The organism is Agrobacterium genomosp. 2 str. CFBP 5494 (assembly GCF_900013495.1).
Taxonomy (GTDB): domain Bacteria; phylum Pseudomonadota; class Alphaproteobacteria; order Rhizobiales; family Rhizobiaceae; genus Agrobacterium; species Agrobacterium pusense.
This window is the reverse complement of the sequence record NZ_LT009718.1, coordinates 1,639,467-1,753,268: the sequence shown is the minus strand read 5'-3', so window position 1 is coordinate 1,753,268 and position 113,802 is coordinate 1,639,467. Positions and strand designations below refer to the sequence as shown.

Annotated in this window: 104 protein-coding genes, 3 tRNA genes and 1 pseudogene (1 of these 108 cut by a window edge); 41 read left to right on the top strand and 67 right to left on the bottom strand. The window is 59.7% G+C overall.

What is annotated here, in order from left to right:
• Positions 1–575, bottom strand: partial view of a cell envelope integrity EipB family protein gene (locus AGR2A_RS08615; protein WP_004441545.1) — the 5' portion only. Its footprint begins 268 nt before the window's first position; the window shows 575 of its 843 coding nt (coding positions 1–575); the start codon lies at positions 573–575; the stop codon falls past the left edge of the window.
• Between the two features lie 116 nt (positions 576–691).
• On the opposite strand from AGR2A_RS08615, the gene AGR2A_RS08610 reads away from it, so the two are divergent.
• The 4 genes from AGR2A_RS08610 to AGR2A_RS08595 are packed head-to-tail and all read left to right on the top strand — an operon-like array spanning position 692 to position 3,543.
• Positions 692–1,162: a RidA family protein gene (locus AGR2A_RS08610; RefSeq protein WP_004441543.1), complete on the top strand. Its 471-nt coding sequence runs from the start codon at positions 692–694 to the stop codon at positions 1,160–1,162.
• Positions 1,159–1,899 (top strand): glycerophosphodiester phosphodiesterase, encoded by a 741-nt coding sequence (locus AGR2A_RS08605; RefSeq protein WP_072494338.1) that lies wholly within the window; start codon positions 1,159–1,161, stop codon positions 1,897–1,899. The genes AGR2A_RS08610 and AGR2A_RS08605 overlap by 4 nt, the downstream gene beginning before the upstream one ends.
• On the top strand, positions 1,896–3,089 hold the full coding sequence (locus AGR2A_RS08600; RefSeq protein ID WP_080822662.1) for a GNAT family N-acetyltransferase: 1,194 nt from the start codon (positions 1,896–1,898) through the stop codon (positions 3,087–3,089). The genes AGR2A_RS08605 and AGR2A_RS08600 overlap by 4 nt, the downstream gene beginning before the upstream one ends.
• A gap of 22 nt (positions 3,090–3,111) precedes the next feature.
• The gene (locus tag AGR2A_RS08595; RefSeq protein ID WP_072494337.1) at positions 3,112–3,543 is read left to right on the top strand and encodes an HIT family protein; all 432 of its coding nucleotides are present in this window, start codon (positions 3,112–3,114) and stop codon (positions 3,541–3,543) included.
• 185 nt (positions 3,544–3,728) lie between these two features.
• On the opposite strand, the gene AGR2A_RS08590 is transcribed toward AGR2A_RS08595, so the two are convergent.
• Positions 3,729–4,580 (bottom strand): urea carboxylase-associated family protein, encoded by an 852-nt coding sequence (locus tag AGR2A_RS08590; protein WP_072494336.1) that lies wholly within the window; start codon positions 4,578–4,580, stop codon positions 3,729–3,731.
• A gap of 109 nt (positions 4,581–4,689) precedes the next feature.
• Here AGR2A_RS08590 and AGR2A_RS08585 point away from each other — a divergent pair, with 109 nt between their 5' ends.
• Positions 4,690–5,565, top strand: coding sequence for a LysR family transcriptional regulator (locus AGR2A_RS08585; RefSeq protein WP_072494335.1), 876 nt, complete (start codon positions 4,690–4,692; stop codon positions 5,563–5,565).
• On the opposite strand, the gene AGR2A_RS08580 is transcribed toward AGR2A_RS08585, so the two are convergent.
• The 6 genes from AGR2A_RS08580 to cckA all read right to left on the bottom strand — a co-directional run bounded on the left by AGR2A_RS08580 (position 5,549) and on the right by cckA (position 13,567).
• A complete protein-coding gene (locus AGR2A_RS08580) occupies positions 5,549–6,499 on the bottom strand; it encodes a phosphatase PAP2 family protein (RefSeq protein WP_072494334.1) in 951 nt (316 codons plus the stop codon). The genes AGR2A_RS08585 and AGR2A_RS08580 overlap by 17 nt on opposite strands.
• A 55-nt stretch (positions 6,500–6,554) precedes the next feature.
• Complete coding sequence (locus AGR2A_RS08575) at positions 6,555–6,899, bottom strand: AzlD domain-containing protein (RefSeq protein WP_006697573.1); 345 nt, start codon at positions 6,897–6,899, stop codon at positions 6,555–6,557.
• Positions 6,896–7,654 carry an AzlC family ABC transporter permease gene (locus AGR2A_RS08570; protein ID WP_072494333.1) on the bottom strand — a complete coding sequence of 253 codons (759 nt, stop codon included), beginning with the start codon at positions 7,652–7,654 and terminating at the stop codon, positions 6,896–6,898. Before AGR2A_RS08570 ends, AGR2A_RS08575 begins: the two co-directional genes overlap by 4 nt.
• A 165-nt stretch (positions 7,655–7,819) precedes the next feature.
• On the bottom strand, positions 7,820–10,327 hold the full coding sequence (gene clpA / locus AGR2A_RS08565) for an ATP-dependent Clp protease ATP-binding subunit ClpA (RefSeq protein ID WP_072494332.1): 2,508 nt from the start codon (positions 10,325–10,327) through the stop codon (positions 7,820–7,822).
• A gap of 10 nt (positions 10,328–10,337) precedes the next feature.
• Positions 10,338–10,694 (bottom strand): ATP-dependent Clp protease adapter ClpS, encoded by a 357-nt coding sequence (clpS, locus tag AGR2A_RS08560; RefSeq protein ID WP_003502541.1) that lies wholly within the window; start codon positions 10,692–10,694, stop codon positions 10,338–10,340.
• Positions 10,695–10,978: 284 nt separating this feature from the next.
• On the bottom strand, positions 10,979–13,567 hold the full coding sequence (cckA, locus tag AGR2A_RS08555) for a cell cycle histidine kinase CckA (protein WP_072494331.1): 2,589 nt from the start codon (positions 13,565–13,567) through the stop codon (positions 10,979–10,981).
• 660 nt (positions 13,568–14,227) lie between these two features.
• Between cckA and AGR2A_RS08550 the strand changes: the two genes are divergently transcribed.
• On the top strand, positions 14,228–15,472 hold the full coding sequence (locus AGR2A_RS08550) for a flagellar biosynthetic protein FliO (protein WP_072494329.1): 1,245 nt from the start codon (positions 14,228–14,230) through the stop codon (positions 15,470–15,472).
• A 104-nt stretch (positions 15,473–15,576) separates the two neighbouring features.
• Here the strand turns inward: AGR2A_RS08550 and dksA are convergent, their stop codons facing one another.
• Entirely contained in the window at positions 15,577–15,996 is a 420-nt protein-coding gene (gene dksA / locus AGR2A_RS08545) for an RNA polymerase-binding protein DksA (RefSeq protein WP_004441503.1), read from the bottom strand.
• 302 nt (positions 15,997–16,298) lie between these two features.
• On the opposite strand from dksA, the gene AGR2A_RS08540 reads away from it, so the two are divergent.
• From AGR2A_RS08540 to AGR2A_RS08525, 4 genes are all read left to right on the top strand, one after another.
• Positions 16,299–16,775, top strand: a complete 477-nt coding sequence (locus tag AGR2A_RS08540) for a SixA phosphatase family protein (RefSeq protein WP_048902808.1) — start codon at positions 16,299–16,301, stop codon at positions 16,773–16,775.
• A 127-nt stretch (positions 16,776–16,902) separates the two neighbouring features.
• Positions 16,903–18,381: a YcjX family protein gene (locus AGR2A_RS08535; protein WP_072494328.1), complete on the top strand. Its 1,479-nt coding sequence runs from the start codon at positions 16,903–16,905 to the stop codon at positions 18,379–18,381.
• A complete protein-coding gene (locus AGR2A_RS08530) occupies positions 18,378–19,457 on the top strand; it encodes a YcjF family protein (RefSeq protein ID WP_072494327.1) in 1,080 nt (359 codons plus the stop codon). The genes AGR2A_RS08535 and AGR2A_RS08530 overlap by 4 nt, the downstream gene beginning before the upstream one ends.
• 129 nt (positions 19,458–19,586) lie before the next feature.
• A complete protein-coding gene (locus tag AGR2A_RS08525) occupies positions 19,587–20,147 on the top strand; it encodes a hypothetical protein (protein ID WP_004441493.1) in 561 nt (186 codons plus the stop codon).
• 13 nt (positions 20,148–20,160) lie between these two features.
• On the opposite strand, the gene folK is transcribed toward AGR2A_RS08525, so the two are convergent.
• The 3 genes from folK to folP form a co-directional block, all read right to left on the bottom strand.
• Positions 20,161–20,676 (bottom strand): 2-amino-4-hydroxy-6-hydroxymethyldihydropteridine diphosphokinase, encoded by a 516-nt coding sequence (gene folK, locus AGR2A_RS08520; protein WP_184285448.1) that lies wholly within the window; start codon positions 20,674–20,676, stop codon positions 20,161–20,163.
• A gap of 4 nt (positions 20,677–20,680) precedes the next feature.
• Positions 20,681–21,046 carry a dihydroneopterin aldolase gene (folB, locus tag AGR2A_RS08515; protein ID WP_003502532.1) on the bottom strand — a complete coding sequence of 122 codons (366 nt, stop codon included), beginning with the start codon at positions 21,044–21,046 and terminating at the stop codon, positions 20,681–20,683.
• A 78-nt stretch (positions 21,047–21,124) separates the two neighbouring features.
• A complete protein-coding gene (folP, locus tag AGR2A_RS08510) occupies positions 21,125–21,910 on the bottom strand; it encodes a dihydropteroate synthase (RefSeq protein ID WP_080822658.1) in 786 nt (261 codons plus the stop codon).
• A gap of 178 nt (positions 21,911–22,088) precedes the next feature.
• Here folP and AGR2A_RS08505 point away from each other — a divergent pair, with 178 nt between their 5' ends.
• Positions 22,089–22,715: a DUF922 domain-containing Zn-dependent protease gene (locus tag AGR2A_RS08505; protein ID WP_072494324.1), complete on the top strand. Its 627-nt coding sequence runs from the start codon at positions 22,089–22,091 to the stop codon at positions 22,713–22,715.
• A gap of 301 nt (positions 22,716–23,016) precedes the next feature.
• Here AGR2A_RS08505 and AGR2A_RS08500 read toward each other — a convergent pair whose 3' ends face one another.
• Both AGR2A_RS08500 and AGR2A_RS08495 read right to left on the bottom strand, forming a co-directional pair.
• Positions 23,017–23,337: a 2Fe-2S iron-sulfur cluster-binding protein gene (locus AGR2A_RS08500; RefSeq protein WP_006697584.1), complete on the bottom strand. Its 321-nt coding sequence runs from the start codon at positions 23,335–23,337 to the stop codon at positions 23,017–23,019.
• A 131-nt stretch (positions 23,338–23,468) separates the two neighbouring features.
• A complete protein-coding gene (locus AGR2A_RS08495; RefSeq protein ID WP_006697585.1) occupies positions 23,469–23,837 on the bottom strand; it encodes an Hpt domain-containing protein in 369 nt (122 codons plus the stop codon).
• A gap of 477 nt (positions 23,838–24,314) precedes the next feature.
• Between AGR2A_RS08495 and AGR2A_RS08490 the strand changes: the two genes are divergently transcribed.
• Positions 24,315–30,680, top strand: a complete 6,366-nt coding sequence (locus AGR2A_RS08490; RefSeq protein WP_072494323.1) for a hypothetical protein — start codon at positions 24,315–24,317, stop codon at positions 30,678–30,680.
• A 110-nt stretch (positions 30,681–30,790) separates the two neighbouring features.
• On the opposite strand, the gene AGR2A_RS08485 is transcribed toward AGR2A_RS08490, so the two are convergent.
• Positions 30,791–31,708, bottom strand: a complete 918-nt coding sequence (locus tag AGR2A_RS08485; protein ID WP_072494913.1) for a PhzF family phenazine biosynthesis protein — start codon at positions 31,706–31,708, stop codon at positions 30,791–30,793.
• A 307-nt stretch (positions 31,709–32,015) separates the two neighbouring features.
• Here AGR2A_RS08485 and AGR2A_RS08480 point away from each other — a divergent pair, with 307 nt between their 5' ends.
• Together AGR2A_RS08480 and AGR2A_RS08475 are read left to right on the top strand one after the other, a co-directional pair.
• Positions 32,016–32,789, top strand: a complete 774-nt coding sequence (locus tag AGR2A_RS08480) for an NAD kinase (RefSeq protein ID WP_022556066.1) — start codon at positions 32,016–32,018, stop codon at positions 32,787–32,789.
• Positions 32,790–32,809: 20 nt separating this feature from the next.
• Positions 32,810–33,310, top strand: coding sequence for a hypothetical protein (locus tag AGR2A_RS08475; RefSeq protein ID WP_072494912.1), 501 nt, complete (start codon positions 32,810–32,812; stop codon positions 33,308–33,310).
• A gap of 25 nt (positions 33,311–33,335) precedes the next feature.
• Here the strand turns inward: AGR2A_RS08475 and AGR2A_RS08470 are convergent, their stop codons facing one another.
• The 4 genes from AGR2A_RS08470 to AGR2A_RS08450 form a co-directional block, all read right to left on the bottom strand.
• Positions 33,336–33,818, bottom strand: coding sequence for a cysteine hydrolase family protein (locus AGR2A_RS08470; RefSeq protein ID WP_072494322.1), 483 nt, complete (start codon positions 33,816–33,818; stop codon positions 33,336–33,338).
• Between the two features lie 75 nt (positions 33,819–33,893).
• Positions 33,894–35,025 (bottom strand): peptide chain release factor 2 gene (gene prfB / locus AGR2A_RS08465; protein WP_004441463.1). Its coding sequence is split into 2 segments (ribosomal slippage): positions 33,894–34,955 and positions 34,957–35,025, totalling 1,131 coding nucleotides; the frame shifts between segments, so codons are not numbered across the junction.
• 98 nt (positions 35,026–35,123) lie between these two features.
• The gene (locus tag AGR2A_RS08455) at positions 35,124–37,571 is read right to left on the bottom strand and encodes a penicillin-binding protein 1A (protein ID WP_004441461.1); all 2,448 of its coding nucleotides are present in this window, start codon (positions 37,569–37,571) and stop codon (positions 35,124–35,126) included.
• A gap of 325 nt (positions 37,572–37,896) precedes the next feature.
• Positions 37,897–39,156, bottom strand: coding sequence for an N-acetylmuramoyl-L-alanine amidase (locus tag AGR2A_RS08450; protein WP_072494321.1), 1,260 nt, complete (start codon positions 39,154–39,156; stop codon positions 37,897–37,899).
• A 645-nt stretch (positions 39,157–39,801) separates the two neighbouring features.
• Between AGR2A_RS08450 and AGR2A_RS08440 the strand changes: the two genes are divergently transcribed.
• On the top strand, positions 39,802–42,696 hold the full coding sequence (locus tag AGR2A_RS08440) for an Rne/Rng family ribonuclease (RefSeq protein WP_080822656.1): 2,895 nt from the start codon (positions 39,802–39,804) through the stop codon (positions 42,694–42,696).
• A 224-nt stretch (positions 42,697–42,920) separates the two neighbouring features.
• Here the strand turns inward: AGR2A_RS08440 and AGR2A_RS08435 are convergent, their stop codons facing one another.
• The 3 genes from AGR2A_RS08435 to AGR2A_RS08425 all read right to left on the bottom strand — a co-directional run bounded on the left by AGR2A_RS08435 (position 42,921) and on the right by AGR2A_RS08425 (position 44,455).
• Positions 42,921–43,625, bottom strand: coding sequence for an SDR family oxidoreductase (locus AGR2A_RS08435; protein WP_004441449.1), 705 nt, complete (start codon positions 43,623–43,625; stop codon positions 42,921–42,923).
• Positions 43,626–43,769: 144 nt separating this feature from the next.
• The gene (locus tag AGR2A_RS08430; protein ID WP_006698024.1) at positions 43,770–44,132 is read right to left on the bottom strand and encodes an antibiotic biosynthesis monooxygenase family protein; all 363 of its coding nucleotides are present in this window, start codon (positions 44,130–44,132) and stop codon (positions 43,770–43,772) included.
• Entirely contained in the window at positions 44,129–44,455 is a 327-nt protein-coding gene (locus tag AGR2A_RS08425; protein ID WP_004441442.1) for an NIPSNAP family protein, read from the bottom strand. The genes AGR2A_RS08430 and AGR2A_RS08425 overlap by 4 nt, the downstream gene beginning before the upstream one ends.
• Positions 44,456–44,529: 74 nt before the next feature.
• Between AGR2A_RS08425 and AGR2A_RS08420 the strand changes: the two genes are divergently transcribed.
• Positions 44,530–45,213, top strand: a complete 684-nt coding sequence (locus tag AGR2A_RS08420; protein WP_042935937.1) for an ArsR/SmtB family transcription factor — start codon at positions 44,530–44,532, stop codon at positions 45,211–45,213.
• A gap of 23 nt (positions 45,214–45,236) precedes the next feature.
• Here AGR2A_RS08420 and AGR2A_RS08415 read toward each other — a convergent pair whose 3' ends face one another.
• Entirely contained in the window at positions 45,237–46,394 is a 1,158-nt protein-coding gene (locus AGR2A_RS08415; RefSeq protein WP_006698022.1) for a pyridoxal phosphate-dependent aminotransferase, read from the bottom strand.
• Positions 46,395–46,567: 173 nt separating this feature from the next.
• Here AGR2A_RS08415 and AGR2A_RS08410 point away from each other — a divergent pair, with 173 nt between their 5' ends.
• The 5 genes from AGR2A_RS08410 (at position 46,568) to aat (ending at position 50,392) form a co-directional block, all read left to right on the top strand.
• Positions 46,568–47,335 (top strand): DsbA family protein, encoded by a 768-nt coding sequence (locus tag AGR2A_RS08410; RefSeq protein ID WP_004441433.1) that lies wholly within the window; start codon positions 46,568–46,570, stop codon positions 47,333–47,335.
• A 125-nt stretch (positions 47,336–47,460) separates the two neighbouring features.
• Positions 47,461–47,898 carry a type II 3-dehydroquinate dehydratase gene (gene aroQ, locus AGR2A_RS08405; RefSeq protein ID WP_004441429.1) on the top strand — a complete coding sequence of 146 codons (438 nt, stop codon included), beginning with the start codon at positions 47,461–47,463 and terminating at the stop codon, positions 47,896–47,898.
• Between the two features lie 25 nt (positions 47,899–47,923).
• A complete protein-coding gene (accB, locus tag AGR2A_RS08400) occupies positions 47,924–48,412 on the top strand; it encodes an acetyl-CoA carboxylase biotin carboxyl carrier protein (RefSeq protein ID WP_004441427.1) in 489 nt (162 codons plus the stop codon).
• 12 nt (positions 48,413–48,424) lie between these two features.
• Positions 48,425–49,771: an acetyl-CoA carboxylase biotin carboxylase subunit gene (gene accC, locus AGR2A_RS08395; protein WP_004441425.1), complete on the top strand. Its 1,347-nt coding sequence runs from the start codon at positions 48,425–48,427 to the stop codon at positions 49,769–49,771.
• Between the two features lie 6 nt (positions 49,772–49,777).
• On the top strand, positions 49,778–50,392 hold the full coding sequence (gene aat / locus AGR2A_RS08390; protein WP_072494319.1) for a leucyl/phenylalanyl-tRNA--protein transferase: 615 nt from the start codon (positions 49,778–49,780) through the stop codon (positions 50,390–50,392).
• Between the two features lie 13 nt (positions 50,393–50,405).
• Here aat and AGR2A_RS08385 read toward each other — a convergent pair whose 3' ends face one another.
• The 5 genes from AGR2A_RS08385 to gatB form a co-directional block, all read right to left on the bottom strand.
• Entirely contained in the window at positions 50,406–50,843 is a 438-nt protein-coding gene (locus AGR2A_RS08385) for a DUF2155 domain-containing protein (protein ID WP_004441417.1), read from the bottom strand.
• A gap of 130 nt (positions 50,844–50,973) precedes the next feature.
• Complete coding sequence (locus AGR2A_RS08380; RefSeq protein WP_072494318.1) at positions 50,974–51,372, bottom strand: NADH:ubiquinone oxidoreductase subunit NDUFA12; 399 nt, start codon at positions 51,370–51,372, stop codon at positions 50,974–50,976.
• A 109-nt stretch (positions 51,373–51,481) separates the two neighbouring features.
• A complete protein-coding gene (locus tag AGR2A_RS08375; protein ID WP_072494317.1) occupies positions 51,482–51,955 on the bottom strand; it encodes a GNAT family N-acetyltransferase in 474 nt (157 codons plus the stop codon).
• Positions 51,952–52,449 (bottom strand): GNAT family N-acetyltransferase, encoded by a 498-nt coding sequence (locus tag AGR2A_RS08370; protein ID WP_006698018.1) that lies wholly within the window; start codon positions 52,447–52,449, stop codon positions 51,952–51,954. Before AGR2A_RS08370 ends, AGR2A_RS08375 begins: the two co-directional genes overlap by 4 nt.
• 312 nt (positions 52,450–52,761) lie before the next feature.
• Positions 52,762–54,267: an Asp-tRNA(Asn)/Glu-tRNA(Gln) amidotransferase subunit GatB gene (gene gatB / locus AGR2A_RS08365; RefSeq protein ID WP_072494910.1), complete on the bottom strand. Its 1,506-nt coding sequence runs from the start codon at positions 54,265–54,267 to the stop codon at positions 52,762–52,764.
• Positions 54,268–54,418: 151 nt separating this feature from the next.
• On the opposite strand from gatB, the gene AGR2A_RS08360 reads away from it, so the two are divergent.
• Positions 54,419–54,736 (top strand): DUF1294 domain-containing protein, encoded by a 318-nt coding sequence (locus AGR2A_RS08360; RefSeq protein WP_072494911.1) that lies wholly within the window; start codon positions 54,419–54,421, stop codon positions 54,734–54,736.
• On the opposite strand, the gene AGR2A_RS08355 is transcribed toward AGR2A_RS08360, so the two are convergent.
• Positions 54,733–55,242 (bottom strand): GNAT family N-acetyltransferase, encoded by a 510-nt coding sequence (locus tag AGR2A_RS08355; RefSeq protein WP_072494316.1) that lies wholly within the window; start codon positions 55,240–55,242, stop codon positions 54,733–54,735. The two genes, AGR2A_RS08360 and AGR2A_RS08355, sit on opposite strands and share 4 nt — an antisense overlap.
• 272 nt (positions 55,243–55,514) lie before the next feature.
• Between AGR2A_RS08355 and AGR2A_RS08350 the strand changes: the two genes are divergently transcribed.
• A complete protein-coding gene (locus tag AGR2A_RS08350) occupies positions 55,515–55,772 on the top strand; it encodes a YjhX family toxin (RefSeq protein WP_006698014.1) in 258 nt (85 codons plus the stop codon).
• A gap of 64 nt (positions 55,773–55,836) precedes the next feature.
• On the opposite strand, the gene AGR2A_RS08345 is transcribed toward AGR2A_RS08350, so the two are convergent.
• The 4 genes from AGR2A_RS08345 to AGR2A_RS08330 all read right to left on the bottom strand — a co-directional run bounded on the left by AGR2A_RS08345 (position 55,837) and on the right by AGR2A_RS08330 (position 58,974).
• Positions 55,837–56,331: a GNAT family N-acetyltransferase gene (locus tag AGR2A_RS08345; RefSeq protein WP_272936967.1), complete on the bottom strand. Its 495-nt coding sequence runs from the start codon at positions 56,329–56,331 to the stop codon at positions 55,837–55,839.
• Positions 56,322–57,803 carry an Asp-tRNA(Asn)/Glu-tRNA(Gln) amidotransferase subunit GatA gene (gatA, locus tag AGR2A_RS08340; protein WP_072494314.1) on the bottom strand — a complete coding sequence of 494 codons (1,482 nt, stop codon included), beginning with the start codon at positions 57,801–57,803 and terminating at the stop codon, positions 56,322–56,324. Before gatA ends, AGR2A_RS08345 begins: the two co-directional genes overlap by 10 nt.
• Positions 57,804–57,857: 54 nt before the next feature.
• Entirely contained in the window at positions 57,858–58,145 is a 288-nt protein-coding gene (gene gatC, locus AGR2A_RS08335; protein ID WP_004441400.1) for an Asp-tRNA(Asn)/Glu-tRNA(Gln) amidotransferase subunit GatC, read from the bottom strand.
• A gap of 124 nt (positions 58,146–58,269) precedes the next feature.
• The gene (locus AGR2A_RS08330) at positions 58,270–58,974 is read right to left on the bottom strand and encodes a metal-dependent hydrolase (protein WP_004441396.1); all 705 of its coding nucleotides are present in this window, start codon (positions 58,972–58,974) and stop codon (positions 58,270–58,272) included.
• Between the two features lie 84 nt (positions 58,975–59,058).
• On the opposite strand from AGR2A_RS08330, the gene AGR2A_RS08325 reads away from it, so the two are divergent.
• Positions 59,059–59,361 (top strand): alkylphosphonate utilization protein, encoded by a 303-nt coding sequence (locus tag AGR2A_RS08325; protein WP_006698012.1) that lies wholly within the window; start codon positions 59,059–59,061, stop codon positions 59,359–59,361.
• Between the two features lie 14 nt (positions 59,362–59,375).
• The gene (gene ruvX / locus AGR2A_RS08320; protein ID WP_006698011.1) at positions 59,376–59,855 is read left to right on the top strand and encodes a Holliday junction resolvase RuvX; all 480 of its coding nucleotides are present in this window, start codon (positions 59,376–59,378) and stop codon (positions 59,853–59,855) included.
• Here the strand turns inward: ruvX and AGR2A_RS08315 are convergent.
• From AGR2A_RS08315 to AGR2A_RS08300, 5 genes are all read right to left on the bottom strand, one after another.
• Positions 59,807–60,124, bottom strand: a complete 318-nt coding sequence (locus tag AGR2A_RS08315; RefSeq protein WP_004441389.1) for a DUF6105 family protein — start codon at positions 60,122–60,124, stop codon at positions 59,807–59,809. The two genes, ruvX and AGR2A_RS08315, sit on opposite strands and share 49 nt — an antisense overlap.
• A complete protein-coding gene (locus tag AGR2A_RS29520) occupies positions 60,121–60,282 on the bottom strand; it encodes a hypothetical protein (RefSeq protein ID WP_004441388.1) in 162 nt (53 codons plus the stop codon). Before AGR2A_RS29520 ends, AGR2A_RS08315 begins: the two co-directional genes overlap by 4 nt.
• A 250-nt stretch (positions 60,283–60,532) precedes the next feature.
• The gene (locus tag AGR2A_RS08310) at positions 60,533–61,177 is read right to left on the bottom strand and encodes a TetR/AcrR family transcriptional regulator (protein ID WP_004441386.1); all 645 of its coding nucleotides are present in this window, start codon (positions 61,175–61,177) and stop codon (positions 60,533–60,535) included.
• 148 nt (positions 61,178–61,325) lie between these two features.
• Entirely contained in the window at positions 61,326–61,937 is a 612-nt protein-coding gene (locus AGR2A_RS08305) for a GNAT family N-acetyltransferase (protein WP_004441384.1), read from the bottom strand.
• A 137-nt stretch (positions 61,938–62,074) separates the two neighbouring features.
• A complete protein-coding gene (locus tag AGR2A_RS08300; RefSeq protein WP_004441382.1) occupies positions 62,075–63,727 on the bottom strand; it encodes an acyl-CoA dehydrogenase family protein in 1,653 nt (550 codons plus the stop codon).
• A gap of 129 nt (positions 63,728–63,856) precedes the next feature.
• Here AGR2A_RS08300 and AGR2A_RS08295 point away from each other — a divergent pair, with 129 nt between their 5' ends.
• From AGR2A_RS08295 to dprA, 4 genes are read left to right on the top strand one after another with little or no spacing between them, the layout of a single operon-like run.
• Positions 63,857–64,798, top strand: a complete 942-nt coding sequence (locus tag AGR2A_RS08295; RefSeq protein WP_003502441.1) for an aspartate carbamoyltransferase catalytic subunit — start codon at positions 63,857–63,859, stop codon at positions 64,796–64,798.
• Positions 64,795–66,087 carry a dihydroorotase gene (locus tag AGR2A_RS08290; RefSeq protein WP_072494313.1) on the top strand — a complete coding sequence of 431 codons (1,293 nt, stop codon included), beginning with the start codon at positions 64,795–64,797 and terminating at the stop codon, positions 66,085–66,087. Before AGR2A_RS08295 ends, AGR2A_RS08290 begins: the two co-directional genes overlap by 4 nt.
• A 45-nt stretch (positions 66,088–66,132) precedes the next feature.
• Positions 66,133–66,750: a glycerol-3-phosphate 1-O-acyltransferase PlsY gene (gene plsY, locus AGR2A_RS08285; RefSeq protein WP_004441376.1), complete on the top strand. Its 618-nt coding sequence runs from the start codon at positions 66,133–66,135 to the stop codon at positions 66,748–66,750.
• A gap of 21 nt (positions 66,751–66,771) precedes the next feature.
• Positions 66,772–67,914: a DNA-processing protein DprA gene (gene dprA, locus AGR2A_RS08280; RefSeq protein ID WP_072494312.1), complete on the top strand. Its 1,143-nt coding sequence runs from the start codon at positions 66,772–66,774 to the stop codon at positions 67,912–67,914.
• Here dprA and AGR2A_RS08275 read toward each other — a convergent pair.
• Positions 67,867–68,100: a hypothetical protein gene (locus AGR2A_RS08275; protein WP_037089089.1), complete on the bottom strand. Its 234-nt coding sequence runs from the start codon at positions 68,098–68,100 to the stop codon at positions 67,867–67,869. The genes dprA and AGR2A_RS08275 overlap by 48 nt on opposite strands.
• Positions 68,101–68,359: 259 nt before the next feature.
• Between AGR2A_RS08275 and topA the strand changes: the two genes are divergently transcribed.
• The 6 genes from topA to rpmG all read left to right on the top strand — a co-directional run bounded on the left by topA (position 68,360) and on the right by rpmG (position 76,009).
• Positions 68,360–71,044 carry a type I DNA topoisomerase gene (gene topA / locus AGR2A_RS08270; protein ID WP_034495748.1) on the top strand — a complete coding sequence of 895 codons (2,685 nt, stop codon included), beginning with the start codon at positions 68,360–68,362 and terminating at the stop codon, positions 71,042–71,044.
• Positions 71,041–73,395, top strand: a complete 2,355-nt coding sequence (gene rnr / locus AGR2A_RS08265) for a ribonuclease R (protein WP_072494311.1) — start codon at positions 71,041–71,043, stop codon at positions 73,393–73,395. The genes topA and rnr overlap by 4 nt, the downstream gene beginning before the upstream one ends.
• 42 nt (positions 73,396–73,437) lie before the next feature.
• Positions 73,438–73,881 carry a DUF983 domain-containing protein gene (locus AGR2A_RS08260; RefSeq protein ID WP_080822655.1) on the top strand — a complete coding sequence of 148 codons (444 nt, stop codon included), beginning with the start codon at positions 73,438–73,440 and terminating at the stop codon, positions 73,879–73,881.
• Between the two features lie 18 nt (positions 73,882–73,899).
• Complete coding sequence (locus AGR2A_RS08255; protein WP_006698004.1) at positions 73,900–74,568, top strand: NUDIX hydrolase; 669 nt, start codon at positions 73,900–73,902, stop codon at positions 74,566–74,568.
• A 17-nt stretch (positions 74,569–74,585) separates the two neighbouring features.
• On the top strand, positions 74,586–75,752 hold the full coding sequence (locus tag AGR2A_RS08250) for an MFS transporter (protein ID WP_006698003.1): 1,167 nt from the start codon (positions 74,586–74,588) through the stop codon (positions 75,750–75,752).
• 89 nt (positions 75,753–75,841) lie between these two features.
• Positions 75,842–76,009 carry a 50S ribosomal protein L33 gene (gene rpmG / locus AGR2A_RS08245; RefSeq protein ID WP_003496403.1) on the top strand — a complete coding sequence of 56 codons (168 nt, stop codon included), beginning with the start codon at positions 75,842–75,844 and terminating at the stop codon, positions 76,007–76,009.
• Between the two features lie 888 nt (positions 76,010–76,897).
• On the opposite strand, the gene AGR2A_RS08240 is transcribed toward rpmG, so the two are convergent.
• Entirely contained in the window at positions 76,898–78,268 is a 1,371-nt protein-coding gene (locus AGR2A_RS08240; protein ID WP_004441356.1) for a PleD family two-component system response regulator, read from the bottom strand.
• Between the two features lie 18 nt (positions 78,269–78,286).
• The gene (locus AGR2A_RS08235) at positions 78,287–78,658 is read right to left on the bottom strand and encodes a response regulator (protein WP_003521498.1); all 372 of its coding nucleotides are present in this window, start codon (positions 78,656–78,658) and stop codon (positions 78,287–78,289) included.
• 131 nt (positions 78,659–78,789) lie between these two features.
• On the opposite strand from AGR2A_RS08235, the gene AGR2A_RS08230 reads away from it, so the two are divergent.
• The 3 genes from AGR2A_RS08230 (at position 78,790) to AGR2A_RS08220 (ending at position 81,856) form a co-directional block, all read left to right on the top strand.
• Positions 78,790–79,098: a DUF3572 domain-containing protein gene (locus AGR2A_RS08230; protein WP_004441355.1), complete on the top strand. Its 309-nt coding sequence runs from the start codon at positions 78,790–78,792 to the stop codon at positions 79,096–79,098.
• 69 nt (positions 79,099–79,167) lie between these two features.
• A complete protein-coding gene (locus tag AGR2A_RS08225) occupies positions 79,168–80,451 on the top strand; it encodes a DNA polymerase IV (RefSeq protein ID WP_072494310.1) in 1,284 nt (427 codons plus the stop codon).
• Positions 80,452–80,617: 166 nt separating this feature from the next.
• A complete protein-coding gene (locus AGR2A_RS08220; RefSeq protein WP_072494309.1) occupies positions 80,618–81,856 on the top strand; it encodes a L,D-transpeptidase family protein in 1,239 nt (412 codons plus the stop codon).
• A 23-nt stretch (positions 81,857–81,879) separates the two neighbouring features.
• Here the strand turns inward: AGR2A_RS08220 and dnaE are convergent, their stop codons facing one another.
• The 25 genes from dnaE to AGR2A_RS08095 all read right to left on the bottom strand — a co-directional run bounded on the left by dnaE (position 81,880) and on the right by AGR2A_RS08095 (position 109,450).
• Positions 81,880–85,380 (bottom strand): DNA polymerase III subunit alpha, encoded by a 3,501-nt coding sequence (gene dnaE, locus AGR2A_RS08215; protein WP_004441347.1) that lies wholly within the window; start codon positions 85,378–85,380, stop codon positions 81,880–81,882.
• A gap of 493 nt (positions 85,381–85,873) precedes the next feature.
• A complete protein-coding gene (locus AGR2A_RS08210; RefSeq protein ID WP_435653672.1) occupies positions 85,874–86,575 on the bottom strand; it encodes an ABC transporter ATP-binding protein in 702 nt (233 codons plus the stop codon).
• Positions 86,572–87,879 carry a lipoprotein-releasing ABC transporter permease subunit gene (locus AGR2A_RS08205; RefSeq protein ID WP_072494307.1) on the bottom strand — a complete coding sequence of 436 codons (1,308 nt, stop codon included), beginning with the start codon at positions 87,877–87,879 and terminating at the stop codon, positions 86,572–86,574. The genes AGR2A_RS08210 and AGR2A_RS08205 overlap by 4 nt, the downstream gene beginning before the upstream one ends.
• A gap of 119 nt (positions 87,880–87,998) precedes the next feature.
• On the bottom strand, positions 87,999–89,321 hold the full coding sequence (gene proS / locus AGR2A_RS08200; RefSeq protein ID WP_006697999.1) for a proline--tRNA ligase: 1,323 nt from the start codon (positions 89,319–89,321) through the stop codon (positions 87,999–88,001).
• A 659-nt stretch (positions 89,322–89,980) separates the two neighbouring features.
• Positions 89,981–90,286, bottom strand: a complete 306-nt coding sequence (locus AGR2A_RS08195; RefSeq protein WP_045534073.1) for a DUF1467 family protein — start codon at positions 90,284–90,286, stop codon at positions 89,981–89,983.
• A gap of 131 nt (positions 90,287–90,417) precedes the next feature.
• Entirely contained in the window at positions 90,418–92,085 is a 1,668-nt protein-coding gene (locus AGR2A_RS08190; RefSeq protein WP_072494306.1) for a ribonuclease J, read from the bottom strand.
• Positions 92,086–92,287: 202 nt separating this feature from the next.
• The gene (locus tag AGR2A_RS08185; protein WP_167378180.1) at positions 92,288–93,028 is read right to left on the bottom strand and encodes a biotin--[acetyl-CoA-carboxylase] ligase; all 741 of its coding nucleotides are present in this window, start codon (positions 93,026–93,028) and stop codon (positions 92,288–92,290) included.
• A 26-nt stretch (positions 93,029–93,054) separates the two neighbouring features.
• Positions 93,055–94,497 carry an NADH-quinone oxidoreductase subunit NuoN gene (gene nuoN, locus AGR2A_RS08180; RefSeq protein WP_022556035.1) on the bottom strand — a complete coding sequence of 481 codons (1,443 nt, stop codon included), beginning with the start codon at positions 94,495–94,497 and terminating at the stop codon, positions 93,055–93,057.
• A gap of 18 nt (positions 94,498–94,515) precedes the next feature.
• Positions 94,516–96,027, bottom strand: a complete 1,512-nt coding sequence (locus AGR2A_RS08175; RefSeq protein WP_004441333.1) for an NADH-quinone oxidoreductase subunit M — start codon at positions 96,025–96,027, stop codon at positions 94,516–94,518.
• Positions 96,027–98,024, bottom strand: a complete 1,998-nt coding sequence (gene nuoL / locus AGR2A_RS08170; RefSeq protein ID WP_004441331.1) for an NADH-quinone oxidoreductase subunit L — start codon at positions 98,022–98,024, stop codon at positions 96,027–96,029. Before nuoL ends, AGR2A_RS08175 begins: the two co-directional genes overlap by 1 nt.
• Positions 98,025–98,031: 7 nt before the next feature.
• A complete protein-coding gene (nuoK, locus tag AGR2A_RS08165; RefSeq protein WP_003521516.1) occupies positions 98,032–98,340 on the bottom strand; it encodes an NADH-quinone oxidoreductase subunit NuoK in 309 nt (102 codons plus the stop codon).
• Between the two features lie 28 nt (positions 98,341–98,368).
• Complete coding sequence (locus AGR2A_RS08160) at positions 98,369–98,983, bottom strand: NADH-quinone oxidoreductase subunit J (RefSeq protein ID WP_004441329.1); 615 nt, start codon at positions 98,981–98,983, stop codon at positions 98,369–98,371.
• A 136-nt stretch (positions 98,984–99,119) separates the two neighbouring features.
• Positions 99,120–99,611, bottom strand: coding sequence for an NADH-quinone oxidoreductase subunit NuoI (gene nuoI, locus AGR2A_RS08155; protein ID WP_004441327.1), 492 nt, complete (start codon positions 99,609–99,611; stop codon positions 99,120–99,122).
• Between the two features lie 36 nt (positions 99,612–99,647).
• On the bottom strand, positions 99,648–100,694 hold the full coding sequence (gene nuoH, locus AGR2A_RS08150) for an NADH-quinone oxidoreductase subunit NuoH (RefSeq protein WP_004441324.1): 1,047 nt from the start codon (positions 100,692–100,694) through the stop codon (positions 99,648–99,650).
• A gap of 12 nt (positions 100,695–100,706) precedes the next feature.
• On the bottom strand, positions 100,707–102,788 hold the full coding sequence (gene nuoG, locus AGR2A_RS08145; RefSeq protein ID WP_072494303.1) for an NADH-quinone oxidoreductase subunit NuoG: 2,082 nt from the start codon (positions 102,786–102,788) through the stop codon (positions 100,707–100,709).
• A 150-nt stretch (positions 102,789–102,938) separates the two neighbouring features.
• On the bottom strand, positions 102,939–104,243 hold the full coding sequence (gene nuoF, locus AGR2A_RS08140; RefSeq protein ID WP_004441321.1) for an NADH-quinone oxidoreductase subunit NuoF: 1,305 nt from the start codon (positions 104,241–104,243) through the stop codon (positions 102,939–102,941).
• 10 nt (positions 104,244–104,253) lie between these two features.
• On the bottom strand, positions 104,254–105,363 hold the full coding sequence (locus AGR2A_RS08135; protein ID WP_004441319.1) for an NADH-quinone oxidoreductase subunit E: 1,110 nt from the start codon (positions 105,361–105,363) through the stop codon (positions 104,254–104,256).
• A 16-nt stretch (positions 105,364–105,379) separates the two neighbouring features.
• A complete protein-coding gene (locus AGR2A_RS08130) occupies positions 105,380–105,640 on the bottom strand; it encodes a hypothetical protein (RefSeq protein ID WP_006697991.1) in 261 nt (86 codons plus the stop codon).
• Positions 105,640–106,830 carry an NADH-quinone oxidoreductase subunit D gene (locus AGR2A_RS08125; protein WP_004441317.1) on the bottom strand — a complete coding sequence of 397 codons (1,191 nt, stop codon included), beginning with the start codon at positions 106,828–106,830 and terminating at the stop codon, positions 105,640–105,642. The genes AGR2A_RS08130 and AGR2A_RS08125 overlap by 1 nt, the downstream gene beginning before the upstream one ends.
• Before the next feature lies 1 nt (position 106,831).
• On the bottom strand, positions 106,832–107,260 hold the full coding sequence (locus AGR2A_RS08120) for a GFA family protein (RefSeq protein WP_004441314.1): 429 nt from the start codon (positions 107,258–107,260) through the stop codon (positions 106,832–106,834).
• Positions 107,257–107,859, bottom strand: a complete 603-nt coding sequence (locus AGR2A_RS08115; RefSeq protein WP_004441311.1) for an NADH-quinone oxidoreductase subunit C — start codon at positions 107,857–107,859, stop codon at positions 107,257–107,259. Before AGR2A_RS08115 ends, AGR2A_RS08120 begins: the two co-directional genes overlap by 4 nt.
• A 20-nt stretch (positions 107,860–107,879) precedes the next feature.
• Positions 107,880–108,464 (bottom strand): NuoB/complex I 20 kDa subunit family protein, encoded by a 585-nt coding sequence (locus tag AGR2A_RS08110; RefSeq protein ID WP_003496467.1) that lies wholly within the window; start codon positions 108,462–108,464, stop codon positions 107,880–107,882.
• Positions 108,455–108,820 (bottom strand): NADH-quinone oxidoreductase subunit A, encoded by a 366-nt coding sequence (locus AGR2A_RS08105; RefSeq protein ID WP_003496469.1) that lies wholly within the window; start codon positions 108,818–108,820, stop codon positions 108,455–108,457. The genes AGR2A_RS08110 and AGR2A_RS08105 overlap by 10 nt, the downstream gene beginning before the upstream one ends.
• Before the next feature lie 435 nt (positions 108,821–109,255).
• Positions 109,256–109,332, bottom strand: a tRNA-Asp gene (locus AGR2A_RS08100).
• Positions 109,333–109,373: 41 nt separating this feature from the next.
• Positions 109,374–109,450: transfer RNA gene (locus AGR2A_RS08095), tRNA-Asp, on the bottom strand.
• Positions 109,451–109,897: 447 nt separating this feature from the next.
• On the opposite strand from AGR2A_RS08095, the gene AGR2A_RS08090 reads away from it, so the two are divergent.
• Both AGR2A_RS08090 and AGR2A_RS29515 read left to right on the top strand, forming a co-directional pair.
• A tRNA-Val gene (locus AGR2A_RS08090) sits at positions 109,898–109,973 on the top strand.
• Positions 109,974–110,294: 321 nt separating this feature from the next.
• Entirely contained in the window at positions 110,295–110,432 is a 138-nt protein-coding gene (locus AGR2A_RS29515; protein ID WP_006697989.1) for a hypothetical protein, read from the top strand.
• A 192-nt stretch (positions 110,433–110,624) separates the two neighbouring features.
• Here AGR2A_RS29515 and AGR2A_RS08085 read toward each other — a convergent pair whose 3' ends face one another.
• A complete protein-coding gene (locus AGR2A_RS08085) occupies positions 110,625–112,823 on the bottom strand; it encodes an esterase-like activity of phytase family protein (RefSeq protein WP_072494909.1) in 2,199 nt (732 codons plus the stop codon).
• 189 nt (positions 112,824–113,012) lie between these two features.
• Here AGR2A_RS08085 and AGR2A_RS08080 point away from each other — a divergent pair.
• Positions 113,013–113,802, top strand: a pseudogene (locus tag AGR2A_RS08080) (IS256 family transposase); the annotation flags it as partial.

Here is a 113,802-nt window from a genome sequence, read left to right as displayed (position 1 = left end):
CCGACCAGCGTCGAGGTGATCAGGCTTTCATCACCATCATCCGACCCGTCGAAAATACGGGATTCGAAAATGCGCTTTCCCTGCTTCGCGTGCTCGATGACCTGAAACATGTGTTGTGTCGGGAATTCACTTGCGACCAGACTGACCTGGCGGGCATCCGGACGGGTCAGGTCGACCTTCACGCCATCGCTGCTATCGGTTGCCGCCCCCTGCACTTCCTTGTCCAGCTTGTCATCGGTGTAGGACTTGGTCTCGAAGGTGAATTTCTTGGCGGCAATGTCTTCGAACGTCGTCGTCTGCTGATCCGTCATCCGCACGGCATCGCCCGTGTTGATCTGCGTTACGAAACGGAAATCCGTCTTGTAACCCTGGCAGGCGGAGCCGGTGAACTCATAGACCATGCGACCAGTCATGCCTTCGATGCCGGAGCGATCGGACGCATCCTTGAGTTCGAGGTCGTAGACGGCGCGATGTGCAATGAGATCGGGAACCGCGACGGGCAAGGCGCTGGCGGCGTTCGACAGGCCGGTCATAAGCCCTGTTGCGGCGACGAAACCAAGCGTCCTGACAAACATGCAATATCTCCTGTTGGACTCGCCGCTCATATTGTACAAGCAACCGCCCGGCTTTTGGATCAACATCTTCTGAATGCCGGATTCTTGAAGGATTTACAACAAAACCGGAGACGAAAATGTCGGACGTCATCGAAGGCCGCCTCAAGGAACTAGGCTTTACGCTTCCTGTTGCGGCAGCACCAGCCGCAAACTACGTTCCGTTCACCATCAGCGGCAATCTGCTTTATGTATCGGGTCAACTGCCGATGGAATCGGGCAAGATTGCGGTGACGGGCCTCGTTGGCCGCGATGTCGACGTGGCAGGCGCCCAGCGCGCAGCCGAACTTTGCGCCGTGAACATCCTCGCACAGGTCAAGGCCGCCTTGAATGGCGATCTGTCGAAAGTCCGCCGCGTCATCAAGCTGAACGGCTTTGTGGCTTCCGTTCCCGAGTTCGTTGAGCAACATCTCGTCATCAACGGTGCATCGAACCTCATCGCCAATGTTCTCGGCGAAGCCGGCAAACATGCCCGCGCCGCCGTCGGCATGGCCGCCCTGCCCTTCAATGCATCGGTCGAAATCGACGCCATCGTGGAAATCGACGTATGACACTGAAACTTTCCTGGCTGACGGCCCAGCCCGTCGCCCATCGCGGTTATCATGATCTCAACAAGGCGGTCTGGGAAAACACGCTCTCCGCCTTTTCCCGCGCCGTCGAGGCCGGTTTTGCGATCGAATGCGACGTTCAGCTGGCGGCCGACAGTGTGCCGGTGGTTTTCCATGATCACGATCTGGAAAGGCTGACCGGCATCAAGGGCGATGTGCGTGAACGCACCTCGGCGGAGCTGGCAATGCTTTCCGTCGGCCAAACCAAGGATCGCGTTCCGAGCCTCAAGCAGCTTCTGGCTCTCGTGGCCGGCAAGGTGCCGCTGGTTATTGAGCTGAAGGGCCGCGAGGGCGACGGCGTCGATGACGGCTTTGCCGAAGCGGTGCTGGAAGACCTCGAGGGCTATAACGGCCACGTGGCGCTGATGAGCTTCGACCACCATCTGCTGAAGGACCTGAAGGCTGCGGGCTCGCCCTGGCCGCTCGGGCTGACGGCCGAAGGCGATAGGCCGGAAGACTTCTTCAGACATGACGACGCCATGCAGCTGGGGCTCGATTTCATCTCCTATCATTGGGGTCACCTGCCCAACAGCTTCATCGAAGCGCAAAGAAAACTCGGGCTTCCGGTGATTACCTGGACGGTCAGGGATGAAAATGCGCGCGAGACGACCTATAAATATGCGGACCAGATGACATTCGAAGGTTTCGACCCGAGAGAGAACCCGTCCACCACGGCATGACAGAAGATTATTCCATCAGCATTGCGCAGTCCTTCGCGGACATCGATCCGGAAAGCTGGAAACGGCTTTCCGAAACATCGCGCGACGCATCAGGAAAATCTTACAACCCGTTCATATCGCATGAATTCCTGTCTTCCATGGAAGATTCCGGCTCGGCCACCGCCAAGACTGGCTGGCTGGGGCACCACCTGCTGCTGGAAAACGCTGCAGGCACCCTCATTGGCGCCGTTCCTGCCTACCTGAAAAACCACAGCAAGGGCGAATACGTCTTCGATCACGGCTGGGCAGATGCCTTCGAGCGGGCTGGCGGGCATTATTATCCGAAATTGCAATGCTCGGTGCCCTTTACCCCGGCGACGGGCCCGCGGCTGCTGGTTGCCAACGGCGAAGATGTCGGACGATTCAAGCCGCTCCTTGCCTCCGGTCTTGCACAAGTGACCGAGAAGATCGGCGTTTCCTCGGCTCACGTCACGTTTCTGGAAGAGGATGACCTATCCGCTCTTCTGCCATGCGATTTCCTGCATCGTACGGACCAGCAATTCCATTTCATCAATGACGGTTATCGCGATCACAACGATTTCCTCGATGCGCTGTCATCACGCAAGCGCAAGGGGCTCAAGAAGGAACGCCGATCAGCGCTGGAACACGGCATCGAGATCGACTGGCTGACGGGTTCCGACCTGACGGAGGACATCTGGGACCAGTTTTTCGCCTTCTACATGGATACCGGCAGCCGTAAATGGGGCCGGCCCTATCTGACCCGGGAATTTTATTCGCTGATCGGCGAGCGAATGGCCGATGACGTGCTGCTGGTCATGGCGAAACGCGAGGGGCGCTATATTGCCGGTGCGATCAACTTTATCGGCTCGGACGCGCTTTACGGCCGGCACTGGGGCTGCATCGAGGATCATCCTTTTCTGCATTTCGAGGTCTGCTACCATCAGGCGATCGATTTCGCGCTGTCCAAGGGTTTGAAACGAGTGGAAGCCGGTGCGCAGGGCGAACACAAGCTGGCGCGCGGCTACGTGCCGGTAACCACCCATTCGGCGCATTTCATCGTCCACCCGGGCCTGCGCCGCGCCATTGCCGATTATCTTCAGCGGGAGCGCGAAGAGGTCGAGCATATCGGCGATTACCTTGATGAACACACGCCTTTCCGCAAGGGCGAAAGACAGGAACCGGACGCATAGTCCGACATACGGAGAGAGCAGAATGACGGCCAGCGCCTATGACGACAACAATATCTTCGCAAAAATCCTGCGCGACGAAATTCCGAGCCATAAGCTTTACGAGGACGAGCATACTCTGGCCTTCATGGATGTGATGCCGCAGGCCCCGGGCCATCTGCTCGTCGTTCCGAAAACCGGTTCGCGCAACCTGCTCGATGCCGACCCGGAAGTGCTGGCCAAAACCATTCCCGTGGTACAGAAACTCGCCGTCGCTGCGAAGGAAGCCTTCGATGCGGATGGTGTCTTCATCGCCCAGTTCAACGAGCCGGCGGCTGGCCAGACCGTGTTCCACCTGCATTTCCACGTCATTCCGCGCAAGGAAGGCGAGCCGCTGAAGCCGCACTCGGGCGTGATGGCCGATGGTGACGTGCTGAAGGCTCACGCAGAGAAGATAAAGGCGGCGCTCGCCTCGTGACGGGCGCCAAGACATCTGCGCGTTTGTCGCGGCCTCCGCACGCCGTTGTGACAGACCCGATCCCTCGGCTGGCGCGATCAAGTTCTCGATCGCGCTAGCTTTAAGGCGCAGAAGCGCCCTGGCTGCACGCGGCACCATCCTCTGGCCCGTTCCGGGAACGCGCGCGGCGGCAATATTGTTTGCAGTCACGCCGGAGGGCGATAGGCATTCCTCTCCGGCCATGGCCAGCCTTCAAGCATCGTCGGATCCGGCCGGTAAATCTCTACCTGCAGCGGATAACAGGCCGCCGTATCGCTGGAATGCGTGGCGCTGCAATCGCCTCCCGGGCAGGCGGACAGCGCGCCGATGAGATCAATTTCCGCAAAGAACTCGAGATAATCGCCCGGACGCACCGGACTTGCCTTCATGAAATACTGGTGGGTGTCGCGGGTGAACCCCGTGCACATGAAGACGTTCAACACATCATGAACATGCGGCTCCGCCTGCCGGAACGAAAGGCCCTTGGCGGAAGCAAGCGCGTTCGTGAGGTTGGAGTGGCAACAATGATGATAATCGCCGCCGCTGAGCAGCTTGTTCGTGTAGGGATCGCAGCGCGTGCCGATCACGTCATGCACACCGCCGCCGTCTTCGTCCCAGCCATACCATGACAGCGTGTCATGGGTGATGGTCGCCATCGACCGAAGGGATGGCAGGTTGCTCCACAACCGGTTGCCGACAGAAACATGGGTGGCATGCAGCGCGCGGGTCTTGCCGCTGAAAAACCGTTCATTCAGATCATGCGCATTCCAGAGGTTCAAATCCCCCACCTGCGGGCCTTCGATACTGACGATGCGGAAAAAATGGCCCTTCGGAACATTGAAGGTTCGGCCGTCACGCGGCGGCACGATAACCTCATCGATCTTTTCCATGCTCCCGCGTGCTTTTTCCAAAAGCGCAAGGTCGGGAGTCTCAAGTGTGCCGTTCGGGTAAACGACGACAGGCGAAATGGCGCGACGCGCGGCGGCGTCATCGGGTTCGGCAACAGGCGTTCGGGGCATGAAATCCTCTGAGCAATGTAATGTCGGAGGGAAATTGCGGTACGAATGCCCGGCTGACAAGATGGCTTCTTCTTGCGCTCAGACCAAGTTTTACTTACCCTTGTTTCTCATGATGTTGCCTCCGCTCGCCACTCTCCGCGCCTTCGAGGCGGCCGCCAGGAAAGGCAGTTTTGCCCTGGCCGCCCTTGAACTCGGCATGACGGCGACCGCCGTCAGCCAGCATATACGCAATCTCGAGGCATGGCTTGGTGTTGCACTCTTCGAACGGCATGCCAGGGGCGTAACGCTGACGCCGGCCGGGAAGGATTTCGGGGGCACGGTTTCCTCAAGCCTCAGGCAGATCGCTTCCGGCGCAGAACGCATACGCGGCCGTCGCGATCGCATCACGGTCCGCCTCGCCAGCCTGCCTTCAGTCATTGCGCATTTTCTGACGCCGCGGCTTCCGCGTTTCCGGGCGATGCATCCCGATATTCAAGTGTCCATCAGCTATCTCGGCGCCAGGCAGGCCGTGCCGGCCGATCTCACCATAGAGCATGGCGTGTCTGCCGGGCCAAATGCCGTGGCGCTTCTCAGCGCCGAGACACGCCCCACCTGCGCTCCCGGTTACGCCGACCAATTCGGTCCGTTCAGCGAGGTTGCCAGCCTGTTGCAGGCGGAATTGCTGCATGACGATAACGAAATGGCCTGGCGGGCCTGGTTCGCCGCCGCCGGCACGGTCCCGCCGAATAGCACCGGCCCGATTTTCGCGGATTTCAATCTTCTCGTAACAGCGCTGAAGGCCGGCCAGGGCGTCGGTCTCTGTCCGACAGCACTTCTGCGTGACGAGATTGCGAAAGGCGAACTGACCGTTCTCTTCGAGCGCGCCGCCGACAAGGACAAATATTACTGGCTGGTGGAAACGGCGGAAATGAGTACATCGGCGAGGCTTCTGGCGAACTGGCTGTTGGCAGAAGCACGCGAAGCCGGGACTATTCCGCCACCATGACCTGCCCGGCCGCCTCGGCCGTCCTTTCCATGCGCTCTTTTGCCGACAACCATTGGAGCAACCGACCCGAGACGGCGCAGATGATGGCAAAAGCGACGAGACCGCCAAAAACATCCGAGAGATGATGCCCGCCCTGCACGAGGACGGCCGGCAGCATCAACAGGTTAAGCGGCAGGATGACGAGCATCGCCCACCAGTGCCTTGGTGCGAACCAGACAGACATCGCCGCCATGAAGATGTGGAACGATGGAAAACCGATAAGTCCCAGAACGCTTTTAGGGGAAAGGTAGTCAACGCCCTGCGTCGCAAGACGGTTCAGTTCCTGCCCATACTCATTGCCCACCGCCAGAGGAATTGCCTGGGAGACCCATTGGGGCAGCTCCATATAGGCAGATGGTCCGAATGTCGGGAAAAATATCCAGAAAACAATGCTCGCAAAAGCGCCCAGCACCCCGGTGACGAGGAAATGATGCAGCACCCGGTTCTTGCCCGTAAAGCCCAGAGTGAGGACAATCAATAGAAGCTGGGGAAGTGATGTCGCATAAACGAAGAACAGGATTGTCCCGATCCACGGATGCGTTGCCGCCCAGATGACAATGTCCTTCCAACTATAGCCAAATGCCGCGTCCACAGCGAAGAGCGCATTATCGATCGTCGGGAACGCAATTGGCAGGAACATATAGTTGAAGATGGAGGCCGCGAGCGTGAAGAGGATAAAAAGCCCTCCCGACATGAGGGCGGCAGCTATACGGTAATCGCGCCCGCTTCTGCGATAGAATTGACCAAGAAGAAAGACGCCGGCACCCGCGAATACACACAGGAAGTACCCGGCATAATCCACGCTGATGCCCCTTGCTGCAATCAAGGCTGCATCAACGACAAATAATAAAGCGATAAAGCCAACGACGAAACGTTCCGCTGCAAATAATCGCATGGCGCTGGATCCCTGTTTTGATCGCGCAGTCTAAACAGGGAGTTTTAATACTAGGTTAGAAACCCAGCGCGAAAAGTCCGCCTGCCAGGAGCACGATCGGCACCGCGACGCCGACGATGACGCGTTGGCCGGCGGCCAGAAAGGCAATAAAGCCGAGTACTGCCGCACCGATACGCAGCCACACCGGCGAGGACTCAAGCGTTCCGGTCGGAAACACGATCAGCTTCGCGGTGACCGCCATGACGAGTGACGTGGCAACCGCCCTCACCCAATAAAGCGCCTCGGAATCCTCTTTCAACCGGTTACCGGCGAGAACGCCGAGCCAGCGCCAGAGATCGGTCGCCAGCCAGCCTGCGATTGCGATGAAGAGATAGGGTGCCCACCAATGGTCGCTCATCATGGTTCACTCTTCGGTGAGGCCGGTTTCATCCTGCGGCGGAATATGAGGCGATCGATTGCATAAGCCACCGTGCCTCCACCGATACCGGCATAAAGGATGTCGAATTCGGGTGCGAGGACCGCAAAGGCCGGACCGGCGATGACGCCGATGACAAAGGCGACCTTGACGACGGAGTGGCGCGCCGAAGCCCATATGGACGCGATGAAATAAACCGGCGTCAGGAAGAACAGGACACCAGCAACCAGCGGCGGAAACGCGGCGACGACACCGTAACACAAGCCAACGATGATGGCATTGACGACGGTGAGCGTGATGCCAAACCCGGCAAACCAGGCGGCGCGGGCCTCCCGCGGCACCTTTGAAAGGTTCTGTGTTGCAAAGACCCACGCCGTAATCGCAACGAAATGCGAAAGGAACAGCAAAATCCAGGTCGGCGTCTTCGCGCCGCGCATTTCGGGAACGATGGAGGCCACCATCGGCATCATACGTACCGATGACAATGTCACCGCCAGAAAACAGGCGGCAAGATTGGCGCCGCCGACCATGGAGCCGATCAGGATCATCTTGGCGGGCAATGCCCAGATGAACAGCGTCATGAACACGGCTTCACCGCGGGCTACGCCCGATTCCAGTGCAAAAGCGCTGAAACCGACGAAGGATGTCATGAGAATAAGGGACGGCAGCGAGAATATGCCCCGCATTCCCCTGAAAAACCAGCCGCGCAATGGGATGGTGTCGCTATCGGCATTTTGCATTGCGAACCCACTCGTGCATGTCGTCTGAAATGCCGTGGCATCGCGGCAACGTCATACAGACGGAGAAATGAAGACTTGCCGCCGATTCCATTAAAGAGCGGCACGCTTCATGCATAAAAATGCCGGGCTTTCGCCCGGCATCTGTTTATCGATCAAAGACCGCGGTCACTTCTTCTTCGGTACCTTCGGTACGGCGTTGGCCTTGCGCCGCGGCTTTTCGGCATCGTCGGACTTGTCAGCTTCGGCGACGAGGACATCCGCCTCTTCCTTCGCTTTAGCAGCCTTGGGAGATGTTTTCGCCTTTGCCTTGCCAGGGGACTTCGCCGCCTTGAGTTCGGCTTCCGGCTGCGGCTTGACGGGTGCGGTCTCCGGCAGAACCTCGAGTATGAGGCCATCGGCACCGTCATCCTTCTTGCCGACGGTGACGCTGACGAGGCCGCCCTTCTTCAGCTTGCCAAAGAGAATTTCATTGGCGAGCGGCTTCTTGATGTTCTCCTGGATCACACGAGACAGAGGACGGGCGCCCATCTTCTCGTCGTAACCCTTCTCCGCCAGCCAGGAGATCGCATCTTCATGCAGATCGAAGGTGACGTTGCGCTCGGAGAGCTGGGTTTCCAGCTGCATGACGAACTTCTGCACGACCTTGTGGATAACGGCGGTCGGGAGCGGCGAGAACGGAATGATCGCGTCCAGACGGTTGCGGAACTCCGGCGTGAACAGGCGGTTGATCGCCTCTTCATCTTCACCAGTGCGGCGCGAAGAACCGAAACCGATGGCGGATTTCGCCATTTCGGAAGCGCCCGCATTCGTCGTCATGATGAGGATGACGTTGCGGAAGTCGATCTTCTTGCCGTTATGGTCGGTCAGCGAGCCGTGGTCCATCACCTGCAACAGGATGTTGTAGATGTCAGGATGCGCCTTTTCGATTTCGTCCAGCAGCACCACGGAATGCGGATGCTGATCGACGCCATCGGTCAGGAGACCGCCCTGGTCGAAGCCGACATAACCGGGAGGTGCACCAAGCAGGCGCGACACGGTATGACGTTCCATGTACTCCGACATATCGAAGCGCAGCATCTCGACGCCGAGCGAGGCGGCAAGCTGCTTGGCCACTTCCGTCTTGCCCACGCCTGTCGGGCCGGAGAAGACATAGGAGCCAATCGGCTTGTTCGGTTCGCGCAGACCGGCACGGGCCAGCTTGATGGCCGTGGCAAGCGCCTCAATGGCGATGTCCTGACCATAAACGACGGAGCGTAGCTCCTTTTCGAGGTTGGCGAGAACCATCTCGTCATCCTTGGACACCGTCTTCGCGGGAATACGGGCCATCGTCGCGATGGTCGCCTCGATTTCCCGTTCGGTGATCAGCTTGCGACGCTTGGAAACGGGCAGCAGCATCTGCGCTGCACCGGTTTCGTCAATCACGTCGATCGCCTTGTCCGGCAACTTGCGGTCCGAGATATAGCGGGCCGACAGTTCAACGGCAGCCTTGATCGCCTCATTGGAATATCTGAGGTGATGGTAATCCTCGAAATAGGGCTTCAGGCCCTTCATGATCGCGATGGCGTCATCGATCGACGGCTCGTTGACATCGATTTTCTGGAAACGACGCACGAGCGCACGATCTTTCTCGAAGAACTGGCGATATTCCTTGTAGGTGGTCGAACCGATGCAGCGGATTGCACCCGACGAAAGCGCAGGCTTCAGCAGGTTAGACGCATCCATCGCGCCGCCGGAGGTCGCGCCCGCACCAATGACGGTGTGGATTTCATCGATGAACAGGACCGCGCCCGGGTACTCTTCGAGTTCCTTGACGACCTGCTTCAGACGCTCTTCGAAATCACCGCGATAACGGGTGCCCGCCAGCAGCGTGCCCATGTCGAGCGAAAAGATCGTGTCATTGGCGAGCGCCTCCGGCACTTTGCCTTCCACGATCCGCTTGGCAAGCCCTTCAGCGATCGCCGTCTTGCCCACGCCCGGATCACCCACATAAAGCGGGTTGTTCTTGGAGCGGCGGCAGAGGATCTGGATGGTGCGGTTGACCTCGTCGTGACGGCCGATCAACGGGTCGATCTTACCGTTTTTCGCCTTTTCATTGAGGTTGACGCAATAGGCCTTCAACGCATCCTGCTGCTTCTTGGCGGACGATCCGTCCTCCTCGGGATTGCTGCGGTTCGGCTTGTTTTCGCTTTCCGGTTCGTCAGCGCCACGCGGCGTGCGCGTCTGGGACGTGCCGGGGCGCTTGCCGATACCGTGAGAGATATAGTTGACCGCATCGTAACGGGTCATTTCCTGTTCCTGCAGGAAATAGGCAGCATGGCTCTCGCGCTCGGCGAAAATCGCCACAAGCACGTTTGCGCCGGTCACTTCCTCGCGGCCGGATGACTGAACATGGATCACGGCGCGCTGAATGACGCGCTGGAAGCCGGATGTGGGTTTGGAATCCTCGTCGTAACCGGTGACGAGGTTGGTCAGTTCATTGTCGACGTAATCGCTGACAGTCTTGCGAAGGGCATCGAGATCGACGTTGCAGGCGCCCATGACGGCTGCGGCATCCGCGTCGTCGATCAGCGCCAGAAGTAGATGTTCGAGCGTCGCATATTCGTGGTGACGCTCATTTGCAAAGGTCAGTGCCTGGTGCAGCGCCTTCTCGAGACTCGGGGAAAAAGTTGGCACGTTGCGATCCTCATTTCTTTTCCATGACGCACTGCAGCGGATGCTGGTGCTGTCGGGCGAAATCCATGACCTGGCTTACTTTCGTCTCTGCGACCTCATATGTAAACACCCCGCATTCGCCTACGCCGTGCTGGTGCACGTGCAGCATGATGCGGGTTGCCGCTTCACGATCTTTCTGGAAAAACCGTTCCAGAATGTGAATGACGAATTCCATGGGAGTGTAGTCGTCATTCAGTAAAAGAACACGGTACAAATTCGGTCTTTTCGTCTTCGGCTTAACGCGGGTGATAACAGACGTTCCACGGTTGGTACCGCCCCCGTCTTCCCCTTCGCCCTCGCCCTGCATGTAGATCGGCTTAGCGATCATCTTTCATCATTCTCCAAACTGTTCTCAAACCGACAGCTGATTGCCAGGAGGGAGAACTTCGCCTCTCCATATTTAGGTCGTTAAGAAGCGATTTTAAGCCCCTTGCGCGACGGTGCAATCACTATTGCGTTTGCGAAGAGGCAAACCTCGCGAAAAGTGCGGGATATGAGAGGTAACCGAAGTCCGAGAAGACATACCTCGCCCGCATGGGCGCGCCTTCGCGCCAAATGCGGACGGCTGCGACAGGCGGCCGCTCTGCCGAATTCGGTTCGACGGCGCCGGTCTCACTCCTTGTCGTCGAGCATTTCGCGCACGGCGATGGCAAGCTGCTTCAACGAGAAGGGTTTGGGCAGGAAACCGAACTTGGCATCAGCCGGCAGGTTTTTCGCGAAGGCATCCTCGGCATAACCTGAAACGAAGATGAATTTCAGGTCTGGATAGGACTTGCGCAGCTCTCTCAGCAGCGACGGGCCGTCCATCTCAGGCATCACGACGTCGGAAACGACGATATCGACCTTGCCTTCCAGTTCCTCCATCACCTCCAGCGCCTCTGTGCCGGAGCCTGCCTCGTGCACGGTGTAGCCGCGCGTTTCCAGCATGCGCTTGCCGCCACGCCGCACCGCCTCTTCGTCTTCCACCAGCAGCACGACGGCGGATTTGCCTGTGAGGTCCAGCGGCTCCTCCTTCACCGGCTCGGCCGCGGCGACCGGCGCAAGCGCCGCCTCGCCTGGCTGCTGTCCAGTGCCGGGAACCGCCTCCACCACGTGGCGCGGAAGGTAGATGCGGAAGGCCGTTCCCTTGCCCACTTCCGATTCGGGATAAATATAGCCGCCGGACTGTTTGACGATGCCGTAGACCATCGACAGCCCGAGGCCCGTGCCCTTGCCCACTTCCTTGGTGGTGAAGAACGGTTCGAAAATCTTGTCCATGATCTCCGGCGGGATGCCCGTGCCGTTATCGGCAACTTCCACCATCACCATGTCTTCGGCCGGGAATTCGGGACGGCCGAGCGCGGCGATCTCTTCTGCGTCGACGTTGCGTGTCCTGATGGTGATCTTGCCGCCATCGGGCATGGCGTCGCGTGCATTCACGCAGAGATTGATGAGCACCTGCTCGAACTGCGACAGGTCTGTTTTCACCGGCCACAGGTCCCGGCCATAATCGACCTCCAGCTTGACATTGGTGCCGGAAATCAACCTGTCCACCAGCATGCGCAGATCGCCGATCACATCCGTCAGGTTGAGGATTGCCGGGCGCATCGTCTGCTTGCGCGAGAATGCCAGAAGCTGGCGCACCAGTACGGCGGCGCGGTTGGCGTTTCGCTTGATCTCCATCAGATCGGCGAAGCTAGGATCGGCCGGACGCGCCTGCAAGAGCAGATGGTCGGACGACAGCAGGATGGCGGTCAACACGTTGTTGAAATCGTGGGCGATGCCGCCTGCGAGCGTGCCCACCGCGTTCATCTTCTGCGTCTGCGCCATCTGGGTTTCGAGCGCCTTCTGCTCGGTCACCTCTATCGCATAGACGATTGCCACCTCTTCCGGCGCCTCGTCGTCCTGGTCGATGACGGCATTGACGTAGAAACGGAAATGCCTCGTCTCGTCGCTCGGATGGCGGGAATCGAAGGGCGCGATATCGCCCTGACGGTCCTTGGCCTCGGCGAGCGCCTGTTCAAGGCGCGGCTTTTCATTGTCGTGAAGGACTGTCTCGAGTGCCACGCCGCGATCAATATCGTCGCGCCCGACAACGCCGGAGAACAGCTTGAGGAAAGGCGCATTGATGCGCAGGATGCGTCCATCGCCGTCAAGCGAGGCAATCGCCATCGGCGTATTGTTGAAAAAGCGCGTGAAGCGCATGGCGGAGGAAGATTCGGTATCCTCCTGCCCCTTGGGCCGCATCAGGACGATGGTACGGCTCTCACCCGGCGCGCCGTCCTTTGCCGTGACCTGGTGGACGAGGCGGGCCGGCATGCTCTGGCCGTTCACCCGGCGCATGTCGAGATCGAGGATTTCGGTGCGCTTTGCTGAACCCTGGGGCTGGACGGATTCGATCAGCGCCATACCCTCGCCGGCGACGATGTCCGAGACCGTCATCGCGCCTGGCGAAAACTGTGCGAGATCGATGCCGAGCCATTCCGACAGAGTGGCGTTCAGATAAACGATCTCACCCTTGCGACCGGCGGAAAAGAAACCGGCCGGCGCGTGGTCGAGGTAATCGATGGCATTCTGCAATTCGCGGAAAAAGCGCTCCTGATCTTCGCGCTCTGGCGTGATATCGGCAATCTGGAAGACATGCAGCCCCTCGCCGCCCGAATCCTTCAGCACCCTGCCCTTCAGCCTGTACCAGTGTGGCCCCGCATTGGAATCCTCGCCCAGCGGTTTCAGCAGGCGAAATTCTTCGTAGCCGTCGCGGCCTTCGCGCAGCATGTTGATGAGACGGTAAAGAGCCTCCGTCGCTTCCCGGCTGCGCGACAGCAATGTTTCAAGACTCTGGATATCGCTCGCCTTGGTGGTGCCGCTCATCCTGCAATAGGTGGCGTTGGCATAAACCATATGCCCCTTGGCATCTGTTATCAGCGTACCATCGGGGTGGGCAGAGAGAAACCGGCGTGCAAGCCCATCCGATTGCGATTGCGGCATGACCTCAATGAAACCGATGATCGACGACACCAGAAAGAAAATGCCCATCATGGCCAGCACACCAAGAATGCCGAGCACGATTTCGTTTTCGAGAGAATCCTTGAAATAGACAAAGGCGGCGGCAGCGGCGATCAGCACCAGCGCCAGCAGCAGAATGCGCAACACCGTGCCGGAACGGGCACGCCTGTCCACCAGCGGAAGGTCGTTGTCGCTTGTCTCGCGCACCCGTGTCATCTTGGCCTCGCAGTCGTGCAGGTCGTCATTCGAACAGTCCCGCACTCCAGACGGAATCGGGCAGCAGAATTTCTTGTAGCAACTCGCTCGACCCTCAAAAAGCTCCGCAGCGACACAAAGGCTTAAAACGCACAGCGAAAACGGCTTCAAAGCCGCATATCAGCCTCAAAAGACTAATGGCGCGTGCAGGTGAGTTCCCTCACCTGGCATTGGATCCGCGGCGCGGAGCACTCAATTCTGCCGTCACTGACGGTGCAGACCGAACATCCATCGGTAAAGTCCACACACGATGGGTTGTCCCGAACGAACTCATCCATCGTGAATACCTTGTCTGGCGCCTTATCATCCGCCGCTGCCGAACAGGAAATCAAACAGGGCGGCAGTGCAGCGCCTCAGTACGGGTCCGACGAGACGGGATCGAAACATGGCAAGCGCTACCTTCTATTGAAAGAATTGCAACTTTCGCTCTCCCCCGGCATTGAAGGACGAGATGTGGCGCTTTGGTGGCGCCGTTGCCATCGATAAGGCGATGCCCGTGCTGAAATGAATAAACCTTGTGTCGCGCCTAAAAAAATCGTCTTTTCGTGCTTGATGTTCACATTATAAGAACCACGGCAATATTAATTGCCCAAGAAATTAAAAAGCCAAAAATCTGAAGGGATGATCTCCATGATGGAAGATTTTATCGGCACCTATGGAAACCGTCTCATCGTCGCCGTCGTCGGTGTGGGTGTGGCCCTCCTCGTTCTCGCGATTGCTCTGTGGATCCTGCGCAGACGAAGCGGTTCGGCGCCCTTTATCCGCGGCGGCCGCAACCGGCAGCCACGTTTGCAGGTGCTTGACGCCACAGCCGTCGATGCGCGTCGTCGGCTCGTGCTGGTGCGGCGCGACAATGTCGAGCATCTGGTCATGATCGGCGGCCCAACCGATATCGTCATCGAGAGCGGCATAGGCGCGATCCCGATCGTCAGGGACGTGCAGGAGCCGGAACTCAAGGCGCTCCCGCGTCAGGAAAGCGAGCCGAAAAGGACCGAGCCTTCCATCTCACCGGAACGCCGCGCCGTGCTGCCGCAGCAGCAACCGTCTCAAGCCCCTGCGCCCGCTTCGATAGCGGAGGAGCCGGTGAAGCAGCCGCAACGGCCGGAACCGCCCGCTCAAGCCCAACGTCCCGCGCCGACAGCAGCGGCAGCACCACCGTCGCCGCGCCCGGCAACGCCACCGCCGCCTGCGTCCCCGCCTCCGACGGCGCGTGAATCCGCCGCGCCGGCAAGACCTGCACCTTCCGAGCGGGAGGCGGCCCGTCCTGCCCCGCCGCCAATACCGGTGACCGTAGCCGCCGCGGGCGCGACCGTTCTGCCCGTCGCCGCCGCGTCACTCCCCATCGCCCCGGAGCGGCCGGAGTTTAAGCGGGCCGAACCCTCGGCACCCGCCCCCGCACCGGTTGCGCCGCCGATCCCGGCCCAGGGACCTATAGAGGCAAAGACGGCAGAGGGCGGGCCCGCGGACGTTGCGCCGCCCGTTTTCGCTGCGCGCGAGCCGGTGATCAATCAATCCATCGCAGCCGATTTTCTCGACGCTGCGCGGGAGCGGGTTCTTCCCGGTATGAGCCCGGCGAGCGCACCGTCTGTCCCGTTCCCACCCAAGCCTGAGAATCCGGCTGTCGCCGCCAATGACACCGAGCCGAAATTTTCAGACGAGCTGGCCAGCGATTTCGAGAGCTTCCTCGAAGCCGAGATCGCCAAAAGCAAGGAAACCGATAGTGACCCGGACGCTCTCCCCGTAGCGGAAAAGCAGGCAAAACCGCAGCCGGCCACGCCACCAGTCACCGGCGCATCGCCGGATGGTGACGTCCAGAAGGAGATGGCACGCATCTTCGGTGAGCTTTCGGTGACCCGCGACCGCTGAAGGGACGAATTTACCCGGCCGAGGTCCATTGCATAAAAAAGGGCACGGAAGCGTTTCCGTGCCCTTGTTCTTTTATAGTGTCACCGGTCTGACGCGGCTTAGCCTTATTCGTCGCGGTAGACTTTTTCGCGACGCTCGTGGCGCTCCTGCGCTTCGATGGAGAGGGTCGCAATCGGGCGCGCGTCCAGACGCTTGAGGCCGATGGGCTCGCCTGTTTCCTCGCAATAACCGTAAGTGCCGTCTTCGATCCGCTGAAGGGCTGCATCGATCTTCGATATCAGCTTGCGCTGACGGTCGCGGGCGCGAAGCTCGATCGCCCGGTCTGTTTCGGAAGAGGCCCGATCCGCAAGATCGGGATGGTTGGCGCTTTCTTCGGCGAGATGTCCGAGCGTCTCGCGCGCTTCTCTCAGGATATCGTTTTTCCAGGCTATGAGCTTCGCGCGAAAGTAGGCGCGCTGGCTGGCATTCATGAACTCATCGTCTTCCGAGAGCACATATTTGCTAAGATCGATCTTCTCACTCAACGCGATTCTCCTCGAAGAACATCTCAATGCGGCGGTGTATACTCCAATGATAGTGGCCGGTTCAAGTCTACAGATCAGTTTTCGGGCATTTTTAAAACTGACACAAAAATCATCTAAATGACTAATTTTTATTCTTTATTCGTATTGAAGCGATCTCTTCTTCAATCACTTCAATGCGACTTACCAACAGGAAAGAGGACTTGCGGTCCTGCAACCCAATCCTGTAGCATTCCGCCCGTGCCCTGACATTCGAACGCCGGTCCCCGCCCTTGACAGCATCTTCCCCGAGCCGAGTTTATCTTCTGCGCCACGCCAAGGCCGCCTGGGCGGCGCCGGGAGAACGGGATTTCGACCGGGGATTGAACGAGGCCGGCTTTGCCGAGGCGGAGGTCATTGCCGACCTCGCCGCCGACCGCCGCTACCGGCCCGAAGTTCTCCTGTCTTCCACGGCCGTGCGCTGCCGGCAGACAACGGAGGCCTGGCAACGGGCCTTCAATGAAGGCATAGACATCTTCTATGTCGATGAGATGTATAACGCGCGCAGCGAAACCTATCTCTCCCTTGTCGCCGCTCAGACGGAGGCGCAGTCAGTGATGCTGGTGGGCCATAACCCCACCATGGAGGCAACGCTGGAAGCGATGATAGGCGAGGACCTGCTGCATGCAGCCCTGCCCTCGGGTTTTCCGACATCGGGCCTCGCGGTTCTGGATCACGACGGCGGTGCCAGCAACGGCAGAGACCGCTGGCGGCTGGTCGATTTCCTCGCACCGGGCAAATAATCGCTTCGGCGCGCGATGAATTGTGGAAAGAAGGCGCGCTGAAAATCCGATGGCGCGCTTCTTTTTTGGGCAACCGTATCTTCCTATATTGCAGCCGTGACCGTTTAACGCAGCCGGGAAATTGCCATTGCCGCCTTCTCTTACGTCCCTTACAGACAGTGCGCTCATTGCGTTCGATAATCTGGCCGACCGCGCGAGTAACCTCACTCACCCCACATTGCGGCTTGGTGTCACCGGCCTTTCGCGGGCGGGCAAGACGGTTTTCATCTCTTCGCTGGTCCACAATCTTCTCAACGGCGGGCGGCTGCCGCTGTTTGAGGCCATGCGCTCCGGACGCGTTTCTAACGTGCGGCTGGAGCCGCAGCCGGACGACGCCATTCCCCGTTTCCAATATGAAGATCACATCCAGGCACTGGTGCGCGACCGGCTTTGGCCGGATTCGACGCGGGCGATCTCGGAACTCAGGATCACGCTGGATTATCAGAGCGCCAGCGGCTGGGGTCGCTGGTTCTCGGCCGGCAAGCTCTCTATCGATATCGTCGATTACCCCGGCGAATGGCTGCTCGACCTGCCGCTTCTGTCGCAGGACTACAGGCAATTCAGCGATACCACAGTCTCGCTGGCCGGAAGCGGGGTCCGCGCCGAGCTGGCACAGGAATGGCTGGCCATCGCTTCTTCGCTCGATATCAACGCGCCCGCCGACGAAATGACGGCCCGACGCTTGGCTGAAAGCTTCGCGGCCTATCTCAAGGCTTGCAAGTCCGACGAGAGATCGCTGTCCACCCTGCCGCCCGGCCGCTTCCTGATGCCCGGCGATCTGGAAGGGTCGCCCGCGCTGACCTTTGCGCCGCTTCCCGGCCTGACGGACGAAAAAGCGCCGAAAGGCTCCCTGCGCGCCATGATGGAGCGGCGCTACGACGCCTACAAGTCGATTGTCGTCAAACCCTTCTTCCGCGAGCATTTCGCCCGCCTCGACCGGCAGATCGTCCTGATCGACACGCTGCAGGCCGTCAATCGCGGTCCGGAAGCCGTTCAGGATCTGGAGCGGGCGCTGGGCGATGTTCTCGCCTGTTTCCGCCCCGGCACCAACAGCCTGCTGTCGTCGCTGATCGGCCGTCGCATCGACAAGGTGCTGATTGCGGCCACGAAGGCCGATCATCTCCATCACGAAAGCCATGACCGGCTGGAGCGCCTGACCCGGCGTCTGGTCGACCGCGCCATCACCACCATCGGAATGAATGGCGCCGGTATCGAAGTCATGGCGCTGGCTTCGGTTCGCGCCACGAGAGAGGCAAGCGTTCGACAGGATGGCCACGAACTGCCCGTCATCGTGGGCACGCCGATGGCCGGCGAAACCATCAATGGCGAGACATTTGACGGCAATCGCAAGACAGCGATCTTTCCGGGCGACCTGCCTGACGATCCGGAGCCATTGTTCCGCAGCATAGACCGGGATGGCGACAAGGCGACACTACCTGATGTCAATGTCGTGCGTTTTCGACCGCCCAACATTGACGAGCCGGGCAGCGGCGGCATTCGGCTTTCCGTTCCACATATCAGGCTCGACCGCGCCATGCAGTTCCTGTTCGGAGACAAGCTCGCATGAAAGCTTCCACACAAAACGATCCGCAGACGCGCCGCCCCGTCGCTTTCACGCTCGAGACGGAAGAGACAGCACGACCGTCCGCCACGCAGAAGCGAGCGCCGCGCAGTTTCGATGCGGAGATATCTTTGACGCCAGATGAAGACGATCCGTTTCTGGCACCTGAGGACATAGACGCTGCCGCTCTGCCCGTGGCGATACCGAAGAAAAGCCGCTTCTCCTTCGGCAAGCTGGCGCTTGGTGCCTTGGGTGTCCTGTTCTCGCTTGCCTTCGGGCTCTGGGCGGATCAGCTCATCCGCAATCTGTTTTCCCGCTCCGACTGGCTGGGCTACACGGCAACGACCGCCCTCATCGTGGCGCTTTTTGCGGTTCTCGCCCTCGTCGGCCGCGAAGTCTTCGGCATCATGCGGCTGAATGCCGTACAATCTCTCAAGGCGGATGCCGAGACGGCAAGCCTTGACAAGAGCCCGAAACCCGCCCGCGCCATCGTCACCCGCCTGAATGCCGTCCTTTCCCATCGGGCGGAAACGGCCAAGGGGCGCGCGGCGCTGAAGGAAACGGAAAGTGACGTCATCGACGGGCCGCATCTGATCGAGCTTGCCGAACGTGAACTGCTGGTGCCGCTCGACCGACAGGCGCGGGCGCTGATTCTCAATTCATCAAAACGGGTCTCGGTTGTCACCGCCGTCAGTCCGCGCGCCGTCGTCGATCTCGCTTATGTGCTGTTCGAAGTGACGCGGCTGGTGCGCGCCATGGCAGAGCTTTACGGCGGCCGTCCCGGCACGCTCGGCATGCTGAAACTCCTGCGCGATGTCGTCGCCCATCTCGCCGTCACGGGCTCGATCGCCGTCGGTGACGGGCTCGCTCAACAGGTTCTCGGACACGGCCTTGCTTCGAAACTCTCCGCACGTCTCGGCGAAGGCGTCATCAATGGTCTGATGACGGCGCGAATCGGCATTGCTGCAATGGATCTTTGCCGCCCGCTGCCGTTCAGGGCTGTGAAACGGCCGGGAATCGGCGATTTCATGTCCGACCTCACGCCCGATTTAAGCAGTGGAAAAAGCGGCGAGAAAGCCTGATTGCTCGGCTTTGAGCGGTTCAAAAGGTTACGGACGACGCCGCAAATGAGAGCGAAATAAACCAAGCATTAACCATTCCGCCGGTAGATTGCAGCCTATCGAACAGGCTTCTTCGCCGGGGAAAGTATCATGTATTCGCGCTTCTTTTCGCTTGTGGGCGGACTTGCCGCCATATTGTCCGTCAGCGGCGGTTTCGGCATGTCTGACGTGCATGCCGCATCACGCGATCGCGACGACGTGTTTTTCCGCTCCGTTGCCGGCGTCTGGAAGGGTCCGGGCGAAATCGTCGCCGGCAAATACAAGGGCACGAAATTCACCTGCGACCTGACGGGCGAACCGCTTGACGACAAGCAGACCGGCATAAAGCTCGGCGGCACCTGCCGCGTCGGCGTCTTCAGCCAGCCCATGTCCGCCGTCATCAGCCAGAAGGGCAACAGCTACGAAGGCAGGTTCCTTGATGGCGCGGCCGGCAAGGGTCTGGACATCACCTCCGGACAGGTCAGCGGCGACAAGGTCGTCGTCGGCATCAACCGCGCCAAACTCAACGGTGCAATGGTTGCCCGCGTCTCCAACGACAATTCGATGAACATCACCATCTCGGTGAAGGTCGCCGATCAGATGATACCGGTCATCGGCGTCACGCTGGCGCGCGATATCGACCAGCTGGCTGTCGGCTCGATCAAGCCGTAAAGACTACAGTTTTTCAGCCATTGCCAGGCGGGAGTGTCCACCACTCCCGCTTTTCGTTTGCGCTGACAATGCCGCTCTTGTCCGCCTGCTGAAGCCATTCCCGGACGGACTTTCCCCTGACCTGGAGATCAGGCGCTATATCAGCAAGCGGCATCAGCACGAAAGCGCGCTCCGTCATGCGCGGATGCGGCACTTCAATGCTTTCCGTGACGATAGACTGGTTCCCGAAGGTCAGCACATCGATATCGATGGTGCGCGGGCCCCAGCGTTCCGTCCGCACCCGTTTCATGCCTTTTTCGATATTGAGGCACAGTTCCAGCAGCGCGGGCGCCGAAAGCGCGGTCTCGACCAAAGCGCAGCAATTGAAAAAATCGGCCTGATCCGTCTTGCCCCAGGGAGGTGTGCGGTAAAGGTTGGAGACGGCCATCAGGCGGCAATCGCCATGCGCATCGAGTTCGCGCAGTGCCCTGGCCATGGCGGCGGCCGCATCGCCGATATTGCCGCCGAGCCCCAAGGCAGCGACGGTCATCGTTTCAGGCTCGGTGTTCAACGCTCACCTGTGCATAATCCAGAATACCGGGAACCGGTGCCGAGGGCTTGCGCACCGTGATGCGCAGCCAGACGATTTGCGGATAACGGGCACGCAGCGCCTTGGCGATGTCGTTCGCAAGCGCCTCTATGAGATACCGGCGCTGGCCGACGACGATCTTTTCGATGACCGCGAAAGCCACGCCATAATCGACGGTGTTCTCAATATCGTCGGTTTCCAGCGCGTCGCCCGCCTCGACCTCCATCTCGGCATCGACGAAAAAGCGCTGCCCCAACACCTCTTCCTGTTCAAGAAGACCATGACGGGCAAAGAAGGAACAGTTTTTCAGGATGATGGTATAGCGGCTCATCGCATCGCCTCCATGGCAGGACTGTTTCGCCGGAAAGCCGCACCCTCCTCGGGACATGACATTCCGGCACTCATTGATCTAGGCATCGGCCTTTGCCGACGCTTTGGCCAGAACCGCATCGGCGATTGCCAATGCATCACGCGTCGCGGCGACATTGTGCACACGAAAAATCGAAGCGCCGGCAAGCCTTAGGATCGCCGTCGTCGCAGCCGTTCCGATATCGCGTTCATCGGCCGCATCCCGGCCCGTCAGCGACCCGATAAAACGCTTGCGCGACGTGCCGGCAAGAACCGGCAGGCCAAAGGCGGCAAGCTCGCTGAAACGGGCCATCAGCTCAACATTTTCCCGTTCATCCTTGGCAAAACCAAAACCGGGATCCAGCACGACGGCATCGCGGGCAACACCCGCGTCCTCGGCGATCTCGAGCGAATGATTGAGGAATTCGAACTGGTCAGCGATGACATCGGCGAGCTTCTGCCGGTCGCGGCCGGTATGCATGATGCAGACGCCCGCGCGGGTGGCGGCGACCACGCCCGCCATTTCGGCGTCTTTCTGCAAACCGAAAACGTCATTGACGATATGCGCCCCTGCCGCGATGGCGAGCCGAGCCGTCGAAGCGCGGTAGGTATCGACGGAAATCAATACATCCGTCTCGCGGCGCAATTTCTCGATGACGGGCAGCACCCGATCCTGCTCCTCGGCTTCCGTTACCGCGGCAGCCCCGGGCCTGGTGGACTCGCCGCCGATATCGATGATGTCGGCTCCTTCTTCCACGCAGGTCAGCGCCTGGGAAAAAGCCGCATCGACGGCGAGATAACGGCCGCCATCCGAAAAGGAATCGGGCGTTGCGTTGACGATGGCCATAATACGGCCACGCCCATCAAGTTTCAGGGAGCGGCCATGGGCCGCTTGCCACGCGTTGTTGCCGGCTGTTATCACGTAACACGTGCCTTTCGGAATAACGGAGTGTTATGCCAATTCTTATAAGTTCCGCTCCGCCTATGCAGCAAACGTTTTTCAAGTTCAACCGGAAGGCCGGGTCATGACCAAATCATCACGTGCTCTTTGCGCCGCTTTGGCGGTCGCAGTCGCACTTTCCATCCCCGGACCGGCTTTTTCCGAAACCATCGTCCGCAAGACCTATTCCTATTTTTCGATCAGCGGCAAAACCGCCGCCGACCTCGACCAGCAGCTTTCCAGGCACGGCCCGCTGACCCGCAATACCGGCGCGCGCCATCCGGGCGCGACCGAAATCAAATTCGGCGGCGAACTCACCTATGTCGAGAAAAACGGCCTTTGCAGCGTCGGAACCGCCAAAGTGGTGCTCGACACCCGTATTCTCCTGCCGCAATGGAAAAACCGCCGCCGCACCACGGCGGAACTGGCCTTCATCTGGGATACGCTGCTTGCCGATATCAAGCGCCACGAGGAACGGCATGCCGAAATCGCCCGCACTCACGCCCGTTCGCTCGAAAGGCAGTTGACCGCGCTTCGCCCCCAGAAAAACTGTGAAACGCTGCAGGAAATGGTTGGCAAGATCACCCAGACGGTGATGGACGAGCACGACAGGGACCAGATGCGGTTCGACGTGGTGGAATCGCGAAATTTCGATGCCCGCATGACACGGCTCCTGAAAAACCGGCTCGAACAGGGACAGAGCCGCCGCTGAGAGGCCTGCGCCTTTCTTCCGACAAAGCTGAATGATTGGCCGATTGACGTTACGTGATGTCCGATCTCACCCGTGACTTCTGGTGATGGTGCGTCCGGCGAGACTCATTGTACGTTGTACGTACGGTTTCGGACCATCCTGTCTCAAAAGCTTTGATGGTCGCAGCCGCCTCCGGTTCTCCCGGTGCGCACTTGAGGGCTCGCAGGTGTTTCCTCCCTCGCCTGCATGCTGCGTACCCGCCTCGCCCCGCTCCCCGCTACCTTGGTGAGCGGGGCTTTTTCTGCCGCAAAGCCGTTTCGTCTCAGCCCTGGCGCTCAGGAACGTGAACGACGAGACCGTCAAGGTCGTCGCTCATCTTGATCTGACAGGAAAGACGCGAAGTCGGCCGCACATCGAAAGCGAAATCCAGCATGTCTTCTTCCATCGGCTCCGGCCCGCCAACGCGCTCCGACCAGGCGTCGTCGACATAGACATGACAGGTGGCGCAGGCGCAGGCACCGCCACATTCCGCGTCGATGCCGGGGATGGAGTTGCGCACGGCATTCTCCATCACGGTGGAACCGTTGCTCACGTCGAGTTCATGGGGCGTGCCGTCAAAGGCAACGATTGTCAGTTTTGTCATGCCGAAATCCAGAATGTGATCTAAGAACTGTTCTAAACACATAGAAAGGCCGGTTCGCCTTGGCAACCCGCTTGGAGGGCGCCCAGGGCCTCAACCGGCCTTGCGAAACCGCAATTTTGATGAGTTACGCCTCAGCGGCAAAGTTTCAGGATGAAATTTTCCGCCTCGACAATGGCGGCCGCAAGCTTTGCAATCGCGACGCTGTCATTGCCACCAGCCTCCACGGCGGCGGCAGCCACAGAAACATCAAAGGCGCCGACAGCCTGTGCTGCGCCCTTCAAACGGTGCGCTGTCGCCTTCACGCCCGTGTCGCCGGCGCCCGCCATTTCGTGCAGCGCGGCGCGCGCATTGCGGCTGAACAGTTGCAGCACCTCGATCTCAAGATCCTTGTCGCCCATCGTCTGACGGGCCAGATGATCGAAATCGATAGGCTTTTTTCCAGTGACCGGCGCGCCGCCGCAATTATCGGGCGCTTCGAAAGCGATACTGACTGCTGCCATGTCTCAAATTCCTGTCTTGCCGTTTCCTGTTTCGTGTCACATCTGTGTCGTATTCAGGCATCCTAACCGGTGCTATCGGCTTAAATTACGGCGTGACGCGGCTGAAAATCTTCTGCTATGGTTAATTTATGTTAAACTTATGCGAAACAAGGCGTTCAGCGTGAAACTCAGGTTTAAAAACTGTTAAAAAGCCGACACTTCGCCACCACCGCAAATCCGCATTAATTGTTTCGAACACCTAAATGTGTCACTACGGTACTGCTGTTGCTGCGAGGCCTAGGCACGAGCTTTGTTATTGCGGCACAGTGTTGTAATTTCGCCCGAAAGCTGGATCACCAGCATTCGGGATTTGGTAAGTGGCGGGATTGTTCTCTCATGGAGGGATATGTTCCGCTGGCATGATGGCGGCAGTCCGCCTGCATAGGCAGGCGGTCCAACGGCATGAAGCCGGGCGTATGTGTAACGAGGCGTAACCGCATGGCGAATAACAAGATCAGCGACTCTGTCGACGAGACTGCTTTCCAGGCATTGGAAGATGCCCTGCAGCTTGGCGCTTTCGAAGAAAAGCCGGAGACGCGGAAGACTGCAGCGCCGAAGCAGCCGGAGGCCAGAGTGAAGGAAGCCAGCAGACCGACCCCTGCTCCCGAAGTCGCGCGCACGCCTGTCGAACCGGCGCCGAAATCGCCCAATCTCGAAGCGGCCAATGACGGGTCCAAGCGCAGCCCGGCCATGATCCTCAAATCGCTGGAAGGCGGGTCCATCGGCGGCGCGCTTCGCAACGCCACGATCATGTCGGTCATATGGGCGCTCGGCGGCCTTGGCATCGCGCATCTTCTTTATGGCAATGCGCTCTGGAATATCGGTTCACTTTCCGACCTCGCCGCGATCCCCGGCCTGATGGCGATCGTCGTCGGCATTCTGGTGCCGGTCATGTTATTCTTCGCCTTCGCCATCATGATGGCGCGTGCCCGCGATCTGCGCAACGCCGCCCGCTCCATGGCGGAAGTCGCGCTTCGGCTTGCCGAACCCGAAACCGTTGCCTCTGACCGCATCATGTCCGTTGGCCAGGCGGTCCGCCGTGAAGTCTCGGCCATGAATGACGGTATCGAGCGCACCATTGCGCGTGCGACGGAACTCGAAACCCTCGTCCATTCCGAAGTCAATGCGCTTGAGCGCAGCTATGCGGACAATGAACTGCGCGTGCGCAGCCTCGTGCAGGAACTGACCGCCGAACGCGACGCAATCGTCAACCATGCCGAGCGCATCCGCTCCTCTATCGTCGGCGCGCAGGAACAGATCAAGGAAGAACTCTCCATCGTCGGCGAAGAGCTTTCGATGCGGATCGCCACGACCGGCGAGGCCTTCGCGTCGATGATCGACACACGTTCGGCGGCTCTCCTGGAAAAATCGCGCGCTTCGACGGAAGCGATGGGCAGCCTGATCGCTGCCAAGACCGAGAACCTGCTTCAGGCACTGAACTCCTCCGGCACGACGATTTCCAACGAATTCGACATGCGGCTGCATAATCTCACCTCGACGCTGGACGAACGCGGTGAAGTGCTGCTCGAACGTTTCGCGATCCATGCCTCGACGCTCGACAGCGGCGTGGAAAGCCTCAACAGCGCGCTTGAGGAACGCACCCGCCAGCTCAACGAGACGCTTTCCAGCCGCACGCTCGAGCTCAACCGCAATATCGAACGCGGCCAGCAGATCATCGGCGGTTCGCTGGATACCGTGCTCGACAAGCTCTCCACGACGCTTGAGGAAAAAGGCCTCTCCTTCCGCCAGAGCCTGCAGAGCACGGCCGACGACGCCATCATGGATCTCGATCTCCGCTCCGGCCTCTATGAGGAACGGATGCAGGCGACGGTGGGTCAGGTCAACTCGGCCTTCGATGAACACGTGGCGCAATTCGCCAGCGCCTTCGACCAGCGCGCCGGCAGCCTCGATAGCAAGCTGATGGAAAGCCTTGCCCGGATCAACGAAACCGTGGCGGGCGGTTCTGAAGCGCTAGACACCATGTTGAGCGCCGGTCTGGAACGCATCGGCACCACCATGACCGATCAGTCGCTGGCGCTCGCCACCGCGCTCGGCACGGGTCAGGAAATGCTGGAAAGCGCGCTTGAGGCCCGGACTCAGGCCTTCAGCGACGCGATCGGCCAGCGCACCGCCGAAATCACAGACGTCTTCGCCAATTCGCACGAGAAGATCGACGCCGTGCTGTCGGAACGCAGCAACGCCCTGTTCGGCGCGCTTTCGGCCAGCCAGAACCGTTTCGACGAAGCGCTCGCCAGCCGTTCCATGGCTATTACCGGCTCCGTCTCCGGCACGGCAGAACGCCTCGCTGCCATGCTCGACGAACGTGCAGCTGCGATCAACAACGTCGTCGCCGACGTGGAGCGTCGCCTTGCCGAAACGCTCGAAACGCGGGCCGCAGCCATTACCGGCGCAGTCTCCGGCATCGAGGACCGCATCTCCGACACGCTGGAAAGCCGCACGGCTGCCCTGCACGACGTCGTCTCCGGAGCCGAGAGCCGTATCGCCGAAACGCTTGATGGCCGCACGGCTGCGCTTTCCAGCACCATTTCCGGCGTCGAGGAACGTATCGCCGACACCATGGACAGCCGCACGCTGTCTCTCGATATGACCTTCGCCAATGTGGAGGAACGGCTTTCCGAGACGCTCGACAACCGCACCTCCGCCCTCACCGGCATCGTGGCGAGCGCCGAAGAGAAAATTGCCGGCGCGCTGGACAGCGGCACAGCCGCGCTCGGCGATGTGGTGGCGGGCGCCGAAACCCGGATTGCAGAAACGCTGGACGGCCGCACCGCAGCCCTCAACGCCGTGGTTTCGGGTGCGGAAGAACGCATCACGGATGCACTCGACAGCCGCACGATGGCGCTGGATATGGCCTTCTCCGGAGTCGAGGAAAAAATCACCGAAACGCTCGATACACGCACCGCGGTTCTCGGCGAGTTGGTGGCCAGCGCCGAAACCCGCATCGCCGGCGCGCTCGACAGCCGCACGGATTCGCTGAAGTCAGTCGTCTCCGGCGCGGAAGAGCGCATCACCGACGTCCTCGACAGCCGCACGATGGCGCTCGACATGAGCTTCTCGGGCGTGGAGGAAAAGATCGCGGATATTCTCGACGGCCGCACCGCCGCCCTGCACAGCGCCGTTTCCGGCGTGGAAGACCGCATTGCCAGCGCGCTGGACACCCGCACGGCGGCTCTTTCCGGTATCGTATCGGGTGCGGAAGAACGCATCGCCGATGCGCTCGACAGCCGCACCATGGCGCTCGACATGACCATTTCGGGTGTCGAAGAACGGATCGCCGAAGCCATGGACGCCAGGGCGTCATCGCTTTCGCTTGCGGCGGCCGGCGTCGGCCAACGCCTGGAAGCCACTGCTTTCACGCTTGAAAATGCGCTTGCCAGCGGCCATGAGCGGCTCGAAACCATGCTCGGCTCGCAGGCCGAGCGTATTGCCGGATCGCTGGAACGCAACAGCGGTCTGATCGAGCAGAGCGTTTCGGGCGCGGCCAACCGCATTGAAAGCGTCGTTGAGGACGGCAGCACCCGGTTTGCGCAGACCGTGGAAGAAGGCGTCTCGCGCCTCGAAAGCAATCTTTCGCAATCGCACGAGGACATCCGCAGCACGCTTGAGCAGCGTCAGGCGGAAATCGCGGCCACGCTCAGCTCCGCCACGACCCAGATGGGCGACATGCTCTCCGAGCAGGCGATGATGATCGGCACCACGGTCGCCTCCAGCGCCAGCATGCTTGAACTGTCGCTCGAAACCCAGCAGGAAACGCTGCAGAAGGCGATTGACGGTAGTGCGGCAACGCTGGAAGAGCGTCTTCGCAACAGCGCCGGCGATATCGCCGTCAAGATCGGCGAAGCCGCACGCGAAATCGGCGGCGCGACGGACGCGCTCTCCTCGAAAATCGAGACCTCTATCGGCAACGTCACTACTCGTCTCGACGAAACGGGCACCCGCATCGAAACCTCTCTCGATACGCTTCAGGCACGAGTCGGCGGCGATCTCGCCAATGTGAACACGTCGATCGAGGATGCCGGCCGCCGCTTCGCCGAGGCGCTGGAAGACAAGACAGCCGTCTTTGCGCGCACCAGCGATGAGGCCGCCGAGCGGATCACCGGCATCCTGGACGAGCAGACGACCCGCGTTGCCGACACCTTCGAAAGCCGCACCAGCCGCCTGGCCGAAACCTTCGATACCGGCACGGCCCGCATCGATGAGCGCCTCGGCACGATGGACCGCGCACTGACGATCGGTCTCGAAAACGTCAATCGCACCATCGAAGGCAAGGCCACCGATCTTGCTGTCGGCCTGCGTGGGGCGGTTACCTCTGCCACGCAAAGCATCGGCGACGAAGCTGCCCGTTCCTCCGCCCTGCTCGCGAAGTCCGGCGCGGAGTTCGCCGAACAGGTGCAGGCACAGAACGAGGCCTTTACCAAGGCCATCGAGGAACGCTCGGGTGAAATCGTCAACCGTATTTCGGATGCACAGACGCGCCTCTCCGGCCAGGCTGCCGCCGTGGCGCAGACCTTCTCCGAGGCGGGCAACATCATCGTCGACAAGGTTGCCGAGGCTGAAGCCGTTGTCCGCTCACAGGTTGGTGTCATTTCCGAGACTTTGACGGGTGTTGAATCCGCTCTCGACGCGCGCGGCGAATCGATCCGTTCGGCACTGGACAACCGCACCCGCGAACTCAACTCGATGCTGGCCAGCCGCTCCGCGGAGCTGTCGCGTCTTATCGAGGAAAAGGCAAAGCCTGTCGTCGACGAATATGCCACCATCGGCCGCGAAGCCGCCGAAAAGATCGTGTCCGCCGCCCAGCAGAGCGCCGAGCTTCTGTCGCAGAGCAATAGCGGCATGGTCGGCATGGTGGAGCAGGCAATCAGCGATTATGCCGCCGCCGGAACGGATGCGGCAAGCAAGCTGGTCGCAGCCACCCGCCAGAGCACCGACATGTTGTCGGAAACCCATACTGCAATGGCGGACGCCGTCGAACAGGGTATCGACAAATATGCCCGCGCCGGCAGCGAAGCAGCCAACAAGCTGGTTGCCGCCACCCGTCAGAGCACGGATATGCTGTCGCAGACCCATAACAGCATGGCCGAAATCGTCGAACAGTCGGCAACCAACTTCAATTCGGCCGTTGAGCGCGCCGCTCAGGGCTTCGGTGCAGCGGATGAAGCGCTGAATGCGTCTGCAGCCCGTTTCTCGGAGTCCGCGTCGCAGGCCGCCGACATGGTGTCCAGTTCCAGCCGTCTGCTGGAAGGAAAGATCGACCGTCTGTCGAATATTTCCGGCCAGACGCTGGCGCAGGTCGCTGGCATCGTCAGCCGCTTCGAAGAACATTCGAAGGTGCTGAGCCAGGCATCCGAGCTGCTGAATGCCGCCCAGTCGAGCCTCGTCGGCACGCTGGAAGAACGCCAGGATGCGTTGCGCAGCCTGTCTGTCGGCCTTGTCAAGCGTTCCGAGGAAATCGAAAGCGCCATGCGCAATGTCATTGGCGTGGTGGAAACCACACTTAACGAGGCTGAAGAGCGTTCGCAAAACGTCGCCGGCAACCTGCGTGAAAATCTGCAGGCTTCCTTCTCCGATATCGGCCGCTCGCTTGATGAAACCGAACAGCGCGCCCGTTCGGCGGCACAGACCATGCGGGGCGCCCTGCTCGCCGCCGGTCAGGATGCCAGCCGCTCGATCGAGAGCACGCTCTCCGACGCGCAGAAATACTCCGACGAGTTGGTCAACCGCCTGCGCGGCGGTGTCGAATCCTCTCTCTCGGAAGTCGACAACCTTCTCGGCAGTGCTTCCGAAAAATCCAATGCGGCCGCAGCCAACCTCAAGGAAACGCTGCGCGAGGCTGTCGAGGAAGCGGTGAGCCGCTTCGCCGGCGCGACCGATGAAATCCGGCGCTCAAGCCACGATATCCGCCGCGAACTTGACGCGACCCGCGCCGAACTGAAGCGTGGTGCCTTCGACCTGCCGGAAGAAGCCAAGGAAAGTGCGGCCGCAATGCGCCGCGCCGTATCCGAGCAGATCAAGGCGCTGCAGGATATTTCCCAGCTCGTCGGCCGCTCGACGCAGCAGATGGAAGTGTCCGAGCCGGTTGCCCGCGCCATCGCCGCAACCCAGCCGGCCGTCGAGCGCCGCGTAGAGCCGCGCCCGCAGCCCGCAGCCCCGGCGACGGTTCAACAGCAGCGCCCGGCGCAGCAGCAGCCAGCACCTGCCCTGCGCGGCACGTTGCCGCTCGAAAATCGCCAGGTCGAAAACCGGCAAGTCGAGAATCGTCAGGCACCCGCTCCGGCGCAGCCAGTCGCACCAAGCCAGGCGGGACGTCGCGAAGAAGGCGGCGGCTGGATCAGCGATCTGTTGCGCGGCGCCTCCCAGGAGACGCCCGCAGCCTCCGTACCGCGTGCCAGCACCGAGCAACAGCCGACCCGCGCAGCCGACACCCGTAATCCCCGTCACATGGTGGAATCGCTGAACTCGCTCTCCGTCGACATCGCCCGCGCCATCGATCACGATGCGTCGGTGGAACTGTGGCGCCGTTACCAGCGTGGCGAACGCGACGTCTTTACCCGTCGTCTCTACACGCTGAAAGGCCAGACGACCTTCGACGAGATCAAGCGCAAATATGAGCGTGAAGCGGAGTTCCGCACCGCCGTTGACCGCTATATCAACGATTTCGAAAAGCTGCTTGCCGATGTGGCCCGGACCGACCGCGACCGGACCGTGACGCAATCCTACCTCACCTCCGATACCGGCAAGGTCTATACGATGCTTGCCCATGCGGCGGGTCGGTTTAATTGATCTGAACGACACTGAAAGAAAAACCCCGGTGAAGACCGGGGTTTTTCTTTTGTGCGAGCCAGTTGCTTCGCCATCCTTTCACGCTACGTATTTGACCAGTATGGCCCGCATCAAATCTCGAACGTGCCTGATGCAACCCGCACCGCGTGGCCGCCGATGCGGGCGCGGCCGATTTCGCCGTCCTTGATGTCCATGCGCAGGTGGATGTGAGACGGTCTTTCCATCTCCACCCCCTGCTCGATCAGAAGCGGATAATGTCCGTCAGTCAGCCCGTCGAAATGGTGGATGGCGCCCGAAAGCGCGGCGGCGGCCGAGCCGGTTGCGGGGTCTTCGGCAATGCCCATATCCGGGGAGAACATACGGGCATGGAACTTTGCGGCGTGATTGACACCGCCGCGACAGTAAATATAGGCCGCCGTCAACAGCCCCTCAACCAGCGGTGCGGTGCGCAGCCACAGACCCGCGTCGAAATCCATATCACGCACTGCGGCGATATTATGCATCGGCACCAGCAGGAAAGGCACGCCGGCCGTCCAGATCGATGGCACATGATTTTCAAAACCGAGATGGCCTTCGCTGACACCCAGCGCATCGGCCAGGGCGGCATGATCGAGGGGCAGGTCCACCCTTGAAGATCTGCGCGGCAGATCGAATTCCGCAAAGCTGACGGCGCCGGCGCGCATTTTCACCGCGCAGCGCACGGGCCCCACCTTCTCCTCGAGTACGCAGACCATATCGATGTCGTCATCGCCATCCCCTCGATTGCGCTCGGCAATCGCTACCGCGGCGCCGACGGTCGGATGTCCGGCGAAAGGCAATTCACCCGAGGGTGTGAATATACGCAGGGAAGCCGCGTGCGCAGGGTTGCTGGAGCGATTGATGAAAACGGTCTCGGAGAGATTCATCTCCCGGGCGATGGCCTGCATCGTCCCCTGATCGAGGTCATCGGCTTCATACATCACCGCCAGCGGGTTTCCCGCCATTTTCGTCTCGGTAAATACGTCGTAGATATTGTAGTGCAGCGCCACACCCGTCTCCTGCCATTCGACACCTCGTCTGCCTTGCGCAAACTGCATCAGGCCGCCTTACACCGCAACCCTTGTTGCGACAGGAAATCAAGAAGCTGTGGAACGGCGCGGTTCAATGGCATGGCCGGGAGAACGTCTCCCCGCCCGAAAGGCCTTGTCGCCAGCGGTCGTCTTCATGTACCAAGGGTGCGTCTTGCGGCTTGCGACCGGAGGTCTTGAACGACTTTCGAAGATTGCGAACCGCTTCAACAGGTTACATTGCAGTCGCAGGCCGGGTCCCGGTCTTCGCCGTTGTCGAGGGAAGCGGATGTCGCATTCTACCTATTCACTATCCTTCGTAGCCTCCCCGACTGCGGAGGCGCAGGCGGCGCTGGAAGAGCTGAAAAGCGCTTATGGCAATACTCCGTTTGACGAAGCGGACGTCATCGTGGCTCTCGGCGGTGACGGATTCATGCTGCAGATTCTCAACGAGACGATGAATTCCGGCAAGCGTGTCTACGGCATGAACCGGGGCTCGGTCGGCTTCCTGATGAACGACTACCGGGTGGAAGGCCTCATCGAACGCATTGCGGTGGCAAGCGGCAACGATTTCCACCCCCTGCGCATGACGACGACGGATTCCGACGGCGACGAGTTTACGGCGCTCGCCATGAACGAAGTCAGCCTGTTCCGCCAATCGCATCAGGCTGCCAAGCTTCGGGTCGAGGTGGACGGCAAGGTGCGACTGGAAGAGCTGATCTGTGACGGCATGATGGTGGCGACGCCAGCAGGGTCTACGGCGTATAATTTTTCCGCCCATGGACCGATTCTGCCGCTGGAATCGCCGCTGCTTGCGCTGACGCCGGTCAGCGCTTTCCGTCCGCGGCGCTGGCGCGGCGCGCTTTTGCCGAATAAGGTCACGGTCGACATTCATGTTCTCGAACGCGACAAGCGCCCGGTGAACGCGGTGGCCGACCACACCGAGGTGAAATCCGTTCGTCATGTACGGATCGCACAATCGCAGGACAGGACGGCCAGAATTCTCTCGGATCCGGACCGTTCGTGGTCGGACCGGGTCCTCGCCGAACAGTTCAACAATTGAAGCCAACGATCGACAATGCCATGCAACTGACAAGAACCATCATCGCAGCCTGCCTTTTCGCCGCCGCCGTGCTTCCGGCGCGGGCGCAGACGGAAGCGATTGACGCGCTGCCGGTTTCGGCGATCTTTGTCACCAGCAGTGGCATGTGGGAAGATCGCAATCTTGAGCCGGTGAAGGAGCCTGACGGGCAGCTGCGGCCCCCACCTGCTTCACCAACGCGCGGCTATTACAAGGTCATCGCCATACGCCAGGGCGATGGTACGGCGAAAATTTATCTGCAGCGCATCGCCTTTACCGCCGAGGGGCCGAATCTTCTCGAAAATATCGAGCTTGAGGAATTCAGTCAGATGAAGTCCTATGTCACGGATATTCGTCCCGAAAGCTCGAATGGAGCGCCCGCCTCGCCCGGCCTTTTCGTGACGGTTTATCTCAAGACCGATCCGATGAGCAAGGAAGCGGAAAGCTGGACGATCCTGATCGACGAGCTGGGTGAGATGAAGGTCGAGAAGGCTTCGAACTAGCCCGTGATTGGCCGGTGGGCATTCGTCATGCGATAGTCTGGCTGTTCAACTCATGAGGGCCATGCAGAACTGCACCGAAATGATGCTTCCACAAGCGCGCGCCCAGTTCGCCGCTGCGGTCGAGACTCGAGCCGACCGTCAGCCACGGCAGAAGCGTGGGATGTAGTCCCGCATCGAAGAGCGTAAAACCGGCAGCCAGAACGCAGGTATCGGCCTGTATGCCGCAGACCAGCACGCGGTCGAGCTTCAGCGACAGAAGATAGTCGATGGCCTCCCGTGGCGGCGCATAGCCATGTTTGATGAAGATGCGATCGGCAACCACCAGCGACTCATCGTCCCTGCCCGGCTTCCAGCCCAGTTGCCGTTCAAATGGCGTCACGCTTTCGTCATGGCGTTCGACAGTCGCGAGGCTGGGCATGGTCTGCGCGAGACTGGATATCTCGGCAACCAGCGTTGCCGGAGGATTGAAGCTCGGCTGGACGTCGACGATATAGAGCGCCTGATTCATGCATCTCCTCCAATGAAAAACCCCTCGCAATGGGTTCGCGAGGGGTGATCTTTTTCAATCGACGCGCCTGGGGCCTCAGTCGATATCCGCCACGTCCACATCCGCACCGCCGCTGATGCGGTGGGCAAGAGCGGCTTCCATGAATTCGTTCAGGTCGCCATCCAGCACGTTGCCGGGCGCGGTGCTTTCCACGCCGGTACGCAGATCCTTCACCAGCTGGTAAGGCTGCAGGACGTAGGAGCGAATCTGGTGGCCCCAACCGATATCGGTCTTGGATGCCGCCTGCGCATTGGCAGCTTCTTCCCGCTTCTGCAGCTCCACCTCATAAAGGCGGGCGCGCAGCATGTCCCACGCCTTGGCGCGGTTCTTGTGCTGGGAGCGTTCCTGCTGGCAGGCGACGGCAATACCGGTCGGAATATGCGTGATGCGCACGGCCGAGTCCGTGGTGTTGACGTGCTGACCACCCGCACCGGACGAACGATAGGTATCAATGCGGCAATCGCTTTCATTGATATCGATCTGGATCGAATCGTCGACGACGGGGTAAACCCAGACGGAAGAGAACGACGTGTGGCGACGCGCGTTGCTGTCATACGGCGAAATGCGGACGAGGCGATGCACGCCCGATTCCGTCTTCAGCCAGCCAAAGGCATTATGTCCCTTGACGAGGATCGTCGCGGACTTGATGCCGGCTTCTTCGCCATCGTGGACTTCCAGAACCTCGACCTTGAAACCTTCACGGTCGGCCCAGCGGGTATACATGCGCAGCAACATGTTCGCCCAGTCCTGGCTTTCGGTGCCGCCAGCGCCGGAGTGCACTTCGAGATAGGTATCATTGCCGTCGGCCTCGCCTGAGAGCATGGCTTCCACCTGACGGCGGTTTGCCTCGCTCTTCAACGCCTTCAGCGCGTCTTCGGCGTCCTTGACGATTTCATCATCGCCCTCCATCTCGCCGAGTTCGATCAGCTCGATATTGTCCCGGAGCTGCTGCTCCAGCGCCTTGACGCCATTGATGCTGTCATCGAGCTGCTGGCGCTCGCGCATCAACTTCTGCGCCTCTGCTGCATCGTTCCAGAGGGTCGGATCCTCTGCCTTGTTGTTCAACCAGTCCAGTCGTCTTATCGCCTGGTCCCAGTCAAAGATGCCTCCTCAGCAGGCTTATGGCCTGCTTGATTTCGTCGACTACGTTCACGATTTCATTGCGCATTTCGCTGGTTCTTCACCTTCATTGAAACTCGTTGCTCAAATAAATGCGGGGGGCGCGGATGTAAAGACCCGCGCCCCCGCCAAACGTCATGGCTGATGTCAATAAAGGCCGCCGCCACCGCCGGTGATGGCCTGCTGCGCCTGCGGCGAGGTCTTCAGAATATCTTCCTGCGACATGTAGCCTTCAGCACCGATAACCGAGAAGCTATCGGCCGGGCCTGTGCCGGGCTTAAAGGCTTCCATGATCGTGTCCGGTTCGCCTTCCGCTGCCGCCATGCCGGTCTTGCGGTTGACGGCAACGAAGTTCATGCCTGCAGGCACGATGAACTTGCTCGGCTGGAGATGCTTGGCCGCATCGGCGATGAATTCACCGAAAATCGGCGCAGACAGCGAGCCGCCGGTACCACCGCGACCGAGCGGTGCGGGCGAGTCGAAACCAATGTACAGGCCGGCGACCATGTCCGGGGTGTAACCGACGAACCAGGCATCCTTTTCATCATTGGTGGTGCCCGTCTTGCCGGCAACCGGCAGATCGACCTTGATCTTGCCTGCGGCCGTACCGCGCTGCACGACACCTTCCAGCATGGAGGTGGTCTGATAAGCGGTCATCGGGTCCAGAACCTGTTCGCGGTTGTCGACGATCACAGGCTCATCCTGGTTCTGCCAGCTGGTAGCGTTGCAACCTTCGCAGGCGCGCTCCTCATGGCGGAATATCGTCTTGCCGTAACGGTCCTGAATGCGGTCAATCAGCGTCGGCTTGATCTGCTTGCCACCATTGGCGATGACCGAATAGGCCGAAACCATACGCATCACGGTGGTTTCACCAGAACCGAGCGACATGGAGAGAAGCGGCGGCATCTTGTCGTAGATACCGAAGCGTTCGGCATATTCCGCCACCAGATTCATGCCCATGTCCTGCGCCAGACGCACGGTCATGAGGTTACGAGACTTTTCGATGCCGAGGCGCAGGGTCGAGGGACCTGCAGAACCGCCGCCGTAATTCTGCGGTTTCCAGACCTGGCCGCCCGACACCACCTCAATCGGCGCATCAAGAATAACCGATGCGGGCGTATAGCCATTGTCGAGCGCCGCTGCATAGATGAATGGCTTGAACGAGGAACCGGGCTGACGCATTGCCTGCGTCGAGCGGTTGAACTCCGATTGCGCATAGGAGAAACCGCCGACCATGGCCAGAACGCGGCCGGTATGCGGGTCCATCACCACCATACCACCCTGCACCTTGGGCGGCTGCCGCAGGCGATATTCATTTCCGGAGCTGGAAAGCGGTTGTGCATAGATGACGTCACCGACTGTCAGGACGCCAACCGGAGACTTGGCGGTGGCTTTCTTGCCTGCCGCGTCACGATAGGCCCAGCGCATGTTCTCCGCAGAGATGTGACCGCGCGTGCGCTTGTCGCCATCTTCCGCATCGGGGTCGGCCTGGATGCCGATATCGACACCATCTGCGGCAACCGCAAGCACGACCGCGACCTTCCATTCCGGAACGTCTCTCAAGCCCTTGACCTTGGCAAGCGCAGCCGTCCAGTCGCCGGCCGTCTCGATCTTTTCGATGGGCCCACGGAAACCGCGACGCTCATCATACTGCACCAGACCATCCTGAAGCGCCTTGCGGGCCTCCATCTGAATCTGGGGATCAAAGGAAGTGCGAACGGAAAGGCCGCCTTCGAGAAGTGCTTCCTCGCCGTATTTCTCAACGATCTGGCGGCGGACTTCTTCGGCAAAGTAGTCGGACGCGAAGATATGTGCACCACCGCGGCGCAGGTTCACTCCAAGCGGCTGTTTCTTGGCGTCTGCGGCGTCGGAGGCCGTGATATAGCCGTTTTCGGCCATGCGGTCGATCACCCAGTCGCGACGCTCGAGAGCCGCCTTTTCGCGGCGGATCGGGTGGTAATTGGCCGGACCTTTCGGCAGCGATGCCAGATAGGCGGTTTCCGCAATGGTCAGTTCCGTCACCGATTTGTTGAAATAGGTGAGCGCCGCGCCGGCGATGCCGTAGGAATTCAGGCCGAAGAAGATCTCATTGAGATAAAGCTCAAGAATCTTGTCCTTGGAATAGGTCTGCTCGATGCGGAAGGAAAGAATGGCTTCCTTGAGCTTGCGGTCGATGGTCTGGTCGTTTGTCAGCAGGAAGTTCTTCGCGACCTGCTGGGTGATGGTGGATGCGCCCACCGGACGGCGGCCGGAGCCGAAATTCTGGATATTGACGAGAATGGCACGGCCGAGGCCCCACACATCGACGCCGGGGTGATTGTAGAAATTCTTGTCTTCCGCGGACAGGAAGGCCGCCTTCACCCGGTCGGGAATCGCCTGGATCGGCAGGAACAGGCGCTTCTCATGGGCATATTCCGCCATAAGCGCCCCGTTGCCCGCATGCACGCGGGTCGTGACCGGCGGTTCATAGGTGCTCAGAACTGCGTAATCCGGCAGGTCCTTCGTCACGCCGTGCAAATAAATCGCACCGGCGGCGGCGGCGCACAGGAAGAGCACGCTGGCCAAGCCGAAAAAATATCCAATCAGTCTGATCATACCAAGCTACCGATAATTCGAATCGTAACCATCCACGCCCGAGGAAACGGGCGCATCTTTGCATATCGCGTGCCGTTTTGCACACCATACCTTCGATGACAAGCCGGATACGGCAGCATTCGCTGATATGTTACCGGGCCACCAGCCCGCAACTCCGCGCCAACGCTTTGCGGACCGCCACCGAATCCGAGTTCCGAGTAACGCGGCGAATGTGAGTAAAATAGGGCTCGGCCCCGTTATTCATCCGCAAGGTCCCGAATTGAACAGCATTTTTAGCGATCAATGGCAACGCGGCAACAGCTCGGCCGACACGGCGCATTTCCCTTCAGCCACCGTTCGCCAGAGCCTTCGAACGGTACCGCCCGACGGCTGTTGCCAGCGTATCGGCCACCTTCTTGCGCCATTCCGCATCGAGAAGCAGCTTCTCGTCGTCAGGATTGGAAAGGAAACCAAGCTCGAGAAGCACCGATGGCACGTCATGGGCGCGCAACACCATGAAACCGGCGTAACGATGTGGATTGTTGATGAGGCCAACCTGCCCCTCGAAGGACGAAACGATGTTTTCGGCGAGTGTCACCGAGAACGCCTGGGTTTCCCGGCGCGTGAAATCGAGGAGAATATCGGCGACTTCCGGCGGCTCGCTGGAAACGGCGACACCGGCGATCTGGTCGGACTTGTTTTCACGCTCCGCCAATTCCTGCGCCATACGGTCCGACGCGCGATCGGACAAAGTATAGACGGTCGCGCCACGTATGCCCTTCTGTTTCAGTGTATCGGCATGCAGGGAGATGAAAAGATTGGCGTTGTTCTGCCGCGCGATCGTCACGCGTTCGGACAAGGCAAGAAATGTATCGGAATCACGCGTCAGGAAGGCCTTTATGCCGGGCTCGCGGTTCAGGCGCTCCGCGAGCTCCTTCGCGAACATCAAGGTGATGACCTTTTCCTCGGTGCCTGTCGTGCCACCTGAGGCGCCGGCATCGATGCCTCCATGACCGGCGTCGACCGCGATGACGAATTCCGCCGGGCGGGAAGTCTTGTCCGCGGGAGAAATCGCGGCGGTGGTAACGGGCGCAGGCGCCTGCCACTGCTGCTCCTTCACAAGTTCGGCGAACTTGCCCCTGGTGGTGATCTCCGTATCGAGGACGAAACGGAAGGACTGCCCGTCATCGGCCTTTTTCGTTTCAGCGACCGCCACCCGCACCGGCTTCTTCGCCGTCAGCACGATACGGGCGCTGTTTTCCCCCATTCCGCCGAAGCGAATATCGGAAAAAAGGCCGGTCGGCCTGAGATCGGATGCGGGAAAGCTGAAATTCACCGCCGGGAAGTCCACGACGATGCGGGCGGGCGAATCGAGATAGTGAACGTCGAACTCCGGCTCCTCGGCAAAATCGAGAACGATGCGCGTGCGCGCCTCATCACCGATGATGCGGGCCTGATGCGCGACGAGCGGCTCCGTGGCCTGGACGGCCGGGACAGCGGAAACCGAGGCGACGGCAGACACTGTCACGACAGCCGCAAGCCGCGCGATTCGCGCGCCAATCCACCCTGCCCCACCTGATTTCGTTGCGCTGCGCGTGAAATTCATGGTCTTCAAGAAATTCCGTATTTCAGTCATTTTCGATAACCGGCGCGGCAAAACACCCGGAACGGTGCCGTTTCAACCACGCCGGACGGCAATTTGCGCGTTTGCGCCTCACCATCGCAGGCCTTGGTGAACCAATTGTTAACCCGGAAATTCCACCAACAATATGGCATATTTAGCCAGCCTATTGCTATTATGACAGAGAAAACATACAACATGGATGAGGGTTAAAAGTGTTGACGGGATAGATGCCCGCCGGCTGCCAATCGAAAAAGACGCTGGCGCTGCAAATCGGGCAATCATCTGCCGTCGTTACATTTATCCTGAAACTCGATCAATTCCGGCCGTGGCCGGAGACCTACCCGGTGGCGCTGCCACCGCCGCTCTGAGGAGAGCAAATTCATCGGACCCCAAGGGGTCTATATATTATTGTCGTTCCGCCTGGCCAATGATGTCGCAGCAGTTTTCACATGAACCGGATACCAGGAGCAGGCCAAGCGCCTCGCCGTCGGTCCGGATGCTGCCAGTTTACAGACGCCCGGCAGGAGACTTCATTTCCGGCACATCCTTGCACTCATATGAAAGGCTCGTCCGTGTGGCGGGCCTGTTCTCGTATAAAACAAGGCTGCGCCGAGGAGCACAGCTTACATGGCAGACAAAATGCTTATCGACGCCTCCCACGAAGAGGAGACACGCGTAGTCGTTGTCCGTGGGAACCGGATCGAAGAATTCGATTTTGAATCGGAACACAAAAAACAGATCCGCGGCAATATCTACCTTGCCAAGGTCACCCGCGTTGAGCCCTCCCTCCAGGCGGCCTTCGTGGATTACGGTGGAAACCGTCACGGCTTTCTCGCTTTCGCGGAAATCCATCCGGATTATTACCAGATCCCGCTCGCTGATCGTCAGGCCCTGCTGAAAGCGGAAGCCGAGGATCATCGCCGCAGCGACGATTTCGAATCGGCCGATGCGCCTGAGCCCGCCGCCCCGATGATCGACCTTTCGCAGGTGGATCAGCCGGATGTCGGCATTGTTTCCGCAAGCGAAACCACTGAGACCGTTGTGACGGAAGAAGCTGCACCCGTCGTGGAAGCGGTTTCCGAAGAAGCGGCCGTCGAAGTCGTCGCGGAAGAAGCGCCGGCAGAGGAAGAAAAGCCGAAGAAGCGCGTTCGCCGCCCCCGCGCCAAGAAGAAGACAGCCGAAGAAATCGCAGCCGAGGCAGCAGACGCGTCTTCCGAAGACGATGGTAGCACCGGCGGTGAAATGGCCGCGATGGTCGATACCGACACGATTTCCGAGGAAGTCGAAGGTCTTCGCCGCGGCAATGACGATGATGACGACGACGATGACGATCATCACGAAAAGGAAGTGATCGAATCCGTCGGCGCCGAAGACGCCATGGAAGAAGTTCCGGATCGCGTTGCCCGCAAGCCGCGCAAACAATACCGCATCCAGGAAGTCATCAAGCGCCGCCAGATCCTTCTCGTGCAGGTGGCCAAGGAAGAGCGCGGCAACAAGGGTGCCGCACTCACCACCTATCTGTCGCTGGCCGGCCGGTACTCCGTGCTGATGCCGAATACGGCGCGTGGCGGCGGTATTTCCCGCAAGATTACCCAGCCGAGTGACCGCAAGCGTCTGAAAGAAATCGCGCGCGATCTGGAAGTGCCGCAGGGTATGGGCGTCATTCTGCGCACCGCAGGCGCCAACCGCACCCGCGTCGAAATCAAGCGCGACTTTGAATATCTGATGCGCCTGTGGGAAAACGTCCGCACGCTGACGCTGAATTCCACGGCTCCCTGCCTCGTTTACGAGGAAGGCTCGCTGATCAAGCGTTCGATCCGCGATCTCTATAACAAGGATATCAGCGAGATCATCGTTTCCGGCGAAGAAGGCTATCGTGAAGCGAAAGACTTCATGAAGATGCTGATGCCGAGCCACGCCAAGGTTGTTCAGCCTTACCGCGACATTCACCCGATCTTCTCGCGCTCCGGCATCGAAGCGCAGCTCGACCGCATGCTGCAGCCCCAGGTGACGCTGAAGTCCGGTGGCTACCTCATCATCAACCAGACCGAAGCGCTGGTCTCCATCGACGTCAACTCCGGCCGTTCGACACGCGAGCATTCCATCGAGGAAACCGCGCTGACGACCAACCTGGAAGCTGCGGAAGAAGTGGCACGCCAGCTGCGTCTGCGCGACCTTGCCGGTCTTGTCGTCATCGACTTCATCGACATGGAAGAAAAGCGCAACAACCGCGCCGTCGAGAAGAAGCTCAAGGACTGCCTTAAGAACGACCGTGCGCGCATCCAGGTCGGCCGCATCTCGCATTTCGGTCTTCTGGAAATGTCGCGCCAGCGCATTCGCGCTTCGGTGCTGGAATCGACCACGCAGGTCTGCCAGCATTGCGGCGGCACGGGTCACGTGCGTTCGGAATCCTCCATCGCGCTGCATGTGCTGCGTGGTGTCGAGGAATATCTGCTGCGCAACACCACCCACAACATCACCGTGCGTTGCACGCCGGAAACGGCGCTCTATCTGCTCAACCACAAGCGCGGCACGATTGTCGATTATGAAGGCCGCTTCGGCGTGTCGATCATCATTGCCGCCGACTCCGGCGTCGGCGCCCAGCATTTCGCCATCGATCGCGGTGAAGCCGTCGAAAATCCCGTGAAGATCGAAAGCCTCATCCAGATGCTGCCGAACTTCGTGGAAGAAGAAGACGATTTTGTCGCCGAGGTGGAAGAGGACGAAGACGAGGAAGAAATCGTCAAGACCGAAAGCGCCCAGCCCCGTCAGCAGCAGCAGGGCGACAATGGCGAAGAAGGCAAGCGCAAGCGCAAGCGCCGTCGCCGCCGTCGTGGCAAGGGCGGTCAGAACGACCAGAACGGCTCGCTTGAGGCCGGTTCCGGCAACGACGCTGACGGCGACGATGCCGAGGGTGATGACGACGGGATCGACACCGATGACAATGGGGTTGAGACCGAAAACGGCACTGCGGAAGCTGTAACCTCCGAAGAGGAAAGCAAGCGCAAGCGCCGCCGCCGCGGGAAGCGAGGCGGTCGCCGCAATCGTGCAGAGGACGAAGCTCTCGACGCTTCCGGCGCTGAGGACGAAGGCGAAAGCGAAAGCGACGAAGCGCCTGTAACTGAGGCACCGGTAACCGAAGAGGCGACCGCAGCCGAAGTGGTGGAAGGTGTCGTTGCCGACGTCGTGGAAGAGGAAGCGCCGAAGAAGCCGCGCCGTACCCGCAAGGCGAAGGCCAAGACGGAAACCGAAGAAGCGCCGAAGGCCGAAGCCGTTGAAACGGTGGAGCCGGTGATCGTTGAGGAAACTGTCGTGGATGTCGCTGTTGAAGAAGCAGGCGAAGCGTCGGCCGATGTCGCTCCGCAGGCGGAAGCACCGGCGAGCGAAGAAAAGGTCCGCGCGAACAGGGGCAGCAATGTTTCGACTTCGGAGCCGGTGGTTACGTCGTCGTCTCCCAATCCCGATGGCGATGAGCCGAAGCCGCGCAAGGGCGGCTGGTGGCAGCGCCGCGGCTTCTTCTGAGAGAAGCTACATTTTGGATAAAAGACGCCCGCAACGATGTTGCGGGCGTTTTCTTTTATCGGTGCAAAGAACGGGCCCGTTTAGGGCCACTGACATTTCCTCATTCCATGCTTGTCACAGGAACGCAGTCAACGCATGCCCGCGGCGGGAGCGTCCTTTCAGCCCAAAGACCTGGGCTGGATCTCTTTAACAGGCACGGGATGAGGAGTGGGAGAGGCCAACCCTCAGACAGACCGCGTGAGACCACCATCCACGCGGATATTCTGGCCGGTAATATATCCTGCCCCCTCAGATGCGAGAAATGCCACTGTGGCGGCGATCTCTTCGCTCTTGCCGTAACGCTGCATCGGAACGCTTTCGCGGCGTTCTTCCGTCGCCGGCAGGCTGTCGATCCAGCCGGGAAGGACATTGTTCATGCGGACATTATCGGCTGCGTAGGTATCGGCAAAAATCTTGGTGTAGGAGGCAAGGCCGGCGCGGAACACGGCGGATGTGGGGAACATGCTGCTCGGTTCGAAAGCCCAGGCAGTCGAGATGTTGACGATCGCGCCCGCCCTCTGCCTTACCATGACCGGGGCGATGATGCGCGTCGGGCGAATGACGTTCATGAGGTAGACATCGAGCCCGGTATGCCATTGTTCGTCGGTAATATCGAGGATGGCGGCGCGCGGGCCATGGCCGGCGCTGTTCACCAGCACGTCGATACGGCCGAATCTCTCAAGCGCCAGATCCGTCAGCCGTTGCAGGTCTTCATTGGACTGGTTGGAACCGGTAACGCCGATGCCGCCCAACTCTTTCGCCAGCGCCTCTCCCTTGCCAGAAGACGACAGGATAGCGAGCTTGTAACCATCCGCGGCCAGGCGTTTCGCAACGGCAGCTCCCATGCCGCTGCCGCCTGCCGTCACCACCGCCACTTTTTCTGCCGACATCGCTTTTCTCCCATTCCAGGTCTGACGGACAGCCCGTATGGCGGTCCTTCTTCAGCTTAAACTGTCTCATCTTTAACGGGTTTCCAAGACGAGTTCGAACCAGAAAGGCTTGTCGAGGCATGCAGAAAAATTGATGCTGATGCGTCAGCCCGGGCCGACACCCGTTGGGTGAGCAGACCGGCTATCCGCCGGTGCTTCCTCCCTCTCCTGCAAACCATAGTCACGCATCACATGCGCGATACGCAACCTGTAATCGGAGAAGACGCCAGTCCGGCCGAGCGACTGGGCGGCGCGATGAGGCAGGGTGTTACGCCACGCCTTCACCGCCTCCTCATCACGGAAGAACGACAAGGAGAGCATCTTTTCGGGATTGCCGATGCTCTGAAACCGCTCGACGGAGAGGAAACCGTCGATGGTTTCAAGTTCTGCCCGCAGGCCGGCGGCTATATCCAGATAATGTTGCTTCTCGCCTGCAGCTGGCCAGACCTCAAAAATCACGGCGATCATCGTCCGGCTCCCGCATGGGGGGCGGATGCGAGGCGCAGAAACAGTCGGTCCTCGCGACGGATGAATTGTTCGCGGCGCGCGAATTCATAATTTTCCTGCCCGGCCGGATCGGCGGCGAGCCGCGCCCTATAGGCTTCGTACGCGGCGAGGTTTTCGATGTTGTAGACACCGTAGGCAATGGTGCTCGATCCCTCCTTCGGCGCGTAATAACCGATCAGATCAGCCCCGCAACGCGGGATCGCCTCTCCCCAGTTGCGGGCATAGCGTTCGAAGGCATCGACCTTGAAAGGATCGATCTCGTAGCGGATGAAACAGGTCAGCATCGTTTGTCTCCTCATGTTCTGCCTCTCCCTTCTACGCCATTGCCATGCCTCGATGCTTCGGTTACCATCGAAGCATGAAAGACGGACCCGTGATTGCCAATGTTGCCGCCCTTATCGGCGATCCTGCCCGCGCCAACATCTTGACGGCGCTGATGGACGGGCGCGCGCTGACAGCGAGCGAGCTCGCGGAAGCCGCGGGTGTGACCCTGCAAACTGCCAGCGGTCACCTGTCAAAGCTCTCGGACGCACAATTGCTGAAAGCGGAAAAACAGGGTCGACATCGATATTTCCGCCTCTCCGATGAGGATGTGGCGCAGGTTCTGGAAGCGTTGATGGGGCTTGCCCAACGCACTGGCGCGGTACGTGTGCGCACCGGGCCGAAGGACAAGGCGCTTCGTGAGGCGCGCATCTGCTACGATCATCTGGCCGGGGAAAGCGGCGTGGCACTGCTTGCCGCCATTACCGCAAAGGGTCTCCTGACGTTAGGTGATGATCCTGCCTTAACGGAGAGCGGACGCGACTTCTTCTCGAACTTCGGCATAGACCTTTCGCCGCTCGAAAAGGCCCGCCGCCCGGTCTGCCTGCATTGCCTGGACTGGAGCGAACGCCGGCATCACCTCGGCGGCGGGCTTGGCGCATCGCTTCTTGAAGCGATGCAGCAGCGCGACTGGTTGCGGCGCGGAAATGGCCGTGTGCTGACCTTTACTGCCAAGGGTGAAAAGGCGTTCAACAGCACCTTTGGCTGCACGCCCGCCTGATCTCCCCAGCGTATGATACCCGGTTATTTCAGCCAGCCGGCTATACGCCCAACGGCCTCGGCAATGTCAGACACGGAACCCGCATAAGAAATGCGCAGCGCCCTGTGGCCTTCCTCCGGGTCGAAATCCATGCCTGGTGTCGCTGCCACGTCGATTTCTGCCAGCATACGCTTTGCGAAATCCATGCTGTCATTGGAAAAACGGCTGGTATCGACATAGGCATAAAACGCGCCATCCATGGGGGATGCCAGCGGCAGGCCTATTTCCGGCAGTCGCGCCATCAGGAAATCGCGATTGGTGCGATAGCTCTCCCGATAGACATCCAGTTCCTCCGCCGCCGAAAAGGCTGCGGTCGCCGCAAGCTGCGACAGTTCAGGCGGGGAAATATAAAGGCTCTGGGCCAGACACTCGACCGGCCGGACGAGGTTTTCCGGCAAGACCATCCAGCCGATGCGCCAGCCCGTCATGCAATAATATTTGGAGAAGGAATTGATGACCACCGCATTGTCGGTAATTTCGAGTGCGCTCGTCTCTTCGCCGACGAAGGTAAGGCCGTGGTAAATCTCATCGGAAATGAAGGCCATGTCGCGGCTTTCGCAATAGGTCGCAAGCCGCTTCAGCGCCTCGCGGCCTGTGACGGTGCCGGTCGGATTGGCCGGGCTTGCCAGCAGAACGCCCTTCAGCTTGCAGCCCGCTTTCGTTTCCGCACGCTCCAGGCTTGCCGGCGTCAGCGTGTAGCCGGTTTCAGCCGTGACCGGCACTTCCACGACGTTGAGGCCGAGAGCCTTCAGGATATTGCGATAGGCCGGATAACCGGGCCTCGCGATCGCGACATGATCGCCCGCGTCGAAAAGGCTGAGAAAGGCAAGATTGAAGGCCGCTGACGAGCCCGTTGTCACGGCGATGCGAGCCGGATCGATCGCGACCTGGTGACGCAACCGGTAATGGCCGGCAATCGCCTCCCGCAGTTCGCGCAGGCCGAGCGCATCGGTATAACCGATCCGCCCATGTTTCAGCGCCTCTTGAGCCGCTGCCAGCGACGCCTTCGGTGCGGGATGGGAGGGCTGGCCGACCGCCATGGAAATGACGGGGCGGCCCGCCTGCCTGCGCCTGTTCGCCTCCGCCAGAATATCCATGGCGTGAAAGGGTTCGACTGCGCTCCGCTTCGACATCGTAATCAAGGGCATGCTCTTTCCTGAACCGTATTTCAGAGACTTGCCGCAGAATCACAATCTTCACAATCATGCGACCATAATGCGGACAAGTATTTTTGCCGTATGGCATTTGGCTTAAAGTAAGGTAATTGCCTTCATAAGATTTCAAGAGGCTCCGGCCGCACAGAATGAGGACCGATATGGCGCATTTTCTCCGTTCCACCCTTCTTGCCAGCGTGACGGCCCTTTCAGCGGTATTCGCCTCCCTGCCCGCGCATGCGCTCGATGAGCAGCAGAAGAAGGAAATGGGCGAGTTCATCAAGCAGTATCTGATCGAGAACCCCGAGATCATGCTTGAGGTTCAGGATGCGCTTGAGCGCAAGCAATATGCGGCGCGCAACGCCAAGGCGGCAGAGGCGGTCGCCGACAACAAAAAGGCGATCTTCGAATCGAAATTCGATCTGGCACTCGGCAATCCCGATGGCGACGTCACACTCGTTGAGTTCTTCGATTACAACTGCGGTTATTGCAAACGCGCCATGGGAGACATGGACAACATCCTGAAGAGCGACAAGAAAATACGCGTCGTGCTCAAGGAATTCCCGATCCTCGGACCGGAATCGGTCGCCGCACATCGGGTCTCCAATGCCGTGAAGCTGCTGGCGCCGGCCAAATATCCGGAGTTCCAGCGCACGCTCCTCGGCGGCCGCGGACGGGCGAATGAGGACAGCGCCATGGAAGTCGCCACCTCGCTAGGCCTCAAGGAAGCCGATATCCGCAAGTCGATGGCGGAAAACCCCAATGATGCGCAGGTGCAGGAAACCTACAAGCTGGCAAACAGCCTCGGCATCACGGGAACGCCGTCTTATATCGTCGGCGACGAGGCGGTTTTCGGCGCCGTCGGTGCCGACCCGCTGAAGGAGAAAATCGCCAATATGCGCAGCTGCGGTAAAGCCACCTGCTCCTGATTGCTAAAAAAGCAAGTGCATTCCCTGTGAGATGCCGGCCTGGCGGCCGGTTTACGGCTTGCAGGGGCTTTTCCTTGGCGGCTGCGCAGTCTATAGGTGTCGCTGATTTTCGTATGGAAACGTGAATGAGCAACATCATCATCGTCATCAACGGCCCCAATCTCAACATGCTGGGAAAAAGGGAACCGGGTATCTATGGTGGCAAGACGCTGAAGGACATCGAGAATGATTGTCTTCAAGCCGGTGCCGATCTCGGTTTCGCAGTGGAATTCCGCCAGTCCAACCACGAAGGCGTGCTCGTGGACTGGTTGCATGAGGCGGGAGAAAGGGCGGCGGGTGTCGTCATCAATCCCGGCGCTTACAGCCACACCTCTATCGCGTTGCACGACGCCATTCGCGCGATTTCCACGCCCGTCGTGGAAGTGCACATTTCCAACATCCACGCCCGGGAAGAGTTCCGCCACAAATCGATGGTCTCACCGGCAGCGAAGGGCATGGTCTGTGGTTTCGGACCATATGGATACGTCATGGCGCTTCACGCGCTGAAAAACATCACGGCATAAAAAGAAACAAAGAATAGGGTTTGTCATGTCTGAAAAGAAACAGGGTATCGACAAGGAACTGATCCGCGAACTCGCGAATATCCTCAACGATACCGACCTTTCGGAAATCGAAGTGGAGCAGGATGACCTGCGCATCCGCGTTTCGCGCGCCGCTCCCGCAGCCACGGTTTATGCCGCAGCACCGCCCGCTTATGCACCGGCGCCCGCAGCAGCGCCCGCCGCGCCGGCAATCGCGGCCCCTGCTGCACCGGCAGCAGCCGCTGCACCGGCACGCAACCCGGCAAACACCGTGTCTTCGCCCATGGTTGGCACAGTCTATCTCTCGCCAGCCCCTGGCGCCCGCCCCTTCATCGAAGTCGGCGCAACCGTCAAGGAAGGCCAGACACTTCTCATCGTCGAGGCCATGAAGACCATGAACCAGATCCCGGCTCCGAAGTCCGGCAAGGTCGTGGAAATCATCGTCAACGACGCACAGCCCGTGGAGTATGGCGAAGCCCTCGTGGTCATCGAATAAAGGCGGTTCAGCATGGTTTCGAAGATCCTCATAGCCAACCGCGGCGAAATTGCGCTGCGCGTCCTGCGCGCCGCCAAGGAGCTTGGCATTCCCACCGTCGCCGTGCATTCCACGGCGGACGCGGACGCCATGCATGTGCGCCTCGCCGACGAAAGCGTATGCATCGGCCCGCCGCCTTCGCGTGACAGCTACCTCAATATCCACCAGATCGTTGCGGCCTGCGAAATAACAGGTGCGGACGCCGTTCACCCCGGCTACGGCTTCCTGTCGGAAAACGCCAAATTTGCCGATATCCTTGACGCGCACGGTATCACCTTCATCGGGCCGACCGCCGAGCATATCCGCATCATGGGCGACAAGATCACCGCCAAGCAGACGGCGCAGGAACTTGGCATTCCCGTGGTTCCCGGCTCCGATGGCGAAGTGAAGCCTGAGAACGCGCTGGAAATCGCACGCACGATCGGCTTTCCGGTCCTCATCAAGGCAACCGCCGGCGGCGGTGGTCGCGGCATGAAGGTGGCGAAGACCGAGGCCGATCTGGAAGAGGCGGTTGCGACTGCCCGCTCCGAAGCGGCAGCAGCATTTGGCAACGACGCCGTCTACATGGAAAAGTACCTCGGCAAGCCACGCCATATCGAAGTGCAGGTGTTCGGCGACGGTGAAGGCAACGCCATTCATCTCGGAGAGCGCGATTGCTCGTTGCAGCGTCGCCACCAGAAGGTGCTGGAAGAAGCCAACTCTCCGGCTCTGACGGTTGAACAGCGCATGAAGATCGGCGAGATTTGCGCGAGCGCCATGCGCAAGCTGAAATATCGCGGTGCCGGCACCATCGAGTTCCTTTATGAAAACGGCGAGTTCTATTTCATCGAAATGAACACGCGTCTGCAGGTGGAGCATCCGGTCACGGAAGCGATTACCGGCATGGATCTCGTGCAGGAACAGATCCGCGTCGCATCGGGTCAGGGCCTCTCGGTCACGCAGGCCGATATCGAATTCCATGGCCACGCCATCGAATGCCGTATCAATGCCGAGGACCCGCGCACCTTCGTTCCCTCGCCTGGCACGCTGACCTATTTCCACACGCCGGGCGGCCTTGGTGTGCGCGTCGATTCGGGCGCCTATCAGGGCTACAAGATCCCGCCCTATTACGACAGCATGATCGGCAAGCTCATAGTTCACGGCCGCGACCGTGACGAATGCATTCGCCGCCTGCGTCGGGCGCTCGACGAATTCGTCGTCGACGGCATCAAGACCACGCTGCCGCTTTTCCAGGATCTTCTTCAGAATGAGGATATCCTGAAGGGCGATTATGATATTCACTGGCTGGAAAAATATCTGGCCGGTGACGCGTCTCACTAAGACGATATGGCTGGGCGGCGCAGCAGAAATAACGACATAACGGTCGATATCCTGCTGCGCGCCTATTCCGCCGGCCTGTTCCCGATGGCCGATTCGGCTGACGATCCCGAGCTTTTCTGGGTCGAGCCGGAAGTGCGCGGTATCATTCCGCTCAATTCCTTCCACATTTCCAAAAGCCTCGCCAAAGCGATGCGCAAGAAGCCATTCGACATACGCTTCAACACCGCTTTCGAGGCTGTCATGGCGGGCTGCGCCGCAGAGGCCCCGGACAGGCCAAGTACCTGGATCAACGCCACCATTCGCAGGCTTTATAGCGAACTGCATCAGATCGGCCATGCCCATAGCGTCGAGGCCTGGGAAGGCAAGGAGCTTGTCGGCGGACTCTACGGCGTTTCGCTGGGAGCGGCATTCTTCGGCGAAAGCATGTTCTCCCGTCGCACCAATGCATCGAAGATTTGCCTCGTGCATCTGGTGGAGAGATTAAAAGCAAGCGGCTTCGTGCTGCTCGACACTCAATTCACGACGGAGCATTTGAAAACGTTCGGCGCCATCGATGTGCCGAAGCTTGAATATGCGAAAATGCTCGACGTCGCCGTCAATCGGCCGAGTCTGCATTTCTAGACGTTATCTTGGGTTATTTGCTTGCCGTAGAGGGAGCAGGCACTTCCGAGTCCTGTTTGCAACCCGTCAGCCATACGTCATAGATCGGGTGTTCCACGGCGTTGAGGCCGGGGCTGTCGGCGAACATCCAGCCGGTGAAGATGCGACGGATTTTACGGTCGAGGGTGATTTCATCCACTTCGACAAATGCGTCGATCTTCTGCGCTTCCGTCTGGTCGCGCGAATAACAGACCTTCGGCGTGACCTGAAGCGCGCCGAACTGCACCGTCTCATCGATATAGACATCGAAGGACGTGATGCGACCCGTGATCTTGTCGATGCCGGAAAAGACCGCTACGCGGTTTTCAAGCCGGGCGGCGGAGACGGGCGAGATGAGGAAGGCAGCAGAAACCGCCGCGAACAGCGTCACCGTCAGCGCACGCAAAGAACGGTCCCGCGTGATTTTCCTCATACGATGTGTCTCCAAAATTTGCCTGTGTCGGGACGCCGACCGGATCAACGCCTAAGGGCGGAATGTGGCAAAAACCGGTGAGGCCGGATGCATGCGCGGCGTTTTGCACAACACCGCGCATCGCGATAGCTCAGTTGCCGGGTGTCCAGGCGTCGTAGTCGCCGGTCACACGCGGGCGCTCCCCGGCCACAGCCAGCGAGCCCTGAGGGCGATAGGCCTTGGACGAGCCTGTGAGGTTTGGCTGGTGCGGCTTCTGCCACTCGCGCGCAACGTACCTTTCCTGGCTCGGCGGAACGTCGGTGCGATAGTGCATCCAGCCATGCCAGCCGGGCGGAATGGCAGAGGCCTCAGCGTAGCCGTTATAGATCACCCAGCGGCGCGGCATGCCCCAGGAGGTGGTGCCGCCTTCGTAATAGGTGTTACCCAACTCGTCCTGCCCCACCTTCTTGCCGAAACGCCAGGTGTGAAACCGCGTTCCGATCGTCTGGCCGTTCCACCAGGTGAAGATTTGCGTCAGGAGAGTCTTCATTCTACGTTCCTCGGGCTTGAATGCGCCGCAGCGATTTTCCGTGCACGGCACAAGACATGCTTATGCCGCCCCTCACGCCAATTGTCCAGCATTTCAAGATATATCAGTGCTATTTCAGCTTCATCCTGAAGCCAAGATGCCGCTTCTCGAAACCCAGCCGCTCGTAGAAGCGGTGCGCGTCCAGCCGGGCCATGTTGGAGGTGAGCTGCGCGGCTTTCAGGCCCTGACGGCGGGCTTCATCAAGACAATAGTTGATCATCATCGCGCCGATGCCGCGACCGCGCATGTCGGCCCTTGTCTGCACCGCTTCGATGACCATAGACCTGGCCCCTCGCCCGACGAGCTTGGTGAGGATCGCCGTCTGAAAGGTGCCGACCACCTCGCCATCCAGTTCGGCGACGTAAAGCGTTTCGCTCGGCGATGCCTCGATTGCCCGGAAGGCGGCAAGATAATCGGGCTGTGCCGATTCGTCCGCCGTATCGCCGTGGCCGCCGATCTCGTCAGCGGCAAAAATGGCGGCGAGTGCCGGCAGATCGTCTTCACGGGCCGTTCGAATTATTAGATGTTCCAGGGTCGCATTCATCGGGTCAGGCTCTTTTCCATCACGATGCCGGGCAACCCCTCGATACCCGCCATGCGCTCGATTCGGTCCACCTCGACAAATCCGACGCCTTCATAGAAGTTGATTGCGACAGTATTTTTAGGCTCGACCTCCAGACGCATGATTTCCGCGTCCGGGAAGCAGGTTTCAAGCTCCGCGAAGAGATCGCGGCCAACGCCCTGCCGCTGAAGATCGGGCGCCACGTAAAGCTGGTGGAGCAGCGCCGTCTTTGCCATCTTGGTCGACATGGAGCCGTAAGCCATGCCGCCGATCCGCTTGCCGTCATCGGCAACAAGGAACTCGCCACCCTTCTTCTCGACGCGGTCCTTCATGGCCTGCGGCGAATGCCAGGCTGCGATCAGCTCGTTGACCTTATCCGCGCCGTAGATAGCGTCATAGGTCGCGTGCCATGTCGTCGCGAGCAGCGCCCGGACCGGCTCGATGTCACGCAGGCTGGCTGTGCGGATGAAAAACATGATCTGGCTCCGTCTTGAAACAGAAATGCCGGGCGTGGATCCCGGCAGAAGTGATGTCAGTCGCCCTTGCTGGACGTCATCCTCGGGCTTGTCCCACCGTGTGGCTTAATCGGGAATAATCCGGACTAAAACCATTACTTCCGTCATGCCGGTCCCTGGAACAAGCCCAAGGATGATCCGGCATCCAGCCGACTCGCGTCTGCGCGGTGAAAAGAGTCTTTTCAGCCCAAGGACTTGGGCTGGCTGGATCCCGGCTCAAGGCCGGGATGACGGAGACCCTCTGCCGTTACTCGAGCGGGAGGCAGCCGTCGCTTACTCTTCCTCGATTCCGAGCTTCGCTTTCACCAGCGCCTGCACCGCCTGCGGGTTGGCCTTGCCGCCCGTCGCCTTCATGACCTGGCCGACAAACCAGCCGGCGAGCGTTGGCTTCGCCTTGATCTTCTCGACCTGATCCGGGTTGGCGGCGATGATCTCGTCGACAGCCTTTTCGATGGCGCCGGTATCGGTTACCTGCTTCATGCCGCGGGCTTCAACGATCTCGGCCGGATTGCCGCCCTCGTTCCAGACGATTTCAAACAGATCCTTGGCGATCTTGCCAGAGATGGTCTCGGCCTTGATCAGATCGATGATGCCGCCGAGCTGTTCGGGCGACACCGGCGTCGTCTCAATGTCCTTGCCCGACTTGTTCAGCGCGCCGAGCAGGTCGTTGATGACCCAGTTGGCGGCAGCCTTTGGATCGCGTCCGGCGGCGACGGCTTCGTAATAATCGGCAATCGCCTTTTCTGAGACCAGAATCGAGGCGTCATAGACCGACAGGCCGAGATCGGCGACGAAACGGGCCTTTTTGTCATCAGGCAGTTCCGGCAGATCGACCTTCAGCGCCTCGACGAAGGCATCATCGAATTCGAGCGGCAGCAGGTCCGGATCGGGGAAATAGCGATAGTCATGCGCGTCTTCCTTGGAGCGCATGGACCGCGTTTCACCTTTACCGGGATCGAACAGGCGGGTTTCCTGATCGATGACGCCGCCATCTTCCAGAATGGCGATCTGGCGACGCGCCTCATATTCAATCGCCTGGCCGACGAAGCGGATGGAGTTGACGTTCTTGATCTCGCAGCGCGTGCCGAAGCCTTCGCCCGGACGGCGTACGGAGACGTTGACGTCGGCGCGCATGGAGCCTTCGTCCATGTTGCCGTCGCAGGTGCCGAGGTAACGCACGATGGAGCGCAGCTTGGTGAGATAGGCCTTCGCCTCATCCGACGAGCGCATGTCCGGCTTGGAAACGATTTCCATCAGCGCCACGCCAGAACGGTTGAGGTCCACGAAGGACATGGTCGGGTGCTGGTCATGCATCGACTTGCCGGCGTCCTGCTCCAGATGCAGGCGCTCGATGCCAATCTCGATATCCTCGAAATTGCCCTGGCGGTCGGGACCAAGCGAAATGGTGATGGTGCCTTCACCGACGATCGGATCCTTGAACTGCGAAATCTGGTAGCCCTGCGGCAAATCCGGATAGAAGTAGTTCTTGCGGTCGAAAATCGAGCGGTTGTTGATCTTTGCCTTGAGGCCGAGACCGGTGCGCACCGCCTGCTTCACGCATTCCTCGTTGATAACGGGCAGCATGCCTGGCATGGCGGCATCGACCAGCGACACGTTGGAATTCGGCGCGTTGCCGAAAGTGGTGGAGGCGCCGGAGAACAGCTTGGAATTGGACAGAACCTGCGCATGCACCTCCATGCCGATCACGATTTCCCAATCGCCGGTGGCGCCGGGAATGAAGCGTTTCGGGTCGGGGGTGCGCACGTCTACAAGGGTCATCTCAAGCTCACGATATACGGGTTCTTTGGCCTTGGTGGGTAGAACAAATGAAGCGCTGGCGCAAGACATCTTGCACCCCGTCGCGCGACGGCCGGAATTTTCGAAGACATCGGATACGCGTTTTTTACCCTTACAGGTTTCAATTCACGCCATGCAAACGATCGCTCTCTGCTTTCTGGCCTATATCGCCTTCAATCTCTTCGTCTTTCTTGTCTATTGGTGGGACAAGGAAGCGGCGAGGAATGGCGGATGGCGTATCCGGGAAAGCACGCTGCTTTTGCTCGCGCTCGTGGGTGGCAGTGCGGGCGCGATCTCGGCGCAAAGGTTGCTGCGGCACAAAACCCGCAAGGAACCGTTTCGCAGCAAGCTGATATCGATCGTCATCTTGCAGGCGGGCCTCGTCGCATCGCTCCTTATCACGCCGGACTGGCCGATGCGGCTGATGGCCACTCTACAAACCCTGTTTTAGAACGCCGGCCCGTAAAGACCACTCTCGACCTCAGCCAGTTGCTTCTGCAAGCCCACCGATTGCACCTCGCGGTCCAGCTTCGGCGCATAGGAAACCGAGAGCCAGCGAATGCTATAGCCATGGTAGCGGAAAAAGGCGACGGCCGGTTCATTCTGGGCATGGGTTTCAAGCCGTATGGTCTCGAAGCCCTTTTCCTCTATCAGTCGTTCGATGTCGCCCAACAGGCGGCTGCCGACGCTCCTCCGCTGAAACTCCGGATCGATCCAGAAGTCGGAAATCGCCTCGTTAAAATGCTCCCGCGCGGCCCAACCCGCAACCGAGCCGCCCAGTTCCGCGACGCGGATGGCAAGCCACGATGAGCGGGTGAAATTAGAAAAGGCGCTCGCCGCATTGTCGTAAAGCGTCGGTGTGATGCCGAGAGCCGCGGTTGCCTGCCGCCACGCCCTGAGGCCGATGGCCGCCAGAACCTCCGCTTCCTGCTCATACGCGTTGCGAATGACGATCAAGCCGCGCCCTCCTTGGCCGTTTGAAGTAAACCATTGCGGGTGCGATTCGACCAGCGTGGTTTTCCCGCTCCCTGCGGACTTGACCGCGCCGGTTTGGCCCATTACCCAAAAGGAGCAAGAACGGAGTTTTTATGTTCGCTCAATCGGAGTCCCGGTAAAGGCCCTGCCCGCAATTTTCTTGCGCGCCGGGCCAAATGAAACCGAGCCGGATGCCCTAACGGCACCCGGGTTTGCTTTCACGCGTCTAGAAGACGCCGACCGGACTTCAAACAATGGACATTTCCCGCGCCGAACAGCGCATTCTTCACCTGCTCGCCCAGGGCGGCAGAATTGAACTCGTTCGAGACGACGCCCGCAAAATTGAAAAACTTTCGCTCTTCACGCGCGAAGGATGGATTTTCAGCGGCCTCGACCTTCTCACCTTCCGCAAGCTGAAACGGAAGCGAGCCATCGCCTCCTCCGGTGGCAAGCCCTACCGCATTACCACGCGCGGGCTGGAACTTGTGAGGGGTGAGCTGGACAACCGATAAACTGACCGGGCGGCGCAATGCCGTCGCCCGGCATTTCGCGACGCGGCAGCGACGGTGTAACAAGTTAAGAGAGCTTTTGCTCCAGCTTCACCTTCTCAAGTTCGACTTTCATGATGTCGGACCATTCCATGCCGCGCCAGACGATCTGAAAGCCGCAACGCTGGTAAAGGCCTATGGCGGCGCGATTTCTCGCATGGGTGTCGATGGTGGCAAGCGGCAGGCCCGCAGCCCGCATCCTGTCGAGAAAGTGGAGGATCAGCGCTTTGCCAATCCCCTTGCCCTGCCAGGTAGGGTCCACCCACAGATCGGAAATATGATGAGGCTTGGCATCGCAAGCGCCCCAACCGACGACAACACCGTCGATTTCGGCCACGACGACATCACCGGTCGGAGACTTGGCGAAGCTTTCGAATTCGTCCCTCACCCGCTCGATGACATGGGAATCGAGATAGGCGGCGTCGAAGGCTTCACCGGCACGCCATGCGGCAAAACCGACAAAGCCGACCGCATCGCGATCAGCTTCGTTCATCTGTCTGAGCTTGAGACTGCTTACCACCACTTGGCAGGCGTGAACTTGCCCGCTGCCTGCTCGATGGCGTGGGCCGTCTTGAACAGCGTTTCTTCTTCGAACGGCTTGCCGATGAGCTGCAGGCCAAGCGGCAGGCCCTTGCCATCAAGACCGGCAGGCACCGAAAGGCCGGGAAGACCGGCCATGTTGACGGTGATGGTGAAGACGTCCTGCAGGTACATCTTGACGGGATCGGAAGCGAGTTCCTCATCACCGACCGCGAAGGCGGAAGACGGCGTGATCGGGGCAAGAATGGCGTCGACGCCTTCGTGGAAGACGTTCTCGAAGTCCCGCTTGATGAGCGTGCGGACCTTCTGCGCCTTGAGATAATAGGCGTCGTAATAACCGGCCGACAGCACATAGGTGCCGACCATGATGCGACGCTGCACTTCCTTGCCGAAACCGGCGGCGCGGCTCCTTTCGTACATGTCGGCAATGTCCTTGCCGTCGACGCGCAGGCCGTAGCGGACGCCGTCATAACGGGCAAGGTTGGACGAGGCCTCTGCCGGTGCGACGATGTAATAGGCGGGAAGCGCATATTTGGTGTGCGGCAGCGAGATGTCGACCACCTCTGCACCGGCGTCGCGCAGCCATTCGACGCCCTTGGCCCAGAGCTTTTCGATTTCGTCAGGCATACCGTCAACGCGGTATTCCCGGGGGATACCGATCTTCAGGCCCTTGAGCGACTGACCGATGGCCTTTTCGTAATCCGGCACAGGAAGGTCAACCGAGGTCGTGTCCTTGGCGTCGACGCTTGCCATGGTCTTCAGCAGGATGGCCGCGTCGCGCACGTCGCGGGCAATCGGGCCAGCCTGATCGAGCGACGAGGCGTAAGCGACGATGCCGAAGCGCGAGCAGCGGCCGTAAGTGGGCTTGATGCCGACGGTGCCGGTGAAAGCCGCCGGCTGGCGGATGGAACCGCCGGTATCGGTTGCGGTGGCGCCGGCGCAAAGATGCGCGGCAACGGCTGCGGCCGAACCGCCCGAGGAGCCGCCAGGCACCAGCTTCTGCTCGGAACCATTGGCGCGCCACGGGTTGATGGCCGGGCCGTACCAGGAGCTTTCATTGGACGAGCCCATGGCGAATTCGTCCATGTTGAGCTTGCCGAGCATGACGGCGCCCTGATCCCAGAGGTTCTGGGTGACGGTGGATTCGTATTTCGGCTTGAAGCCATCGAGGATGTGCGAGCAGGCCTGGGTGTGAATGTCACGCGTTGCGAAAAGGTCTTTAACGCCGAGCGGAATGCCTTCCAGCTCACCCGCGGAACCGGCAGCAATACGGCCGTCGGAGGCTTTCGCCATCTCGCGCGCCTTTTCGGGCGTCGTCGCCACATAGGCGTTCAGCGCACCGTTGGCGGTGTCGATGGCGGAGAGATAGGCGTCGGTGAGCTCAAGGGCGGAAAATTCTTTCGCCTTCAGCTTCTCGCGGGCTTCGGCAATGGTCAGGCTCGTCAGGTCGGTCATGGTCGGCAACGGCTTTCGAAAATCTCGGAAAAATCGGGCGGCAAGATGGATCGATTACTCGACCACTTTCGGCACCATGAAGAAATTGCGATCGGTCGCGGGCGCGTTGGCGACGATGTCGTCCGCCTTGTCGCCATCGGTCACCTCGTCGGCGCGCTTCTTCATCGCCACCGGCGTTACCGACGTCATCGGCTCGACGCCATCCACATTCACTTCCGAAAGCTGCTCCACGAAACCGAGTATGCCATTCAGCTGGCCGAGCATGTTCTGTGCTTCGTCTTCAGTGACAGCGATACGGGCAAGGCGCGCAACACGCTTTACGGTGGCGAGATCGACGGACATGGTTTTACTCCGATGGGATATTTCCCATTCGCTATAATGACCATGTCCGTCCTTCGCAACGGTAGAAAGCATGTCGCGGCTAACTCGGCGGCGGTTTTGCGCTCACGACATGCGGCGTTGACGCTTAGAAGGACAGGACGTCGCCCGCCCTGGGTGTATGGACGCGCGCTTCGGCGCCTTCCATTCCGGCCACGAATTTCTCCGGCGTCTGGTCGATTATCGGGAAGGAGCCGTAATGGCAGGGAAGCACGTGCTGGAACTTGAAGAAGCGCTGGCAGGCAAGCGCCGCCACAGCTCCGCCCATGGTAAAGCGGTCACCGATCGGCACGAGACCGATATCAGGCTGATGCAGTTCATTGATGAGCTTCATGTCGGAGAAGATATCCGTATCGCCCATATGGTAGACGGCCGGACCGTCCTCGAAATGCAGCATCAGGCCGTTGGCATTGCCGAGCGAATGGGAAACGCCGTCCTCGGTGATCTGGGCGGAGGAATGCAGCGCATTGGTGAAGGTAACCGAGAAACCGTCAAAATGAACGGTGCCGCCGGTATTGCCCATATCGACCTTCGCAACACCCTTGGCGGAAAGCCACGCGGCTAGATCGGCATTCGCCAGCACGGTCGCACCCGTCTCGCGGGCAAGCTGCACGGTATCTCCGACATGGTCGCCATGGCCGTGGGTCAGCAGAATATGGGTGACGCCTTCGGCTGCAGACTTGCCATCCTGCCCTGCAAAACCGGGGTTGCCGGTGAAAAACGGATCGATGAGAATCTTCGCGCTGCCGTTTTCCAGACGGAAGGCGGAATGGCCGAGCCAGGTGATTTTCATGGGAAGTTCTCCTTTGTATTGCCGGTATAATATGACATAGGACGGCCGGAACAACCGCACTACCTGTATTTAAGAGGGGCGACAATGGCCGCTGACAATGACGATTATGTGTACGACGAAGCGACCGGCGAATGGCGCCCTGCTTCCGAACTGGCCGCAGAAGCGGCACGCGCGAAGGAAGTGCACGATGCAGCAGGCAATGTGCTCGCCGATGGCGATTCCGTGACCTTGATCAAGGATCTGAAGGTCAAGGGCACCAGCACCGTCATCAAGCAGGGCACGGTCATCAAATCGATCCGACTGACCGATAATCCGGAAGAAATCGATTGCAGGCATGATGCGGTGAAGGGTCTGGTGCTGCGCACCGAATTCGTCCGCAAGCGATAAGGACAGCACGCGACATGGCAACACTCACCATCGAGGAACTGGCGGCAACGCTTCAGCCCGCGCAGGCAATTGCCGGCCTCGACCTTGGTACGAAAACCATCGGGCTCGCCATGTCGGATCTGTCGCGGCGTTTTGCGACACCGCGCCCCGTTATCAAGCGCGTGAAATTCACGCTGGATGCGGAAGTGCTGCTGGCCTTCGCTGAAAAGGAAAAGGTCGCCGCCTTCATTATCGGCCTGCCGATGAACATGGACGGCTCCGCCGGGCCCCGCGTGCAGGCAACCCGCGCCTTCGTGCGCACCATGGGCGAAAAAACCGCACTGCCCTTCGTTTACTGGGATGAGCGGCTTTCGACCGTTGCGGCAGAGCGCGCGCTTCTCGAAATGGATGTGTCTCGCGCCAAGCGGGCCGAACGCATCGATTCGGCGGCGGCGAGTTTCATTCTTCAGGGTGCGCTGGACAGGCTTTCCGCACTCACCCGCGCGGCCGACTGACGGCCCTGCCACCAGGCGTAAATCTGCCTGCGTTTGCGGAAGCCGAGAATCGCAAAAACGATCAGGCTGTCGACCGCAATGGCACGCGCCACCAGCGGCGGCAGGCTTTCCGGCGGAAGTCCGAGAATATTCCCGTATATCTCGAAGACGAGATCGTGGGTCTGACGTGTGAGCATGTAGAAGCCGAAGCTCATGTCGTAATAGGAAAGCCAGTACCAGCTGCCCAGCAGCGCGACAGGACCGGCCCACAGGATCAGAAACCACTTCATGCCGCCTGCCCCCGCACAAACAGTGTATCGGGGATGCCAGCAAGCACCGCCCAGCGCGCCACGGCCATCAGGCAGAGGTTCAGCGCCGGCACGTCGATATCCAACGGCAGCATAGCAAAAAACGTCATCATGACGCCCAAAGCTGTCCAGCGGCTCACTTGCGGCTCCCTTATGCGCAGTCATTGCGCATGGTTAACATTTCGTTAATTCACACTGGACCGGCCGCGATGGAGAGGCAAATGAAAGCTGTGATTATGGTTAACGACGGGCGGCCGGCATGTGGAAAACAACGTGACCGGCTGAACGGACGGACGCGCCGAGCGGTTGCCGGCCCGGTAAGAACATGGCTGATTTTTCTTTAATGCCCAGCGTCCAGCGCGGCTGCCTGGGCCCGTGCCTGAGACCGGTTCAGCCGTAAACGCCCCGCACCAGCCTTTTGACGGCAGTGGCGATCTTGTCCCAGTCCCGATCCGATTTGAGCGCAACACCGGCAAACTGGCCGCTGGTGGCGGCGGAAATCACGAGGTGCTGGATGGCGGCGAACAGCACGGCATTGACGGCGGCGGTATCAACACCCTTCGGCGCCGCCAGCGAACCGCGCATGCGCTCCAGCCATTTGCCAAGCGACTTGGCACGGGCTTCCGCCAGCTGGCGCACCTGCGGCGAGCCGTCGGAAACTTCCCAGGCGATGATCTTGCAGACAAGAGGATCGCTGCGCAGCGCATCCATGAAGTAGAGCGCCAGCTTTTCCATCAGATCACCATAGGTCAAAAGGAACATGCCGCCGGTATCTTCCGGAATGCGATCCTTCACCCAAGACCCGAGATCCTCACCGATCGCCTCAATCAGACCATCGAGGCCACCGAAATAACGGTAGATCAGCTGCTTGTCGCAGCCGGCACGGCGAGCAACGGCATTGATCCCGAAGCCCTGAAATCCCTCTTCGGCAAGCAGCGACCGCGCCGCATTAAAAATCGCCTTCTCGGTCTGAGCGCGATCCTTGATGCGCTTTTCCGGTCTGTCGGCTGAAATCGCCTCTGCGGTCGCCAGCATGATTCCCTACCCGTTTTCTGAAAGCCTGACTACACGGGTTAACAAAGCATGAAGGCAAGGACAATGTGATGGGAAGATTGGACGGAAGGTTCCTGTGGATGACGTGGCAGGGCCAACAATATCGCCCCGCATTCCCAGCGTGAGCCGCTCACTCCAACCCCATGCCAAACCACACGCTGCCGGGGGTTTCGTGGCTGTCCAGACGCTTGAAACCTCGGGTTTCCCAGAAACGCATTCCGGCCAGGTTGCGTTCGCTGGCGCCGAGGTGGATGCCGTAGACGTTGTTCTGTCGGGCCATATCCAGCCAGCGCGACAGGAGCCGGGTGCCGCCGCCCTTACCCTGCGTGCGTGGCAAAAGGTTCATGTGTATGTGGGCGGGGAACGGGTCGGTGAGCCAGGCCGGGGTGCGGCGTGGGTGGTGAATGAAATGGGCGCGGCGCTGGTCGGCGTCCCATGTCTGCTGGTCGCCCCCAGGATCGGCATAGATGGCGCGCAGATGCGGCCACCATTCCCGCTCCAGTCGCTCTTCATGCAGGGCCGTATCGAGCGCGCCGACGATGTAACCGCAGACGCCTTCCTCATCCTCGGCAACGAATACAGCATCCGGCCACAGATGCAGATAGGGCACGGAATAGATATGCCCCACCATGCGGCCATCGTTGTAAAGTGGCGTGGCATCCTGGCCGGCATCGCCGGTGGCGAGGCTTATGGCATAGAGCGCGTCTTCATCCTCGGAACGAGCGGAGCGAAAAGTCAGCATCGGCCGCCATCCTCCATTGCCGCGCCTCGATGTGCGAAGCTATCGTGACAGACAAGAATACGTCCTAGGCCATTGCTGTTCTTCAAATCCGAGACCCCTCCCGCCGGAACTGTAAAACCTTCATCCGCATCCATCGCTCAAGCTGCAGGCGGATAAAGAAGATCGATTATATAAGTCGGATCGAAGCGGGAATCGAGCATGCCGTAAGTATGCCGCCAGCCACCGGCAAGCCGGGTTTCGAGGAAGGCATCGGCAATCTTGCCGGCGCCGAGGCGGCAAAGCTCGGCGGCAGCGGCCGCAAGCGCGAACTGCTCCACCAAAAGGCGAGCTGCCCCCTCATCACGTTCGGCAAGTGCGATTGCGGCGCGCAGCACGTCCGTTGTCTTCTTCCCGGCAGGTCCGAGATCACGCTCCAGCGTCTGGAAGACGAGATCGAACAGGTCCTTGCCACGCTGGAGAACCCGCAGGACATCCAGCGCCATGACGTTGCCGGAGCCTTCCCAGATGGCATTGACGGGCGCTTCGCGATAGTGGCGGGCGATCGGCCGCTCTTCCACGTAACCGTTGCCGCCAAGGCATTCCATGGCTTCGTAGATGAGTGCAGGCGCAATCTTGCAGCACCAGTATTTGACGATCGGCGTCATAACCCGCGCATAGGCGGCTTCGGCCGGGTTGTTGCGGGCGGCATCAAAAGCACTCGCCAGCCGAAAGGAAAGCGCGGTCGCGGCTGCTACATCGAGCGCCATGTCGGCGAGCACGCGCGTCATGATCGGCTGGGTGACCAGCATCTTGCCGAAAACGGAGCGACCGCGGGCGTAGTGCACGGCTTCGGCGAGCGAGGCGCGCATCATGCCGGCCGACGCCAGCGCGCAATCGAGCCGCGTCAGCGTCACCATGTCGAGAATCGTGCGAATGCCGCTGCCGGGATCGCCGAGCAGATAACCGAAGGCATCGGTGAATTCGACTTCAGCGGATGCATTGGATCGATTGCCCAGCTTGTCCTTCAGGCGCTGGAAGTGCAGGCCGTTTTTCGAACCGTCCTCGAGGTAACGCGGCACAAGGAAACAGCCCATGCCGTCGCCCATCTGGGCCAGCATGACAAAACCGTCGCTCATCGGCGCAGACAGGAACCACTTGTGGCCTGAGAGACGGTAGATGCCCTCGCCCACCCGCTCTGCCGTGGTGCGGTTGGCGCGCACATCCGTGCCGCCCTGCTTTTCCGTCATGCCCATGCCGATGGTGACGGCAGTTTTCTGCAAGGCCGGCTTCTGTGCGGAATCATATTTGCGCGAGAGGATTTTCGGCGCCCATTCCTTCTGCACACGCGGAGACGCCATGATGGCGGCAACGGAAGCGCTGGTCATGGTCAGCGGGCAGAGATGACCGGCTTCCAGCTGCGAGGTCAGGTAGAACTTCGTCGCGCGGGCCTTGTGCTCGTTACCGCGCGTGTCGGGCGAGTTTTCCCACACGCTGGAATGCAGGCCCGAGGACATGGAACGGCGCATCAGCGCGTGCCATGCCGGGTGGAATTCCACCTGGTCCAGACGCTCGCCCCGGGGGCCGTGTGTGTGCAGCTGTGGCACGCCCTGGTTCGCCATACGCGCCAGTTCTTGCGCCTCATGCGAGGTGACATAGCGGCCGATCTGATCGAACTCGTCCCTCAGATTGCGTGACAGGCCGGAGGTCAGATCGACGATCAGCGGATCGGAACGATAGGCGTTGATACCGGACCAGAGGCTGGGCTGGTTCAGTTCGGCGAGCTGTTCTTCTGTCCGGTTCATGCCTGTCATTCGCATCCTTCTATCGGGATTCGTGCTTTATTGCGTGTATATGCCAAAACCCGGCTTATCGCATGCTTGCCCGCAACGCCACCTGTCTTTATAGACCCGTTGACTATTGCGACCCGGAGGACAATTTCCATGGTCTTTTTTCCCCATCGCCATCTCCTCGGCATCAAGGGGCTTTCCCATCAGGATATTACCCTGCTTCTCGACAAGGCTGATGAGGCGGTGAAAATCAGCCGCCAGCGCGAGAAAAAGACCTCGACGCTTCGGGGCCTGACACAGATCAATCTCTTCTTCGAAGCTTCGACGCGGACGCAATCCTCCTTCGAACTTGCCGGAAAGAGGCTTGGTGCAGATGTGATGAACATGTCGGTCGGCAACTCCTCGGTGAAGAAGGGCGAAACGCTGATCGACACGGCGATGACGCTGAATGCCATGCGCCCGGATGTGCTTGTCGTGCGCCACTCCTCGGCCGGTGCCGCGGCGCTTCTCGCCCAAAAGGTCGCCTGCTCCGTGGTCAATGCCGGCGACGGCCAGCACGAGCACCCGACGCAGGCGCTGCTCGATGCGCTGACCATCCGCCGCGCCAAGGGCGAGCTTTCAGGTATCACCGTAGCGATCTGCGGCGACGTACTGCACTCGCGCGTTGCCCGCTCCAATATCATCCTTCTCAACCAGATGGGCGCGCGGGTTCGTGTCGTCGCCCCGGCCACGCTTCTTCCTTCGGGCATTCGCGACATGAGCGTGGAAGTCTTTCACGATATGAAGGAAGGGTTGAAGAATGCCGATGTGGTGATGATGCTGCGCCTCCAGCGTGAGCGCATGTCCGGCTCCTTCGTGCCCTCGGTGCGTGAATATTTCCATTATTACGGTCTGGATGCCGAAAAGCTGAAGGCGGCCAAGGAAGATGCGCTTGTCATGCATCCCGGCCCGATGAACCGCGGCGTGGAAATCGCCTCCGAAGTGGCCGATGGCCCGCAGAGCGTCATCGAAAGCCAGGTTGAAATGGGGGTCGCCGTGCGCATGGCCGTCATGGAAACCCTGCTTGTCTCGCAAAACCAGGGTGAGCGCGTATGAGTGCCGTTACCGTTCTCAAGAACCTCCGCATCGTCGATCCCTCCCGTAATCTCGACGAGAACGGCAGCATCGTCATTGGCGCCGATGGTACCATTCTTGCTTCAGGAAAAGACGCTCACAATCAGGGGGCGCCCGATGGTGCGACGGTGCGCGACTGCAAGGGTGTCGTGGCCGTTCCCGGTCTGGTGGATGCCCGCATCTTCGTTGGTGAACCCGGTGCCGAACACCGCGAAACCATCGAATCCGCATCGCGTGCGGCAGCGGCCGGCGGCGTCACCAGCATCATCATGATGCCTGATACGGATCCCGTGATTGATGACATCGCCCTTGTCGAATATGTGAAGAAGACGGCGCGTGACAAGGCAATCGTCAATGTGCATCCGGCAGCCGCCCTGACCAAGGGTCTGCGGGGCGAGGAAATGACCGAATTCGGCATGCTGAAGGAAGCCGGTGCGGTGGCCTTCACCAACGGCCGCAAGGCGCTGTCCGATACGTTGGTGCTGCGCCGCGCCATGACCTATGCCCGTGAACTCGGCGCTGTCATCGCGCTCGAAACCCGCGACAAATATATCGGCGGCGGCGACATGAACGAGGGGCTTTTCGCGAGCTGGCTCGGCCTGTCAGGCGTTCCCAAGGAAGCCGAGATCATTCCGCTGGAGCGTGACCTGCGCATTGCCGGCCTGACGCAGGCGATCTACCACGCCGCCAAGATTTCCGTGCCGGAATCGGCAGAGGCGATCCGGGCTGCGCGGCAGCGGGGCGTGAAGGCCACCTGCGGCATCTCGATCAATCACCTGACGCTCAATGAAAACGATATCGGCGAATATCGCACTTTCTTCAAGCTCTCCCCGCCGCTGCGCGCCGAAGACGACCGCAAGGCAATGGTGGAAGCGCTGAAGGACGGCACCATCGATATCATCGTCTCTTCGCACGACCCGCAGGATGTCGATACCAAGCGCCTGCCGTTTTCGGATGCTGCGAGCGGTGCGGTCGGGCTCGAAACCATGCTGGCGGCGGCGCTGCGCCTCCACCACAGTGGTGAAGTTCCGCTGATGCGGCTTATCGATGCGCTCTCCACCCGCCCGGCCAAGATTTTCGGTCTCGATGCAGGAACGCTAAAAGAGGGTGCCAAGGCCGATATCACCCTGATCGACCTCGACGAACCGTGGCTCGTGGCCAAGGAACAGCTGGTCTCGAAATCCAAGAACACGCCGTTTGAGGATGCCCGGTTCAGCGGTCGCGCCATCGCCACTTATGTGGCTGGCAAAGCCGTTCATTCCTTGGCATAAGATCATCAACAGATCACGCGGCAGGCGGGACAGAGGGGACATTGAATGAGTGCTTTGACTGACTGGCAGACCGCGCCTGCCCTTCTCGCGCTTTCGGCGCTGATCGGCTATCTGTTGGGCTCCATTCCCTTCGGCCTCCTCCTGACCCGCATGGCCGGGCTGGGCGACGTGCGCAAGATCGGTTCCGGCAATATCGGCGCGACCAACGTGCTGCGCACCGGCAACAAGAAGCTCGCCGCCGCGACCCTGTTGCTGGACGCACTCAAGGGCACGGCGGCAGTTCTGGTCGCCAATGCGCTCTGGGGTTATGAGGCCTCCCTCGTAGCCGGTTTCTTCGCCTTTCTCGGCCATCTCTTTCCAGTCTGGCTGGGCTTCAAGGGCGGCAAGGGCGTGGCAACCTATATCGGGGTGCTGCTGGGCGCCGCTCCGCTGATGATGCTGGCCTTCGCGCTGATCTGGCTCGCGACCGCCTTCATCACCCGCTATTCGTCGCTCTCTGCGCTCGTGGCAATGCTGGTCATCCCCGTTGCCCTCTGGGTCCTCGGACCAGAAAAAACAGCGCTGCTCGTGACGCTGCTCAGCGTGATTTCCTGGTGGAAACATCGCGAGAACATTGCCCGGCTGCTGGCGGGCACCGAAAGCAGGATCGGTCAAAAGGGCTGAGGCCGTCCCGGGGGATATGCCATGCCGCATGAGGAAACGACACGGCAGGGCATAGAGCTTTCCGCGCGGCAGCGGACTGCCTGGTTAAGGCTGATCCGCAGCGATAATATCGGTCCCGTCACCTTTCGCGAACTTATCAATCATTTCGGCAGCGCTGAAAAAGCGCTGGATGCGTTGCCCGAACTGTCGCGCCGTGGCGGTTCGTCGCGCAGTCCGCGCATCGCAACACAGGCAGAGGCGGAACGGGAGCTTGAGGCGGCCGAGAATTTCGGCGCGCGTTTCGTCGGCATCGGCGAACCGGATTATCCACCGGCCCTGCGGCATGTGGATGGCGCGCCGCCGTTGATCGCCATGAAAGGATCGGCGGATACGGCGACGAGAGCCTGCGTCGGCATCGTCGGTTCGCGCAACGCTTCGATCAACGGCGCAAAATTCGCCGCCATGCTTGCGCGCGACTGTGGTCGGGCCGGTTATACGATCGCCTCGGGGCTGGCGCGCGGCATCGATGCGGCGGCCCACAGGGCGAGCCTTTCAACGGGCACTGTAGCAATGCTGGCAGGCGGTCTCGACCGGCCCTACCCGCAGGAAAATTTCGGACTTTTGCAGGAGATATACGATCAGGGCGGCGCGACGATCAGCGAAATGCCTTTCGGCTGGGAGCCGCGCGCCCGGGATTTCCCGCGGCGCAACCGGTTGATCGCGGGCGTGTCACTCGGCGTCGTCATCGTCGAGGCGGCGGAGCGTTCGGGCTCGCTGATCACAGCGCGGCTTGCCGGTGAAGCGGGACGACTGGTGTTCGCCGTGCCCGGCTCGCCGCTCGACTTGCGCTGCGAAGGCACGAACCGGCTGATCAAGGAAGGTGCCATGCTGACTACGGGAGCGGCCGATATTCTTGATGCACTGCGACCATTGATGGAGCCGCAATTGCCCAATGACCGGGAGATCGAGGAACCGCAGCAGGACGCGGAAATGTCACCACCGGGAGACGACGAGCGCAGCATCATCGCCGCTGCTCTCGGTCCCTCGCCTGTGGAGATCGACGACATCATCAGACACACGGGTTTCTCCGCCGCCACCGTTCATCTGGTGCTGCTGGAGCTCGATATTGCCGGGCGTCTAAACCGGCATGCCGGGGGGCGCGTGTCGCTCTTCATCGCGGATTGAGAGTTTGCGCCTTCCGCTCTGGATATCACCGACTTCGACATAGGCCATCTCGATGAGATAGCACAGCATATCGGCACCTTCCCGGTGGGCCACCTGCCGCAGTTCCGCCAGCATCTGGCGGATGTATGCCAAGCTCTCTCTGGTCCCTTCATTATCGGCATTATTGTTTGTTGCGTTCGGGACCATATATTTATCCTGAAAATTCACCCTGAAACGGGAAGCATTAAGTCTGTTCAAATGATGTTGCCCATCATAACCAATTTACCAAAGACTGCAATACAACGATAGATTATCCATAGGTTGTAGTCGCCTGGAAGCGAGAAAATCGGGCTTGCCTCTTGACCAGCGGGCATTACCTGTCCATGTCGAATTATAAAGAAGGCCAATTGCGGCAATAGGCTGCAACCGGTGCCATGTTAGCGGACCAGTTCCAGAGAAGAACAATATGAATGTCGTCGTCGTAGAATCTCCTGCCAAAGCCAAGACGATCAACAAGTATCTTGGCTCGGGCTATAAGGTTCTTGCATCCTTTGGCCACGTCAGGGACCTTCCTGCCAAGGACGGATCGGTGTTGCCTGACCAGGATTTCGAAATGTCCTGGGAAGTTGACAGCGCCTCCGCCAAGCGCATGAAGGATATTGCCGATGCGGTAAAATCCTCCGACGGCCTCTTTCTGGCAACCGACCCGGATCGCGAAGGGGAAGCCATTTCCTGGCACGTTCTCGATCTCCTGAAGAAGAAGCGGGTTCTCGGCGACAAGCCGGTGAAGCGCGTCGTCTTCAACGCCATCACCAAGAAAGCGGTTCTGGACGCGATGGCGAACCCGCGCGACATCGATGTGCCGCTGGTGGACGCCTATCTCGCCCGCCGAGCGCTCGACTATCTCGTCGGCTTCAACCTCTCTCCGGTTCTGTGGCGCAAGCTGCCGGGTGCACGTTCGGCCGGCCGGGTGCAGTCGGTGGCGCTGCGCCTCGTCTGCGATCGCGAATCCGAAATCGAGCGTTTCGTTTCCGAAGAATACTGGAACATCAGTGCACTTTTGAAGACACCGCGCGGTGACGAGTTCGAGGCTAGGCTGGTTTCGGCCGATGGCAAGCGATTGCAGAACCGCGCCATCAAGACCGGCGACGATGCGAACCGGCTGAAAGCGCTGCTCGAAGGCGCGACCTATGTGGTAGATAGCGTTGAGGCGAAACCCGTCAAACGCAATCCCAGCCCTCCCTTTACGACCTCGACGCTGCAGCAGGCGGCCTCCTCACGCATGGGCTTCGGCGCCTCGCGGACCATGCAGGTGGCGCAGAAGCTTTACGAAGGCATCGATATCGGCGGCGAGACCGTCGGTCTGATCACCTATATGCGTACCGACGGCGTGCAGATGGCCCCGGAAGCGATCGATGCTGCGCGTAAGGCTATTGGCGAGCAGTTCGGTGGCCGTTACGTGCCGGAAAAAGCGCGTTTCTACTCTACCAAGGCCAAAAATGCGCAGGAAGCGCACGAGGCGATCCGCCCGACCGATTTCAACCGCACACCGGATCAGGTGAAGCGTTACCTCGATGCCGACCAGCTGCGCCTTTACGAGCTGATCTGGAAACGCGGTATTGCGAGCCAGATGGCGTCAGCCGAAATCGAGCGCACAACGGTTGAAATTCTCGCCAGCAACGGCGGCGAGAAGGCTGGCCTGCGCGCCGTTGGCTCCGTCATCCGCTTCGACGGCTTTATCGCCGCTTATACCGACCAGAAGGAAGATGGCGAGCAGAGCGACGATGGTGACGACGAAGGCCGTCTGCCGCCGATCAATGAGCGCGAGAACCTCGCCAAGCAGAAGATCAATGCCAGCCAGCACTTCACCGAGCCGCCGCCGCGTTATTCGGAAGCGTCCCTGATCAAGAAGATGGAAGAACTCGGCATCGGCCGTCCTTCCACCTATGCGGCGACGCTGAAGACGCTGAGCGACCGCGAATATATCGTCATCGACAAGCGCAAGCTGGTGCCGCATTCGCGTGGTAGGCTGGTGACGGCTTTCCTCGAAAGCTTCTTCACCAAATACGTCGAGTATGATTTCACCGCCGCCCTTGAAGAAAAGCTCGACCGCATTTCCGCCGGCGAACTGGACTGGAAGCAGGTTCTTCGCGATTTCTGGAAGGATTTCTTCGCGCAGATCGAAGATACCAAGGAACTGCGCGTCACCAACGTGCTGGATGCGCTGAACGAGGTTCTGGCGCCGCTGGTGTTCCCGAAGCGCGAGGATGGTTCCGATCCGCGCATCTGTCAGGTTTGCGGCACCGGCAATCTGTCGCTGAAGCTCGGCAAATACGGTGCCTTTGTGGGTTGCTCGAACTACCCTGAGTGCAACTATACCCGCCAGCTGACCTCCGATGGCGCGGAAGCCGAAGCCGCTGCTCTCAACGAGCCGAAGGCGCTGGGCGCTGATCCCATGACCGGCGAGGAGCTGACGCTTCGCTCCGGCCGTTTCGGGCCCTATATCCAGCGCGGTGACGGCAAGGAAGCCAAGCGCTCCTCGCTGCCGAAGGGCTGGAAGCCTGAGGATATCGATCACGAAAAGGCGTTGGCGCTCATCAACCTGCCGCGCGATATAGGCAAGCACCCGGAAACCGGCAAGATGATCTCGGCTGGTCTCGGCCGTTACGGACCTTTCCTGCTGCATGATGGTTCCTATGCGAACTTGGAGAGTATCGAGGACGTGTTCTCGATCGGCCTCAACCGCGCCGTGACCGTGATTGCTGAAAAGCAGAGCAAGGGTCCGGGACGCGGCCGTAGCGGCACGCCAGCTGCTCTCAAGGAGTTGGGCGACCACCCTGATGGCGGCCCGATTACCGTTCGTGACGGGCGCTACGGCGCCTATGTAAACTGGGGCAAGGTCAACGCCACCATTCCCAAGGGGCAGGATCCGGCATCCGTGACGCTGGACGAGGCGCTCGTGTTGATCGCCGAGCGCATTGCCAAGACCGGCACCGGCGGCAAGCCCGCCAAGGCCAAGAAAACAACCGCCAAGAAGGCCGATGGTGACGCCGCTGCAAAGCCGAAGGCGACCAAGGCCAAGGCGGCGACAAAGAGCAAGACGGCCGCCAAGCCGAAGGCAGCGGCCAAACCCAAGAAGGCAGCAGAGTGAGCAAAGCGCCGCGTCAGAGACAGGGTTCCGCCAGCGACGGTTTCGGACGCACCGGGCGCGGCAAGCGGGTGACCGAAGGTGAAGGCATCATCCACGGCGAGGTGCCTTCGCGCGAAGTGCTGCTGAAATTCATCGCAGACCATCCGCAACAGGCCTCCAAACGCGAAATTGCCAAGGCTTTCGGGCTGAAGGGTGAAAACCGCGTTGTCCTCAAGGCGCTGCTGAAGGAACTTGAAGTCGACGGCATGGTGCACAAGAGCCGCAAGTCGCTGACGCGACCGGGCGGCCTGCCGCCTGTGACGGTTCTCGACATCACGACCCGCGACAAGGACGGCGAGCTGATCGGCCGCCCGGCGGAATGGCCTGAGGATTTGGGCGCAGCGCCGGCCGTGCTGATCCGCCAGTCCTCGCAGGACCGTGGCAAGAAGGCCCCGGCCGCCGGTCTCGGCGACCGTATTCTCGCGAAAATCTTCCCCTCGAAGGAAAGCACCGGTCCCGCCTACACCGCCCGCGTCGTCAAGCTGATCGACCGCCGCCAGAATGCACTGCTCGGCGTGTTCAAGGAGACGCCTGGCGGCGGCGGACGGCTGATGCCAATCGATCGCCGCGGCGAGGAAATGGTCATCGATCCTGATGGCGTCGGCGATGCCAAGGATGGCGATCTGATCGAGGTCGAAACCTCGCGCAACAGCGGTCGTTACGGCCTGACGCGTGCCAAGGTTCTCTCGGTCATCGGCTCCGTGGCCTCGGAAAAGGCGATCTCCATGATCGCAATCCACGCCCACGGCATCCCGCATATATTCCCGCAGAATGTTCTTGCCGAAGCGGATGCGGCCAAGGCAGCGACGATGTCCCACCGCGAGGACTGGCGCGACCTGCCGCTCATCACGATCGATCCGGCCGATGCCAAGGATCATGACGATGCGGTCTATGCCGAACCGGACACATCGCCCGACAATCCCGATGGTGTCATCGTCACCGTCGCCATTGCCGATGTCTCCTGGTATGTTCGGTCGGGTTCGCCACTGGACCGCGAGGCGCTGAAACGCGGCAACTCCGTTTATTTCCCGGATCGCGTCGTACCGATGCTGCCGGAGCGTATTTCCAACGATCTCTGCTCGCTGAAGGAAGGGGTCGACCGCCCTGCCCTTGCGGTGCGGATGACCTTCTCGAAGGAAGGCCGCAAGGCTGGCCACACCTTCCATCGGATCATGATGAAGAGCGCCGCCAAGCTCTCCTACCAGCAGGCACAGGCGGCGATCGACGGCAAGCCCGACGACAAGACCGGACCGCTGCTGGAGCCGATCCTCAAGCCCCTGTGGCACGCCTATGAGGTTATGAAGCGAGGCCGTGACCGGCGCCAGCCGCTGGAACTCGACATGCCCGAGCGGAAGATCAAGCTTCGCCCTGACGGCACCGTCGACTCCGTGGTCATTCCCGAACGTCTAGATGCGCACAAGCTGATCGAAGAAATGATGATCCAGGCAAATGTCGCCGCCGCCGAGACGCTGGAAAAAAAGAAACAGCCGCTGGTTTACCGTGTCCACGATGCGCCCACGCTTTCCAAGCAGGAGGTGCTGCGCGAATTTCTCGGCACGATCGGCATTACCATGGCCAAGGGTGCCGCCATGCGCGCCAATTCCTTCAACGGCATTCTGGCACGCGCTCTCGACACGCCGCACCAGATCATGGTCAACGAGATGGTGCTGCGCAGCCAGAGCCAGGCTATTTACAGCCCCGAAAATATCGGCCATTTCGGCCTGAACCTCATGACATATGCCCATTTCACCTCGCCGATCCGCCGGTATGCCGACCTCATCGTGCATCGCGCGCTGGTGGGCTCTCTGGGGCTCGGTGAAGGCGGTATCACGCCACAGGAAGAAGCGACACTCGACGATATCGCCGCTGAAATCTCGACCTTCGAGCGCCGCGCTATGGCGGCCGAGCGCGACACCGTCAACCGCCTGATCGCCCATCATCTTTCCGAGCGGGTCGGCGAGGAATTCGAGGGCCGGGTCGGCGGTGTCACCAAGGCGGGACTATTTGTCGCGCTTCCGCAGTTTGGCGCTGATGGTTTCGTTCCTATATCTACACTCGGAACGGATTATTTCCTGTATGACGAAGCCCATCAGGCTCTCACGGGGGAAAAGACCGGTCTTGGTTATCAGCTTGGCGACACGGTGCAGGTAAGGCTCGCGGAAGCGGTGAGGCTGGCGGGTGCGCTCAGCTTCGATATGCTGAGTCCCGGGCGGAAGATGCCGGTGGGCGTGCGCTCGTTCCACAAGGCCGGACGGCGGACAGTACGGGCTGCCGCCAAGCCCGGAACACGGCCGCCGAGAAGGCGACGATAACAAAGCCGCCTCAGCGGTTGAACGGACGGGAAGGACTTAAGGATGAGTGCACATCAGGGCTCGGAGACAGTTACCTTCGGAGACGATAGCGCCGAGCGGCCGCTTGGCCGGTCCATCATGCGCGGCATGGCCAATCGCTGCCCGGCCTGTGGCAGCGGCCGCCTCTTCCGCGCCTGGCTGAAGCCGGTGGACGCCTGCGCGGCCTGCGGCGAGGAAATGCACCATCATCGGTCGGACGACCTGCCACCCTATATCTCCATCGTCATCATCGGCCACATCGCGGTCGGCGGCTTCATGATGACGGACACGGTTCTAAACATTCCCATGTGGGCTCATTTCGCCATCTGGGTACCGATCACAATTCTGGCCGCGCTTCTGACGCTGCAGCCCATCAAGGGCGGCGTCATCGGTCTGCAATGGGCGCTGCGCATGCATGGCTTCGACGGGAAAAAACCGCAGATACAGATAGACGGCTCCTCGCACTGACGCGCGCGGGTCTTGTACATGCCCCGGCATTCCACCAAGGCGGAAGCGGCAAGCGCGCCATTGCGGCCGCGCGATGCCGCCTCCCTCATTCTGTTCGACCGATCCGGCCCGACGACACGGGTGCTGATGGGCCAGCGCAGCAGCGCCCACGTCTTCATGCCCGGCACTTATGTCTTTCCAGGCGGCAAACGCGACCCGCGCGACCATGCGCTGCCCTTTTCCGGCGATCTGCATCCCGCTGTCCTTGACAGCCTGACGGCGTCGGCTTCGCGGCGCCTGAGCGTCGCCGGGGCAAGGGCGCTGGCGCTTGCCGCCGCGCGCGAACTTGTGGAGGAAACCGGGGTCGAGCTTGGGCCGGCCACTGAAGGTCCGGACCTCTCCTGTTTCCGCTATGTGGCGCGCGCCATCACACCGCCCGGCAATGTCAGGCGTTACGACACGCGATTCTTTTGCTGTTATGCCGACGAATTGCGGCTGGATATCCGGCTAACCCGGGATTCCGAAGAGCTTCAGAACGTGCAATGGCTTGACATGACAGACCTTTCCGGTCTGAACATGCCGAAAATCACGCGTACGGTTCTCGAAGATGTCACAAATTTCATGATAGGTGATCCCTCACTGCCCTATGAAAGCCCCGCGCGGCTTTATGTCACGCGCCACGGCCGGTTCATTCGAGACTTTGTATAAAGGCCGTCATGTCACAAATGAAATGCGAAGAAGCGGATGCCATTCACTGGCCCTCACTGATCGCCGCCATTTCCGCCATCAGTGCGGTCGGCGTCGCCATCGGCCTTGGCCTGCCGCTCCTGTCGATCATCCTTGAGAAACGCGGCATCTCCTCCACCATGATCGGGGTGAACTCGGCCATGGCCGGCGTCGCGGCCATGATGGCGGCCCCGGTGACCACCAAGATCGCCCATGATTTTGGCGTGGCCCGCACCATGTTGTTTGCGGTTTTCATCTCCGCGCTGAGCGCGCTCGGCTTTTATTTCGCCGATGCTTTCTGGATGTGGTTTCCGCTGCGAATCGTCTTCCATGGCGCAACCACCACGCTCTTCATCCTCTCCGAATACTGGATCAACATGACGGCGCCGCCGAAGAAGCGCGGTATGGTTCTCGGCATCTACGCCACCGGACTTGCGGTCGGTTTTGCCGTTGGTCCGCTTCTGTTTTCGGCGGTTGGCAGCGAAGGCATCCTGCCTTTCCTCGTCGGGGCGGCAATCATATTGCTCGCGGCAATTCCCATCTTCATGGCGCGTGGTGAGAGCCCGGAACTGGACGAGCGGCCCAACCACCATTTCGTCCGTTATGTCTGGCTGGTGCCGATGGCATCAGCCGCCGCTTTCGTCTTCGGCTCGGTACAGGCAGGCGGCCTTTCGCTGTTTCCGATATATGCCACCAGGGAAGGCTTCAACGAATCGCAGGCGGCCCTTCTCCTTACCGTGATGGGCATTGGCAACATGGTCTTCCAGATACCGATCGGTCTGCTTTCGGACAGGATGAAGGACCGGCGGACGATGCTGGGCCTGATGGCCCTTGCCGGCGTCTGCGGCACGCTGGCCCTGCCGTTCCTGGTGGAAAGCTGGATCCTGGTGGCGGCACTGCTGCTGTTCTGGGGCGGCCTCGTTTCCGGCATGTATACGGTCGGCCTTACCCATCTCGGGTCGCGTCTGAAGGGTGCCGACCTGGTGGCCGCAAATGCCGCCTTCATCTTCTGTTACGCCATTGGTACGATCGCGGGGCCGCAGGCCGTGGGCATTTCCATGGACGTCGCCGGAACCGACGGCTTCGCCTGGTCGCTGGCGGTATTTTTCGGGCTCTACGTGGTCCTTTATGCCGTCCGTTTTGTTTTCCGGGCAAAACAGGCTTGACTTTTCAGGCGCGATACGTAGTTTCGCGCCAGATTTAGCCGAGGTGAGAAGCGCCTGCGGCTTCTCTTTTGTTTAAAGGCAGGACGACCATGGCGAAAGCTACAACAATCAAGATCAAGCTGCTGTCGACAGCCGACACCGGTACCTTCTACGTCACCACCAAGAACAGCCGTACGTTCACGGACAAGATGACGAAGACGAAGTACGACCCGGTTGTACGCAAGCACGTCGAATTCAAGGAAACCAAGATCAAGTAATTTCTTGATCGGTGTTCCGGCAAAAGCGCGCCCCCACGGGCGCGTTTTTTGTTTATGCGGATACAGGCCATTCGCTCAGCAGAACGCCCTGTCGACACGGCTTCACGCCTGGCCGGCTGCCCCACCTGATTCTCTCCGCCGCGCCGGCGACAACATATGTTGCAGGTTTGATACCACTGCCCCCCGTCAGCGGCCACAGGCCGTCCGATTGCCCGGCGGGGCAACGGAAAACGCGACGGCTACCCCGACGATGCGGAACGTGATTGTAAGAGAAAGCGACGGCGTGTCGACTTCACGGCGTTGGGAATCCCGCCGATCTTTTCAAAGCGAGCGATGCTCCAACGCATCAAGCAGGGAATAAGGCGGCCGGCCAACGATGCGTTACGGCACGAGGAACCGAATCGAACATCGTCAGCCGACCGACCCCACGATTCAGGAGATGCGGCGGACCTGAGCATCATGGGGCATTCAAACTACGCAATACCAGCCCCTGACAAGCGAAACCGCAGCGGCACACGCCGCTCTCATTCCATCATCAAAAGACGGAAGAACCGCCGGAAGAACTGTTACTCTCAACAAGGAGTGTGCGCAGAAGTAAAATAAAAATCAACAAATTCTTAAGCCAGCGACAAGTCACCTGAAAAACATGGTTAAATATACAACGCTGGCACACTATAGTTTTTCACGAGATTGAATTCAATATATTTTTCAACTTGAAATCTAGTTGCCTCGCGCGATTTCGCCTTTTCATTGCATGAAGTTAAAATACAGGCGAAGTCAGGGACTTGGCTCCTAAAGGCCGGGCTTTCCTTTACCGTTTTCTTGAGACGTCCGAAATTATTTTGGACGGCGGTGCAATTCTCCCGCACCGCTACTTCGCAAAGCCGTTCAGGCGGCCGCCGATACGACGCGGTTTCGGCCGGCGTGTTTAGCCTCGTAAAGCGCCCTGTCAGCCTGCCTCAGCAGTTCGTCCGGCGTTCCAAAGGCGCCGCTGCCGGATGCTATGCCGAGCGATGCCGTGATGCTCAGTTCACGATCGATGGAACGGACGTAGAAAGGCTTGTCTTCCACGATCGTCCGCAGGCGTTCGGCAACGCTCGCAGCAAGCTCTATCGGCGTGTCCGGCATGACGACGACAAATTCCTCGCCGCCGTAGCGGCAGGCGAGATCGGCGCCGCGGACCGTGCTGCGGATGCGTGCCGCAAATTCCCGCAGGACTTCGTCACCCACATCATGACCATAGGTATCATTGACCAGCTTGAAGCGATCTATATCGGTCATGCAGATGGAGATCGGGCGGCCGCGGACAGCGGCGCGGTCGAAGAGTATCTTGAGATGATTGTCGAGATAACGACGATTGTTGAGGCCGGTCAGGCCGTCAACGATGGCGAGCTCCATGGTGTGCTGGAGATTGAGCCGCAGATGTTCATTGTAGCGTTTGCGCCTGATCTGCGTCAGCGATCGGGCAACGAGTTCGTTGGGATCGATCGGACGAAGGATGTAATCGTTGACGCCGAGATCCAGCGCGCGCGCCACCATGTCGTCGGCCCCCTGCTCCGCCACGAGGAGCAACGGAAGGAAACGGGTCCGCTCCAGCGAGCGAAGCTGCGAGCACAGTCTCAGCGGATCGTAATCTTCGAAATTCGAATTGACGATGACAAGCTCGAAGGGATTGCCTGTCGCCTTGAGCAGGGCCGCCTGCGGCTCCGTGACGGCATCCACCTCTGCCACCGGCTTCAGCGCCCGAACGATGCGCTCCTGCGAGCTGGCGCGGCCATCCGCAACCAGAATCCGGCCCGGCGTCTGCATCAGCCCATCGCTGCGCAGCATCTCTTCGATGCCAATCTGACGGGCCGCTTCAGCGCGCACGCGCAATTCGTCGCTAACGGCCTTCAGGCGCACCAGGCTTTTGACGCGGGCGATCAACTGCAGGTCATTGACCGGCTTGGTCAGGAAATCATCGGCTCCAGCCTTCAGACCCCGCACGCGATCCGAGGGCTGATCCAGCGCCGTGACCATCACAACGGGGATATGCGCCGTATCCGGATTGGCTTTCAGCCTTTCGCATACTTCGAAACCATCCATGCCCGGCATCATGATATCGAGGAGGATGATATCGACCTGCTCTTTATCGCAGATGGCAAGCGCCTTGAAGCCATCCTCGGCGGTAACGACATCGAAATACTCCGCCACCAGCCGGGCCTCGAGAAGCTTCACATTGGCCGGAATATCGTCAACAACCAGAACTCTCGCCGTCATAACCGTTCCCCAGTCGCCTCACGCATCGCCCAGATAAGTCTTGATGACTTCAATGAACTTCGGGACGGAAATCGGCTTCGACACATAGGCCTCGCATCCACCCTGGCGAATGCGCTCCTCGTCTCCCTTCATGGCGAAAGCGGTGACCGCGATGACCGGAATGACATGCAGCTCGTCATCTTCCTTCAGCCACTTCGTCACCTCCAGCCCCGAAACCTCCGGCAGCTGGATATCCATGAGGATCAGATCCGGCCGGTGCTTGCGGGCGAGATCGAGCGCTTCCATGCCGTTGCGTGTCTGGATCGTCGTATAACCAGACGCCTCGATCAGGTCGCGAAAGAGCTTCATGTTCAGCTCGTTGTCTTCGACTATCATGACCTGCTTGGGCATGGTGAGCAGTCCCCGTTTCGCTTTGAAACCTTCACCCAGACATATAAGTTGGCTGAGAACCGATTCCATCGTCCATTTGTTGCGCAAGGCTAGAGGGATTTGGTTTCAAAATAGGTAACTTCAGGTGAGAAATGCTGCGCGATACAAAAAACAAAGGCAATGCCAGCCAGGATCCGCAAGAAACGGCGGCCGCCATACTTGGCTGGCTGGCAAACGAGCCGGAAATGCTGGGACGCTTTCTGGCGTTGAGCGGATTACAGGCCAATATGCTGCGCCAGGCCGTCAGCGATCCAGGTTTTCTGGCGGGACTCACCGATTTCCTGATGAGCCACGAACCCGATCTCATGGCGTTCTGCGCCGCGACTGACACGTCGCCCGAAACGGTGGCTGCGGCCTGGCACCACTTTTCCGGACCCGGGCTGGATTCGGGTGTGTATTAAGGGAAGAGCCCTTGAGCCGTTGTTACAACCGGAGTATGGTCGGCGACGTTCTGGTTTTGTTTTCGGCCCATGTCCACGTCGCATCCTTATGATCCCGGTTTTTGCCGCGACTGTCTGGTCGGCCAGCCAGAGGGGCTGAGACGTTGCCGTGCCTGCGGGAGCCCGCGGCTTGTCTATCACGCCGAACTCTACGGTCTGAGCATCGCCCATATCGATTGCGATGCCTTTTATGCCTCCGTTGAAAAGCGGGATAATCCGGAACTGGCCGATAAACCTGTCATCATTGGCGGCGGCAAGCGCGGGGTGGTTTCCACGGCCTGTTATATTGCCCGTATTCAGGGCGTGCGCTCCGCTATGCCCATGTTCAAGGCGCTTGAAGCCTGTCCAGACGCCGTGGTCATCAAACCTGACATGGAGAAATACAGTCGTGTCGGGCGCGAAATCAGGGCGATGATGCAGGAGTTGACGCCGCTGGTGCAGCCGCTTTCCATAGACGAGGCGTTTCTCGATCTTTCAGGCACCGAGAAGTTGCATCACGATCCACCTGCGCGCGTGCTGGCGAAATTTGTCCGGCGCGTGGAAAAGGAAGTGGGGGTGACGGTTTCAGCCGGGCTTTCCTACTGTAAATTTCTCGCCAAGGTCGCGTCCGACCTGCAAAAGCCCCGCGGCTTTTCCGTGATTGGCGAAGCGGAAGCGCTGTCGTTTCTTGCGGCGCGGCCGGTCACGACCATCTGGGGCGTGGGCAAGGCCTTCGCGGCGACGCTGGAGGCCGACGGCATCCGCATGATCGCACAGCTGCAGGAGATGCAGGAAAGCGAGCTGATGCGCCGTTATGGCGTGATGGGCCAGCGGCTCTTCCGGCTGTCGCGCGGCATTGACGAGCGGCATGTGCACAATAACGACCCTGCCAAAAGCGTCTCCTCCGAAACCACCTTCTTCAACGATATTTCCCGCCATGAGGACCTTGTGCCGATCCTGCGGTCGCTCTCGGAAAAAGTCGCCTGGAGGCTCAAGAAAAATGGCATTGCCGGCCATACGGTTGTCTTGAAAATGAAGACGGCCGACTTCAGGATTCGCACCCGTAATCGCAAGCTAGACGACCCCACGCAGCTAGCCGACCGAATTTTCCGCACCGGCCTCTCATTGCTCGAAAAGGAAACCGACGGCACGAGATTTCGCCTCCTCGGCATCGGTGTCAGCGATCTGCGCGATGCCGGCCTTGCCGATCCTCCCGATCTCGTCGACAGACAGGCGGGGCGCCGGGCCGCGGCGGAAGCGGCAATGGACAAGCTGCGCGACAGGTTCGGCAAGGGCAGCGTCGAGACCGGCTATACGTTTGGCTCGCGGAAATAACCGAACCCGTTAAGCCCTTCGGCCGACATATCGGCGCATCGATCTCCCGAACTATTTATTTTAGATTTTACACAAATTAGTGATAGCGCGGCAGCGCCGCCCTTAAACTTCATTAAACTTAGCGTGGTTGAGTGAGGGAAGTTTTGTGCATGTGGTGTATTGCGTCATGTCCCTTCGCCTCCGTCTTATGGCCGGCATGCTGTCGGCCAGCATTCTCGCCTTTCCGGCGCTCGCCGCTGACAGCAGGTCCCTCCAGATACTTGTATCGAAAAGTGACCAGTCGCTCGCGCTTTATGAAAATGGTGAAATCATCGCCACCTCCAAAGTCTCGACCGGCAAGGCCGGGCATGAGACACCGAGCGGCATATTCTCCATTCTAGAGAAGCGGAAATACCACGAGTCGAATATCTATTCGGCCGCCCCCATGCCGTTCATGCAGCGACTGACCTGGTCCGGCATCGCGCTGCACGAGGGCAAGGTGCCGAACTATCCGGCTTCCCACGGCTGTGTGCGCCTGCCTTCCAAATTCGCGAAGTCACTCTTCGGTGATACGCGTACAGGGGTGCATGTCATCATCACCGACCGCCCGGTCTCGCTGCGCTTTGTGCAACATCCGGCGCTGTTTTCGCCGCGTGACGACGCAGATGACGGCAAGCTGCTTCTGTCGGATGTAGAGTTGCGGCCCGCGAGCTTCGATGCGGCTCTGGGCGCGGTCGAGGTCGCCGTCAATGAAAAAACCCAGGCGATCAAATCGACGGCGAAGGCGAGAGAGCCTTCACCGCTGCGCATTCTCATCACAAGACGTGGCGAGCGGGAAAGGGTAATGGATATTCAGACCGTGCTTACCCGTCTCGGCTTCGATGCCGGTTCGGCCGACGGTTATGCCGGGGAGATGACGATCAGCGCCATCAACGGTTTCAAGCGGTGGAAGGGGCTGAAAACGTCAGGGCCCCTTCTGACCGACGCTTTCGTGGCGGCGCTTTATGCCTCCGCCGATGAAGACCACCCGCCAACCGGGCAGATCATGGTGCGGCAGGACTTCAAGCCGCTTTTTGAGGCCGCCATCGACATCAAGGATCCTGAAGTCGCGCTCGGAACCCATTTTTTCGAGGCGGTGTCCGTGGATCGCGCTGCCGGAACCGCGGAATGGAACGGCGTAACGCTCGACAATCATCTGCCAGCCGCTGCCCGCAAGCGGCTCGGCATCACCGTTACCGAAGCGCCCGGCGGTTTCGACCAGTTGAGTGCCGTGCTCAGCCGTCTCGACATACCGCAGGACATACGCGCCCGGATTGAGCAGGAACTTTCAAGCGGAAGCTCCATCACCGTTTCCGACCTCAGTCACCAGATGGAGACAGGAACGGGAACGGACTTCATCACCGTGACGAAGGAAGGGCCGGTCTGAGCGAGGCGCGAAGGCGCTGCGCCTCACACCAGTTCCACATCAACGACACCGGGGGCTGACCGAAGAGCAGCGGCTATTTCAGGCGAAATACGGTATTTCTCCGTCAGTTCCACCTCGATCTCGCGGCTCCCCTCATCCTTGATAACGATGAAATAGACCGAGCCGTCACCCCTGGTGTTGAGGTGGCGGGCAACCGTTTTCAGCGGGCCGGAATCACGCACATAAACACGCAGTGCCTTCTGCATCTGCACGGATTTTTCTTCCAGCGACTGCGCCGTCTGGATGCGCAGACCGATACCTTCAGGGCGCTCTTCCGCCTGCACCGTGATCACCAACGACTTGCCGACCTCAAGCAGGTCGCGGTACTGGCCGAGACCTTCGGAAAACAATACCGCCTCATATTGCCCTGAAGCATCCGAGAAGGTGACGATACCCATCTTGTTGCCGGTGCGCGTCTTTCGCTCCTGTTTGCCGGTAACCGTGCCGGCAAGACGCCCGGCAGTCGCACCCTGTTTCACAGCCGCGGAAAAATCGGCGAAATTCTGCACGCGCAATTTTTCTAGTACGGGGCGATAGGTATCGAGCGGGTGGGCCGTGAGGTAGAAACCGAGAACCTGATATTCGCGCAGCAGCTTTTCCGAGGCAAGCCAGGGCTGGAAGGCAGGAAGCACCAGCTTTTCCGGGCCATTGCCGCCGCCCGAGCCGAACATGTCCGACTGGCCGATGGTGCGGTTGTTCTGCGCCATCTGAGCATAACCGATGATACGGTCCAGCCCGCCGATCAGCTCTGCGCGGTCGCGGCCGAAACAATCAAAAGCCCCGGCATTGATGAGACTCTCGAGCACACGACGGTTGATCTGCTTGGGGTCGATGCGCAGGCAGAAATCCTCGAGGCTCGTGAACGGCTTGTCGCCGCGGATCGCGACGATATGTTCGACCGCTCCTTCGCCAACACCCTTGATGGCAGCCAACGAATAATAAATGCGGTTCTCGCCCGTTTCGAACTGGCGGAACGAGGTCTGGACGGACGGCGCGACGATTTCAATGCCGAGACGACCGGCGTCCTGACGGAAATCGTTGAGCTTTTCCGTATTGGCCATATCGAGCGTCATGGAGGCCGCCAGGAACTCCACCGGATAATGCGCCTTCATATAGGCCGTCTGGTAGGAGACGATGGCATAGGCCGCGGCATGGCTCTTGTTGAAGCCGTAATTGGCAAATTTTGCGAGGAGATCGAAGATGGTGTCGGCCTGCGGTTTCGAGACACCGTTCTTGATGGCGCCATCAACGAAGCGTTCGCGCTGCTTGTCCATTTCCTCCTTGATCTTCTTACCCATGGCGCGGCGCAGAAGATCGGCTTCGCCAAGCGAATAACCCGACAGAACCTGGGCGATCTGCATCACCTGTTCCTGATAAACGATAACGCCCTGTGTTTCCTTCAGCAGATGGTCGATGGTCGGGTGGATCGACTCCAGCTCTTCTTCGCCATGTTTGCGGGCGTTATAAACGGGGATGTTTTCCATCGGGCCGGGACGATATAGTGCCACCAGAGCAATGATATCCTCGATGCAGTCCGGCCGCATGCCGATCAGCGCCTTGCGCATGCCGGCACTTTCCACCTGGAACACGCCGATGGTCTCACCGCGCGACAGCATTTCATACGTCTTGGCGTCATCGAGCGGGATGGCGGCGAGATCCACCTTGATGCCGCGCTTGGCGACAAAATCGACGGCCACCTTCAGCACCGTCAGCGTTTTCAGGCCAAGAAAGTCGAATTTGACGAGGCCGGCGCTTTCAACCCACTTCATATTGAACTGGGTGACCGGCATATCGGACCGCGGATCGCGATACATCGGCACCAGCTTCGACAGCGGGCGGTCGCCGATGACGATACCGGCAGCATGGGTTGAGGCGTGGCGATAAAGCCCCTCGATCTTCTGGGCGATATCCAGCAGGCGGGCGACAACAGGCTCCCTGTCCGCTTCTTCCTGCAGGCGCGGCTCCTCCTCGATCGCCTTCGAAAGCGGCGTCGGGTTGGCCGGGTTGTTGGGCACCAGCTTGCAGATCTTGTCCACCTGCCCGTAGGGCATTTCCAGCACGCGGCCGACGTCGCGCAGGGCCGCGCGCGCCTGGAGCGAACCGAAGGTGATGATCTGCGCCACCTGCTCGCGGCCGTATTTGGCCTGAACGTAGCGGATCACTTCTTCGCGACGATCCTGGCAGAAATCGATGTCGAAGTCGGGCATCGACACGCGTTCAGGATTAAGGAAGCGTTCGAACAGCAGTGAGAAACGCAGCGGATCGACATCGGTAATCGTCAGCGCATAAGCGACGAGCGAACCCGCGCCCGAACCACGGCCCGGCCCGACCGGGATATCGTGCTGCTTGGCCCATTTGATGAAGTCGGCAACGATCAGGAAATAACCGGGGAACTTCATGCGCGAGATGACGCCGAGTTCGAAATCGAGCCGCTCGCGATAATCCTGTTCCGTATAACCGGGCGCCATACCGAGCGCGGCAAGGCGCTGATCCAGCCCCTCCACCGCCTGACGTCGAAGCTCTTCCGCTTCGGCGCGTTCCGCCGCCTCAGGATCATCGCTGGCGCCGGTGAAACGTGGCAGGATAGGCCCGCGCTTCTTCAGCACATAAGAGCAGCGCAACGCAATCTCGACGGTATTGTCCAGCGCCTCCGGCAGGTCTGCAAACAACGCCGTCATTTCTTCTCGACTTTTGAGGTAATGGTCGGGCGTCAGGCGAAAGCGGCTGTCGTCCGAAACAATGGCATTATGCGCCACCGCCATCAACGCGTCATGCGCTTCGTAGTCGGCCTTTGACGGGAAGAACGCCTCGTTTGTGGCAACCAGCGGAATATCATGGTCATAAGCGAGGCCGATCATACGCCGCTCATGCGAACGGTCATATCCGGACTGGCGCTGCAATTCGATATAAAGCCGGTCACCGAAGAGTGACTTCAGTGTCAGCAGCCGTTCCTTCGCCTGGGCGGCATGACCTTCCCTCAAGGCCATATCCACCGGGCCGCCGGAAGCGCCGGTCAGCGCGATCAAGCCCGCATTTGAGTCCTCTTCCAGCCATGCGCGGGTAATGTGCACGGAATGGCCACTGCCCTCGCCCTCAAGATAGGCACGGCTCACAAGATCCACCAGCCGCTCATACCCTTCGGCATCGGCGGCGAGAAGAACGATAGCGGGAAGTTTCTGAAGGTGGCTGTTGTGATTGCGGCGATCCTCCGCCGCATCCTGCATGTCGATCGACAGCTGGCAGCCGATGATGGGCTGCAAACCCTCATCCCGCGCCTTTTCGGAAAACTCCAGCGCAACGAAAAGGTTGTTGGTATCTGTAATGGCAATGGCCGGCTGGCCGTCTGAAACGGCCTTGGACATGATTTTCTTGAGGGGCAGAGCCCCTTCAAGCAGGGAGTAAGCGGAATGAACCCGGAGATGAACGAAACCCGGGGTGTTCAGGTTTTCGTCAGAGGTTTCTGCCCGCACAACCGTATCGCCCATATCATCATCCTGTCATTCTGAATCACGGGGGCGATTTTCCGATTTCCGGCGCTTGATGTCCACCGCTTTGCGACGTCCATACAGGCTTCTGCGCCGGTATCTTCTTCACAGCGCGGTGAGGATTACCGAAAAGCTGGCAACGAAGACAGCAATGGAGGTGAAAGCGGCAACGTCACGGATGAAATCAGTCATTGGTCTCTCCTTACTCGTTATGTTCCAACTTTGTTCTCATTTCGTTCGATTGTCAACAGGGTTCTGCTGATGTTCTCCTTGCCAACGTGGCAGAATCGCTTTCGGTTCCCGCTTCGAAGACCGCAAGCCGCTGACTCCAAAGCGAAAAACCCGGAAGAAAAATCCTCCGGGTTCAAAAAATGAAACTTGGAAAAATCCCTGCTCGCGGCAGCCAAGCGGCTAGCCACCGTCGAGGGCGCATCCGATCCCTCGCCTTGCTCGCCGTTCGGGGTCGGTGGATGGCGGGACAGGCTCGGTCAGATCAAAAATCGACGATCTTGCCCTCGGCGAGCGTTACGCGGCGATCCATCCGGCCGGCGAGCTCGTGGTTATGTGTCGCGATCAGCGCTGCGAGGCCGGACTGGCGAACCAGCGCCTCCAGTGCGTCGAAGACATAAGAGGCGGTCTCCGGATCGAGATTGCCAGTCGGCTCGTCCGCCAGCAGCAGGAGCGGTGCATTGGCGACGGCGCGGGCAATGGCGACGCGCTGCTGTTCACCCCCGGAGAGCTCGGCCGGACGGTGTTCGCCACGATGCCCCACCCGCATGTAATCCAGAAGCGCACTCGCGCGTTTACGCGCCTCCGCCTGTGACAGGCCGGCGATGAGCTGCGGCATCATCACGTTCTCAACTGCCGAAAACTCGGGCAGCAGATGGTGGAACTGATAAACGAAGCCGATGTCGCTGCGGCGGATCGCCGTACGCGTCTCATCCGGCAGGCCGTTGCAGGGCGCATCGTTGATATAGACTTCGCCGGCGTCTGGATGTTCGAGAAGCCCGGCGAGATGCAACAGGGTGGATTTGCCGGTACCGGAGGGGGCAACCAGCGCCACCATCTCACCGCTTTTCAGCTGGAAATCCGCCTTGCGCAGAATGGAAAGCGACGTCTCGCCCTGACCATAGGTTCTCTCGACGTCGGTAAGCCGCAGCACTGTTTTTTTGCCATATTGCGAAGCGGTCCTTATTCGTAACGCAGGGCCTGCACCGGATCGAGCTTGGAAGCACGCCAGGCCGGGAAGATCGTTGCCAGGAAAGAGAGCGTCAGGGCCATGATGACGACGGTGATGGTTTCACCAACATCCATTTCGGCCGGAAGCTGGCTGAGGAAGTAGAGCTGCGGATCAAACAGCACCGTGCCCGAAATCCACGAGAAGAACTGGCGGATGGATTCGACATTGAGGCAGACGATGACGCCAAGCGCCACGCCAGCGAAGGTGCCGACCGTGCCGATCGCCGCGCCGGTCATGAAAAAGATGCGCATGACGGCACCTGAGCTTGCGCCCATGGTGCGCAGAATGGCGATATCGCTGCCCTTGTCCTTTACCAGCATGATCAGGCCGGAAATGATGTTGAGCGCCGCCACAAGAACGATGAGGGTCAGGATCATGAACATCACGTTCCGCTCCACCTGCAGGGCGGAAAAGAAGGTCTGGTTCCGCTGCCGCCAATCGGTGATGTAGACCTGCCGTTCGGCCGCCTGCTCCACCAGCGGGCGGATGCCATCGACGTCATCCGGGCGGCTTACATAAAGCTCGATGGACTGCACGACGCCGTCAGCGTTGAAATAGAGCTGCGCCTCGGAGAGCGGCATGTAGATCATCGAGGCGTCATATTCGGACATACCGATCTCAAAGACACCGGAAATCTTGTAGGATTTCACGCGGGGATTGACACCCATCGGCGTCACGTCACCTTCCGGTGATATGAGGGTGATATCGTCGCCAGCCGTTACACCCAGTTGCGATGCGAGCCTGGAACCAACGAGGACGCCGTCTCCGGCCATAAAGCCAACGAGATCGCCGGTCTTGATGTTGGTCGCTACTTCCTTGACCTTGTCGATGTCTTCCTGGCGCACGCCGCGCACCAGCGCGCCGGAGCCCGCACCACCGCGGCCGGAGGCAAGCGTCTGGCCTTCCACCAGCGGCAAGGCCATGGTAACGCCGGGGACGGCGGCGAACTTCTTCGCCAGCTCATCGTAATTATTCAAGGGCTGGTCGATCGGCTGAACGATCATGTGGCCGTTGATGCCAAGAATGCGGGAGATCAATTCCGTGCGGAAACCGTTCATGACGGCCATGACGATGATGAGCGTCGCCACGCCCAGCATAATGCCGACAAAGGAAAAACCGGCAATGACGGAAATGAAGGCTTCCTTGCGCCGCGAGCGCAGGTAACGCCAGGCCACCATACGTTCAAAAGCGGAAAACGGCCGGGCGGTCTTTGCCCCGGCGGAAACAGCCGCACCCTTTTCAGCTTCGGCTTGTGCCATGTCGTCTCCCTGATCTCAAACTGCAAGGCCGGTCTTTTCCTAAAACCGGCCCCTCTTTCTGCGGCTGTGCGACGAAACCGGAGCGGACTTCTGGTGAAGCCGCTCCGGTTTCCGCTCGCTTAGCCGAGCACCCTGTTCATCGCCGCCTCGATCGTCACGGTTTCCCGTTCGCCGGTTTTGCGCTCCTTGACCTCGACCTCGCCATTCGCGACGGAGCGCGGACCGACGATGATCTGCAGCGGCACACCGATGAGGTCGGCGGTGGCGAATTTCTGGCCTGCACGGTCGTCCGTATCGTCGTAGAGAACATCCTTGCCGGCGTTGGAGAGCGAATAATACAGCTTTTCGCAAGCAGCATCGCAGGCCGCGTCTCCAGCCTTCATGTTGATGATCACGACGTCGAAAGGAGCGACCGAAGCCGGCCAGATGATTCCGTTCTCGTCATGCGATGCTTCAATGATGGCGGGAACAAGGCGTGTCGGGCCGATGCCATAGGAACCCATGTGGACAGGATGTTCCTTGCCATCCTTGCCCTGCACTTTCGCGCCCATCGGTTCGGAATATTTGGTGCCGAAATAGAAGATGTGGCCGACTTCGATGCCGCGTGCCGAAAGGCGCTCGCCCTCGGGAATGGCGTCATAGGCGGCCTCGTCATGCATTTCGGAGGTGGCGGCGTAATCGGCTGTCCATTCGTCAAACACGCCCTGCAACGCTGCAACATCATCGAAATCGGTGTTTTCGGCGGGAATGGCGCGGTCCAGGAAGCTCTTGTGGCAGAAGACTTCGGATTCGCCGGTATCAGCCAGAATGATGAATTCATGGCTGTGATTGCCGCCGATCGGACCTGTGTCGGCACGCATGGGAATAGCGCGCAGGCCGAGACGTTCGAACGTGCGCAGGTAAGCCACGAACATCTTGTTATAGGAATGGATCGCGTCTTCCTTGGTCAGGTCAAAGGAATAGGCGTCCTTCATCAGGAATTCGCGCGAGCGCATCGTGCCGAAGCGTGGACGCACCTCGTCGCGGAACTTCAACTGAATATGATAGAGGTTCAGCGGCAGGTTCTTGTAGGACTTCACATAGGAACGGAAGATGTCGGTGATCATCTCCTCATTGGTGGGGCCGTAGAGCATCTGGCGATCCTGACGGTCCTTGATGCGCAGCATCTCCTTACCGTAGTCGTCGTAACGGCCGCTTTCCTGCCAGAGTTCCGCGGATTGCAGGGTCGGCATCAGAAGCTCGATGGCGCCGGAGCGGTTCTGCTCCTCGCGGATAATCTTGTTGACCTTGTCCAGCACACGCTTGCCCAGCGGCAGCCAGGAATAAATGCCAGCCGACTGCTGCCGGATCATGCCGGCGCGCAGCATGAGACGGTGAGAAACGATTTCCGCTTCCTTGGGATTTTCCTTCAGGATGGGCATGAAATAACGGCTGAGACGCATGACGGCTTCCATTGATGCGGACGATAGCGCGCGAAGCTGCGGGAATCGCCCCGAATAGAGGGATATTGGCGCCGGATATAGCCGTTTCCGGGGCGGATGAAAACCCGCCATGAAAAGAGCGTTTAATGGGCATTTCGTTGTATTTTCGCGATAGTTAATTCGCGTCAAAACGCTTTGGCCGAAATATTATTCTGGATAGGGTGCGACAAAATGCACCACAGGGAATTTTTTGCCGACTGTAACAAATATGCAAAAAATGAGATGACAAGGCTGGGGGTTTGAGCTAGCTTTAGCTTACAAAAGAGGCAGGAAGTTTAAATTCTTGTCATTTTCGCGGTCAGTCTTGGGAGGATCAGATCTTAGGCGCGCTCGTTCGCAGCCCCGGTAACGGTTACAGATCACGCGAAAACTGGAAAACAAGGCTGAAAGGCCTTGTTTTTTTTTGCCCTGGCAAATTGCCCCGCTCGCTTCGTCATTCCGCAGAGTTCCGCTATGAATCGAGATCAGCAAGCTCCTGCTGTGTGCACGATAGATATGACATCCATATGACAGTGTTTGGCCGGATTGATGGCGGACTGCCCGATGCTTAGGCAGTTCCGGGGTTCGTTCTCGGGCCGACCCTTCAAGACGCGACTGGGGCGGATACCGCCCCGCTGTCTTTAGTCGAAAACGGGAATAATTCTCGGCAGATCATCAAGGCTGACACCGAACCACCAGGTTCCGCCATACCATAGGCCACAGATCAAAGCCGAGATCAGGGTCGTCCACAAAACGATCCGCCCGCCCTTGAAGCGGGAGGGTGCGCTGGCGACCGTGCCCAGTGCGACATCTCCGTCTTCATCCTGGGTGCGCAGGCCAATCGGCAACACGATGAAAAGCACCGTCCACCAGACGATGAAATAAACGGCGAAGGCCGAAAGAAGCGGCATGTGATCCTCCTGCACAATGGGCTTCTTGTAACGCATTCATCCGCAGATCGGAATCACTTCTCCGCAAGAAATCCTAAAAGAAAAAGAGAAGAGCCGCGCTTTGCGGCGCGGCTCAGAAATCAGCGAGGAAGAGACAGGGGGGCCGGCCAATCGGCCGGACGGCCGGCTCAGACCTTGGTTACAAAAACCGTCACGATCGGCTTCTTGCCCCAGCTCTGGTTGGCGGCGGCGCGTACGGCGCGACGCACGGCTTCACGCAGCAGTTCCAGATCCTTGCGGCGGGCGCGCGGAATGCTCTCGACGGCGCCGAGCACGGCGTCATAAAGCGTGTCCTCCATCGCCTCATCCTCATCATCGAATTCCGGCAGGCCGAAAGGCACGACATCGGGATCGCCGAGGAAGTCGTAACGGCTGTCCAGCACGACGTTGACGGCGACGTGGCCGGCGAAGGAGAGCTTGCGGCGATTGCTGATGCCCATCTCGTCCATGTCACCGACGAGATTGCCGTCCTTGAAGACGCGGCCATGCGGCACGTCATCGATTACTTCCGCCGGGCCGGGTGCAAGGCGCAGAACGTTGCCGTTGCGCACCTTCGGCACCTGCGAAATGCCGGCCTGTTCGGCCAGTTCCTTCTGCGCCACCAGATGCGCCGCCTCGCCGTGCACAGGCACGACGATCTGCGGCTTCGTCCATTCATACATCTTCAGAAGCTCGTTACGGCGCGGATGGCCGGAGACGTGAACGAGCGCCTCATTGTCGGTGACGATGTGGACGCCCTGTTCGATCAGGCCGTTCTTGATATCGATGATCGCCTTTTCGTTGCCTGGGATTGCGCGTGACGAAAAGACGACCGTATCGCCGGAGGCGAGCGCCACATTGCGCATCTCATCACGGGAAAGCTTGGCGAGAGCGGCACGCGGTTCCCCCTGCGAACCCGTCAGGATCAGCACCACACGATCACGCGGAATATAACCGAATTCATCTTCAGCGAGGAACGGCTTGATGCCTTCCATAATGCCGAGGTCCTGCGACACGTTGACGACACGCTTCAGCGACGAGCCGAGCAGCAGCACTTCACGACCGGCAGCCTCAGCCGCCTGCGCGATCGAGCGGATGCGCCCGACATTGGAGGAGAAGGTGGTAACGGCCACGCGGCCTTCGGCATTTTCGATGATCTGGCGCAGACCTTCCGAAACCTCATGCTCGGAAGGCGATACACCATCACGCACGGAGTTCGTGCTGTCGCACATCAGCGCCAGCACGCCCTCTTCGCCGATGGCGCGGAAGCGGGCTTCATCCGTCAACGGCCCAAGTGAAGGCGCCTCATCGATCTTCCAGTCACCGGTATGGATGACATTACCGAGCGGTGTGCGGATGACCAGCGACATCGGTTCGGGGATGGAGTGATTGACGCCAACCGCTTCGATTTCGAAGGGACCAACATTGATGCGGTCACCCGCCTTGAACGGCGTGATCGGAATTTCCGCACGGCTGCCTTCATAAGAGCGCTTCGCCTCCAGCATGCCGGCGGTGAAGGCAGACGCATAGACCGGCACGTTGAGGCCGGGCCAGAGATCGTTCAGCGCACCATAGTGGTCCTCATGCGCGTGGGTGATGATGATGCCCTTGAGGTTCTTTTTCTGCGCCTCGATATAGCTGATATCGGGCAGCACGAGATCGACACCAGGCAGATCGAGACCGGCAAAGGTCACGCCGCAATCCACCATGATCCACTGGCGCTTGCTCGCCGGCCCGTAGCCGTAAAGCGCCAGATTCATGCCGATTTCACCCACGCCGCCAAGCGGCACAAAAACCAGTTCGTCCTGTTGAGCCATTGTTTTTCTTATCCATTCAAAAAAGCGCGCAGGACGGCATCACGCCGCGCCATGCCGCTGCTATCAGCATCGGACCTGTTGAACCATCTGATCGACCGGGCCGATGCGGAGCCGGTTTGTCACCCTGCATTTCATGAGCTGCAGGAAAGCTCCAACCTATGGGATCCGGTTCGGCGCGGTTTTTTTACCCGCACCGTGCACCTCATCCGAAAAACACGTCGCCAGCGGCAATGGAGCGTCTTGCGCCCTCGTCCTCATCCAGCAGCAGATAACCATTATCATCAATTCCGACAAAACGCCCGCCGATCGAACGATCCGGGAAATTGACGGTGATATGTTCGCCAATGCCGCAGGCCGCTGCCCGCCAGCTGGCGATGATGGCGGATACGCCCCTGCCCTCATCCCATTCGCGCAGAACCTCGGCCGTTTCACGGAAGAGATGGGCAAACAGTTCCTCGGGCGAGCAAGACGCACCATGTTCCGACAGCATAGTAACGGGATAAAGCGGATTATCAGGTTTATGGGCGATATTGATACCAATGCCGATGACGATGGCGCGCCGGCCGTCAGGCAAAAGCTCGGCTTCCATCAGAATGCCGCAGGTCTTGCGGCGGCCGATCAGCACGTCATTTGGCCATTTGATCTCAAGAGCCTCACCACCCGGCGGCAAAACCGCGCGAATGGCGCGATAGACCGCGAGCGCAAAAGCGAGCGGCAGGGAGCCGATGCGCTCAATCGGCGCGGGATCGATCAGAAGAAGGGAAGCGTAGAGATTGCCGGGCTCTGACACCCAGGCCCGGCCACGGCGGCCCCGGCCGCCGGTCTGTCGGATGGCGGTAACCCACAGGTTGCCGCCATCGCCCGCCCGCGCCCGGGCGAAACATTCCAGATTGGTCGATGGCGTTTCCGCCATCGCCTCGTGCCTGATATCGTCGATGGACATCCGGCCCGTATTCCTTCGTGTACTGCTCAAAAGAAGGTCTTCGCCGCAGCAGTGACCGCGTTGCCAAGTGCACCGCCGAAGACGATGAAGGCGACGGTGAAGAAGGCCGACAGCGCATAAACCACTTTGAGTTCGCCCGACGGACGCTCGAACTTGTCCTTGGCTTCATCAAACCACATGACCTTGACGACGCGAATGTAATAATAGGCGCCGACAACCGAGCCGATCACACCGATAATGGCGAGCGGATAAAGCTTCGCTTCGATGGCGGCCAGGAACACGTAGTACTTGCCGAAGAAGCCGGCGAGCGGCGGAATGCCGGCAAGCGAGAACATCAGGATCGTCAGCACAACCGCCATGAAGGGATTGGAAGACGAAAGACCGGCGAGATCTTCGACGTTCTCGACATTGCCGATTTCCTTGCGGCGCATGGCGAGGATGCAGGCGAAGGTGCCAAGCGTCATGACCATGTAGACGGCCATGTAAAGGATAACGCCAGCAACACCAGCCTGCGTGCCAGCAGCAAGACCGACCAGCGCATAACCCATGTGACCGATGGAGGAATAGGCCATCAGGCGCTTGATGTTCTTCTGGCCGATTGCGGCGAAGGAACCGAGCAGCATGGACGCGATGGAGATGAAGACGACGATCTGCTGCCAGTCGGCAAAGACCGGCTGGAAGGCCTCGATGACGATGCGAACGAGGATCGCCATGGCGCCGATCTTCGGTGCGGCCGAGAGGAAGGCCGTAACCGGGGTCGGCGCGCCTTCATAAACGTCCGGCGTCCACATGTGGAACGGAACGGCCGAAATCTTGAAGGCGAGACCAGCGAGAACGAAGACCAGGCCGAAGACCAGACCGAGCGAACGGGTTTCCGAGGCCAGAACCTGGGCAATTTCCGTGAAGCCGGTATTGCCGGTGAAGCCGTAGACCAGCGACATGCCGTAAAGCAGCATGCCGGAAGAGAGCGCACCGAGAACGAAGTATTTCAGACCCGCTTCCGTAGAGCGCAGGCTCTCGCGGTTGATGGCGCAGACGACGTAGAGCGCGAGCGACTGCAGTTCCAGCGCCATGTAGAGCGAGATCAGGTTATTGGCCGAGATCATCAGCAGGATGCCGAGCGTCGCGAGAACCAGCAGCACCGGATATTCGAAACGGCCGATCGGTTCGAAGCGGCCCTGGCCAACGGCCAGGATCATGGCGGTGATGGAGCCGATCAGCGCCAGCACCTTCATGAAATTACCGAAGGCATCGGCGATGTAGACACCGCCGAAAGCCACACCCGATGCGGGGGCAAAGATGATCCAGAGACCGACGACGAGCAGGAGGGCAACGGCAAGGCCGGTGACCGTCGTTGTCGACTTGTCGCCCGAGAAGACGCCAATCATGAGCAGCGCCAGCGCGCCGATCGCGAGGATCAGCTCGGGCGTCGCAATGTGCAGACTGGCAAAAAGGATTTCAGCGGTCATGTCCAACGGGTCCTGTCGTCAATTCATAGTGAGCGCAACATTTTGCGCCGCCTGCAATGCAGCCGTATAGTTGTTTACCAGAAGATCGACCGATGCGGCTGTCGCATCGAACACCGGAGCCGGATAGACGCCGAAGAAGATGGTCAGCACAACCAGCGGATAAAGGATGACCTTTTCGCGGGTCGAGAGATCGAGCAGGCTCTTCAGGCTTTCCTTCTCCAGCGCACCGAAGATCACGCGGCGATAAAGCCATAGCGCATAAGCGGCCGAGAGAATGACACCGGTGGCGGCAAACAGCGCAACCAGCGTGTTGGCGCGGAAGACACCGACCAGCGTCAGGAATTCACCGATGAAGCCTGATGTGCCGGGCAGACCGACATTGGCCATGGTGAAGATCATGAAGGCGACCGCATATTTCGGCATGTTGTTGACGAGACCGCCATAGGCCGCGATTTCGCGGGTATGCAGACGGTCGTAAACAACGCCGACGCAGAGGAAGAGCGCGCCCGAGACGATACCGTGCGACAGCATCTGGAAGATAGCGCCCTGCACGCCCTGAACGTTGGCGGCGAAGATACCCATCGTGACGTAACCCATGTGGGCAACAGACGAGTAGGCAATCAGCTTCTTGATGTCGTCCTGCATCATCGCCACCAGCGAGGTGTAGATGATGGCGAGAACCGACAGCGTAAAGACGAAAGGTGCGAAATAGTCCGACGCCAGCGGGAACATCGACAGCGAGAAGCGGATGAAACCGTAACCGCCGAGCTTCAGCATGACGCCAGCCAGAATGACCGAACCTGCGGTCGGGGCCTGAACGTGGGCATCCGGCAGCCAGGTGTGCACCGGCCACATCGGCATCTTGACCGAGAAGGCGGCAAAACAGGCGAGCCACAGCCAGGTCTGCATGCCGGCCGGGAAGCCGTACTTCAGCAGTTCCGTCATATCGGTCGTGCCGGCCTGCCAGTACATGGCCATGATCGCGAGCATGGTCAGAACCGAGCCAAGCAGCGTGTAGAGGAAGAACTTGTAGGAGGCGTAAACGCGATCCTTGCCGCCCCACACGCCGATGATGATGAACATCGGGATCAGCGTCGCTTCGAAGAAGACGTAGAAGAGAACGGTATCCAGCGCCACGAAGACGCCGATCATGACAACTTCCAGCAGCAGGAAGGCGATCATGTATTCCTTGATGCGCTTCTCGACCGAATCCCAGCTTGCCAGCACGCAGAAAGGCATGAGGAAAGTGGTGAGGATAACGAAGAGCATGGAGATGCCATCGACGCCGAGATGATAGGCGGCGATGTTGCCGAACCATTCATGCTTCTCGACCATCTGGAAGCCGGGGTTCGAATTGTCGAAACCGATCCAGATGAACAGCGACACGATGAAAGTGAAAACGGTCGTCAGCAGCGAGACATTGAGAATGTTGCGGCGACCATAGGGGCCGTTCTCATTCGTCAGAAGCAGGAGCACCACGCCGACGAGCGGCAGAAAGGTGACCGTTGAAAGAATGGGCCAATCGGTCATCAGAGGGCACTCCCGAGCATCATCCAGGTGACAAGCGCCGCGATGCCGATCAGCATCGCAAAGGCATAATGATAGAGGTAACCGGATTGCAGGCGGACCATGCGGTTGGTCACGTCAACCACACGCGCTGCAATGCCGTTGGGTCCATAGTGGTCGATGACGGCGACGTCGCCCTTCTTCCACAGGAAGCGGCCGAGCGCCTTTGCGGAACGAACGAAGAGGAAGTCATAGAGTTCGTCGAAATACCACTTGTTGAGAAGGAACTGGTAGAGGCCACGATGGGTCTCGGCCAGACGCTTCGGCGTCTCCGGCGACTTGATGTACATGTACCAGGCGGTCACGAAACCAAGGGCCATGGCAAAGAACGGGCTCCACTTCACCCACAGCGGAACGTGGTGGAACTCTTCAAGGATTTCGTTTTCCGGGAGCGTAAAGAGAGCGCCCTTCCAGAATTCGGCATATTCGTGGCCGAAGAAGTAACCTTCGAAGGCAACACCGGCGAAGATCGCGCCAACGGTGAGGATGAAGAGCGGGATCAGCATGACCATCGGCGATTCATGCACATGGTGCATGACGTCGGCAGACGCACGCGGCTTGCCGAAGAAGGTCATGAAGGCCAGACGCCAGGAATAGAAGCTGGTGAACAGCGCGGCGATGACCAGCAGCGTGAAGGCGAAACCAGACAGAACCGAATGCGAGGCATAAGCGGATTCGATGATGACGTCCTTCGAGAAGAAGCCGGCAAAACCGATCATCGTTCCCGGGATACCAACGCCGGTCAGCGCCAGCGTGCCGACAGTCATGGTCCAGAAGGTGATGGGGATATGCTTGCGCAGACCGCCCATGTAACGCATGTCCTGCTCGCCATCGACGGCGTGGATAACAGAGCCGGCGCACAAGAACAGCAGGGCCTTGAAGAAGGCGTGCGTGAAGAGGTGGAACACGGCAGCACCGTAAGCACCGACGCCAAGCGCCACGAACATGTAACCGAGCTGCGAGCAGGTCGAATAGGCGATAACGCGCTTGATGTCGTTCTGCACCAGACCGACGGTCGCCGCGAAGAAGGCGGTGATCGCGCCGATCAGCGTCACGACGGTCAAGGCATCATGCGAGAGTTCAAACAGCGGCGACATGCGGGCGACGAGGAAGACACCGGCGGTGACCATGGTTGCGGCATGAATAAGCGCCGAAACCGGGGTTGGGCCTTCCATCGCGTCCGGCAGCCAGGTGTGCAGCAGGAACTGCGCCGACTTACCCATGGCGCCCATGAAGAGCAGCAGGCAGACGCCCGTCATCGCATTGGCCTTGTCCAGCTGCATGCCGAACAGGTTGATGACGGTTTCGGTCGAGGCAGCGCCCTCAGCCGGCAGATAAGTGCCGGCGGCAGCAAAGATGGTTTCGAAGTTGATCGAGCCGAACAGCACGAAGACGCCGGAGATGCCGAGGATGAAGCCGAAGTCACCGACGCGGTTGACGATGAAGGCCTTCATCGCGGCAGCCGATGCGGACGGCTTCTTGAACCAGAAGCCGATCAGCAGATAGGACGCCAGACCCACGCCTTCCCAGCCGAAGAACATCTGCAGCAGGTTGTCGGAAGTCACCAGCATCAGCATTGCGAAGGTGAAAAGCGAGAGATAGGCGAAGAAGCGCGGGCGATGCGGATCGTGGTGCATGTATCCGATCGAATAGAGGTGCACCAGCGTCGAGACGGTGTTGACCACGACGAACATGACGGCCGTCAGCGTGTCGATGCGGAACGCCCATTCGACGTCAATACCGCCCGACTGGATCCAGCGCAGCACGGTGACCTTGATCACCTCGCCCGGCTCGCCATGGGCGAGTGCGACATTGAAGAACACGATCCAGGACAGGATGGCGACCACGATCATCAGACCGGTGGTGACATATTCCGATGCCTTGGCGCCGATGGAGCGGCCGAAGAGGCCCGCAATCAGGAAGCCGATCAGTGGAAGAAAGACGATAGCCTTGTAGATCATAGCCTTATCAGCCCTTCATCATATTGACGTCTTCCACGGCGATCGATCCGCGGTTGCGGTAGAAGACAACGAGTATTGCAAGACCGATCGCCGCTTCAGCGGCTGCAACGGTCAGAATGAACAGGGCGAAGACCTGGCCGACGATATCGTTCAGGAATGCCGAGAAGGCCACCATGTTGATGTTGACCGCGAGCAAAATGAGTTCGATCGACATCAGGATGACGATGACGTTCTTCCGGTTGAGGAAGATGCCGAAGACGCCGATCGTGAAGAGGATCGCGCTGACCGTCAGGTAGTGGGAAAGACCGATTTCCATATTCTGTTTCCTTGGATCCGTTCGCGCCTCAGATGCCCTGGCCCGGCTTGACCTTGACCGTGGTAACCGCAGTCTTGGGGTCACGGCCGACCTGCGTGGCAATGTCCTGCCGCTTGATGTCGGTGCGATGACGCAGCGTCAGCACGATGGCGCCGATCATGGCCACAAGCAGCACGAGGCCGGCGAGCTGGAAGAAGTAGACGTAATTGGTATAAAGCACGTCGCCGAGCGCGGCCGTATTGGTGCGTTCGGCAACCGGCGGGATCGGCATGGTGATGGACTTGGCCGCCTGCGGGTTGAGCACGCTGCCGCCCACGACGACGATCAGCTCAGCCGCAAGAATGACGCCGATCAGCGCGCCAACAGGCGCATATTGCAGCACGCCGGAGCGAAGCTCGGCGAAATCCACATCCAGCATCATGACGACGAAGAGGAAGAGCACCGCCACGGCGCCGACATAAACCACCAGCAGGATCATGCCGAGGAATTCGGCTCCCGTCAGCAGGAACAGCGCAGCTGCGTTGAAGAAGGTCAGGATCAGAAACAGCACCGAATGAACAGGGTTCTTCGATGCGATGACCATGAACGCAGACGCCACGGCGACGAAAGCGAATATATAAAAGAATACAGCGTGCAGACCCATTTTGGTGCCTTCTTGTCCTCATCGGGAGAAATGGCCGGAAGCCCCCTCGCCCGTTTCGTCCCCGCCGGCGAAAACCGCGCAGGCATTTTACTTTTCATCGCTCTCCGGGGTTGCTCCCCGGAAAGACGGTTGCACCTTAACGGTAAGGTGCATCCAGTGCGAGGTTGCGCGCGATTTCACGCTCCCAGCGGTCGCCATTGTCGAGAAGCTTCTGCTTGTCGAAATAAAGCTCTTCGCGGGTTTCCGTCGCGAATTCGAAGTTCGGGCCTTCAACGATGGCGTCCACCGGGCAGGCTTCCTGGCAGAAGCCGCAATAGATGCACTTCACCATGTCGATATCGTAACGCACCGTGCGGCGGGTGCCGTCGTTGCGACGCGGGCCGGCTTCGATGGTGATTGCCTGAGCAGGACAGATCGCTTCACACAGCTTGCAGGCGATGCAGCGTTCTTCACCGTTCGGATAACGGCGCAGCGCATGTTCACCACGGAAGCGCGGCGACACCGGACCCTTCTCGAAAGGATAGTTGATCGTCGCCTTCTGCTTGAAGAAGTGACGCATGGTCAGGAAGATCGCGCCGACGAATTCCTTGAGGAACAGCGAGTTGACGGCTTGGGAGAGGCTTGCCATCTCAGTCTCCAGATCTTTGAGCGAGGAGTTCAGACATCAACCGGCCCACCCCGTCAGCTTCAATACGAATGCAACAATAACGACCATGGCGAGCGACAGCGGCAGGAACACCTTCCAGCCAAGGCGCATGAGCTGGTCATAGCGGTAACGCGGAACGAAGGCCTTCACCAGAGCGAACATGAAGAATACCATGCAGCCCTTGATGGCGAACCAGACGATGCCCGGCACCCAGTTCAGGAACCATACATCGACGATCGGCAGCCAGCCGCCAAGGAACAGGATGGTCGTCAGGCAGCAGATCAGAACGATCGCAGCATATTCACCGAGCATGAACATCATGTACGGCGTGGAGCCATATTCCACCATGTGACCGGCAACCAGTTCCGATTCCGCTTCCGGAAGGTCGAAGGGCGGACGGTTGGTTTCGGCGAGACCCGAAATGAAGAACACGATGAACATCGGGAACAGCGACAGCCAGTGCCAGTCAAGGAACGATGCCGGCAAGCCGAGCATGGTGCCGAGGCCGGTACGCTGCGCCAGAACGATATCCGTGAGGTTCAGCGAACCAACGCAAAGCAGAACGGTGACGATGACGAGACCGATCGAGACTTCGTAGGACACCATCTGTGCCGCCGAACGCAGCGCGCCGAGGAACGGATATTTCGAGTTCGAAGCCCAGCCGCCCATGATGATGCCGTACACTTCAAGCGACGAGATCGCGAAGATGTAGAGAATGCCGACATTGATATTGGCGACGACCCAGCCTTCATTGAAGGGAATGACGGCATAGGTGGCGAGCGCCAGCGTCACGGCAACCAACGGCGCCAGCAGGAAGACCGCCTTGTTGGCGCCGGCCGGGATAACGGGCTCCTTCAGGATGAACTTCAAGAGGTCAGCGAAGGACTGGAAAAGACCGAAGGGACCAACGACGTTCGGACCACGGCGCAGCTGTACGGCCGCCCAGACCTTGCGGTCAGCAAGCAGCAGGAAGGCGATGGCCACCAGAAGGCAAACGAGAAGCAGCAGGGACTGGCCGACCATGATCAGCGCGGGCCAGACGTAGCTCCAGAAAAACGATTCCATAATCCCCTACCCTTACTCTGCCGCAGCCTGGAAATTGTTGCGGGCCAATGCGGAGCACTCGGCCATGACGGCAGAGGCGCGCGCAATCGGGTTCGTCAAATAAAAGTCTTTTACCGGCGAAGCAAACGCCGACTTCACGAGCGAGCCGGTTTTAGCAGCCAGAGCCTCGATATCCGAAGCCTTGCCGGCAACGATCTCGTCGGTTTCCGCCAGATGCGGATGCGCGACGTAGAGCTGGCCGCGCAGGGCAGACAGCGAATCGAACGGCAGCTTCTTGCCGAGGACGTCGGACAGCGCACGCAGGATCGCCCAGTCTTCGCGGGCCTCGCCCGGTGCGAAACCGGCACGGTTGCCGACCTGAACGCGACCTTCGGTGTTGACCCAGATACCGGACTTCTCCGTATAGGCCGCACCCGGAAGGATGACGTCGGCGTTCATTGCACCCTGATCGCCATGGCTGCCAATATAGACGGTGAACTTCGCACCCTTATTCGACAGGTCGAGTTCATCGGCGCCGAGCAGGAAGAGAACATCCATCGAGGAGACCATGTCGGCTGCAGCAACACCGCCCTCACCCGGCACGAAGCCGATATCGAGACCACCCACGCGGGCAGCGGCAGTGTGCAGGACCGAGAAGCCATTCCACTCTTCGGTGACAGCGCCGACCGAGGTGGCGAGCTTGGCAGCAGCGGCAAGAACAGCAGCGCCATCAGCACGGGACAATGCGCCCTGACCGATGATGATCAGCGGATTCTTGGCAGACTTCAGCTTGTCAACGAAGCTGTGCGAACCATTGGCGAGATCGGACAGTGTTTCAGCGCCCGAGCCGAGATATTCGTAATTGTAACGCAGCTCACCGGCTTCACCGATCACACCGATCGGGAAACCGCCGCGACGCCAGCGCTTGCGGATGCGGGCGTTGAGGACAGCTGCTTCGTAACGCGGGTTGGAGCCGACGATCAGCAGGGCGTCCGCCTGTTCGATACCTTCGATGGTGGAATTGAACAGGTAGCTGGCGCGGCCGAGAGACGGGTCAAGCGCTGCGCCATCCTGGCGGCAATCAACATTGGCCGAGCCGAGCGACGCGAGAAGCGACTTCAGCGCGAACATTTCTTCGACAGACGACAGATCGCCGGCAATCGCGCCGATCTTGTTGCCTGAGGTCGCAGCCACAGCCTGCTTGATCGCACCGAAGGCTTCGCCCCAGGTTGCGGGCTGCAGGCGGCCATCCTTGCGGACGTAAGGCCGGTCGAGGCGCTGAGTCTTCAGGCCATCCCAGATGAAGCGGCTCTTGTCGGAAATCCACTCTTCGTTGATGGCCTCGTTGACACGCGGCATGACACGCATGACTTCGCGGCCGCGGGTATCGACGCGGATGGCCGAACCGAGAGCGTCCATCACGTCGATGGTTTCGATCTTGTTCAGTTCCCACGGACGGGCCGTGAAGGCGAAAGGCTTGGAGGTGAGCGCGCCGACGGGGCAAAGGTCAACGACGTTGCCCTGCAGCTCCGAGGTCATCGCCTGCTCGAGATAGGTAGTGATTTCGGCATCTTCGCCACGGCCGATGAGGCCGAGTTCGGCAATGCCAGCCACTTCCGTGGTGAAACGGACGCAACGCGTGCAGTGGATGCAGCGGTTCATGACCGTCTTGACGAGCGGTCCGATATATTTGTCTTCAACCGCACGCTTGTTTTCCGCGTAACGCGAACCGGCGATACCGAAGGCCATGGCCTGGTCCTGCAGGTCGCATTCGCCGCCCTGGTCGCAGATCGGGCAATCCAGCGGATGGTTGATGAGCAGGAACTCCATCACGCCTTCGCGGGCCTTCTTGACCATCGGCGTGTTGGTGAAAACCTCAGGCAATTCGCCGTTCGGGCCGCCGCGAACGTCGCGCACGCCCATGGCGCAGGAAGCGGCCGGCTTCGGCGGTCCGCCCTTTACCTCGATGAGACACATGCGGCAGTTACCCGCGACCGACAAGCGCTCATGAAAACAAAAGCGCGGAACTTCGGCGCCAGCCTCCTCGCACGCCTGCAACAGCGTGAAATGATCCGGAACCTCGATCTCTTTACCGTCAACCTTGAGCTTTGCCATGGTTCTACTTACGTCCTGTTGCCTGTTCGTCCCATGTCTCACACGGTCCGCAACAAATCCTTAATCACGCCCGGCACTCTTAATCATCTGCCAGGCGCTTCATGGTGTCGCGAGGCCGGAAATCTCCGGCTCCGCCCGAAGCCTTGGTGCTTATTCAGCGGCTTCCAGAACAGCGCCATCATCCATGGCCCTGTAGGTATATTGGTCGATGCGCTTTTCGATTTCCGGACGGAAATTGCGGATCAGCGCCTGTACCGGCCATGCTGCGGCGTCGCCGAGCGCACAGATGGTGTGGCCTTCGATCTGCTTCGTCACTTCAAACAGCATGTCGATTTCGCGCTTCTGCGCATTGCCCTTGACCATGCGCTCCAGCACGCGCCACATCCAGCCCGTGCCTTCACGGCACGGCGTGCACTGGCCGCAGCTTTCGTGCTTGAAGAAGGCCGCGATGCGAGCGATCGCCTTGATGACGTCGGTGGACTTGTCCATGACGATCATGCCTCCGGTGCCGAAGGAGGATTTCACTTCGCGCATGCCGTCGAAATCCATGATGGCGTCCTTCATGTCCTCACCGCGAACGATGGGGCAGGAAGCGCCGCCGGGGATTACGCCGAGCAGATTGTCCCAGCCGCCACGAATGCCACCGCAATGGTGTTCGATCAGTTCGCGGAAGGACAGGCCGAGCGCGTCTTCGAAGGTGCAGGGACGTTCGACATGGCCGGAGACCATGAACAGCTTGGTGCCGACGTTGTTGGGACGGCCGATGGACGAGAACCAGGCAGCGCCGCGGCGCAGAATGGTCGGGGCAACCGCGATCGATTCAACGTTGTTGACGGTCGTCGGGCAGCCGTAAAGACCCATATTGGCCGGGAACGGCGGCTTCAGACGCGGCTGGCCCTTTTTGCCTTCAAGGCTTTCGAGCAGTGCCGTCTCTTCGCCGCAGATATAGGCGCCCGCGCCGTGATGCACGTAGATGTCGAAATCCCAGCCATTCTTGTTGTTACCGCCGAGCAGACCGGCATCGTAACATTCGTCGATGGCCGCCTGAAGAGCCTCACGTTCGCGCATATATTCGCCGCGAACATAGATGTAAGCGGTGTGCGCGCCCATGGCGAAACCGGCGATCACGCAGCCTTCGATCAGCGTATGCGGATCGTTGCGCAGGATTTCGCGGTCCTTGCAGGTGCCGGGCTCGGATTCATCGGCGTTAACGACGAGATAATGAGGACGGCCGTCATTTTCCTTCGGCATGAAGGACCACTTGAGACCCGTCGGGAAGCCAGCGCCGCCGCGACCGCGAAGGCCCGAAGCCTTCATCTCGTTGATGATCCAGTCACGGCCCTTTTCGATGATCTGCTTGGTGCCGTCCCAGTGGCCGCGCGCCAGCACGCCTTTCAGGGACTTGTCCTTGAGGCCGTAGAGATTGGTAAAGATGCGATCCTGATCTTTTAACATGCTTCACCTCTTACCGCGGCTTCTTGCCGAAGACCCTGATATACTCGGCTTCGCCACCCTTGGCGAGCGCCTCGGCCTGCTTGACCCAGTCATCACGGCCGATACGGCCCTTGAAATTCAGATATCCATCGACCCAGTCGCATTCGGCCTGCTTCCAGCCGGCGATCTGCGCATAGGTGAAGATGCCGAGCTCGTTCAGCGTACCCTCAATCTTGGGGCCGACGCCGGAAATGAGCTTCAGGTCATCAGGGGCAGCTGGCTTTTCGATGCCTGCCGGACGATCCGCGGAATCCAGCGACGGCTTTGATGCTGCCGCTTCCTTGCCGACCGATTCCTTTTCGCCAGCCTTTGCGTTTTCAGCAGCAGCCTTGGGCTCGTTGGCCGGCGTCTTCAGCTTCGGATCGGTTTCCGGCGCATCCGTCTTCGGCTTGGCGGCGTTGGACGGCGGAACCTGTGCGGCATCCGCTGGCACTTCAGCCGGCTTGTCGAGATTGGAACGGTCAGGCTTGATCTCTTCCGTCAGGGTCGTCAGGCCGCCAACGGGCACGGACTGGTGACGGTCGATCTGGGGGCCGGTCTTGACGGTGTCGCCCTTGCCTGCCTCGAAAGCATCGATGATCTCTTCCAGACGCTCGGGCGTCAGGTCTTCATAGGCATCCTTGAAGATGATGACCATCGGCGCGTTGACGCAGGCGCCCTGACATTCCACCTCTTCCCAGGAAAGCGTGCCGCTCTCATTGGTGTGCAGCGGATCGTGATGGATCTTCTTGCGGCAGACATCCATCAGCGCTTCGGAGCCGCGCAGCATGCAGGGCGTGGTGCCGCAGACCTGAACGTGGGCACGCGTGCCGACCGGCTTCAGCTGGAACTGCGTATAGAAGGTCGCGACCTCAAGAACACGGATATAGGCCATGTCCAGCATGTCTGCGACTTTTTCAATGGCGGCGCGGGTAACCCAGCCATCCTGCTCCTGGGCACGCATGAGCAGCGGGATGACCGCTGATTGCTGGCGCCCCTCGGGATATTTCTTGATCGTCTTTTCAGCCCATGCGGTGTTTTCCGCGTTGAAGGCAAATGCCACGGGCTGGAACTGATCTTCGGCTAGTCGACGAACGGACATACTTCCTCACGCCTTTTCAGTTTAACGTCTCACACCGCGATCTCGCCACCGTGACGAATTCGCAGGCATAAGCCGCCTTGTCTTTTTGCATGAACACAATGAACTTGCTGCCATTGGGAACCGAGGCCTTGATCTCGTATCCCGACGACAGGAGCTGCTTGATGGTCGAAGAGCCGCCGCTCGACAGCGCTACAGCACCCTCGTCCGTTGCCGTCTGGGCAAGAACGGGTGCCGTCATCGCTGCGAGAAAAGCCGGAATGGCCAGCGGCAGACGCATCAGCGGTCGACCTCCCCGAACACGATGTCGAGAGAGCCGAGCACGGCTGTAACGTCGGCAAGCTGATGGCCCTTGCACAGAAAATCCATGGCCTGCAGATGGGCATAGCCCGGAGCGCGGATCTTGCAGCGGTAAGGCTTGTTGGAACCATCGGCAACCACATAGACGCCGAACTCGCCCTTTGGCGCTTCGACGGCGGCGTAAACTTCGCCAGCGGGAACGTGGTAACCTTCGGTGTAGAGCTTGAAGTGGTGGATCAGCGCTTCCATCGAACGCTTCATCTCACCGCGCTTGGGCGGAACCACCTTGCCATCCAGCGAGGAGACCGGGCCGATGCGGTGCTTGCCGGACAAAAGCTCGACGCACTGCTTCATGATCTTCACGGATTCGCGCATTTCCTGCATGCGGATCAGGTAACGATCATAGCAGTCGCCGTTCTTGCCAACAGGGATGTCGAATTCCAGATCGGAATAGCACTCATAAGGCTGCGAACGACGCAAATCCCAGGCAGCGCCGGAACCACGCACCATCACGCCCGTAAAGCCCCAGGCAAAGGCATCTTCCAGCGAGACGACGCCGATATCGACGTTACGCTGCTTATAGATGCGGTTATCCGTCAGGAGGCCCTCGATATTGTCGAGGACGGTGATGAAGGGATCGCACCACTTGCCGATATCGTCGACCAGTTCCGGCGGCAGGTCCTGGTGGACGCCGCCCGGCCGGAAATAGGCCGAGTGCATGCGCGCGCCACAGGCCCGCTCATAAAACACCATCAGCTTTTCGCGCTCTTCGAAGCCCCAGACCGGCGGCGTCATCGCGCCCACGTCCATGGCCTGCGTGGTCACGTTCATGATGTGCGAGAGGATGCGGCCGATTTCCGAATAGAGAACGCGGATCAGCTGGCCGCGCATCGGGATCTCGAGGCCGAGCAGCTTTTCGACGGCGAGCGCGAAAGCGTGCTCCTGGTTCATCGGCGCGACGTAGTCGAGACGATCGAAGTAAGGAACGGCCTGCAGATAGGTCTTCGTCTCGATCAGCTTTTCGGTTCCGCGATGCAGAAGACCGATATGCGGATCAACGCGCTCGACGATTTCGCCGTCCAGTTCCAGAACCAGACGCAGCACGCCGTGCGCGGAGGGATGTTCCGGACCGAAGTTGATCGTGAAGTTGCGGACGTTATGCTCAGTCATTCTAGTGCTCCGCCGAGGTGATCATGGCGATGAATTCGGGGCCGGTCATGTTCTGCGTGATCTCAGCGAAGGAATAGCTCGAAGGCTTTTCATCCGTGAAAATCTGCGACGCGAACCTGAAACTGGAAGGGTTGTCAAAAGCCTGCAGCGACACGGCAAAATGCTTGCCATCCTTGGAACGCCACATCAGCGTGCTGCCGCAATTCTTGCAGAAGCAGCGCTCGCCCCACTCCGACGAGGAATAGACGCCGAGGCTCTCTTCGTTTTCGACGGAGATATCAGCGCATTCGACAGCCAGAAACGCGCCGCCGGACCAGCGGCGGCACATGGAGCAATGGCAAACGCCGAATTCGCGGGCGCCGATGACGGCCTCAAGGCCGACGGCGCCGCAAAGACATTGCCCATGCTCTGTCGCGGAGACCTGGCTCATTGCTTGGCCTTTTCGTCGCCAGGAAGAACGTAATCGGTCCCTTCCCAAGGGGAAAGGAAGTCGAAGTTACGGAATTCCTGCTTCAGCTCGACCGGCTCATAAAGCACGCGCTTCAGAACGTCATCGTAACGCACTTCAACAAACCCGGTAACCGGGAAATCCTTGCGCAGCGGGTGGCCTTCGAAACCGTAATCGGTGAGGATGCGGCGAAGGTCCGCATGGCCCTCAAACGGAATGCCATACATGTCCCAGGCTTCACGCTCGAACCACTCCGCACCCATGTAGACGGAGGTCGCAGAAGGAACGCCCTCGTCCTCCTCCACCTGCAGCTTGACGCGGACGCGCAGATTCTGGCGCGGCGACAGCAGATGATAGACGACATCGAAACGCTTTTCGCGCTGCGGCCAGTCAACGCCGCAGATATCGATGATATTGACGAATCCGCACTGCACATCGTCGCGCAGGAAGGTCAGAAGCGCGATTACGCTTTCAGGCGTCGTGTTCAGCGTCAGCTCGCCATAGGCGATATCGGCCGACACCACGAGTGAACCGCGCGCTTCCTTAACGTAAGCAGCAAGATCGTTGAGAGCTTCGCTCATTCTAAATCCGTCCTTTGCCCTTAGCGCTCGATCGTACCGGTACGCCGGATCTTTTTCTGCAGCAGAAGCACGCCGTAAAGCAGCGCTTCGGCCGTGGGGGGACAGCCCGGAACGTAGATATCCACCGGCACGACGCGATCGCAGCCGCGCACGACGGCGTAGGAATAATGGTAATAACCGCCGCCATTGGCGCAGGAACCCATGGAGATGACGTAACGCGGCTCAGGCATCTGGTCATAGACCTTACGCAGAGCCGGAGCCATCTTGTTGGTCAGCGTGCCGGCGACGATCATCACGTCCGACTGGCGCGGCGAGGCGCGCGGGGCGACACCGAAGCGCTCCATGTCGTAACGCGGACCGGAAGCCTGCATCAGGCCTTCGACGGCGCAGCAGGCAAGACCGAACTGCATCCACATCAGCGAGCCGGTACGGGCCCAGGTGATGAGTTCGTCTGTCGAGGTGACGAGAAAGCCCTTGTCGGCCAGCTCGTCATTGATCTCAGTGAAGTAGGCATCGTTGCTGCCAACCGGCTTGCCGGTTGAGGGATCGATGATCCCCTTCGGCTGCGGCGCGACGAGCGTGCTGTTGTTCTGGCTCATGCCCATTCCAGCGCTCCCTTCTTCCACTCATAGATAAAGCCGATGGTGAGAACGAGGAGGAACACCATCATCGACCAGAAACCGAACCAGCCCATCTCACCGAAAGACACCGCCCATGGGAACAGGAACGCGACTTCAAGGTCAAAGATGATGAACAGAATCGACACCAGATAAAAGCGGATATCGAACTTCATGCGGGCATCGTCGAAGGCGTTGAAACCGCACTCGAAAGCAGAGAGCTTTTCCGGGTCCGGCGCCTTGTAAGCGACAGCGAAAGGCGCGATCAGAAGCGCCAGGCCGATGACAAGAGCGATACCGATGAATATTGCGATCGGAATGTAGGAACTGAGGAGTTCAGTCATGGTCTCTTCCCTGCCCGGCCGGGTGCCGGGCCTGCCTTTGTGACCTTAGTCTCAAAGAGCGGACAAATATGTTGCAACGCCAAAGTGGTTAGCGCAGCCGCGCCCTCTCTGCAAGAGTTTAGGCACCATTTCAAGACACCTGCCGCATTGATTGGCAACAATATTGCCGGAATTGACGCAAATTTGGGCCACATTTCCGACCTAAGCCCCTCAAATACAATAATAATCGATTGAAGGACGCAACCGCAAAAAAGTCACACGATTTTTACGCCCAAACGTTGGCGAAGTGACGATATCGGGAAATCGAAACTTGACTGATAAAAGCAGGAAAAATCCCGCGGGAAACGGCCGGAATCAGAGACCTGAATCGCTGAAGACAAAGCCGCGCAGACCGCGCATCGATTGTTCAGATGAAGACATTTCAAGAAAGAGAAATGGCGCGAGTGACGGGGCTCGAACCCGCGACCTCCGGCGTGACAGGCCGGCACTCTAACCGACTGAGCTACACCCGCGCTCCACAGACATTCATCTGCGTTTTTTCCGAGGAACAGGATGGCGCGAGTGACGGGGCTCGAACCCGCGACCTCCGGCGTGACAGGCCGGCACTCTAACCAACTGAGCTACACCCGCTTATCCTGACGGACAGAACCTTGGTTCCGCCGTACGAACCAGCCTCGGCTGTTCGTTGAGCGGCTAACTACGGCGTTCGTGCGGGGGTGTCAAGCAGGTTTCACGACAAAAGAATAAGCTTTTTCATTTTGATCAGGAAAAACCCTGGGGCCTTTTATCGACGCTCCAGCAAATGCCCTGTTTTGCGGGCTTTTCCCAACGAAAACAAAAAACTTGTCCACAGCCAGCCGCTTTATCAACGTCATTTCTACGGGGCCGTCATGACGTCATTGGTTTCTGAATTTACCAAAAAGCCCGCAGTTCCCGGCTTTTTGGCCCTCCCCTTCGGTGGAGGGAAAAACCTCCCCGAAAAAAAACAAAAAAACTTCACAAAAGCCCTTGCGGTTTTTTTCCGATCCGAATACATCACGGCCACCGACGCGGCGGACATGATCCGCAAGACGCGAAGGGCGATTAGCTCAGTTGGTAGAGCGCCTCGTTTACACCGAGGATGTCGGGAGTTCGAGTCTCTCATCGCCCACCATTCCTTCTCACAGTGATTTAAAGCAGCCTCGCCGATCGCGGTTTGAACCGTACGCGGTTGCGCTTCACCATGTATGCTTGGCTTCGATGCGCAACCCCTGCCCTCGGTGGCATGGAAGGGCCATGGTCGCGCGTTACTGCGGTGTAGAATCACATTTCCCAGTTGCCGCGCCGTGCCAAACCGGGACTTTCGTTTCAGATTCGCACAGCCGCAGCCATCCCTGTTTCACCCCGCAACATACCGAAAAATAAGCAGATTTAGAATTTTTAAAGAGATTTCGGGCATTGTTTTCAGGCCGTTTCATGATGAGCGGTGGAACTGATGGATGAAACCATGTCACTCGACGCGTTTGTTACACTCGCGCTTATTGCGCTGCCTGTTTACATTTTTTTCCGCTGGGTCCAGCAGGATTCGGAAAAACCAGATATTTCCAAAAACAAGAATTCCATGGGGCGGTGATCCGGGCGCTGGGATCGCACCATTATCCCGGACGACCTCCGGAGAGAACTTTCGATCACCGATGCGAAGCGGCAATGCCTTTTGAGGGCTTGCATATGACGTATCGTATAAACGCCCGGCATTCAGACCCATACCGCATTAAAAAAGCCGGGCTATGCCCGGCTTTTTCCGTTGCGGCGCTGTCGTGTGCAATCAGTTGATCGCCTTCATCTCGACCTTGAAGAACAGCGTCTCGCCGGAAGAATCATCGACGCCGTCATTATCTGTCACGGCATAGGCCGTTCCCGCCTTGTCGAAGGTGAAGCCTTCCAGCTTGTCGACGACATAGCCGTTGGTCTGGGCCTTGAGGTCGGGCAGGAAGTCATGGGCCTCCTGCTTGGTGACCAGCGGCAATTCGCCACCGATCTTGCCCGGCTTCAGGTCGGCAATCGCCACGCGGTAGAGCTTCTTGATCTTGGCCTTGTCACCGATCTGGTTGTCGCGCTCGACGATATAGACATTGTCGCCCTGTGCGGTGATTTCGGACAGGCCGACCCAACCGGCTTCGGTCTTATCGAGCGGGTAGCGCACGGCGCCCCATTCCTTGGACTTTGGATTATAGGAGACGAGCTTGACGAAGCCCTTCTCGTCCGTGCCCCATTCGCGCTGCACGGCCATCCACAGCGTCGCGTCATCGCCCTTGCCGATCATGGTAACGCCTTCGAAACCGAAGCGGGTATCGCCTGCGAGCAGTTCTTTTGGCAAGGCGATTTCGGCCTTGATTTCACCCTTGGCATTGACGTTGTAGAGCGCATGCGGAACAAGCTTGGCGCTGTCGCCTTCGGAGGCCAGCCAGAACCCTCCCTTGCCATCCAGCGTGATGCCTTCGATGTCGAGTTTCTGCGCGGCAATGCCGTCGCGCTTGACACGCAGCACGCTGGTGATGGTGGCGGGCTTCTTGGTCGCGTCGATGGTGTAGATCGACGGCTGGTTACCATAGACCGAGTCGGACACGGCATAGAGGATGCCTGGCTTCTCGGCATCGCCTACCAGACCCGAAAGAGCGCCCCAGCCGATAGGCGCACCATCGACAGTGGCGGATACCAGCTGCGGATAGGCCGGCTCACCTTCGGCGCGTTCATAGATCATGACATGCGAGCGGGCGCCGCCGTCTTCCACCAGATCGCCCTCATTGGCCGTGACGAAGAGGTTGCGCGCGGGGATGGCGACAGCGCCTTCCGGCGAAATGCCCGAAGGCAGGAGCTGCGTGAGCTGCGGCTCTGCGCCGGTATCCTTGTAAACAGCGGCAATCGAAGCGCGCTCGGCAAGCACGAAGAAGTACTTCTGACCATCGAAGGTCGCCGTTTCCAGACCCTCCGGCTCGATGCCCTTGGCCTTAGAGCGTTTTTCTGGATAATGGCCAATGGCGGCAACCGCGTGCTCGAGCGAAGCTCCGGCTTCATAAAGGAGCTTGCCGGTCTTGTCGAAAATGGTGAAGCCGCGTGCACCGCCTTGCCAGTCGCCCTCGTTGGCGATGACGATACGGTCATTGTCCAGCCACTTGACGGCGTCAGGTTCGCGCTTGCGGCCTTCCTGCTTGTCGGTGAATTTCAGCTGGCCATCGGTCTTGGTGTCGATGCCTTCCAGATTGACGGTGCCGGCAGAGAAATGCGTCTTCACCGTGCCGGTCTTGCCGTCGATGATGACGATATGGTTGTTTTCCTGCAGCGTCAGCGCGATCTCGCCATTGGCATTGATCGAGACGAATTCCGGTTCCGGATCTTCAGGGGAAATCTCGGCGAGACCGGTAACGTCGATCTTCTTCAGCGTCGCGCAGTCGGCAACGCCGTCCTTCAGGCCGACAGTGACTAAATAACCGGCTGGCATCTGCGGCAGAGCGCCTTCGTTCACCTCTTCATCACGTTCGTTTTCGATAGCGATGGCGGCAAAGGTTTTATCCGGAGACACCGCGACTGAATCCGGTTGACCGCCGAGATCACAGCTCGCTTCGATCTTCTTGGCAGCGATATCGACAGTCACGAGCTTGCCGGAGGGCTTGGCGCGGTTTTCCGAGGTATTGACGCCGGCGAGAACCTTGAGACCGGCAACGGCAACGGAGGTCGGCTCACCTTCCAGCAGCAATGCGCCGCCGGCCTTGGGAGCCTTGGCATCGGTGATGTCGATGAAGCCGATGCCGCCGAGCGGGCTGTCCGAATAGATCAGCGTCTTGCCGTCTTCGCTGGCGGTGATGATTTCAGCCGAGGTCACGGACTTGGCGTCCTTGTCCGCGGGCAGGTTCTTCGCTACCGGGAAAGAAGCAATGCGGTTAAAAACCGGCTCTGCGGCCGCCGGAAAGGCTGCAGATGTAAGCAGAGCCGCGGTCAAGGCCATCTGAGAAAATCGGAACGCCATTTTATCCCCCTTGGGTTCAGAAATATCCCAAGGCTTCTGCGTCACGGACATGACAGTGGCATGACACTTCATGGCCCGGAATCAAAAAGCCCGGATCGTGTCCCAGCGCGTGGTGTAGCTGGATTTCATAGCCATCGGTGATTTCCGGTAGGGTCGGGTTGCTTAGATCCAACCTGAAGGACACCACCGATGACCGACGATATGATGAACCTGCGCTCACTCGTTGAGAAGAGTGCCGACGCCGATTTGCTCCGGGATATGATCGGCTTTGCTGCCGAGAAGTTGATGGCACTGGAAGTCGGGGCGAAGACTGGCGCGGGATATGGCGAGAAGAACGGCTTTCGACTTGCCCAGCGCAACGGCTACCGCGATCGAGACTGGGAGACACGAGCAGGGACCGTCGAGCTGCGCATTCCCAAGCTTCGCACAGGCAGCTACTTCCCGAGTTTCCTGGAGCCGCGCCGGATGGCGGAGAAGGCTCTGACGGCGGTCATCAGGAGGCTTACATCCAAGGCGTTTCGACCCGATCCGTAGATGATCTCGTCAAGGCCATGGGCATGAGCGGCATCTCCAAGAGCCAGGTATCGCGGCTCTGCGAGGAGATCGACGAGAAGGTGAAGGCCTTCCTCGACCGTCCTATCGAGGGCGAGTGGCCATACCTCTGGATCGATGCCACCTATCTGAAGGTTCGTCGCGGCGGACGCATCGTCTCTGTCGCTGTCATCATCGCTGTCGGCGTCAACACCGACGGTCGACGCGAGGTGCTCGGCATGGAGATCGGCACTTCAGAAGCAGAAGCGATCTGGACTGAGTTCCTGCGCAAGCTGACCAGGCGAGGCCTGCGCGGCGTGAAGCCTTGCTGTCTCCGATGCGCATGAGGGCATCAAGGCAGCGGTGTCGAAGGTGCTGTCCGCCACATGGCAGAGGTGCCGGGTCCACTTTATGCGCAATGCGCTTGCCCATGCCGGGAAGAGCGGAC

What these genes read in the sequence shown, in the direction of transcription:
- AGR2A_RS08610 (WP_004441543.1), top strand. Translation starts at nt 692, where the DNA reads ATGTCGGACGTCATCGAAGGCCGCCTCAAGGAACTAGGCTTTACGCTT.
- AGR2A_RS08605 (WP_072494338.1), top strand. Translation starts at nt 1,159, where the DNA reads ATGACACTGAAACTTTCCTGGCTGACGGCCCAGCCCGTCGCCCATCGC.
- AGR2A_RS08600 (WP_080822662.1), top strand. Translation starts at nt 1,896, where the DNA reads ATGACAGAAGATTATTCCATCAGCATTGCGCAGTCCTTCGCGGACATC.
- AGR2A_RS08595 (WP_072494337.1), top strand. Translation starts at nt 3,112, where the DNA reads ATGACGGCCAGCGCCTATGACGACAACAATATCTTCGCAAAAATCCTG.
- AGR2A_RS08590 (WP_072494336.1), bottom strand. Translation starts at nt 4,580, where the DNA reads ATGCCCCGAACGCCTGTTGCCGAACCCGATGACGCCGCCGCGCGTCGC.
- AGR2A_RS08585 (WP_072494335.1), top strand. Translation starts at nt 4,690, where the DNA reads ATGATGTTGCCTCCGCTCGCCACTCTCCGCGCCTTCGAGGCGGCCGCC.
- AGR2A_RS08580 (WP_072494334.1), bottom strand. Translation starts at nt 6,499, where the DNA reads ATGCGATTATTTGCAGCGGAACGTTTCGTCGTTGGCTTTATCGCTTTA.
- AGR2A_RS08575 (WP_006697573.1), bottom strand. Translation starts at nt 6,899, where the DNA reads ATGATGAGCGACCATTGGTGGGCACCCTATCTCTTCATCGCAATCGCA.
- AGR2A_RS08570 (WP_072494333.1), bottom strand. Translation starts at nt 7,654, where the DNA reads ATGCAAAATGCCGATAGCGACACCATCCCATTGCGCGGCTGGTTTTTC.
- clpS (WP_003502541.1), bottom strand. Translation starts at nt 10,694, where the DNA reads ATGATCGCTAAGCCGATCTACATGCAGGGCGAGGGCGAAGGGGAAGAC.
- cckA (WP_072494331.1), bottom strand. Translation starts at nt 13,567, where the DNA reads ATGACACGGGTGCGCGAGACAAGCGACAACGACCTTCCGCTGGTGGAC.
- AGR2A_RS08550 (WP_072494329.1), top strand. Translation starts at nt 14,228, where the DNA reads ATGATCTCCATGATGGAAGATTTTATCGGCACCTATGGAAACCGTCTC.
- AGR2A_RS08530 (WP_072494327.1), top strand. Translation starts at nt 18,378, where the DNA reads ATGAAAGCTTCCACACAAAACGATCCGCAGACGCGCCGCCCCGTCGCT.
- AGR2A_RS08525 (WP_004441493.1), top strand. Translation starts at nt 19,587, where the DNA reads ATGTATTCGCGCTTCTTTTCGCTTGTGGGCGGACTTGCCGCCATATTG.
- folK (WP_184285448.1), bottom strand. Translation starts at nt 20,676, where the DNA reads ATGACCGTCGCTGCCTTGGGGCTCGGCGGCAATATCGGCGATGCGGCC.
- folB (WP_003502532.1), bottom strand. Translation starts at nt 21,046, where the DNA reads ATGAGCCGCTATACCATCATCCTGAAAAACTGTTCCTTCTTTGCCCGT.
- folP (WP_080822658.1), bottom strand. Translation starts at nt 21,910, where the DNA reads ATGGCCATCGTCAACGCAACGCCCGATTCCTTTTCGGATGGCGGCCGT.
- AGR2A_RS08505 (WP_072494324.1), top strand. Translation starts at nt 22,089, where the DNA reads ATGACCAAATCATCACGTGCTCTTTGCGCCGCTTTGGCGGTCGCAGTC.
- AGR2A_RS08500 (WP_006697584.1), bottom strand. Translation starts at nt 23,337, where the DNA reads ATGACAAAACTGACAATCGTTGCCTTTGACGGCACGCCCCATGAACTC.
- AGR2A_RS08495 (WP_006697585.1), bottom strand. Translation starts at nt 23,837, where the DNA reads ATGGCAGCAGTCAGTATCGCTTTCGAAGCGCCCGATAATTGCGGCGGC.
- AGR2A_RS08490 (WP_072494323.1), top strand. Translation starts at nt 24,315, where the DNA reads ATGGCGAATAACAAGATCAGCGACTCTGTCGACGAGACTGCTTTCCAG.
- AGR2A_RS08480 (WP_022556066.1), top strand. Translation starts at nt 32,016, where the DNA reads ATGTCGCATTCTACCTATTCACTATCCTTCGTAGCCTCCCCGACTGCG.
- AGR2A_RS08475 (WP_072494912.1), top strand. Translation starts at nt 32,810, where the DNA reads ATGCAACTGACAAGAACCATCATCGCAGCCTGCCTTTTCGCCGCCGCC.
- AGR2A_RS08470 (WP_072494322.1), bottom strand. Translation starts at nt 33,818, where the DNA reads ATGAATCAGGCGCTCTATATCGTCGACGTCCAGCCGAGCTTCAATCCT.
- AGR2A_RS08455 (WP_004441461.1), bottom strand. Translation starts at nt 37,571, where the DNA reads ATGATCAGACTGATTGGATATTTTTTCGGCTTGGCCAGCGTGCTCTTC.
- AGR2A_RS08450 (WP_072494321.1), bottom strand. Translation starts at nt 39,156, where the DNA reads ATGAATTTCACGCGCAGCGCAACGAAATCAGGTGGGGCAGGGTGGATT.
- AGR2A_RS08440 (WP_080822656.1), top strand. Translation starts at nt 39,802, where the DNA reads ATGGCAGACAAAATGCTTATCGACGCCTCCCACGAAGAGGAGACACGC.
- AGR2A_RS08435 (WP_004441449.1), bottom strand. Translation starts at nt 43,625, where the DNA reads ATGTCGGCAGAAAAAGTGGCGGTGGTGACGGCAGGCGGCAGCGGCATG.
- AGR2A_RS08430 (WP_006698024.1), bottom strand. Translation starts at nt 44,132, where the DNA reads ATGATCGCCGTGATTTTTGAGGTCTGGCCAGCTGCAGGCGAGAAGCAA.
- AGR2A_RS08425 (WP_004441442.1), bottom strand. Translation starts at nt 44,455, where the DNA reads ATGCTGACCTGTTTCATCCGCTACGAGATCGATCCTTTCAAGGTCGAT.
- AGR2A_RS08420 (WP_042935937.1), top strand. Translation starts at nt 44,530, where the DNA reads ATGAAAGACGGACCCGTGATTGCCAATGTTGCCGCCCTTATCGGCGAT.
- AGR2A_RS08410 (WP_004441433.1), top strand. Translation starts at nt 46,568, where the DNA reads ATGGCGCATTTTCTCCGTTCCACCCTTCTTGCCAGCGTGACGGCCCTT.
- aroQ (WP_004441429.1), top strand. Translation starts at nt 47,461, where the DNA reads ATGAGCAACATCATCATCGTCATCAACGGCCCCAATCTCAACATGCTG.
- accB (WP_004441427.1), top strand. Translation starts at nt 47,924, where the DNA reads ATGTCTGAAAAGAAACAGGGTATCGACAAGGAACTGATCCGCGAACTC.
- accC (WP_004441425.1), top strand. Translation starts at nt 48,425, where the DNA reads ATGGTTTCGAAGATCCTCATAGCCAACCGCGGCGAAATTGCGCTGCGC.
- aat (WP_072494319.1), top strand. Translation starts at nt 49,778, where the DNA reads ATGGCTGGGCGGCGCAGCAGAAATAACGACATAACGGTCGATATCCTG.
- AGR2A_RS08385 (WP_004441417.1), bottom strand. Translation starts at nt 50,843, where the DNA reads ATGAGGAAAATCACGCGGGACCGTTCTTTGCGTGCGCTGACGGTGACG.
- AGR2A_RS08380 (WP_072494318.1), bottom strand. Translation starts at nt 51,372, where the DNA reads ATGAAGACTCTCCTGACGCAAATCTTCACCTGGTGGAACGGCCAGACG.
- AGR2A_RS08375 (WP_072494317.1), bottom strand. Translation starts at nt 51,955, where the DNA reads ATGAATGCGACCCTGGAACATCTAATAATTCGAACGGCCCGTGAAGAC.
- AGR2A_RS08370 (WP_006698018.1), bottom strand. Translation starts at nt 52,449, where the DNA reads ATGTTTTTCATCCGCACAGCCAGCCTGCGTGACATCGAGCCGGTCCGG.
- gatB (WP_072494910.1), bottom strand. Translation starts at nt 54,267, where the DNA reads ATGACCCTTGTAGACGTGCGCACCCCCGACCCGAAACGCTTCATTCCC.
- AGR2A_RS08360 (WP_072494911.1), top strand. Translation starts at nt 54,419, where the DNA reads ATGCAAACGATCGCTCTCTGCTTTCTGGCCTATATCGCCTTCAATCTC.
- AGR2A_RS08350 (WP_006698014.1), top strand. Translation starts at nt 55,515, where the DNA reads ATGGACATTTCCCGCGCCGAACAGCGCATTCTTCACCTGCTCGCCCAG.
- gatA (WP_072494314.1), bottom strand. Translation starts at nt 57,803, where the DNA reads ATGACCGACCTGACGAGCCTGACCATTGCCGAAGCCCGCGAGAAGCTG.
- gatC (WP_004441400.1), bottom strand. Translation starts at nt 58,145, where the DNA reads ATGTCCGTCGATCTCGCCACCGTAAAGCGTGTTGCGCGCCTTGCCCGT.
- AGR2A_RS08330 (WP_004441396.1), bottom strand. Translation starts at nt 58,974, where the DNA reads ATGAAAATCACCTGGCTCGGCCATTCCGCCTTCCGTCTGGAAAACGGC.
- AGR2A_RS08325 (WP_006698012.1), top strand. Translation starts at nt 59,059, where the DNA reads ATGGCCGCTGACAATGACGATTATGTGTACGACGAAGCGACCGGCGAA.
- ruvX (WP_006698011.1), top strand. Translation starts at nt 59,376, where the DNA reads ATGGCAACACTCACCATCGAGGAACTGGCGGCAACGCTTCAGCCCGCG.
- AGR2A_RS08315 (WP_004441389.1), bottom strand. Translation starts at nt 60,124, where the DNA reads ATGAAGTGGTTTCTGATCCTGTGGGCCGGTCCTGTCGCGCTGCTGGGC.
- AGR2A_RS08310 (WP_004441386.1), bottom strand. Translation starts at nt 61,177, where the DNA reads ATGCTGGCGACCGCAGAGGCGATTTCAGCCGACAGACCGGAAAAGCGC.
- AGR2A_RS08305 (WP_004441384.1), bottom strand. Translation starts at nt 61,937, where the DNA reads ATGCTGACTTTTCGCTCCGCTCGTTCCGAGGATGAAGACGCGCTCTAT.
- AGR2A_RS08300 (WP_004441382.1), bottom strand. Translation starts at nt 63,727, where the DNA reads ATGACAGGCATGAACCGGACAGAAGAACAGCTCGCCGAACTGAACCAG.
- AGR2A_RS08295 (WP_003502441.1), top strand. Translation starts at nt 63,857, where the DNA reads ATGGTCTTTTTTCCCCATCGCCATCTCCTCGGCATCAAGGGGCTTTCC.
- AGR2A_RS08290 (WP_072494313.1), top strand. Translation starts at nt 64,795, where the DNA reads ATGAGTGCCGTTACCGTTCTCAAGAACCTCCGCATCGTCGATCCCTCC.
- plsY (WP_004441376.1), top strand. Translation starts at nt 66,133, where the DNA reads ATGAGTGCTTTGACTGACTGGCAGACCGCGCCTGCCCTTCTCGCGCTT.
- dprA (WP_072494312.1), top strand. Translation starts at nt 66,772, where the DNA reads ATGCCGCATGAGGAAACGACACGGCAGGGCATAGAGCTTTCCGCGCGG.
- AGR2A_RS08275 (WP_037089089.1), bottom strand. Translation starts at nt 68,100, where the DNA reads ATGGTCCCGAACGCAACAAACAATAATGCCGATAATGAAGGGACCAGA.
- topA (WP_034495748.1), top strand. Translation starts at nt 68,360, where the DNA reads ATGAATGTCGTCGTCGTAGAATCTCCTGCCAAAGCCAAGACGATCAAC.
- AGR2A_RS08260 (WP_080822655.1), top strand. Translation starts at nt 73,438, where the DNA reads ATGAGTGCACATCAGGGCTCGGAGACAGTTACCTTCGGAGACGATAGC.
- AGR2A_RS08255 (WP_006698004.1), top strand. Translation starts at nt 73,900, where the DNA reads ATGCCCCGGCATTCCACCAAGGCGGAAGCGGCAAGCGCGCCATTGCGG.
- AGR2A_RS08250 (WP_006698003.1), top strand. Translation starts at nt 74,586, where the DNA reads ATGAAATGCGAAGAAGCGGATGCCATTCACTGGCCCTCACTGATCGCC.
- rpmG (WP_003496403.1), top strand. Translation starts at nt 75,842, where the DNA reads ATGGCGAAAGCTACAACAATCAAGATCAAGCTGCTGTCGACAGCCGAC.
- AGR2A_RS08240 (WP_004441356.1), bottom strand. Translation starts at nt 78,268, where the DNA reads ATGACGGCGAGAGTTCTGGTTGTTGACGATATTCCGGCCAATGTGAAG.
- AGR2A_RS08235 (WP_003521498.1), bottom strand. Translation starts at nt 78,658, where the DNA reads ATGCCCAAGCAGGTCATGATAGTCGAAGACAACGAGCTGAACATGAAG.
- AGR2A_RS08230 (WP_004441355.1), top strand. Translation starts at nt 78,790, where the DNA reads ATGCTGCGCGATACAAAAAACAAAGGCAATGCCAGCCAGGATCCGCAA.
- AGR2A_RS08225 (WP_072494310.1), top strand. Translation starts at nt 79,168, where the DNA reads ATGTCCACGTCGCATCCTTATGATCCCGGTTTTTGCCGCGACTGTCTG.
- AGR2A_RS08220 (WP_072494309.1), top strand. Translation starts at nt 80,618, where the DNA reads ATGTCCCTTCGCCTCCGTCTTATGGCCGGCATGCTGTCGGCCAGCATT.
- dnaE (WP_004441347.1), bottom strand. Translation starts at nt 85,380, where the DNA reads ATGGGCGATACGGTTGTGCGGGCAGAAACCTCTGACGAAAACCTGAAC.
- AGR2A_RS08205 (WP_072494307.1), bottom strand. Translation starts at nt 87,879, where the DNA reads ATGGCACAAGCCGAAGCTGAAAAGGGTGCGGCTGTTTCCGCCGGGGCA.
- proS (WP_006697999.1), bottom strand. Translation starts at nt 89,321, where the DNA reads ATGCGTCTCAGCCGTTATTTCATGCCCATCCTGAAGGAAAATCCCAAG.
- AGR2A_RS08195 (WP_045534073.1), bottom strand. Translation starts at nt 90,286, where the DNA reads ATGCGTTACAAGAAGCCCATTGTGCAGGAGGATCACATGCCGCTTCTT.
- AGR2A_RS08190 (WP_072494306.1), bottom strand. Translation starts at nt 92,085, where the DNA reads ATGGCTCAACAGGACGAACTGGTTTTTGTGCCGCTTGGCGGCGTGGGT.
- AGR2A_RS08185 (WP_167378180.1), bottom strand. Translation starts at nt 93,028, where the DNA reads ATGTCCATCGACGATATCAGGCACGAGGCGATGGCGGAAACGCCATCG.
- nuoN (WP_022556035.1), bottom strand. Translation starts at nt 94,497, where the DNA reads ATGACCGCTGAAATCCTTTTTGCCAGTCTGCACATTGCGACGCCCGAG.
- AGR2A_RS08175 (WP_004441333.1), bottom strand. Translation starts at nt 96,027, where the DNA reads ATGACCGATTGGCCCATTCTTTCAACGGTCACCTTTCTGCCGCTCGTC.
- nuoL (WP_004441331.1), bottom strand. Translation starts at nt 98,024, where the DNA reads ATGATCTACAAGGCTATCGTCTTTCTTCCACTGATCGGCTTCCTGATT.
- nuoK (WP_003521516.1), bottom strand. Translation starts at nt 98,340, where the DNA reads ATGGAAATCGGTCTTTCCCACTACCTGACGGTCAGCGCGATCCTCTTC.
- AGR2A_RS08160 (WP_004441329.1), bottom strand. Translation starts at nt 98,983, where the DNA reads ATGGGTCTGCACGCTGTATTCTTTTATATATTCGCTTTCGTCGCCGTG.
- nuoI (WP_004441327.1), bottom strand. Translation starts at nt 99,611, where the DNA reads ATGGCAAGCCTCTCCCAAGCCGTCAACTCGCTGTTCCTCAAGGAATTC.
- nuoH (WP_004441324.1), bottom strand. Translation starts at nt 100,694, where the DNA reads ATGGAATCGTTTTTCTGGAGCTACGTCTGGCCCGCGCTGATCATGGTC.
- nuoG (WP_072494303.1), bottom strand. Translation starts at nt 102,788, where the DNA reads ATGGCAAAGCTCAAGGTTGACGGTAAAGAGATCGAGGTTCCGGATCAT.
- nuoF (WP_004441321.1), bottom strand. Translation starts at nt 104,243, where the DNA reads ATGTTAAAAGATCAGGATCGCATCTTTACCAATCTCTACGGCCTCAAG.
- AGR2A_RS08135 (WP_004441319.1), bottom strand. Translation starts at nt 105,363, where the DNA reads ATGTCCGTTCGTCGACTAGCCGAAGATCAGTTCCAGCCCGTGGCATTT.
- AGR2A_RS08130 (WP_006697991.1), bottom strand. Translation starts at nt 105,640, where the DNA reads ATGCGTCTGCCGCTGGCCATTCCGGCTTTTCTCGCAGCGATGACGGCA.
- AGR2A_RS08125 (WP_004441317.1), bottom strand. Translation starts at nt 106,830, where the DNA reads ATGACTGAGCATAACGTCCGCAACTTCACGATCAACTTCGGTCCGGAA.
- AGR2A_RS08120 (WP_004441314.1), bottom strand. Translation starts at nt 107,260, where the DNA reads ATGAGCCAGGTCTCCGCGACAGAGCATGGGCAATGTCTTTGCGGCGCC.
- AGR2A_RS08115 (WP_004441311.1), bottom strand. Translation starts at nt 107,859, where the DNA reads ATGAGCGAAGCTCTCAACGATCTTGCTGCTTACGTTAAGGAAGCGCGC.
- AGR2A_RS08110 (WP_003496467.1), bottom strand. Translation starts at nt 108,464, where the DNA reads ATGGGCATGAGCCAGAACAACAGCACGCTCGTCGCGCCGCAGCCGAAG.
- AGR2A_RS08105 (WP_003496469.1), bottom strand. Translation starts at nt 108,820, where the DNA reads ATGACTGAACTCCTCAGTTCCTACATTCCGATCGCAATATTCATCGGT.
- AGR2A_RS29515 (WP_006697989.1), top strand. Translation starts at nt 110,295, where the DNA reads ATGGATGAAACCATGTCACTCGACGCGTTTGTTACACTCGCGCTTATT.
- AGR2A_RS08085 (WP_072494909.1), bottom strand. Translation starts at nt 112,823, where the DNA reads ATGGCGTTCCGATTTTCTCAGATGGCCTTGACCGCGGCTCTGCTTACA.